Annotated in this window: 117 protein-coding genes, 1 tRNA gene and 1 pseudogene (1 of these 119 only partly in view); 77 read left to right on the top strand and 42 right to left on the bottom strand. The window is 65.8% G+C overall.

All coding sequences use genetic code 11. The features are described 5' to 3' along the window. The 5 genes in view from pseI to hisF are tightly spaced (each overlapping or abutting the next) and all read left to right on the top strand, a layout consistent with a single transcriptional unit that may run on beyond the window. Window positions 1–177, top strand: the final stretch of a protein-coding gene (gene pseI, locus E5162_RS00590) for a pseudaminic acid synthase (protein ID WP_135943020.1). The gene continues 888 nt to the left of window position 1, outside the view; only the last 177 of its 1065 coding nucleotides appear in the window; its start codon lies off the left edge, out of view; its stop codon occupies window positions 175–177. Further along, window positions 167–1255, top strand: a complete 1089-nt coding sequence (locus tag E5162_RS00585) for a DegT/DnrJ/EryC1/StrS family aminotransferase (RefSeq protein ID WP_135943019.1) — start codon at window positions 167–169, stop codon at window positions 1253–1255. Before pseI ends, E5162_RS00585 begins: the two co-directional genes overlap by 11 nt. After that, window positions 1252–2286 (top strand): glycosyltransferase family protein, encoded by a 1035-nt coding sequence (locus tag E5162_RS00580; protein WP_135943018.1) that lies wholly within the window; start codon window positions 1252–1254, stop codon window positions 2284–2286. The genes E5162_RS00585 and E5162_RS00580 overlap by 4 nt, the downstream gene beginning before the upstream one ends. Then, on the top strand, window positions 2283–2927 hold the full coding sequence (gene hisH / locus E5162_RS00575) for an imidazole glycerol phosphate synthase subunit HisH (RefSeq protein ID WP_135943017.1): 645 nt from the start codon (window positions 2283–2285) through the stop codon (window positions 2925–2927). Before E5162_RS00580 ends, hisH begins: the two co-directional genes overlap by 4 nt. Continuing rightward, window positions 2921–3709: an imidazole glycerol phosphate synthase subunit HisF gene (gene hisF / locus E5162_RS00570; RefSeq protein ID WP_135943016.1), complete on the top strand. Its 789-nt coding sequence runs from the start codon at window positions 2921–2923 to the stop codon at window positions 3707–3709. Before hisH ends, hisF begins: the two co-directional genes overlap by 7 nt. A gap of 322 nt (window positions 3710–4031) precedes the next feature. Here hisF and E5162_RS00565 read toward each other — a convergent pair whose 3' ends face one another. Continuing rightward, window positions 4032–4760 carry a WbqC family protein gene (locus E5162_RS00565; RefSeq protein ID WP_158291146.1) on the bottom strand — a complete coding sequence of 243 codons (729 nt, stop codon included), beginning with the start codon at window positions 4758–4760 and terminating at the stop codon, window positions 4032–4034. Window positions 4761–4930: 170 nt separating this feature from the next. Here E5162_RS00565 and E5162_RS00560 point away from each other — a divergent pair, with 170 nt between their 5' ends. The 6 genes from E5162_RS00560 (at window position 4931) to E5162_RS00535 (ending at window position 11598) form a co-directional block, all read left to right on the top strand. Next, complete coding sequence (locus tag E5162_RS00560; protein WP_135943014.1) at window positions 4931–6163, top strand: N-acetyl sugar amidotransferase; 1233 nt, start codon at window positions 4931–4933, stop codon at window positions 6161–6163. Beyond that, entirely contained in the window at window positions 6160–7383 is a 1224-nt protein-coding gene (locus tag E5162_RS00555; protein WP_135943013.1) for a DUF4915 domain-containing protein, read from the top strand. Before E5162_RS00560 ends, E5162_RS00555 begins: the two co-directional genes overlap by 4 nt. Continuing rightward, the gene (pseF, locus tag E5162_RS00550; protein WP_135943012.1) at window positions 7380–8105 is read left to right on the top strand and encodes a pseudaminic acid cytidylyltransferase; all 726 of its coding nucleotides are present in this window, start codon (window positions 7380–7382) and stop codon (window positions 8103–8105) included. Before E5162_RS00555 ends, pseF begins: the two co-directional genes overlap by 4 nt. Window positions 8106–8185: 80 nt before the next feature. Then, a complete protein-coding gene (locus E5162_RS00545) occupies window positions 8186–9031 on the top strand; it encodes an AAA family ATPase (protein WP_135943011.1) in 846 nt (281 codons plus the stop codon). Between the two features lie 558 nt (window positions 9032–9589). Then, window positions 9590–10051 (top strand): hemerythrin domain-containing protein, encoded by a 462-nt coding sequence (locus E5162_RS00540; protein ID WP_135943010.1) that lies wholly within the window; start codon window positions 9590–9592, stop codon window positions 10049–10051. Window positions 10052–10419: 368 nt separating this feature from the next. After that, on the top strand, window positions 10420–11598 hold the full coding sequence (locus E5162_RS00535) for a vWA domain-containing protein (protein ID WP_135943009.1): 1179 nt from the start codon (window positions 10420–10422) through the stop codon (window positions 11596–11598). Between the two features lie 10 nt (window positions 11599–11608). On the opposite strand, the gene E5162_RS00530 is transcribed toward E5162_RS00535, so the two are convergent. Further along, window positions 11609–12097: an NUDIX domain-containing protein gene (locus E5162_RS00530; RefSeq protein WP_135943008.1), complete on the bottom strand. Its 489-nt coding sequence runs from the start codon at window positions 12095–12097 to the stop codon at window positions 11609–11611. A 151-nt stretch (window positions 12098–12248) separates the two neighbouring features. Between E5162_RS00530 and E5162_RS00525 the strand changes: the two genes are divergently transcribed. Then, a complete protein-coding gene (locus tag E5162_RS00525) occupies window positions 12249–12581 on the top strand; it encodes a chorismate mutase (RefSeq protein ID WP_135943007.1) in 333 nt (110 codons plus the stop codon). 5 nt (window positions 12582–12586) lie between these two features. Here E5162_RS00525 and E5162_RS00520 read toward each other — a convergent pair whose 3' ends face one another. Beyond that, window positions 12587–12913, bottom strand: a complete 327-nt coding sequence (locus E5162_RS00520; RefSeq protein ID WP_135943006.1) for an Hpt domain-containing protein — start codon at window positions 12911–12913, stop codon at window positions 12587–12589. A 190-nt stretch (window positions 12914–13103) separates the two neighbouring features. Between E5162_RS00520 and E5162_RS14705 the strand changes: the two genes are divergently transcribed. Next, window positions 13104–13280 (top strand): hypothetical protein, encoded by a 177-nt coding sequence (locus E5162_RS14705; protein WP_158291145.1) that lies wholly within the window; start codon window positions 13104–13106, stop codon window positions 13278–13280. A 105-nt stretch (window positions 13281–13385) separates the two neighbouring features. Then, complete coding sequence (locus E5162_RS00515; RefSeq protein WP_135943005.1) at window positions 13386–13841, top strand: MaoC family dehydratase; 456 nt, start codon at window positions 13386–13388, stop codon at window positions 13839–13841. Here the strand turns inward: E5162_RS00515 and E5162_RS00510 are convergent. Further along, window positions 13819–14340, bottom strand: a complete 522-nt coding sequence (locus E5162_RS00510; RefSeq protein WP_135943004.1) for a MarR family winged helix-turn-helix transcriptional regulator — start codon at window positions 14338–14340, stop codon at window positions 13819–13821. The two genes, E5162_RS00515 and E5162_RS00510, sit on opposite strands and share 23 nt — an antisense overlap. After that, window positions 14340–15413: a 4-hydroxyphenylpyruvate dioxygenase gene (gene hppD / locus E5162_RS00505; protein ID WP_135943003.1), complete on the bottom strand. Its 1074-nt coding sequence runs from the start codon at window positions 15411–15413 to the stop codon at window positions 14340–14342. Before hppD ends, E5162_RS00510 begins: the two co-directional genes overlap by 1 nt. Window positions 15414–15559: 146 nt before the next feature. Here hppD and maiA point away from each other — a divergent pair, with 146 nt between their 5' ends. The 10 genes from maiA to E5162_RS00455 all read left to right on the top strand — a co-directional run bounded on the left by maiA (window position 15560) and on the right by E5162_RS00455 (window position 22929). Then, a complete protein-coding gene (gene maiA / locus E5162_RS00500) occupies window positions 15560–16204 on the top strand; it encodes a maleylacetoacetate isomerase (protein ID WP_135943002.1) in 645 nt (214 codons plus the stop codon). A 33-nt stretch (window positions 16205–16237) separates the two neighbouring features. Next, the gene (locus E5162_RS00495) at window positions 16238–16903 is read left to right on the top strand and encodes a DsbA family oxidoreductase (protein ID WP_135943001.1); all 666 of its coding nucleotides are present in this window, start codon (window positions 16238–16240) and stop codon (window positions 16901–16903) included. Window positions 16904–16946: 43 nt separating this feature from the next. Continuing rightward, window positions 16947–17339, top strand: coding sequence for an MAPEG family protein (locus tag E5162_RS00490; RefSeq protein ID WP_135943000.1), 393 nt, complete (start codon window positions 16947–16949; stop codon window positions 17337–17339). A gap of 120 nt (window positions 17340–17459) precedes the next feature. Further along, window positions 17460–17753: a type II toxin-antitoxin system RelB family antitoxin gene (gene relB, locus E5162_RS00485; protein WP_135942999.1), complete on the top strand. Its 294-nt coding sequence runs from the start codon at window positions 17460–17462 to the stop codon at window positions 17751–17753. Next, the gene (locus E5162_RS00480) at window positions 17746–18021 is read left to right on the top strand and encodes a type II toxin-antitoxin system RelE/ParE family toxin (RefSeq protein WP_135942998.1); all 276 of its coding nucleotides are present in this window, start codon (window positions 17746–17748) and stop codon (window positions 18019–18021) included. Before relB ends, E5162_RS00480 begins: the two co-directional genes overlap by 8 nt. A 114-nt stretch (window positions 18022–18135) precedes the next feature. Beyond that, a complete protein-coding gene (locus tag E5162_RS00475; protein ID WP_135942997.1) occupies window positions 18136–19518 on the top strand; it encodes a TldD/PmbA family protein in 1383 nt (460 codons plus the stop codon). Window positions 19519–19527: 9 nt separating this feature from the next. After that, window positions 19528–20295 (top strand): 3'(2'),5'-bisphosphate nucleotidase CysQ, encoded by a 768-nt coding sequence (locus E5162_RS00470; protein WP_233342046.1) that lies wholly within the window; start codon window positions 19528–19530, stop codon window positions 20293–20295. A 26-nt stretch (window positions 20296–20321) separates the two neighbouring features. After that, window positions 20322–20567 carry a DUF4170 domain-containing protein gene (locus E5162_RS00465; protein ID WP_135942996.1) on the top strand — a complete coding sequence of 82 codons (246 nt, stop codon included), beginning with the start codon at window positions 20322–20324 and terminating at the stop codon, window positions 20565–20567. Next, the gene (locus E5162_RS00460) at window positions 20564–22369 is read left to right on the top strand and encodes an ABC transporter ATP-binding protein (protein WP_371872214.1); all 1806 of its coding nucleotides are present in this window, start codon (window positions 20564–20566) and stop codon (window positions 22367–22369) included. Before E5162_RS00465 ends, E5162_RS00460 begins: the two co-directional genes overlap by 4 nt. Further along, window positions 22366–22929, top strand: a complete 564-nt coding sequence (locus E5162_RS00455; protein ID WP_135942994.1) for a manganese efflux pump MntP — start codon at window positions 22366–22368, stop codon at window positions 22927–22929. The genes E5162_RS00460 and E5162_RS00455 overlap by 4 nt, the downstream gene beginning before the upstream one ends. 7 nt (window positions 22930–22936) lie before the next feature. On the opposite strand, the gene E5162_RS00450 is transcribed toward E5162_RS00455, so the two are convergent. From E5162_RS00450 to E5162_RS00440, 3 genes are read right to left on the bottom strand one after another with little or no spacing between them, the layout of a single operon-like run. Beyond that, window positions 22937–23347, bottom strand: a complete 411-nt coding sequence (locus E5162_RS00450) for a hypothetical protein (RefSeq protein ID WP_135942993.1) — start codon at window positions 23345–23347, stop codon at window positions 22937–22939. A gap of 3 nt (window positions 23348–23350) precedes the next feature. Further along, window positions 23351–23605, bottom strand: coding sequence for a type II toxin-antitoxin system prevent-host-death family antitoxin (locus tag E5162_RS00445; protein ID WP_135942992.1), 255 nt, complete (start codon window positions 23603–23605; stop codon window positions 23351–23353). Between the two features lie 49 nt (window positions 23606–23654). Then, window positions 23655–24317 carry a protein tyrosine phosphatase family protein gene (locus E5162_RS00440; RefSeq protein ID WP_135942991.1) on the bottom strand — a complete coding sequence of 221 codons (663 nt, stop codon included), beginning with the start codon at window positions 24315–24317 and terminating at the stop codon, window positions 23655–23657. A 131-nt stretch (window positions 24318–24448) separates the two neighbouring features. Here E5162_RS00440 and E5162_RS00435 point away from each other — a divergent pair, with 131 nt between their 5' ends. The 6 genes from E5162_RS00435 to E5162_RS00410 all read left to right on the top strand — a co-directional run bounded on the left by E5162_RS00435 (window position 24449) and on the right by E5162_RS00410 (window position 30505). Further along, entirely contained in the window at window positions 24449–25198 is a 750-nt protein-coding gene (locus tag E5162_RS00435) for a lysophospholipid acyltransferase family protein (protein WP_158291144.1), read from the top strand. Then, a complete protein-coding gene (locus E5162_RS00430; protein WP_135942989.1) occupies window positions 25195–26475 on the top strand; it encodes a 3-deoxy-D-manno-octulosonic acid transferase in 1281 nt (426 codons plus the stop codon). Before E5162_RS00435 ends, E5162_RS00430 begins: the two co-directional genes overlap by 4 nt. Then, the gene (gene lpxK / locus E5162_RS00425) at window positions 26475–27485 is read left to right on the top strand and encodes a tetraacyldisaccharide 4'-kinase (protein ID WP_135942988.1); all 1011 of its coding nucleotides are present in this window, start codon (window positions 26475–26477) and stop codon (window positions 27483–27485) included. The genes E5162_RS00430 and lpxK overlap by 1 nt, the downstream gene beginning before the upstream one ends. A gap of 9 nt (window positions 27486–27494) precedes the next feature. Continuing rightward, the gene (locus tag E5162_RS00420; RefSeq protein ID WP_135942987.1) at window positions 27495–28400 is read left to right on the top strand and encodes a lysophospholipid acyltransferase family protein; all 906 of its coding nucleotides are present in this window, start codon (window positions 27495–27497) and stop codon (window positions 28398–28400) included. Window positions 28401–28475: 75 nt separating this feature from the next. Beyond that, complete coding sequence (locus E5162_RS00415) at window positions 28476–29189, top strand: response regulator (protein WP_135942986.1); 714 nt, start codon at window positions 28476–28478, stop codon at window positions 29187–29189. Continuing rightward, window positions 29186–30505, top strand: coding sequence for an ATP-binding protein (locus tag E5162_RS00410; RefSeq protein ID WP_233342044.1), 1320 nt, complete (start codon window positions 29186–29188; stop codon window positions 30503–30505). The genes E5162_RS00415 and E5162_RS00410 overlap by 4 nt, the downstream gene beginning before the upstream one ends. Window positions 30506–30523: 18 nt before the next feature. Here the strand turns inward: E5162_RS00410 and E5162_RS00405 are convergent, their stop codons facing one another. From E5162_RS00405 to E5162_RS00385, 5 genes are all read right to left on the bottom strand, one after another. Next, window positions 30524–30826 (bottom strand): type II toxin-antitoxin system RelE/ParE family toxin, encoded by a 303-nt coding sequence (locus E5162_RS00405; protein ID WP_135942985.1) that lies wholly within the window; start codon window positions 30824–30826, stop codon window positions 30524–30526. Next, complete coding sequence (locus tag E5162_RS00400; protein WP_135942984.1) at window positions 30823–31104, bottom strand: ribbon-helix-helix domain-containing protein; 282 nt, start codon at window positions 31102–31104, stop codon at window positions 30823–30825. Before E5162_RS00400 ends, E5162_RS00405 begins: the two co-directional genes overlap by 4 nt. 266 nt (window positions 31105–31370) lie before the next feature. Further along, the gene (proC, locus tag E5162_RS00395) at window positions 31371–32237 is read right to left on the bottom strand and encodes a pyrroline-5-carboxylate reductase (protein ID WP_135942983.1); all 867 of its coding nucleotides are present in this window, start codon (window positions 32235–32237) and stop codon (window positions 31371–31373) included. Window positions 32238–32249: 12 nt separating this feature from the next. After that, window positions 32250–32747: a type III secretion system chaperone family protein gene (locus tag E5162_RS00390; RefSeq protein WP_135942982.1), complete on the bottom strand. Its 498-nt coding sequence runs from the start codon at window positions 32745–32747 to the stop codon at window positions 32250–32252. A gap of 105 nt (window positions 32748–32852) precedes the next feature. Further along, a complete protein-coding gene (locus E5162_RS00385) occupies window positions 32853–33152 on the bottom strand; it encodes an accessory factor UbiK family protein (protein WP_135942981.1) in 300 nt (99 codons plus the stop codon). A gap of 134 nt (window positions 33153–33286) precedes the next feature. Between E5162_RS00385 and lgt the strand changes: the two genes are divergently transcribed. The 8 genes from lgt to ychF all read left to right on the top strand — a co-directional run bounded on the left by lgt (window position 33287) and on the right by ychF (window position 40202). Continuing rightward, window positions 33287–34213, top strand: a complete 927-nt coding sequence (lgt, locus tag E5162_RS00380; protein ID WP_135942980.1) for a prolipoprotein diacylglyceryl transferase — start codon at window positions 33287–33289, stop codon at window positions 34211–34213. Beyond that, window positions 34210–35334, top strand: a complete 1125-nt coding sequence (locus E5162_RS00375) for a class I SAM-dependent methyltransferase (protein ID WP_135942979.1) — start codon at window positions 34210–34212, stop codon at window positions 35332–35334. The genes lgt and E5162_RS00375 overlap by 4 nt, the downstream gene beginning before the upstream one ends. A 99-nt stretch (window positions 35335–35433) precedes the next feature. Next, on the top strand, window positions 35434–36366 hold the full coding sequence (locus E5162_RS00370) for a ribose-phosphate pyrophosphokinase (protein WP_135942978.1): 933 nt from the start codon (window positions 35434–35436) through the stop codon (window positions 36364–36366). Between the two features lie 112 nt (window positions 36367–36478). After that, complete coding sequence (locus E5162_RS00365; protein WP_135944096.1) at window positions 36479–36811, top strand: EF-hand domain-containing protein; 333 nt, start codon at window positions 36479–36481, stop codon at window positions 36809–36811. A gap of 217 nt (window positions 36812–37028) precedes the next feature. Next, a complete protein-coding gene (locus E5162_RS00360; RefSeq protein ID WP_135942977.1) occupies window positions 37029–37709 on the top strand; it encodes a 50S ribosomal protein L25/general stress protein Ctc in 681 nt (226 codons plus the stop codon). A gap of 93 nt (window positions 37710–37802) precedes the next feature. Further along, window positions 37803–38405, top strand: a complete 603-nt coding sequence (gene pth / locus E5162_RS00355; RefSeq protein WP_135942976.1) for an aminoacyl-tRNA hydrolase — start codon at window positions 37803–37805, stop codon at window positions 38403–38405. A 172-nt stretch (window positions 38406–38577) separates the two neighbouring features. Further along, window positions 38578–38865 carry an EF-hand domain-containing protein gene (locus E5162_RS00350; protein ID WP_135942975.1) on the top strand — a complete coding sequence of 96 codons (288 nt, stop codon included), beginning with the start codon at window positions 38578–38580 and terminating at the stop codon, window positions 38863–38865. A 239-nt stretch (window positions 38866–39104) separates the two neighbouring features. Then, window positions 39105–40202, top strand: a complete 1098-nt coding sequence (gene ychF / locus E5162_RS00345; RefSeq protein WP_135942974.1) for a redox-regulated ATPase YchF — start codon at window positions 39105–39107, stop codon at window positions 40200–40202. A 26-nt stretch (window positions 40203–40228) separates the two neighbouring features. Here ychF and E5162_RS00340 read toward each other — a convergent pair whose 3' ends face one another. Then, window positions 40229–41110 carry a formate/nitrite transporter family protein gene (locus tag E5162_RS00340; protein ID WP_135942973.1) on the bottom strand — a complete coding sequence of 294 codons (882 nt, stop codon included), beginning with the start codon at window positions 41108–41110 and terminating at the stop codon, window positions 40229–40231. Window positions 41111–41365: 255 nt separating this feature from the next. Here E5162_RS00340 and E5162_RS00335 point away from each other — a divergent pair, with 255 nt between their 5' ends. Next, the gene (locus tag E5162_RS00335) at window positions 41366–42247 is read left to right on the top strand and encodes an enoyl-CoA hydratase-related protein (protein ID WP_135942972.1); all 882 of its coding nucleotides are present in this window, start codon (window positions 41366–41368) and stop codon (window positions 42245–42247) included. Next, a complete protein-coding gene (locus E5162_RS00330; RefSeq protein WP_233342042.1) occupies window positions 42244–43539 on the top strand; it encodes an MFS transporter in 1296 nt (431 codons plus the stop codon). The genes E5162_RS00335 and E5162_RS00330 overlap by 4 nt, the downstream gene beginning before the upstream one ends. A gap of 31 nt (window positions 43540–43570) precedes the next feature. Here the strand turns inward: E5162_RS00330 and E5162_RS00325 are convergent, their stop codons facing one another. Further along, window positions 43571–44470 (bottom strand): 23S rRNA (adenine(2030)-N(6))-methyltransferase RlmJ, encoded by a 900-nt coding sequence (locus tag E5162_RS00325; protein WP_135942971.1) that lies wholly within the window; start codon window positions 44468–44470, stop codon window positions 43571–43573. A gap of 301 nt (window positions 44471–44771) precedes the next feature. On the opposite strand from E5162_RS00325, the gene E5162_RS00320 reads away from it, so the two are divergent. Further along, on the top strand, window positions 44772–46292 hold the full coding sequence (locus E5162_RS00320) for a S10 family peptidase (protein ID WP_233342041.1): 1521 nt from the start codon (window positions 44772–44774) through the stop codon (window positions 46290–46292). Between the two features lie 139 nt (window positions 46293–46431). Continuing rightward, window positions 46432–47610, top strand: a complete 1179-nt coding sequence (locus tag E5162_RS00315) for an MFS transporter (protein WP_135942970.1) — start codon at window positions 46432–46434, stop codon at window positions 47608–47610. Window positions 47611–47616: 6 nt separating this feature from the next. Here E5162_RS00315 and E5162_RS00310 read toward each other — a convergent pair whose 3' ends face one another. The 10 genes from E5162_RS00310 to E5162_RS00265 form a co-directional block, all read right to left on the bottom strand. Continuing rightward, window positions 47617–48495 carry a YihY/virulence factor BrkB family protein gene (locus E5162_RS00310; RefSeq protein ID WP_158291143.1) on the bottom strand — a complete coding sequence of 293 codons (879 nt, stop codon included), beginning with the start codon at window positions 48493–48495 and terminating at the stop codon, window positions 47617–47619. Between the two features lie 114 nt (window positions 48496–48609). Further along, window positions 48610–49140 (bottom strand): adenine phosphoribosyltransferase, encoded by a 531-nt coding sequence (locus E5162_RS00305; RefSeq protein WP_135942968.1) that lies wholly within the window; start codon window positions 49138–49140, stop codon window positions 48610–48612. Between the two features lie 122 nt (window positions 49141–49262). Beyond that, on the bottom strand, window positions 49263–49553 hold the full coding sequence (locus tag E5162_RS00300) for a hypothetical protein (protein WP_135942967.1): 291 nt from the start codon (window positions 49551–49553) through the stop codon (window positions 49263–49265). Window positions 49554–49778: 225 nt separating this feature from the next. After that, entirely contained in the window at window positions 49779–50132 is a 354-nt protein-coding gene (locus tag E5162_RS00295) for a UrcA family protein (protein WP_135942966.1), read from the bottom strand. 389 nt (window positions 50133–50521) lie between these two features. Next, a complete protein-coding gene (locus E5162_RS00290; RefSeq protein WP_135942965.1) occupies window positions 50522–51403 on the bottom strand; it encodes an S-methyl-5'-thioadenosine phosphorylase in 882 nt (293 codons plus the stop codon). Next, window positions 51400–52011, bottom strand: coding sequence for a GrpB family protein (locus E5162_RS00285; RefSeq protein WP_158291142.1), 612 nt, complete (start codon window positions 52009–52011; stop codon window positions 51400–51402). Before E5162_RS00285 ends, E5162_RS00290 begins: the two co-directional genes overlap by 4 nt. 73 nt (window positions 52012–52084) lie before the next feature. Beyond that, entirely contained in the window at window positions 52085–52888 is an 804-nt protein-coding gene (locus tag E5162_RS00280; protein WP_135942963.1) for a cytochrome c1, read from the bottom strand. Window positions 52889–52899: 11 nt separating this feature from the next. After that, window positions 52900–54210: a cytochrome b gene (locus E5162_RS00275; RefSeq protein ID WP_135942962.1), complete on the bottom strand. Its 1311-nt coding sequence runs from the start codon at window positions 54208–54210 to the stop codon at window positions 52900–52902. A gap of 11 nt (window positions 54211–54221) precedes the next feature. Next, entirely contained in the window at window positions 54222–54842 is a 621-nt protein-coding gene (gene petA, locus E5162_RS00270; RefSeq protein WP_135942961.1) for a ubiquinol-cytochrome c reductase iron-sulfur subunit, read from the bottom strand. Between the two features lie 239 nt (window positions 54843–55081). Then, window positions 55082–55564: a PaaI family thioesterase gene (locus tag E5162_RS00265; RefSeq protein WP_158291141.1), complete on the bottom strand. Its 483-nt coding sequence runs from the start codon at window positions 55562–55564 to the stop codon at window positions 55082–55084. Between the two features lie 87 nt (window positions 55565–55651). Here E5162_RS00265 and E5162_RS00260 point away from each other — a divergent pair, with 87 nt between their 5' ends. Both E5162_RS00260 and hemF read left to right on the top strand, forming a co-directional pair. After that, window positions 55652–56260: a TetR/AcrR family transcriptional regulator gene (locus E5162_RS00260; RefSeq protein WP_135942959.1), complete on the top strand. Its 609-nt coding sequence runs from the start codon at window positions 55652–55654 to the stop codon at window positions 56258–56260. Between the two features lie 105 nt (window positions 56261–56365). Further along, entirely contained in the window at window positions 56366–57286 is a 921-nt protein-coding gene (gene hemF / locus E5162_RS00255; RefSeq protein ID WP_135942958.1) for an oxygen-dependent coproporphyrinogen oxidase, read from the top strand. Window positions 57287–57293: 7 nt separating this feature from the next. Here the strand turns inward: hemF and E5162_RS00250 are convergent, their stop codons facing one another. From E5162_RS00250 to E5162_RS00230, 5 genes are read right to left on the bottom strand one after another with little or no spacing between them, the layout of a single operon-like run. Beyond that, window positions 57294–58478: a hypothetical protein gene (locus tag E5162_RS00250; RefSeq protein WP_135942957.1), complete on the bottom strand. Its 1185-nt coding sequence runs from the start codon at window positions 58476–58478 to the stop codon at window positions 57294–57296. After that, window positions 58475–59716, bottom strand: coding sequence for a CCA tRNA nucleotidyltransferase (locus tag E5162_RS00245; RefSeq protein WP_135942956.1), 1242 nt, complete (start codon window positions 59714–59716; stop codon window positions 58475–58477). The genes E5162_RS00250 and E5162_RS00245 overlap by 4 nt, the downstream gene beginning before the upstream one ends. A gap of 8 nt (window positions 59717–59724) precedes the next feature. Further along, window positions 59725–60000 carry a hypothetical protein gene (locus tag E5162_RS00240; protein ID WP_135942955.1) on the bottom strand — a complete coding sequence of 92 codons (276 nt, stop codon included), beginning with the start codon at window positions 59998–60000 and terminating at the stop codon, window positions 59725–59727. After that, window positions 60000–60647: a CoA pyrophosphatase gene (locus E5162_RS00235; RefSeq protein ID WP_233342040.1), complete on the bottom strand. Its 648-nt coding sequence runs from the start codon at window positions 60645–60647 to the stop codon at window positions 60000–60002. Before E5162_RS00235 ends, E5162_RS00240 begins: the two co-directional genes overlap by 1 nt. Next, window positions 60644–61192: a DUF1285 domain-containing protein gene (locus tag E5162_RS00230; RefSeq protein WP_135942954.1), complete on the bottom strand. Its 549-nt coding sequence runs from the start codon at window positions 61190–61192 to the stop codon at window positions 60644–60646. Before E5162_RS00230 ends, E5162_RS00235 begins: the two co-directional genes overlap by 4 nt. A 96-nt stretch (window positions 61193–61288) precedes the next feature. On the opposite strand from E5162_RS00230, the gene E5162_RS00225 reads away from it, so the two are divergent. The 9 genes from E5162_RS00225 (at window position 61289) to E5162_RS00185 (ending at window position 72224) form a co-directional block, all read left to right on the top strand. Next, window positions 61289–62287 (top strand): AAA family ATPase, encoded by a 999-nt coding sequence (locus tag E5162_RS00225; protein WP_135942953.1) that lies wholly within the window; start codon window positions 61289–61291, stop codon window positions 62285–62287. A 5-nt stretch (window positions 62288–62292) separates the two neighbouring features. Then, complete coding sequence (locus E5162_RS00220) at window positions 62293–63177, top strand: DUF58 domain-containing protein (RefSeq protein WP_135942952.1); 885 nt, start codon at window positions 62293–62295, stop codon at window positions 63175–63177. Beyond that, a complete protein-coding gene (locus E5162_RS00215) occupies window positions 63174–65906 on the top strand; it encodes a DUF4159 domain-containing protein (protein WP_135942951.1) in 2733 nt (910 codons plus the stop codon). Before E5162_RS00220 ends, E5162_RS00215 begins: the two co-directional genes overlap by 4 nt. Before the next feature lie 4 nt (window positions 65907–65910). Continuing rightward, a complete protein-coding gene (locus E5162_RS00210) occupies window positions 65911–67962 on the top strand; it encodes a hypothetical protein (RefSeq protein WP_135942950.1) in 2052 nt (683 codons plus the stop codon). A 49-nt stretch (window positions 67963–68011) separates the two neighbouring features. After that, window positions 68012–69364, top strand: a complete 1353-nt coding sequence (locus E5162_RS00205; RefSeq protein ID WP_135942949.1) for a mechanosensitive ion channel family protein — start codon at window positions 68012–68014, stop codon at window positions 69362–69364. 103 nt (window positions 69365–69467) lie between these two features. Next, a complete protein-coding gene (locus tag E5162_RS00200) occupies window positions 69468–69686 on the top strand; it encodes a hypothetical protein (protein ID WP_135942948.1) in 219 nt (72 codons plus the stop codon). 81 nt (window positions 69687–69767) lie between these two features. Further along, entirely contained in the window at window positions 69768–70139 is a 372-nt protein-coding gene (locus E5162_RS00195) for a hypothetical protein (RefSeq protein WP_135942947.1), read from the top strand. 15 nt (window positions 70140–70154) lie between these two features. Further along, window positions 70155–70496, top strand: a complete 342-nt coding sequence (gene cutA, locus E5162_RS00190; protein WP_135942946.1) for a divalent-cation tolerance protein CutA — start codon at window positions 70155–70157, stop codon at window positions 70494–70496. Window positions 70497–70598: 102 nt separating this feature from the next. Beyond that, a complete protein-coding gene (locus E5162_RS00185) occupies window positions 70599–72224 on the top strand; it encodes an ATP-binding protein (RefSeq protein ID WP_135942945.1) in 1626 nt (541 codons plus the stop codon). 43 nt (window positions 72225–72267) lie between these two features. Here the strand turns inward: E5162_RS00185 and E5162_RS00180 are convergent, their stop codons facing one another. After that, on the bottom strand, window positions 72268–74109 hold the full coding sequence (locus E5162_RS00180; protein ID WP_158291140.1) for an ATP-binding response regulator: 1842 nt from the start codon (window positions 74107–74109) through the stop codon (window positions 72268–72270). Window positions 74110–74230: 121 nt separating this feature from the next. Here E5162_RS00180 and E5162_RS00175 point away from each other — a divergent pair, with 121 nt between their 5' ends. Continuing rightward, the gene (locus E5162_RS00175) at window positions 74231–74794 is read left to right on the top strand and encodes a DUF3299 domain-containing protein (RefSeq protein ID WP_135942943.1); all 564 of its coding nucleotides are present in this window, start codon (window positions 74231–74233) and stop codon (window positions 74792–74794) included. 193 nt (window positions 74795–74987) lie between these two features. Then, window positions 74988–75527, top strand: coding sequence for a GAF domain-containing protein (locus E5162_RS00170; protein WP_158291139.1), 540 nt, complete (start codon window positions 74988–74990; stop codon window positions 75525–75527). Here E5162_RS00170 and E5162_RS00165 read toward each other — a convergent pair. From E5162_RS00165 to E5162_RS00140, 6 genes are all read right to left on the bottom strand, one after another. Next, window positions 75524–76489, bottom strand: a complete 966-nt coding sequence (locus E5162_RS00165; protein WP_158291138.1) for a magnesium transporter CorA family protein — start codon at window positions 76487–76489, stop codon at window positions 75524–75526. The genes E5162_RS00170 and E5162_RS00165 overlap by 4 nt on opposite strands. A gap of 181 nt (window positions 76490–76670) precedes the next feature. Beyond that, window positions 76671–76747: transfer RNA gene (locus E5162_RS00160), tRNA-Met, on the bottom strand. Between the two features lie 165 nt (window positions 76748–76912). After that, window positions 76913–77548, bottom strand: a complete 636-nt coding sequence (locus E5162_RS00155; RefSeq protein WP_135942940.1) for a hypothetical protein — start codon at window positions 77546–77548, stop codon at window positions 76913–76915. Between the two features lie 141 nt (window positions 77549–77689). Then, window positions 77690–79729 carry a methyl-accepting chemotaxis protein gene (locus E5162_RS00150; RefSeq protein WP_135942939.1) on the bottom strand — a complete coding sequence of 680 codons (2040 nt, stop codon included), beginning with the start codon at window positions 79727–79729 and terminating at the stop codon, window positions 77690–77692. Between the two features lie 82 nt (window positions 79730–79811). Continuing rightward, window positions 79812–80144 (bottom strand): energy transducer TonB, encoded by a 333-nt coding sequence (locus E5162_RS00145; RefSeq protein WP_135942938.1) that lies wholly within the window; start codon window positions 80142–80144, stop codon window positions 79812–79814. Between the two features lie 159 nt (window positions 80145–80303). Then, on the bottom strand, window positions 80304–81206 hold the full coding sequence (locus tag E5162_RS00140) for a cation diffusion facilitator family transporter (RefSeq protein ID WP_135942937.1): 903 nt from the start codon (window positions 81204–81206) through the stop codon (window positions 80304–80306). Window positions 81207–81487: 281 nt separating this feature from the next. Between E5162_RS00140 and mnmA the strand changes: the two genes are divergently transcribed. The 3 genes from mnmA to E5162_RS00125 all read left to right on the top strand — a co-directional run bounded on the left by mnmA (window position 81488) and on the right by E5162_RS00125 (window position 84742). Beyond that, window positions 81488–82624, top strand: coding sequence for a tRNA 2-thiouridine(34) synthase MnmA (mnmA, locus tag E5162_RS00135; protein WP_371872213.1), 1137 nt, complete (start codon window positions 81488–81490; stop codon window positions 82622–82624). Window positions 82625–82750: 126 nt separating this feature from the next. Continuing rightward, the gene (locus E5162_RS00130; RefSeq protein WP_135942935.1) at window positions 82751–83938 is read left to right on the top strand and encodes a thiolase family protein; all 1188 of its coding nucleotides are present in this window, start codon (window positions 82751–82753) and stop codon (window positions 83936–83938) included. Between the two features lie 141 nt (window positions 83939–84079). Then, window positions 84080–84742: a glutathione S-transferase family protein gene (locus tag E5162_RS00125; protein ID WP_135942934.1), complete on the top strand. Its 663-nt coding sequence runs from the start codon at window positions 84080–84082 to the stop codon at window positions 84740–84742. Between the two features lie 11 nt (window positions 84743–84753). Here the strand turns inward: E5162_RS00125 and E5162_RS00120 are convergent, their stop codons facing one another. Then, the gene (locus E5162_RS00120; RefSeq protein WP_135942933.1) at window positions 84754–85176 is read right to left on the bottom strand and encodes a hypothetical protein; all 423 of its coding nucleotides are present in this window, start codon (window positions 85174–85176) and stop codon (window positions 84754–84756) included. 216 nt (window positions 85177–85392) lie between these two features. Then, window positions 85393–86409: a serine hydrolase domain-containing protein gene (locus E5162_RS00115; RefSeq protein ID WP_135942932.1), complete on the bottom strand. Its 1017-nt coding sequence runs from the start codon at window positions 86407–86409 to the stop codon at window positions 85393–85395. 268 nt (window positions 86410–86677) lie between these two features. On the opposite strand from E5162_RS00115, the gene E5162_RS00110 reads away from it, so the two are divergent. The 7 genes from E5162_RS00110 (at window position 86678) to lpdA (ending at window position 93737) form a co-directional block, all read left to right on the top strand. Continuing rightward, the gene (locus tag E5162_RS00110; RefSeq protein WP_135942931.1) at window positions 86678–87907 is read left to right on the top strand and encodes a thiamine pyrophosphate-dependent enzyme; all 1230 of its coding nucleotides are present in this window, start codon (window positions 86678–86680) and stop codon (window positions 87905–87907) included. Between the two features lie 4 nt (window positions 87908–87911). Beyond that, complete coding sequence (locus E5162_RS00105; protein ID WP_174234976.1) at window positions 87912–88928, top strand: alpha-ketoacid dehydrogenase subunit beta; 1017 nt, start codon at window positions 87912–87914, stop codon at window positions 88926–88928. Between the two features lie 2 nt (window positions 88929–88930). Beyond that, a complete protein-coding gene (locus E5162_RS00100) occupies window positions 88931–90250 on the top strand; it encodes a dihydrolipoamide acetyltransferase family protein (protein ID WP_135942930.1) in 1320 nt (439 codons plus the stop codon). A 4-nt stretch (window positions 90251–90254) separates the two neighbouring features. After that, entirely contained in the window at window positions 90255–90704 is a 450-nt protein-coding gene (locus E5162_RS00095) for an SRPBCC domain-containing protein (RefSeq protein ID WP_135942929.1), read from the top strand. Window positions 90705–90846: 142 nt separating this feature from the next. After that, on the top strand, window positions 90847–91938 hold the full coding sequence (locus E5162_RS00090; protein WP_135942928.1) for a serine hydrolase domain-containing protein: 1092 nt from the start codon (window positions 90847–90849) through the stop codon (window positions 91936–91938). A 67-nt stretch (window positions 91939–92005) separates the two neighbouring features. After that, entirely contained in the window at window positions 92006–92203 is a 198-nt protein-coding gene (locus tag E5162_RS00085; RefSeq protein WP_135942927.1) for a hypothetical protein, read from the top strand. A 115-nt stretch (window positions 92204–92318) separates the two neighbouring features. Next, complete coding sequence (lpdA, locus tag E5162_RS00080; protein WP_135942926.1) at window positions 92319–93737, top strand: dihydrolipoyl dehydrogenase; 1419 nt, start codon at window positions 92319–92321, stop codon at window positions 93735–93737. A 15-nt stretch (window positions 93738–93752) separates the two neighbouring features. Here lpdA and E5162_RS00075 read toward each other — a convergent pair whose 3' ends face one another. Both E5162_RS00075 and flgK read right to left on the bottom strand, forming a co-directional pair. Further along, window positions 93753–94664 (bottom strand): flagellin, encoded by a 912-nt coding sequence (locus tag E5162_RS00075; protein WP_135942925.1) that lies wholly within the window; start codon window positions 94662–94664, stop codon window positions 93753–93755. Window positions 94665–94677: 13 nt separating this feature from the next. Then, a complete protein-coding gene (gene flgK / locus E5162_RS00070; RefSeq protein ID WP_135942924.1) occupies window positions 94678–96798 on the bottom strand; it encodes a flagellar hook-associated protein FlgK in 2121 nt (706 codons plus the stop codon). Between the two features lie 557 nt (window positions 96799–97355). On the opposite strand from flgK, the gene E5162_RS00065 reads away from it, so the two are divergent. The 12 genes from E5162_RS00065 (at window position 97356) to E5162_RS00010 (ending at window position 111232) form a co-directional block, all read left to right on the top strand. After that, entirely contained in the window at window positions 97356–99269 is a 1914-nt protein-coding gene (locus tag E5162_RS00065; protein ID WP_158291137.1) for a flagellar hook-length control protein FliK, read from the top strand. A gap of 20 nt (window positions 99270–99289) precedes the next feature. Then, window positions 99290–99961, top strand: coding sequence for a flagellar hook assembly protein FlgD (locus E5162_RS00060; RefSeq protein WP_135942922.1), 672 nt, complete (start codon window positions 99290–99292; stop codon window positions 99959–99961). 116 nt (window positions 99962–100077) lie between these two features. After that, on the top strand, window positions 100078–101469 hold the full coding sequence (locus tag E5162_RS00055; RefSeq protein WP_135942921.1) for a flagellar hook-basal body complex protein: 1392 nt from the start codon (window positions 100078–100080) through the stop codon (window positions 101467–101469). Window positions 101470–101654: 185 nt separating this feature from the next. After that, window positions 101655–101927, top strand: coding sequence for a CtrA inhibitor SciP (sciP, locus tag E5162_RS00050; RefSeq protein WP_135942920.1), 273 nt, complete (start codon window positions 101655–101657; stop codon window positions 101925–101927). Between the two features lie 170 nt (window positions 101928–102097). Further along, on the top strand, window positions 102098–103723 hold the full coding sequence (gene fliF / locus E5162_RS00045; RefSeq protein ID WP_135942919.1) for a flagellar basal-body MS-ring/collar protein FliF: 1626 nt from the start codon (window positions 102098–102100) through the stop codon (window positions 103721–103723). Window positions 103724–103726: 3 nt separating this feature from the next. Continuing rightward, window positions 103727–104758: a flagellar motor switch protein FliG gene (gene fliG / locus E5162_RS00040; RefSeq protein WP_135942918.1), complete on the top strand. Its 1032-nt coding sequence runs from the start codon at window positions 103727–103729 to the stop codon at window positions 104756–104758. A 9-nt stretch (window positions 104759–104767) separates the two neighbouring features. Further along, window positions 104768–105433, top strand: a complete 666-nt coding sequence (locus E5162_RS00035) for a FliH/SctL family protein (protein ID WP_135942917.1) — start codon at window positions 104768–104770, stop codon at window positions 105431–105433. Window positions 105434–105446: 13 nt separating this feature from the next. Continuing rightward, window positions 105447–105818, top strand: a complete 372-nt coding sequence (fliN, locus tag E5162_RS00030; RefSeq protein ID WP_135942916.1) for a flagellar motor switch protein FliN — start codon at window positions 105447–105449, stop codon at window positions 105816–105818. A gap of 34 nt (window positions 105819–105852) precedes the next feature. Next, the gene (flbD, locus tag E5162_RS00025) at window positions 105853–107220 is read left to right on the top strand and encodes a sigma-54-dependent transcriptional regulator FlbD (RefSeq protein ID WP_135942915.1); all 1368 of its coding nucleotides are present in this window, start codon (window positions 105853–105855) and stop codon (window positions 107218–107220) included. A 131-nt stretch (window positions 107221–107351) separates the two neighbouring features. Further along, the gene (flhA, locus tag E5162_RS00020; protein ID WP_371872212.1) at window positions 107352–109385 is read left to right on the top strand and encodes a flagellar biosynthesis protein FlhA; all 2034 of its coding nucleotides are present in this window, start codon (window positions 107352–107354) and stop codon (window positions 109383–109385) included. A 27-nt stretch (window positions 109386–109412) separates the two neighbouring features. Then, window positions 109413–110408 carry a flagellar biosynthesis protein FlhF gene (locus tag E5162_RS00015; RefSeq protein ID WP_135942913.1) on the top strand — a complete coding sequence of 332 codons (996 nt, stop codon included), beginning with the start codon at window positions 109413–109415 and terminating at the stop codon, window positions 110406–110408. Beyond that, on the top strand, window positions 110405–111232 hold the full coding sequence (locus E5162_RS00010; RefSeq protein WP_135942912.1) for a nucleotide-binding protein: 828 nt from the start codon (window positions 110405–110407) through the stop codon (window positions 111230–111232). Before E5162_RS00015 ends, E5162_RS00010 begins: the two co-directional genes overlap by 4 nt. A gap of 103 nt (window positions 111233–111335) precedes the next feature. Here E5162_RS00010 and E5162_RS15005 read toward each other — a convergent pair. Then, window positions 111336–111438 (bottom strand): annotated as a pseudogene (locus E5162_RS15005) (IS110 family transposase); the annotation flags it as partial.

The raw sequence follows: 111438 nt of genomic DNA, 5'->3' as shown, positions 1-111438 counted from the left end.
GCCGCGCCGGTGAAGGCCGGCGAGACGCTGACGCCGGACAATGTGCGCTCCGTGCGCCCGGGTGGCGGGCTGCATCCGCGTGAATACACACGGGTTTTGGGCCGTCCGGCCGCGCGCGACCTGAATTTTGGCGAGCCGCTGGACTGGTCGATGGTCGAGGGCGGCCATGACACCTAGCGCGCAAGCCGCGGTCGCCGAGGCGTTCGGGGGCCGCCATGGCGTGCTGTTCGGGCGCGCGCGCTCGGCCCTGCTGGCCGTGTTCGAGGCGCTGGGTCTGCACGGACGGTCGATCCTGCTGATCCCGTCAAATGCCTGTCCGAGCCTTCTGGCATGCGCCTGGGCGAGCGGGGCGCAGGTCACCCTCGCCCCGGTGAACGCGCGCACCGGGGTCAATGACGATGCCGCGCTGGCCGCCCAGATCGAGACGCTCGCCGCCGAGGGCAAGACCGGCGCGGTCCTGTTCACCCACCTTTACGGCTTCCGGCTGAGCTTCGATGCGGCACGCAGGGCGGCCAGGCAAGCGGGCTGGCAAACCATTGAAAACGATGCCAATTCGTCCGGCTTCACGCCGGGCGGAGCGGCCCGGCTGGAGGACGTGGCGCGGATCGTCAGCTTCGGACCGGGCAAGGTTCTGGACGCCGGCGCGGGCGGCGCGGTGATCACCGACGACCCGGCGCTGGCAGAGGCGCTGAGCGCCCGGGCGGCGCGCTACCCGGCTCTGGACGAGCAGGCGGACCGGGTCGAAACCGCGCTGACGCTGGAGCGCCGGCGGCTGCGCAATGCCGGGCAGGCGAGCGCCGGAGAGGCCTTGCTTCTTAATGAAATCAGTGAGTTGCGCTACGCGTTTCCGGCCAGTTCCGAGCCCGATCTGCTGGCCGCCCTCGCCCGGCTTCCGGTCCGGATCGCACGGCGCAAGGCGCGGGCCGCGCTGTGGCAGGAACGCCTCGCGCCCTTCGCGCCGCAGCTCGCCTGCGTGGACCTGCCCCAGCCCGGACCCTGGCGCCTGATCGCGCGGGCCGAGCCTGAAGTGCGCGACGATCTGGTGGCGCGCCTGCGCGAGGCGGGCATCGATGCCGGGACGAATTATCCCGCATTGAGCGACGCTTTCCCGCACCTGACCGGAGACCAGGCGCATCCCGACAGCGAGGCCTGGGCCAGGACGGCTCTCAATCTGTGGCTGGATGCGGATTACCCGGCCGAGCGGATCGGCCAGGCGGTCTCGATCATCGCATCCACGCTGGAGGCAAGCTCATGACGCGCCTTCTGGTGCGCGTGGATGCCACGCACGAAAAAGGCCTCGCCCACGCTGCCCGGACGAGCCGCCTGATCGCCAGCCTGCCCGGCAGTCTGGAGGTCGAACTGGTCGGAACAGGCGAAAGCCTCTCCCGGTTTTTCCCCGGGGTCACGATTACCCCCACCGGCCCGGATGCCGGGGCCACCGTGCTGGCCCGGGTGGAGGCCTTCGAGCCGGCGGCGATCATGATCGACGAGCCGGACATGGACCCCGGACTCTGGGCCGCGCTGGAAAAAGTGCCGCACATCAAGCGGATCGCGATCGACGATTTTGGCGGGCCGATGCCTGCAGACCTTGCCGTCAACGGCACAGTAATCCCGAGATACCACACCTATACCGGACTACGATCCGGCGGTAAGTCCATGTGCGGCGGCCATTACGCGCTGCTATCTCGCCACTTTGCCGGCGCGCGTCACGATGCGCCGCGAACCGGACCGATCGTCGCGGTGTGCGGCGGCGGCGACCGGGCGGCGCGCTGGGCGACGACCCTCGCCGAGATCGGCCCCGAGCTCGCCATCGGCTATGGTTTTACCCTCATTGTCGGCGCGGCTTATCCCCGGTTCGACGCGCTGTCGGAGATCGCCCGCGCGCACGGCACGACGCTGGAACGCGGCCTGCCGCCCGAGACCCTCGCGCGCCGTCTCGCCGAGGCGCCGGCGGCGGTGCTGACCGGGGGCATGATCGCCTACGAGGCGCTGGCCGCCGGCGTGCCGGCGCTGGTCTTTCCGCAGCTTGAAAACCTGGTCGAGGAAATCGACTGGTTCGCCCAGCGCGGCGGGCTGATCGATCTGGGGCTCGAGACCGGGGACAAGCCTGAACATGTCGCGGCCGAACTGACCGGCCTGCTGAACAACCCGGCCCGGGCGCGCGCCCTGTCGCAGACCGGACCGCAGCTTGTGGACGGGCTCGGCATGGAGCGCGCGGCAGCGGCGGTGGCCGGACTGCTGGAGCTCGGCCAAGGCGGCGAGGCGGCGGCAAGGAGTAAGCGATGACGATCGCCATTCTCGATTACGGCATGGGCAATCTGACCTCGGTGAAGAATGCGCTCGCCCATGTGGGCGCGCGGGTCGCGATCACCGCCGACCCGGCCATCGTGCGCGCGGCCAGCGGCGTGGTGCTGCCGGGCGTCGGCGCGTTCGGCGAGGGCATGGCCCATCTGAAATCGCTCGGGCTCGACACGCTCTTGCGCGACGAGATCGCGCCGTCCGGCCGCCCCCTGCTGGGGATCTGCCTCGGGATGCAGCTCTTGCTCGACGAGAGCGAGGAGCATGGACGCCATGACGGGCTCGGCATCATTCCCGGCCGCGTGCGCCGCCTCGCCCCGCCGGCCCAGACCCCGCCGCTTCGCGTGCCGCACATGGGCTGGAACCATGTCGAGGCCACCGGGGCCGACACGCTGTTCAAGGGGCTCAACCAGAACGAGGCCTTCTACTTCGTTCACAGCTATGTCGCCGTGCCGGACGATCCCGCCGCCGTGGCCGGATGGACCGAACATGGCGAGCGCTTCGCCTCCGCCCTGTGCTCTCAGACCGGACCGGCAAGGGTCTGGGCCACGCAGTTTCATCCTGAGAAAAGCCACCGGGCCGGGCTCGCCCTGCTCGAAAACTGGCTCGAAGAGGTTCGCTCATGCTGATGCCGCGCCTGATCCCGGTGCTGCTGCTCCTGAACGGGCGCCTGGTGCGCAGCGAGCGCTTCGACACCCACCAGATCATCGGTGACCCGCTGCACGAGGTCGCGCGTTTCAACGACTGGACGGTGGACGAGCTGATCTATCTCGACATCACCCGAGAGGGCGGGCTGGAGCGCGGACGCACGGACTCCGGCAATCGCGCCTACGGGACATCCATGGACGTGCTCGAAGCGGTCGCCTCGCACTGCTTCATGCCGCTGACCTGGGGCGGGCGCGTCAGCTCGGTCGAGCATGTGCGCGAGATCTTCACGCGCGGCGCCGACAAGGTCGCCATCAACACTGCCGCGATCGAGACTCCGGCGCTCATGGGCGAGATCGCCAACCGCTTCGGCGTGCAGGCCCTGGTGGTCAGCATCGACGCGAAGGCGAAAGATGACGGCTGGGAGGTGATGACGCGCGGCGGCCGCACCGCCACCGGGCGCGATCCGGTTGCCTGGGCCAAAGAGGCCGAGGATCGCGGCGCGGGCGAAATCCTGTTGCAGAGTCTCGACCGCGACGGGCGCGGCACCGGCTACGACCTCGCCCTGATCGAGGCGGTGTCGAGCGCCGTGACCATCCCGGTCATCGCCTGCTCCGGCGTCGGCATGTACGAGCACTACGCCAAGGGCCTGAAAGCGGGCGCGGACGCGGTCGCCGCCGCCAATATCTGGCATTTCAAGGAACTCGCCGACCGCGGCGGCAAACGCGCCCTGCAACGCGCGGGGTTCGATGTGCGCATGCCGTGAAGGGGGGCGCCCCCTCACCGCTTTCCGGCAAAGCCTTCACGTGCCTTCCGATGCTTCGAGGCTCGCTTTGCTCGCACCTCAGCATGAGGGAGGCGGGCTGGAGGTTTGTGATAATTATGTATTTAAAAACAAAGTTTTATGTCGCCCATCCCCCTCACCCTGAGGTGCCCGGCAAAGCCGGGCCTCGAAGGGTCGGATGACGGACACCTCTACCTCATTCCCCCTCTTTCCTGACGAAAGTCAGGATCCAGAGAGGACGGGATGCCCTACGCTCTCCTGGGTCCCAGCATCCGCTGGGAAAGAGGCGTGGAGGTTGGAGCGCCTACCCCTCCAGCGCGCGCTGCGCCTCGTCCAGATCGCTCGTGACGTGGCCGCTGGCGCGGACGAGGTCGGCGGTGGCGGGGCCGAGATTGAACAGGGCGTCGAGGACGGAGAGGTTTGACAGGAAGGGTTTGCCCTGGTCGTAGACCGGCGGGGTGAAGGCCTGCCAGAGATGGGTCAGGCCGGCGGCGGCAAAGCCGGCCTCGTCGACATAGGCGGCGGCGCCCACATTGGAGATGTAACCGTCGGCATTGGCGGCGTGGCACAGCGAGACGAGCCGGTCCTGGGCCTCGCCTTCATGGGGCAGGCTGGCGCTGTCGAGGATCGCGGTCTCAAGCTCCAGCACTTCGCAGAGATGGCGGATCAGCGCGGTGTCGAGATCGGCGAGACTGGCGTAGTCGGCTTCGATCAGGGCCTCGACCTGCGGGAAGTACGCCTCGAAGAAGGGCCGCTTGCCATAGACCTGTTTCAGGGTGGTGAGATGTTTCTTGCGCCAGGGCTCTTGTGCGATTTCGGTCTGGCGGATGGTGCGGGCGAGATCGCCGCTCTTGCGCACCGGGACCGAGAGGAAGATCGCCTCCTTGCCGTTGCGCACGCGATTGCGCTGTTGCCAGCTATGGCGCTGGAACTGGACGTCGGGCAGCAGGACGAAGACGTCGCTGAGCGCGATTTTGCTGAACAGGATGAGGCCGGGCAGATAGACCGGCTGGTGGGCGCTGAGCAGACGCATGCGAGATGGCCCTTCCTGACGCGGCAGCATGGTTAATCCTTAACGTTTCCACGCTTTCCTAAGGCTTAACCGGCCGGCCGGGGCCGCGCTTGATCGCTGCGGACAAGCGCGAGACCCTGTAGGCGGCCGATTCGGATATTCGCCTTGAAGCCCCGCGCAAAGGAAGGCCCATGAGCGTCCAGTTCTGCAAGACGTGCTTCTATCCCAGCAGCTCGGCTGCGCCCCTCACCTTCGACGAACAGGGACGGTGTTCGGGCTGCCGCGTGGCGGGCCAGACGGTCGATATCGACTGGGACGAGCGCTGGACCATGCTGGAAGAGATGGTCGACGAGTATCGCAACCCGTCCGGCTATGACTGCGTCATCCCGGTCGGCGGCGGCAAGGACAGCTATTACCAGACCCATCTGGCGGTGAAGAAGCTGGGCCTGCGCCCGCTTCTGGTCACCTATCACGGCAATAACTTCCTGCCCGAGGGCGAATACAATCTGCAGCTGATGCGCGAGGCCTTCGACACCGAGCACATCATCATGCGCCCCGGCCTTGAGACCCTCATCAAGATGAATCTGCTGGGCTTCAAGCTGCACGGCGACATGAACTGGCACAACCATGCCGGCATCAAGACCTATCCGATCCAGATGGCGGTGCGCCACGAAATCCCGCTGATGCTGTGGGGCGACCATGGCTGGGTCGATCTGGGGGGCATGTTCTCCTACTCCGACTTTCCCGAGTTCACCGCCAAGACGCGCAAGGAACACGACCTGCACGGGCTGGACTGGGACGACTTCACCGACGAGGGGCTGGAGCGCCACGGGCGGCCCGATCTGAAGATGGGCCTGACGAAGAAGGAACTCAGCTGGGCTGTCTATCCCAGCGACGAGGAGATCGACCGCGTCGGCGTGCGCGGCGTGTATCTCGGCTTCTACGAGAAGTGGAACGGCAACAAGTGCGCGGCCGTCGCCGAAGAGGAATATGGCTGGAAGAAAGCCGAATATCCGTTCGAGCGTACGTACCGCAAAATCTCCAATCTCGACGACATGCACGAGAACGGGGTTCACGATTATCTCAAATTCATCAAGTTCGGATACGGCCGCGCGACCGATCATGCCAGCCAGGACGTGCGCCTGGGCGTGATGGACTACAAGACCGGCCTGGAAATGGTGAGAAAGCACGATCACGTCAAACCGCGCCGGGATCTGGAGCGGTGGCTGGGCTATGTCGACATGAGCGAGGCCGAGTTCGACCGCATCTGCGACACCTTCCGCGATCCGCGCGTGTGGCGCATCGAAAACGACCAATGGGTCAAAGACGATGTCTGGGGAGGAGCGTCGAGCTATGGCCCGGTCTATCTGGACAAGGACGATCCGCGCCGTGAGCTCTACATCGTGAAGGGCGCGCAGGTATGAGCGCGACCACCACGGCCGAGTTTACCACCTTCGCCGATGTGAACGGGCGCGGCCGGGGCCGGCCCATCGTGCTGGCCGGGGCGGGCAATATCGCGACCAAGACGCTGCGCCGCGTCCGGGGCGTGACGGGGATCGTGGACAATAACCCCAATCTGCAGGGCCAGAGCCAGGCCGGGCTGGAAATCGCGAAGCCCGACACGCTGCGCGCCCTCGACCCGCGCCCCTTCGTGGTGATCTGCACCACCTCCTTCGTGGAAGTCGGCGAGCAACTGGCCGGGTACGGCTTCACGCCGGGCACCGATTTCGTGGTCAGCCCGGTGCTGAACGATCTGCGCATCATCGCCGAGATGGAAGCGCTGGAAGAAACCGTGCTGTTCACCTGCGGCCTGCCGCCGAGCGAAGACCCCGAAGCGGGCGGCGGCCTCTATGAGCTGAGCATCAAGGGCGCGCGCCACAGCTTCAGAAAGGTGATGGCGGGCAATTTTCACGGGCTCAAACCGCATGGCGAGCACTTCATCGCCATCGACGACGAGCGCGGCCTCATCACGTTCGACCGCGACTACACCATCCTCTCCACCTTCGCCCTGCCGCAGGGCGCGCGCTGTCATGGCGTGTGCTGGAGCGAGGAGCACCGCAAGTATTTCATCGCCTGCTCCTATCTCGATGCCATCCTGGTCTATGACGAGGACGGGCAGGAGGAGGAGCGCATCGCGATCTCGCGCAAGCAGGCGCGCACGAGCGAGGCGCAGCACCATTGCAACGACATCCTGGTGCTGGGCGACAGCGTCTACCTGTCCATGTTCTCGGCCACCGGCAACTGGAAGCGCGACGTGTTCGACGGGGTGGTCCTGGAATACGACTTCGCCGAGAAGCGCTGGGCTGGCCCGGTCATCTCCGACCTGTGGATGCCGCACTCGATCGACTTCGTGGACGGGTCGCTGGTCGTGCTGGATTCGCTGCGCGGGCGGCTTTTGAAGAATAATGCGCAAACGATCGGCCAGTTTCCCGGCTTTGCGCGCGGGCTCGCCCATGACGGCTCGCGCTTCTTTATCGGGCAGAGCCGCAACCGTAATTATTCGGCGGCGATGGGGGTGTCGAACAACATCGCCATCGATACCGCGATCACGGTGTTCGATGAGCACACCAAGGTGTCCAAAAGCTTCCACCTGCCCTCCACCGTGTCGGAAATTCACGCCATTGCGCTCAATACGCGCCGATGAAGATCGCCGTCATCCCGGCCCGCGGCGGCTCCAAACGCATTCCGCGCAAGAATGTGCGCGCCTTCCATGGCCGGCCGATGCTGGAATGGCCGGTGCGCGCGGCGCTTCAGACCGGGCTGTTCGACGCGGTTCTGGTTTCCACCGACGATGAGGAGATCGCGGAGGTGGCCCGCGCGGCCGGGGCGCAAGTGCCCTTCCTGCGGCCCAAGGCGCTGGCGGACGATTTTACCGGCGTGGTTCCGGTGATCGCCCACGCCGTGACCGCCTTCGAGGACGCGAGCGGGCAGGCGGTCGAGCTGACCTGCGCGATCTATGCGACCGCGCCCTTCGTGCAGGCGGACGATATTCGCGCCGGCCATGACGCGCTGGTGGCAGCACCGGGCCAGGACTACGCGATTTCGGTGACGCCCTTCGCGTTTCCGGTCCAGCGCGCGCTGAAACGGGTCGAGACCGGCTCCGGGCCGGGCCTCGCGCCGATGCAGCCTGAATTCATTGCCTCGCGCTCGCAGGATCTCGAACCGGCCTTCCACGACGCGGCGCATTTCTTCTGGGCGCGGCGCGCGGCGCTGGCCGGACAGGCGCCGGTCTTCTCGCCGAAATCGATTCCCATCGAGATCGCTCCGAAATTCGTGCAGGACATCGATACGCCGGAGGACTGGGCGCGCGCCGAGCTGATGTTTGCTGCACTGCACCCCCATGACGGCAGGCCGGCGCCCAGCTAGGTTGTGTTCAAGAGCGCGCCATCGCAAGCTTCGGCCGCGCACCACGTCAGACCAGGTATTACAGAGGGACGAAACCGCCCATGCGTTTTGAAGGCACGAAGGATTATGTCGCGACCGAAGAGCTGGCTGCGGCGGTGAACGCGGCGATCGTCCTGGAGCGCCCGCTCCTGGTCAAGGGCGAGCCGGGCACGGGCAAGACCGAGCTGGCCCGCCAGGTCTCCGACGCGCTGGGCGCGCCGATGCTGGAATGGCATATCAAGTCGACCACCAAGGCTCATCAGGGCCTTTACGAGTATGACGCCGTGGCCCGCCTGCGCGACAGCCAGCTGGGCGACGACAAGGTGCACGATGTGCGCAACTATATCCGCAAGGGCAAGCTGTGGGAGGCGTTCACCGCCGACCAGCGCCCCGTGCTGCTGATCGACGAGATCGACAAGGCCGATATCGAGTTTCCCAACGACCTCCTGCAGGAACTCGATAAGATGGAGTTCTTCGTCTACGAGACCGGCGAGACGATCCGCGCGGAAAAACGCCCCATCGTCATCATCACCTCGAACAACGAGAAGGAATTGCCCGACGCCTTCCTGCGCCGGTGCTTCTTCCACTTCATCGCCTTCCCCGACGAGGAGACGATGGAGCGCATCGTCCAGGTTCACTTCCCCGACCTGAAGGGCCGCCTCCTGTCCGAGGCGCTGCGCGTCTTCTACGAGGTGCGCCAGGTGCCGGGGCTGAAGAAGAAACCCTCCACCAGCGAGCTGCTCGACTGGCTGAAACTTTTACTGGTCGAGGATCTCGACCCGGCCGTGCTGCGCGAGCGCGACGCCCGCAAGCTCATACCGCCCCTGCACGGCGCCTTGCTGAAGAACGAGCAGGACGTTCAGGTGTTCGAAAAGCTGGCGTTTCTGGCGCGGCGGGACGGGGGTTAGGGCGCTCTCTGGCCCGTTTAGAATCAAAGCCATAAACATCGTCATCCCGGCTTGCCCCGGGACCCAGAGAGCATGAAATACCGGCATCCAAGGACGGCACCGCGTCCTCTCTGGATTCCGGGTCTCGCTTTGCTCGCCCGGAATGACGAGGTTTGGATTTTAAAGAATTTCTCCCTCTTTCCTGACGAAAGTCAGGATCCAGGGAGGACGGGACGCCCTGCGCTCTCTGGGTCCCAGCTTCCGCTGGGAAAGAGGGGTGGTGGATTTTTAGTAGAAAAACCAGCGAGATAGTGTCACCCCGGACGGCCAAAGGCCGAGCCGGGGCCTCGCGTTGTTGACGGGTGCGAGCCGGCCTCCCTCACGAGGTCCCGGCTCTCGTTTCACTCGGCCGGGATGACATGGATGGGTTGTTTTACTCTTTCCTGACGAAAGTCAGGATCTGAGAGACGGCCCTTGCTCTCCGATGCCTTAAACGGCCCGCCTCCTCACCCCCGATCGGGAACACGCCTACCCCCTTGGGCCGTTATCTTCTCGCACCCCACAACGAGGAGACTTCCCATGGCCGACATTTACGAGGCAATCACCAAGGACCACGACAAGGCGCGCGATCTGATGAAGCAGATCATGGACACCACCAACCGCGCCGCAAAGAAACGCGAAGAGCTGTTCGAGACCTTCAAGCTGGACATGTGGTCGCACAACAAGATCGAGGAAGCGCTGTTCTACGAGCCGCTGCGCGGCGCGAAGGAAACGCGCGGCGATGCGATGGAAGCGGTCAACGAGCACCATGTCGCCGGCGGGCTTCTGGAAGAGCTCGATGTGATGCCGAAGGATTCCGAGGCCTGGATCGGCAAGTTCACCGTGCTCAAGGAATTGCTCGAGCACCACATGGAGGAAGAGGAGAACGAGATCTTCTCCGACGCCCGCAAGGTGATCGCCAAGGACCGCGCCGAAGAGCTGGGCGACAAGTTCCAGAGCCGCAAGCGCGTCGTCGTGCCCGCCCTCACCCCCGAGGCGTGATCGGCCTCTCTCTCCCTCTTTCCTGACGAAAGTCAGGATCCAGGGAGGACGGGACGCCCTGCGCTCTCTGGGTCCCAGCTTCCGCTGGGAAAGAGGGGTGGTGGATTTTTAGTAGAAAAACCAGCGAGATAGTGTCACCCCGGACGGCCAAAGGCCGAGCCGGGGCCTCGCGTTGTTGACGGGTGCGAGCCGGCCTCCCTGACGAGGTCCCGGCTCTCGTTTCACTCGGCCGGGATGACAGGAATAGATTGTCTTATTCTTTCCTGACGAAAGCCGGGGAGGAGCGGGACGGGTTAATGCGCTCACCGCGCAGCGAAGGGTTTGTCGCGGCGCGTGGCGGCGGTTAGAGTCCGCTTATGTCAAACGCCATGTTCCATCGCTTCTTCACCGGGCTGCGCGCCGCGAAAATTCCGGTGTCCACGCGCGAGTATCTCACCCTGCTCGAAGCCCTCGACAAGGGCGCGATCGGGCCGTCGCTGGATGAATTCTATTCGGTGAGCCGGGCCGCGCTGGTCAAGGACGAGCGCAATTTCGACAAGTTCGACAAGGTGTTCGCCCACTTCTTCGAAGGCGTGGAGGCCTTAGGCGAGCTGTTTCAGAAAGAAGAAATCCCCGAAGACTGGTTGCGCGCGGAAATGAAGCGCCATCTCACCCGGGAGGAGATGGACGCGCTGGACGCGATGGATTTCGACGAGCTGATGAAGACGCTGCAGGAGCGTCTCGAAGAGCAGAAAGAGCGCCACGAAGGCGGCAATAAGTGGATCGGGACCGGGGGCACGAGCCCTTACGGCCATTCGGGCTGGAACCCGGCCGGGGTACGCATCGGCGGCCAGTCGAAGAACAAGCGCGCGGCCAAGGTCTGGGAAGATCGCCGGTTCAAGGATCTCGATTCCGACCGCGAGCTGGGCACCCGCAATCTGAAGGTCGCGCTGCGCCGCCTGCGCCGGTTCGCGCGCGACGGGGCGGAGGAGGAGCTCGATCTCAACTCCACCATCCGCGCGACCGCCCAGCACGGCTATCTGGACGTGAAGATGCGCCCCGAGCGGCGCAACGCCATCAAGGTGCTGGTGCTGTTCGATGTGGGCGGATCGATGGATCCCTATATCGAGATGACGGAGAAGCTGTTCTCCGCCGCGCGCAGCGTGTTCAAGAATCTCGAATACTACTATTTCCACAACTGCCCCTACGAGGCGGTGTGGAAGTCCAATCTGCGCCGGCGCAGCGAGACGACGCCGACCTACGACCTGATGCACAAATACCCCGGCGACTGGCGCATCGTGGTGGTCGGGGATGCCTCCATGGCCCCGTACGAGATCACCCATCCCGGCGGCGCGGTGGAAGGCTGGAACGAGGAAGCGGGCGGCACCTGGCTGCGGCGGATCGCGGAGACCTGGCCGAACCTGGTCTGGCTCAACCCGCAGCCGGAAAAATGGTGGCCGCACACCTATTCGATCCAGCTCGTGCGCGAGATTGTCGGGCCGGAACGCATGTTCCCCTTAACGCTGGACGGGGTCGACCGCGCGATGAAGGAACTGGCCAAGCGGTAAGCTCGACGCCTTAGCCAGAACTGCGCGGATAACCCGAGCCATTGATCCGGACCCAGCGCGTCAGCGCCCAGGCGGAGGCCTCGTGGCGCAGCCGGGCGATGCAGTCGGCCAGGCTCGCCCAGATCAGGGTGTGATCGGCCTCGACCTTGGCGGCGTTCTCGCTTACCGACCTGACCTCGAAGAAATGGGCGTGATTGAAAATCCGCTTGCCATCGGGCTTGTGCCAATAATGCCAGGCGGTGCCGAGGGCGTCGCCCGGCTTCACCTTCAGCCCGGTTTCTTCACCGAACTCGCGCACCAGCGCGTCCTCGATGGTTTCACCCGCTTCCACCGCGCCGCCGGGCAGATCGTATTCGGGATTTCGTCCCGTCCCGATCGCCACCAGGGCGATGCGGCCGATCGGATCGGAGAGCACGCCATAGGCCGCCTCGCGCGGGACATAATCCGCGTCCGGGTCAGGCGTTCCGAACACCGGTTCTCCGGCCTGTATCTCTTTCATGGCAACCTCCTGCGCGTCTGCGCTCCTGCGTGTCTAGCGTGCCGGACCGGCTGGAAGTTCCGTTCCGTGCGTGTCCGGCGGGCTTCAACCGGGGGCCGGGCGCGCCTATAAGGCGGGCCGAGACCTCCGGTTTGCCTGACAGGACTGCGCCATGATCGATCGCAACGACCTCGACGCCCGCACGCCGCCGCAAGCGTGCCGCACGATGGACGACGTTCGCGACGGGGTGGACCGGCTGGACCGGGCCCTGGTCGCGCTGATCGCCGAACGCAGCCGCTACATGGAAGCGGCTGCGCGGATCAAGCCGGACCGAGGCGCGGTGCGCGACGAGGACCGGGTCGAGGACGTGGTGGCCAAGGTGCTGGACCGCGCCAGCCGCGAAGGCCTGCCGCGCGACATTGCCGAGCCGGTCTGGCGCGAGCTGGTCGAGCGGTCCATCGCCTACGAGTTCGAGGTCTGGGATCGCACGCAGGATCGAGACTGACGAGGTTAGAGCCGGCTTTCCATGACGGTGCGAATTTCGCGCAACGTCCTGTGCGCGCTAGCCCTGACATCGGCCAGCGTGTCGGGATCGAGCGGGTGCTGCTCGGCGTGCGCGCAGGCGTCCGCGAGGTCCATGGCGCCCACACCGCGCGAGGCACCTTTGAGCGTGTGGGCAGCCGCCATCCAGCTGTCGCCTGAGGCAGCGGCCTCCATCTGGCCGACGCAATTTTCCACCTGGGTGGAGAAGAGGGCGAAGAGCTCCGCCTCCAGGACCGGCTCACCGGCCGTGTACTGGGCCAGGTGTTCGAGATCGAGAAGCGGCGCGTCGCTCATGAATAAATGGCTCCAGCAGGGGCGGTCCGGCATCAAGCGCTCAGTCTGACCCGGCCAGGCTTAATGGTGCGTTTAGCACGAACCCGGCACGACATCCCGTAACAGGAGAAATTGCCCGATGCTTGCGCGCCGAGGCCGAGTAGGCGATAGTCAACAATGTGTTAACGCGCTAGCTTAAAGAGGCCGGGACGTGCCAGCCGCCAAATGGATGTTGACGCTGTTGGTGTGGGGATTGCTGATCGCCGCCTTTACCGTGTCCCTTGCCCTGGCGGAGACCGAGGCACCGGCCAGCCTGGATTACGCGCCGCTCGTCCTGCTGGCCGCAGCCGGAGCGATGGCCCTGGTCTCGCGCCTGTTCTCGCGCTGACGGCTTCGTCTCACCCTTCGCCGCCTCCCCCCGTCCACACGCAATTGCCCGGCCTGCCGGGAAAACGGCTTGACCGCGCGGAGCACGCGCGCTGTCATCGCCCTCATGAGCATTCTTGAAACCTATCAATCGCGAATTGGCGAGACCTACCGGTCGAGCTGGTTCACCGTCGACCAGGACCGCGTCAACACGTTTGCCGACGTCACCCTGGATCATCAATTCATCCACGTCGATCCCGACCGCGCCGCGAAGGAAACACCCTTCGGCGGGCCGATCGCACACGGCTTCCTGACGCTGTCGCTGATGAGCCATTTCATCGAGGAAGCCCTGCCCGCGCCGCCGGACGGCATCGTGATGGGCATCAATTACGGCTTCGAAAAGATTCGTTTCCTGACCCCGGTGCGGGTGGGATCGAAGATTCGCGGCGCGTTCACGCTGGCCAAGGCCGAGGCGCGCAAGCCGGGTCAGATCCAGCTGACCCATGATTGCAGCGTGGAGATCGACGGCGTGGACAATCCCGCCCTCGCCGCGCAATGGCTCAGCCTGATCGTGACGGGCTAGTCTCGGGATCGCCGGCCGAAGCCATGGCTTCGGCCCGGTCCTCCAGCGCGTCGAGCAGGGCCATGAGCCGCTCGCGCTCCGCGTCCGCCAGGCCGTCCAGCAGCGATGCCTCGTACTGCATGGCCAGCGGGGCGACTTCCTCGTAGATGCGCTGACCTTCCCCGGTCAGCTCCACATCGCTCGCGCGCCGGTCACTGGACCGGCGCGTGCGCCTGACCAGGCCGCGCTCGTCGAGCGCGCGGATGGCCCGGCTGACGGGCACCTTGTCCATGGCGGTGGCTTCGCACACGCCCTGGGCCGTCATCGGGGCGCCCTCGCCCAGCACCGCGATCACACGCCATTCCCAGATGGTCAGGCCGAAGCGGGACTGATAGGCGCGCGCGATCAGCCCCGACACCTTGTTGGACACGACCGAGAGCCGGTAGGGCAGATACGCCGACAGGCGCAGGGCCGAAGACCCTGCGCCCGTCTTTGCCGGGGTGGTGGTGTCCCTGGTCATTACTCGGCGGCAGACGTGCCTGCCGGCTTGATGACGCCGCGGCGGACCTGATCGAGCTCGATGGATTCGAACAGGGCTTTGAAATTGCCTTCGCCGAAGCCTTCATTGCCCTTGCGCTGGATGATCTCGAAGAAGATCGGACCGATCGCGTTCTGGGTGAAGATCTGCAGAAGCAGGCCGTCGCCGCTTTCCAGATCGCCATCGATGAGGATCTTGTTCGCCTCCAGGCGCGGGAGGTCCTCGCCATGGTTGGGGACGCGCTCGTCGACCAGCTCGTAATAGGTGTCCGGCGTCGACTGGAAGTCGACCTTCTTCTCGCGCATTTCCTCGACCGTCTCGTAGATGCGCGGCGTGGTCAGGGCGATGTGCTGGATGCCCTCGCCATTATAGTCGCGCAGGTATTCGGCGATCTGGGACTGGTCGTCGGAGCTTTCGTTCAGCGGGATTTTCAGCTTGCCGCACGGGCCGGTCATGGCGCGCGATTTCAGGCCGGTATGCTGGCCCTTGATGTCGAAATAGCGGATTTCGCGGAAGTTGAAGACGCTCTCGTAGAAGTTCGCCCACTTGTCCATGCTGCCGTGATGCACGTTGTGGGTGAGGTGGTCGAGCACTTCCAGGCCGACACCGCCCTTGTCGGTCTCGCCCGTCGGTTCCCAGTCGTCATAGATCGTCTTGTCGCCATAGGTGTCGACCAGGTAGAGGACCGAGCCGCCAATGCCCTTGATCGCGGGGATGGTCTCGCCATCGCTCCAGATGCCCTCGCCGAACGGTTCGGCGCCGCGCTCCAGCGCTTTCTTGTAGGCGTCCTTGGCGTCCTTGACGCGGAAGGCCATCGCATTCGCCGACGGGCCGTGCGTCTTGCGGAACTCCGCGGCCTGGCCGGCGCTTTCCCGGTTGACCAGGAAATTGATGTCGCCCTGCTTGTAGCGCACGATGTCTTTGGACTTGTGTTTGGCCACCGGGGTGAAACCGAGGCGGCGGAACAGCGCGTCGAGCTCTTCAGGCTTACTGGAGGTGTACTCCACGAACTCAAAACCGTCAGTGCCCAGCGGGTTCTCGAAAAGATCGGCCATGAAAGCGCTCCCTTTTAAAAAAGTTTGGTGTCGTGCGGCCCGCGCCAGGGTTGATCCGGCCAGGCAGACTGCGCATCGTCTTAGCTCAAGATAGTATCATTTGTAACTAAATTCATCCCCCGTCGCTCAGCCAAGGAGAAACGCCAATGAAACCGGTGCTTTATGGGTATTTTCGCTCAGGAACGACCTATCGCGTCCGCGCCGCGCTCAATTACAAGGGCGTGGATTACGACTATGAGCCCGTCGACCTGGCGGGCGGTGCGCAATCGGGCGAGGCCTACAAGCGGCTCAATCCGCAAGGGCTCGTGCCGGCGCTGAAAGTCGATGGCGGGGTGCTGACGCAGAGCCCGGCGATTCTCGAATGGATGGAGGAGACCTGGCCGGAACCGGCCCTGCTGCCCCATGAGCCGATCTTGCGCGCCCGCACCCGTGCCTTCTGTGCGGCGATCGGCTGCGACATCCATCCGATCCAGAATCTGCGCATCCTGAAGGCGGTCAAGGCGATGAAGGACAGCGATCCCGACGCCGGAACCGAGTGGGCGCGCCACTGGATCACGGTCGGCTTCGAGGCGCTGGAACAGATGGCCGAACCGGATGCGGGCGCAGGCGGCTTCCTGTTCGGGACGGGGCCCAGCCTTGCCGAGGTCTATCTGATGCCCCAGATGTTCAATGCCGAACGCTTCGGGGTCGATCTGGAGCGGTTTCCAAAACTGGTGGCCGCCAATGCCGCCGCCCAGTCGGTGCCCGAGTTTGCCGCAGCCCATCCGTCCAGGCAGCCCGACGCGCGCTAGCCGCGGGCCTCGCCGTCCTCACAGGGGGAGCTCATGACCGTCTCCGTCGATCTCGTCTCCGACACTGTCTGCCCCTGGTGCTGGCTGGGCCATCGCTACTGGGCGCAGGCGCGCACGCTCGCCCGGCCCATCCGCACCGCGACGCAGCTGCGCGCCTTCCAGCTCGATCCGGCGATCCCGCGCGAGGGCGTGGACTACAAGGACTACATGAAGGCGAAATTTGCCGGAGCCGGGTCCGGCTCGGGATCGGAGCGCTGGAAAGCCATGCGCGACCATCTCGAGGCGGCCGGACCGGATGCGGGCATCACGTTCCGCTTCGACGAGATCAAGGTGCGTCCCAACACGCTCGATTGCCATCGCCTGATCCGCTGGGCCGAAGGCCAGGGCCTGGGCGAGGCGATGAGCGAGGCGCTGTTCAAGGCGTTTTTCGACGAGCTACGCGACCTCTCCCGGCACGAGGTGCTGGCCGAACTGGCCGGCGAGGCGGGGCTGGACGCGGCCACGGTGAGCGAATTGCTCGCCACGAACCGCGACGAGGACGCGGTGCAGCGCGAGGAGGCGTTCTACAGAAACCTTGGGGTTCAGGGCGTCCCGTGCTTCATTTTCAACGGACAGTTTGCGGTATCGGGTGCGGAAGCCCCCGAGGCGCTGGCTGCCGCCATAAAGGAAGCCGACCAGCTGCCCGCCGAAGACGAGTAATCCTCGCGGCAAGGCAGCGGTCTCTCGGGGAGGAACCCAACTCATGACCGCCTTGCACGCCGCCGCCCTCTATATCGGGCTCAACCTGCTCATTCTCCTGTTCATCGGCTTTCGGGTCTCGATCGTCCGGCGCCGCCTCAAAGTGAATATCGGTACGGGCGGCTTTGCCGAGATGGAGCGTGCGGTCCGCACGCATGCCAATGGCGCCGAATGGGTTCCCGCCGCCCTGCTTGGCCTGCTGGCGCTGGCGCTCGTGAATGCGCCGGCCTCGGCAATCCACGTCTTCGGCGCCGCGCTGACCCTGGCGCGCCTGGCCCACGCCTACGGCCTGTCGACCTCGGATGCGGCGACCCCGGGACGCTTTATCGGCTCGCTGGGAACGCTGCTGGTCTACCTGCTGATGGCCGTGGCGCTCATCGCCTACGCAGTGATCTAGGGGAGAGGCTGGAGACGTTCACGCCGAGCGGCATTACCAAAAGAAAAGTGCGAGGCGCCAGAGCCCTTGACTGTATCTCATTTGAGATACATTATGGGGCGATGTATAGGAGGCGATGCCATGTCCGCTCAAACTTCGATGCTTCACGTCCGCGTGGACGACCAGCTCAAGGCGCAAGCCGCCGAAGCCCTGTCCGGCGTAGGCCTGACGCTGTCCGATGCAGTGCGTATTCTGCTGACCCGCGTGGCAGCAGAGGGCGGTCTGCCGGCGGGTCTGACCACGGACCCGGACGCCTATGACACCTGGTTCCGTGCCAAGGTGCAGGAGGCGCTCGCCGATCCGCGCCCGGCACAACCACACGACCAGGTCATGAAGGAAGCGCGGGCCTTGATCGAAGCGAAGCGTCGTGCCTGAACTCGAATGGAAGGTCCCGGCGATCGCCGACCTGGCGGCCATCGTCGACTACATCTCGGACGACAACCCGGATGCAGCCCTCACCCTGATGGAGGAAATCGAGGTCAAGGTCACTCAGTTATTGGCTCATCCCAAACGCGGCCGACCTGGTAGGGCAGAGGATACCCGGGAGTTGGTTGTCCGGCCCAACTACATTGTGGTTTATGCCGAAACCCCGCTCGCGGTGACAGTGCTGCGCGTGCTTCACGCCGCTCAGAAGTGGCCCTGAGACGAATTCATGTGAGGCTCATCGCCTACGCAGTGATCTAGGGGGCGAAGCCGGGAGCGATCACTGAGCGCGCCGCGTTGCTCTATCAGCCCCCTCCGCGCTAAGAGCAATACCATGACCCAAACCGCTCCCGACCCCCGCTCCACCCAGACTGCGCCCGATCCCGAAGCGCTGAAAAACCTCGCAGAGGACATTGTCCGCGACGCGCTGAAGGCTGGCGCGGACGCCGCCGAGGCCGGAGTGGCGGAGAGCCGCTCGCTGGAGGCCTCCATCCGCAACGGGGCGCTGGAGGATCTCGAACGCTCGGAATCGCGCGATGCGGGCCTGCGTGTCTTCGTCGGCAAGCGCCAGGCCGGTGTGGCGTTCTCCGATCTGTCCACACAAGGGCGCAAGCTGGCCATCGAGCGTGCCGTGGCGATGGCCAAGGCCGCGCCCGAGGACCCCTATTGCGGACTGGTCGAGCGCGAGGCGCTGGCAGGCAAGCTGCCCGACATCCCCCTGTACGAGGCGGGTGAATGGGACCCGGCCATCCTGGAAAATCTCGGCTTCGCGATGGAAGACGCCGCACTGAAGATTGACGAGGTGGAGACCATCACCCAGGCCGGGGCCGGATTCGGCGCCGGGGCGGGCGCGCTGGTGACCTCCAACGGTTTCGCGGCGGGGCGCAGGGGCTCGACCTTCTCGCTGGGAATAGCGCCGCTGGCCAAGCGCGGCTCCGTGATGGAGCGCGATTTCTACGGCCATTCGGCGCGCCGCTTCGGCGAACTCAAATCGCCCGAGGAAATTGGCCGTATTGCCGGTGAACGCGCCGCCGCGCGGCTGGGCTCAACCAAGATCAAGGGCGGCAAGATGCCGGTCGTGTTCGACTCCCGGGTCGCCACGACCTTCGTGTCATCGCTGCTGGGCGCCATCTCCGGCCCGGCGGTTGCGCGCGGCAACTCCTTCCTCAAGTCAAAAATGGGCGAGCGCGTCTTCGCCGAAGGGATCGACATCGTGGAAGACCCGCTCAAGGCCTGGGGCCACGGCTCGCGCGCCTTCGACGGGGAAGGCGTGGCGGTCCGGGCACGCGCCCTTGTCGAGGACGGGGTGCTGACAACCTGGCTGCTGAACGCGTCCTCGGCGCGCCAGCTAGGCCTGCCCCTGACCGGCCATGCCTCGCAGGGACTAGGCTCCCCTCCGGGCGTGCGCACCTCGAACGTCCATCTGGCAGCGGGCGAGCGCAGCCGCGACGACCTCATCGCAGATGCCGGAACCGGCCTCCTGGTGACCGAGATGTTCGGCCCGTCCCTCAACGAGAATACCGGCGACTGGTCGGTCGGCGTGGCCGGATTTGCCATCGTGGACGGAAAGATCGCCGCGCCGGTCAGCGAGATGACGGTCGCGGGAAACCTGGTCGAGATTTTCGCGCGCCTGGAACCGGGCAGCGACCTGGAATTCGATCACGCCACCAATTCGCCGAGCATACTGGTCGACGCGTTGTCGGTCGGCGGCCTTTAGGAACACACGGTGGCGAGTTTCGACGATCCCGACCTGGCCTTGATGACCAAAGCGGCCGTCGCTGCCGGAAAAGCTGCGATGGGCTTTTACGGCCAGGAGCTGAAAGCCTGGGACAAGGGCGTCAACGATCCGGTCACCGAAGCCGATTACGCGGCCAATGCGATCATCCGCGACCAGCTGATGGGCGCGCGGCCCGACTATGGCTGGCTGTCGGAGGAAAACGCCGACGATCAGAGCCGGCTCGAAAAGCGCCGTACTTTCGTGGTCGATCCGATCGACGGCACGCGGGCCTTCCTGAAGACGCGCGAGGAATTCGTCATCTCCATCGGCCTTCTGATGGACGGCCACCCCTATGCCGGCGTGCTGTATGATCCGTGCCGCGAGCACGTTTACGCCGCGCTGCGCGGCCATGGCGCCTGGCGCAATGGCGACCGGCTGACGATGACCGCGCAGGACTCCATCCAGGGCGCACGCCTGCTGGGCGATCCCGGCCGGCTGACGGCGCTGCGCGATCTCGGCGCCCATGCCCATACGGTCAATTCCTTCGCCCTGCGCCTCGCCATGGCCGCAGCCGGCGAGTACGATGCGGTCGTCGCGGTGCGCCCCAAATGGGACTGGGACCTGCTAGCCGGACACATGCTGATCGAGGAGGCCGGCGGGCTGATTACCGGCAATGACGGCTCCCCGCTGCGCTACGACAAGGCCGAGCCGCGCCAGCTCCCGCCTCTGGCCTCTGGTCCGGCCCTGCATGCCCTGTTATTAGAGCGCCTCCTTTAACCTCCCTGGCAGATAGGCAAGAGCCCATGAGCGACGACAAGCAGCTTCTCCACCTCGTGATCGGCGGCGAGCTCGATGAAGTCAGCCCGCACGCGCACGATTTCAAGAATCTCGACGAGGTCGAATTCGTCGGCGCCTATTCCAACTATGACGACGCCAAGCGCGCCTGGCGCAGCGCGGCTCAGCAAACGGTCGACAACGCGCACATGCGCTATTTCATCATCCATGCGCACAAGCTGCTCGACCCGTCCGATGGCGGCCCGCAGGGCTGACCGGGGCACTGAGCGATCTTCCCGCTTCCACGCCCGATGCGGCCCCGCCGCCGGAGCGCAGCTTCGCGCTCGCCCGGCGGCTCTGGCGCGTCTGGATACGGCCCAAATGGCGCCTTCTGGCGTGGGGGATACTTCTCTCGCTGATCACGGCCGCCGCCGGGTCGAGCTATGCCGGTGCGCTGCATTATGCCGGTGAGCTGATCAAGGCGGCCGAGCCCTCGGCCATCTGGATCGCGCCGGCCATGTTCCTGGTGCTGGGCGTCATCCGCAGCGTCAGTCTTTACGGCCAGACGCTGGCGACCAACCGGCTGGCGCTGTCGATCATGCGCGATCTTCAGAACGCGCTCTACGCCCAGTACATGCAGGCCGATTTCGCCCGCATCCAGAGCCAGTCGACGGGCTCGATCATCTCGCGCTTCACCAACGACATCACGATGCTGCGCGAGAGCCTGATCCGATCGGCCAACAACCTGACCCGCGACCTGTTCATGATCATCTTCGGCGTGGCCTGGATGTTCTGGATCGACTGGGCGCTCGCCCTGTTCGTCCTGCTGGTCCTGCCGCTTGCGGCCCAGCCGGTGCTGCGCATCGGCAAGATGATCCGGCGCCGCTCCGATCAGGTCCAGACCCAGATGGGCGATGTGACCAGCTTTCTTGAAGAGAGCGTCTCGGGCGCGCGCATGGTCAAGACCTTCTCTCTGGAACCCTATGCGAAGGAACGCGCCCGGGCCCGTTTCCAGGACCGGTTCACCCTCCTGCTCTCCATGACCCGCTACCGCGCCATGATCGAGCCGGTGATGGAGGTTGCCGGCATGATCGCGCTGGCCGGCGTGCTCGCCCTGCTGGCCTGGCGCGCCACGACCGGCGAGTCCGGCATCGAGGACCTGCTGGGCATTGTCGGAGCGGTGCTGGTCGTCAGCCCCGCCGCGCGCGCGCTCGGCTCGCTATCCGGCGTCATCCAGGAAGGCCTCGCCGTCGTGCAGCGCATTTTCACCGTGCTGGACGATGCGCCCCGGCTGGTCGACCGGCCCGGCGCCAGGGCGCTGAACGTGCGCGGCGGCGCCATCGAGTTTCGCGACGTCGAGTTCGGGTACGAGACCGGTCCGGCGGCGCTGAGCGACATCTCGCTGCGCGTACCGGCCGGCCAGACCGCCGCGCTGGTCGGACCTTCGGGATCGGGCAAGACCTCGCTGCTCAACCTGATCCCGCGTCTTTACGATCCGCGATCAGGCGAGGTGCGCATTGACGGACAGGATATCGCAGGCGTGACGCTGGCCTCGCTGCGCGGCGCCGTCTCGCTCGTCAGCCAGGACGTGACCATGTTCGACGACACGGTGCGCGCCAATATCGCCTTCGGCAAGCTGGATGCGACCGACGAGGAAATCGCCGAAGCGGCCCGCGCCGCCGATGCGCACGACTTCGTCACTGCCCTGGAACACGGCTACGAGACCCGCGTCGGTCCGCGCGGCACTGCCCTGTCCGGCGGACAGCGCCAGCGCATCGCGATTGCCCGTGCAATCTTGAAGGACGCGCCCATCCTGTTGCTGGACGAGGCCACCAGCGCGCTGGACGCCCAGTCCGAAGCGCGCGTGCAGGCTGCGCTGGAGAGGCTGTCTGAGGGGCGCACGACCCTGGTCATCGCCCACCGCCTGTCGACGGTGCGCGAGGCCGACCAGATCTTCGTGATGCGCGAGGGCCGCATCGTGGAGACCGGCACCCATGACATTCTGATGGCCGAGGGCGGCCTTTATGCCGACCTGTCCCGGCTGCAATTACGCGAACCGGGCGGTGGCACGGGGTGAGCGTTCTCACCCTCTCCCTCACCGCGATCAGCCTGTCGACCGATGCGTTCGCGGCGGCACTGGCGCGCGGATCGAAAGAAGTCCGCCCGCGCGCTCTGACGGCCGTGCGCGTCGGGGCCGTGTTTGGCGGGGCGGAAGGCCTGATGGCGCTGGCCGGCTGGATGGCCGCGCGGACCTTTGCCCCGGTCATCACCGCGCTCGACCACTGGATCGCCCTCGTCCTGCTCTGCTTCATCGGTGTGCGAATGATCCGCGAGGGCCTTGCCAGCGACGCGGAGCCCGACGAGGCCGGACCGCCGCCCGGCTTTGCCACCACCATACTCACCGCGCTGGGCACCAGCGTCGATTCTGCCGCCGTGGGCGTGGCGCTGGGCCTGAGCGGCGCCAGCGCTTACGCGGCGCTGGTCATCGGGCTGGCCTCGTTCAGCCTTTCCACCATCGGCTATCTGATCGGGCCGTATGCGCGCGAAGCGCTGGGCAAGAAGGCAGAAATTCTGGGCGGGCTCGTGCTGATCGCCATCGGCGTGTCGATCTTCGTCGACCACACCTGGGGCGGGTGAGGCCCGGCTACTCCAGCCGTGAGACGGATAACGAAAGACCGCCCGCTTGCGCCAACGCCTCTCGCAAGACTTTCATATACGACCCGGAAAACCGGCCAAGCGGTGCAGATGGCGAGAGGTGAAACGACAGCCCCACGACATCGAAATTGCACTCGCTCACTATAATCCAGAGACGTTTGTCTACATCCAGTCCGGCCCGCTGCTTTTCCGGCCAGGGTATTTCCACGCCCGCGCCGCCGGAAGGCTGTCTGGTCGTGATCGCAAGCAGGATGAGTTGATCGCCCGCCGGTCTCACCAAACGAACCGCAACGGCGACCGGGCGCTCCTTGCGACCGGCCGTTTCACCTGCCAGAGCCTCCCGCCGCCACAGATACGGGTAGCCGATGACGCTGCCCGTCGTGACCGCATCGAAGGCCATCGGTCAGGCCTCGTCGTCCTTGATATAGCGATCCATGGCCGCGAGCGTTTCCTCCAGGAGGTCGCGTGGCATCTCGGCGGTGGAGTAAGCCCGTCGCGGATCGGCTTGCGCCCGGAGGCGCTCATAATCCTCGACATTCATCACGACGAGGCGCGGCTTGTTGCGCTGGGTGATGGTCACCGGCCGGCGCAGTGCCTCGGCGATGATGTCGCCCGACTTGCGTGACAGGTCGCTGGTGGAGAAAATCGGATCGCTCATGCTGCGTTTCCCTTCATATGCAAGAAATACAGCATTTACGTGATTTGCGCTACTCCCGCCTCAGAACCTTCTCGGTGAGCATCGAGCCCCACCAGCTTGCCATGAAGCCGTCATGGCAGGCCTGCCGGTCGTATTCGGTGCGCACCCAGGTGAGGAAATCGATCGGTTCGCGCGCATTGCGCTGGCGGTAGAGATCGAAGAAATGGTCGAGCATGCCCGTCTTGCCCTGGCGGACATGGCCGTATTTGAAGGAGAGCTGCTGGATGGCGTCCTCGAAGGAGGCGCCCTCGTGCAGCAGCTTGTAGAGCACGGCGACGATGCCGGCCCGGTCCGCGCCCGACTTGCAATGCATGAAGGCGGGATATTCGATCGTGTCGAAGACCTCGATCAGCTGTTCGATGCGCTCGACATAGGGCGCTTCGCGCGATCCCCAGGGCAGGTCGACAATGGCGAGACCGAGTTCGCGCGCGGTGTGGTGTTCGAGATCGTAATAGTGGCGGCCCTTCTGCGACCCGCGCAAATTCAGGATCGTCTTGAACCCGGCCTGCTGGAGCACTTTCAGGCGTTCCGGGCTCGGCTGGTTGCCGCGCCACATGCCCGGCCCGACCTCGCGGAAATTCTTGAACGCCAGGCGCAGGACGCCGTGATCGCCCCACATCAGGCCACGCATGGCGCGCTGATACTCGCTCTTGTCGGTCAGGTCGTAAGTCATGCGGGGCGACTTAAGCGCAGCGCGCGCGCCTGACAAGCCATCGCAGCGGTCACGGGGTGAAGGGGCGCACTGAGACCTCGCGGGCGATGATGCTTGACGCGGTGCGCGCCAGAGGCGAGCAAGATGGCACCATGTTCAAAGCGCTGCTCGACACCCCTGCGATCCGCTTCGCCATTGCCGGCCTGCTCTCCGTCTATGTGAGCCTGGTCAAGCATACGACGCGATGGACCTATGAGGGCCTGACGCCGATGGAGGCGGTCTGGCAGGGCGGCCGGGGCGTCGTCGCCTGCACCTGGCACGGGCGCATCCTGATGGCCCCTGTGGCCTGGCCCCGGCGCGCGCAACCGGTCTCGGTGCTGATCTCCCGCTCGCGCGAGGGCGAGGTCGTGGCCAGGTTCGCGGCTCTGCGCGGCTTCGGCACGGTGCGCGGATCCTCACGCAATGCCAAGAAGGCCGACCAGGAGAAGGGGGCGCTCGCCGCCTTCCGCGCCATGGCCCGGCACGTGCGCCAGGGCGGCTGTATCGCGGTGACCCCGGACGGGCCGCGCGGGCCGCGCTACCGTGCTTCGCAGGGCGCAATCCGGCTGGCCAAGACTACCGGCGCCCCGATTGTCGCCATGGGCTGGTCGACGCGCTCGCGCATCGTGTTCAACTCCTGGGACCGCTTCGTCCTGCCGCTGCCTTTCTCGCGCGGGGCCATGGTGTGGACCGAACCGCTCGTGCTGGAGCCGGGCGCGGACAGCGATGCGCTGGAGGCGGCCCGCCAGACACTGGAGACCCGGCTGATCGAGGCCACACAGCAGGCCGAACGCCTGACCGGGGCGGAGATCATCGAACCTGCCAAGGCCCCGCCTGCCCCCCGTGCGGATCTCGCCCTATGAGTTTTCCGCCCGGATTGACGCTGTACCGCGCTGCGACGCGGGCCCTGGGCGGACTGGCCGGACCGGCGCTGACCCGGCGCGCCAGGGCCGGCAAGGAAGACAAGGCCCGCCTCGGCGAGCGTCTGGGCCGCGCCGGCCAGCCCAGGCCGGCCGGACCGCTGGTCTGGATCCATGCCGCAAGCGTCGGCGAAAGCCTGGTCGCCCTCACCCTCGCCGAGGCCCTGCAGGCCCGCCGGCCCGGTCTGGGCGTCCTCATCACATCGGGCACGCGCACCTCGGCCCGGCTGATCGGCGAGCGCGCCCGGCCCGGCCTGCTGCACCAATTCCCGCCGGTCGACCGGATCGACGCGGTGGAGCGTTTCCTGGACCATTGGCAGCCCGATCTCGCCGTCTTCACCGAGAGCGAGCTGTGGCCCAACCTGATCCTGGAGACGGCAAGGCGCGGCACGCCCATGGCGCTGGTCAATGCGCGCATGAACGAGCGCTCGCTGCAAAGCTGGAGGCGCTGGCCGGACACCGCGCGCTGGCTATTGTCCTGCTTCGACTGGATCGGCCCGGCCGACCTGCGCACCGCGCAGGGTCTGTCCGCCCTGCTGGGCACGCCGCTGGAGCCGGTCGGCAATCTGAAACTGGACGCAGGATTCACACCGCCGGACGCCGATGCGCTCGACTGCGTGCGCCGCACGGTCGGTGCGCGCCCGGTCTGGGTGGCGGCAAGCACGCATGAGGGCGAGGACGAGATCCTCCTGGCCGCGCATGCCGAGATCCTGCGCCAAACCCCTGACGCGCTGCTGATCCTGGCGCCGCGCCACCCCGAGCGCGGCCCGGCGATCCGCGAGCTGATCGGCCGAACCGGCCTGACCGCAGCGCGCCGCTCCGGCGGGGAGACGCCCTCACCGGACACGGCCGTGTGGCTGACCGACACGCTGGGCGAGATGGCACTGTGGTTCACCGCCGCGCCGGTCGCCTTCATCGCGGGCAGCCTGCTGCCGGGCATTGGCGGGCATAACCCGCTGGAAGCCACGAGGGCCGGTGCCCAGGTCGTCACCGGGCCGCATACGGCCAGCTTCGACGATGTCTTCGCCGCCTATCGCGAGGCCGGAGCGGTCGAGACGGCGGGAACGCCAGAGAGGATCGCGCGCGCCATTGAGCAGGCCTGGACACGCGGCGACGAAGCGCGGGCGGCGGGCGAGGCCGCTCTGGCTGCGCTGGCGGGCCAATCGTTGGACGTCACGCTGGGTGCGCTCCTGCCCCTGCTGGCCGAGGAGAGCGACTGATGCGCCCTCCCGCATTCTGGCAGGACGATGCGCCCCGCGGGTCGGCCGCCCTGACCCGCGCGCTGCTGACCCCGCTGGGTGCGCTCTATGCGGCCCTCGGGGCGTGGCGGATCGCACGTGCCACACCGCAGCGCGCCGGCATCCCGGTGATCTGCGTGGGGAACCTGACGCTGGGCGGGACGGGCAAGACGCCGGTGGTGCGTGCCCTGGTCGAACAACTGAGGCAGGACGGGCTGCGCGCAGCGTCCCTGAGCCGGGGCTGGAAGGGCCGGCTGGACGGCCCGGTGCGCGTCGCCCCCGATCATCACACGGCGGGCGATGTGGGCGACGAGCCGCTGCTGCTGGCGCGCACGGGCGAGGCGTGGATCGCGCGCGACCGCGCCGCCGGAGCGCTGGCCATGCAGGCCGAGGGCGTGGACGTGATCGTGATGGATGACGGACACCAGAACCCCAGCCTGCACAAGGATCTCTCGCTGGTCGTGGTCGACGGGGAGGCCGGCTGGGGCGCCGGCCGGGTCTTTCCCGCCGGGCCGCTGCGCGAACCGGTGGCGCGCGGGCTGGCCCGCGCCGACGCGGTCATCGTGATGATGCCGGATAGCGAGACGCAGCCCGACTATCGCCGCCTGCAGCTTGTCGACAGCCCCCTGCCCGTGGTGCGTGCCTGGCTGGAGCCGGGCGAGGCGCCGCCGGAGGGACGCCTGCTCGCCTTTGCCGGAATCGGACGGCCGCAGAAATTCTACGACGCGCTGGCGCGGGCCGGCGGAGAGCTGGCCGAGACGGCGAGCTTTCCCGATCACCACGCCTTCTCCAATGCCGAGCTGGAGCGCCTCGCCGATCTGGCCGCGGCCCACCGCGCGCGCCTGGTCACGACCGAGAAGGACTGGGTGCGCCTTTCACCCGACTGGCGCAAACAGGTGGCGGCCTGGCCGGTCGAGGTGCGGTTTTCCGCACCGGCCCATGTCAGCGACCTGCTTCGCCAAAGCGTGGACGGCGCGGCGAAGCCCGGCTAGACCAACCCCATGACAACGCTTCTTCAAAGGCTGGGCTGGCGCGGCGAAGCCCTCGCCTGGGATGCCTATCAGGGCATGTTCCGGGCCATGGGGCTTGAGCGCGCGAGTGTTGCGGGCAGCGCCCTGCTGCGCCGGATCGGCCCGCTCAGCGGCGCGCATCATGTCGCGCGCGTGAACATGCGAATCGCCTTTCCCGATGCCCATGAGCGCGAGCTGGACTCACTGCTGGATGCGATGTGGGACAATTTCGGCCGGGTTCTGGGAGAGTTTCCCAACATGGATCGCTTCGACATGAGCGTGCGCTCGCAGCAGGTCACGGTCGAGGGCGCGGAAATCCTGGAAGATATCGGCCGGTCAAAGGCGCCGACCGTGCTGTTCTCCGGCCATTTCGCCAACTGGGAGATGATCGGCGCGACTCTGGCCCAGCATCTGAAGACCTGCCGGATCACCTATCGCCACGCCAACAATCCGATCATCGACCGGCGCATCATCGCCCAGCGCCAGGCCTATGGCGTGCGTATCCTGACACCCAAGGGCGGTTCGGGCGCCAAGGAGATGCTGGCCGCGCTGCAGGCCGGCAACCCGGTCGGGCTGATGAACGATCAGAAGATGAATGACGGTATCGCGGCGCCCTTCTTCGGTCGCCCCGCGATGACCGCCTCCGGCCCGGCCCGACTGGCGCAGCGCTATGACGCGCCCCTGGTGCCGATGTCGGTGCGGCGCGTGGAGGGCACGCGCTTTCACGTGAAGGTGCATGAGCCGCTCGATACACCCGAAGGCAGCGGAAACGAGGCGATCCTGCAGACCGTGACGCGCATCAACGAGTTTATCGAGGCGCGCATTCTCGAAGCGCCCGAGCAATGGTTCTGGGTCCATCGCCGCTTTGAAAAGCCGTTGTACAAAAAACCGAAATAGTGTGAAGCGCGCCGTGAATTGTCTCTTCGGGCAGACCAGTCCACTCTGGCCACCCGCCCATCACCGGGTCGCCCCATGAACGATGCACGCCAGAGCCATATCCTTGTCGTCGACGATGACGACCGCATCCGCGAACTGCTGACGAAGTTCCTGCGCGCACGCGGCTATCGCGTGTCCGCCGCCCCGCAGGCGGCCAAGGCGCTGTCCATGCTGCGCTCGCTCGCCTTCGACCTTCTGATCCTCGACGTCATGATGCCGGGCATGGACGGGTTCGAGCTGACCGAGACGGTGCGCGAGACCGGCGATGTCCCGATCCTGCTGCTGACCGCACGCGGCGAACCCGAAGACCGTATCCGCGGCCTGACGGCGGGCGCGGACGATTATCTGGCCAAGCCGTTCGAGCCGGAAGAACTGATCCTGCGCGTCCAGGCGATATTGCGCCGGTCGCTGCCCCGCACCCAGGGCCCCTCGCGGGTCGTGTTCGGGCCCTGGCAGCTGGATCTGGACACCGCAAACCTCCAGCGCGAGGGCGAGCGCGTGCGCCTGACTGGCGGAGAAGGCGCGCTTCTGGTCACGCTGGCCCAGAGCGCGGGTCAGCCGGTCAGCCGCGAAGCCCTGTCCGAGAAGGCCGCGGCCGGGGCTGGGGAACGCGCCGTGGACGTTCAGATCACCCGCCTGCGGCGCAAGATCGAGGCCGATCCCAAGGCGCCGATCTGGATCCAGACCGTACGCGGGGAAGGCTACAAGCTCGTCGCCGAAGCCGTCTTCGACAGCGGGTCGGGCCGGTGAGGTTCCGCACCGGCATCAAGCGCTACCTGCCCAAGGGCCTGTTTGCGCGCTCGCTTCTGATCATCGTCCTGCCGGTGGCGCTGATGCAGGTTGCGGTGACGTGGACCTTCTTCGAGGAACACTGGGACACGGTGACGGCGCGGCTGTCGGAAAGCGTGGCGGGCGATGTCGCCATGATGACCTCGCTCTATCAAAGCCAGCCCGGGCGGTTCGAGGAGATGTCGCGTCAGGCCTATGACACGATGGGCCTGTCGGTCGACCTGCGCGAAGGCGACGTGCTGCCGACCGCGCGGCGCACGGCCTTCTTCCGCGCGCTGGACCGGGCCTTGCGGCGCGCCCTTTCGAACACGCTGGACGAGGAGTTCTGGTTCGATACCACGCGCTATCCCGAATATGTCGATATCCGCGTGGCAGTCGACGAGGGCGTGCTGCGCTTCATCGTGGTGCGCGAGCACGTGTTTGCCACGACCGGGCATATCTTCCTTTTGTGGATCATCGGCACAACGAGCCTGCTGACCGCGGTCTCGGTCATCTTCATCCGCAACCAGGTCAAACCGATCCGCCAGCTGGCCGAAGCGGCCGAGGCCTTCGGGCGCGGCCAGGACCGCGAACGCTTCAAGCCGGCCGGCGCGCGCGAGGTGCGACAGGCCGCCCACGCCTTCATCGACATGCGCCAGCGCCTGATCCGTCACATGGAGCAGCGCACCGCCCTGCTGGCCGGGGTCAGCCACGACCTGCGCACGCCGCTGACGCGCCTGCGCCTGCAACTCGCCCTGATGCCAGCGAGCGAAGAGCGCGAAGCGGCGATGAAGGATCTGTCCGAGATGGAAGCGGCGCTGGAGGAATACCTCGCTTTCGCCCGCGGCCAGGCGGGCGAGGAACCCGGCGCAGTGAACCTGACCGCGCTGTGCTACGAGATCGGCGAGGATGTACGCCGCGAGGATGGCGGGGATATTGCGCTGGAGATCGAGGACGGGCTGGTCATACGCGGCCGCGCCGCGCCGCTGAAGCGGGCCCTGACCAATCTGGTCCAGAACGGGCGGGCCTTTGGCGAGCACGTCGTGCTGAGCGCATCGCGTACCGAGAGCCGGATCGAGGTCGCGGTCGACGATGACGGGCCGGGCATCCCCGAGCCCCAGCGCGCAGAGGCCTTCAAGGCGTTTTCGCGCCTGGACGAGTCGCGCAACGCCAACAGGAAGGGCGTCGGGCTCGGCCTGGCCATCGCCCGCGACACCGCGCGGGCCCATGGCGGGGATATCCGGCTGGAAGAAAGCGAGCTGGGCGGTCTGAGGGCGGTGCTGAGCCTGCCGGCGTGAGAGCCGGGCGCGGCGGGTTCAGCCCAGCAATCTCTCCAGGTCCCGGCCGCGATATATAACTCGCAGGATCACCACTAGGTCACCGTTGACCGTGAAGGCAATGGTCACGCACCGCTCGAAGCCGACAAGCCGGAGCCCAGGCCGGATATCGGGGCACTGACGTCCGCGCTCGGGAGCGATTTCGAAGCCCTCACAGTAAGATCGAATTCGCTCCATGAAGCCCATCGCAACCCGGACGCCGGATTTGCGCGCGATCCAGTCATGAAGATTGCGCAGGTCGCGTCTTGCTGCCACTTCGAAAACGACGCTGTAGCGCTTCACTCGTCGTCCGGGCGGAAGGAAGCGCTGTGTTCACGCAGCTCGGCAAAGGTCTGTTCAATTGAAACTGCCCGCCCCGGATCGGCCATCGCGGCGTCGTAGGTGGGCGCGACCTCCTCGACCAGCCAGCGTTCGATGACTTCGTCGCGTTCGCGAAGGGCATCCAGGCCAGCCTCGATGACTTCGCTTTCGGAGCCGTATTCGCCGGACGCGACCTTCTTCTGAAGAAACGCCGCGTCGGCTTCTGGTAGGCTGATCGTACGGGTCTTCACATTCGACATGGCGGTGTCTCCTGACGCGGAGACGATACCATGCGCGGGGGTGGGAGGACAGATGAAGGAAGGTTCTCTTCGATCCCGCCCCCTCCGTCGCCTCCGGCGACACCTCCCCCGTGAACGGGGGAGGACATCGCAGAGGCTGCTTGCTCATCGTCAGCGCAGACGCCGGTGTGCTCCCCTGCTTGCGGGGGAGCTGTCAGTGCAGCTGACTGAGGGGGCGGGTGCCCTTCGACCTCGGCCCCTCCGGCCTCTTCGCGGGATAGAAGGGCCTACCCTTTGTCGTTCTTGGCGCTGCCGAGCTCGCGGCTCCGCTTTTCCGCCGCGGCCACGGCCTTGTGGATGAGGCTGGGCAGGCCGCCTTCACCCATCAGGACGTCGAGTGCGGCCTGGGTCGTGCCGTTGGGCGAGGTGACCGAACGGCGCAGATCGGCGGCGCTCGCACTGCCGTCGGCCAGCGACTGTTCGAGCATGGCACCGGCGCCCGAGACGGTGGCCACGGCCAGGCGCTCGGCAAGGTCGGCAGGCAGGCCTTCGGCTTCGCCGGCACGCGCGAGCGCTTCGGCCATCAGGAAGACATAGGCCGGGCCGGACCCGGACACGCCGGTCGCCGCGCCCATCAGGCGCTCTTCCTCGAGCCATTCGACCGGACCGGTCACTTTCAGAAGTGTTTCGGCCTCGTCGCGCAGTTTCAGCTCGTCGGCCCGCTCGTTGGCGATGGCGACATTGATCCCCTTGCCGATAGCCCCGGGCACGTTGGGCATGTTGCGCACGATCGGACGGCCCGGGAAGGCCTTCTCGAAGGCGCGCAGACCGATGCCGGCCGCGACCGACACGATCAGCGTGTCCTCGCCGGCGACTTCGCTGAGCTGGGGCAGGATTTTTTCCATCACCTGCGGCTTGACCGCGAGAATGATCGTATCGACGGTCTTCGCGGTCTCCGCATCAAGCTGGGTCAGGTGCTGGACGCCATATTTGTCGGCGAGATCCTTGGCCGGGCCTTGCAGCTCGGGCTCGACGAAGAGCAGCTTGTCAGCGGGAACGCCGCCTTCGCTCTTGCGGAGCCAGCCCGCGGCCATAGCCGCACCCATGCGTCCGACTCCGACCAGAGCCAGACGGCCATTGCGTTGATTGGTCATAAACCTGTCCTGTTATGCTTCGCCGGCGGTATCGAACATCGCAGCCGAGACGGACTCGGAGACGCTCTTGCCGCCCCAGATGAGATATTGAAAGGCGGGATAGAGACGCTCCCCGGCTTCTTTGGCGGCCCCGATAAGCCCTGCTGCCGCCGCCGGAGAAATGCCTTCACCGCCCGGTACGGCGAGCGCATGACGGAAGATCACCGAGCCATCTTCGCTCCAGACCTCGAAATGACCGAGATAGAGCCGCTCGTTGAGCCGGTTCACAAGCTCGCACGCCTCCCTGAAACGCTTCTCGGGCACTTTGAGTTCAAGGCTGCCGCAAATATGCAGCGCGTCGAGCTCCGGGCGCCAGGCAAACCAGATCTGATGATCGCGCCAGGCGCCGGGAACCGCGATATGCAGCTCGGTATCGTCGCGCTCATAGGCGTATTGCTCGGCAATGACTGCCTGCTCCACGCATTCGAGCGGGTCGGCCTCATAGGTGAGCGTGTCTTGATTGAGTTCCATGACCTTCACTCCCCTCGGTGCGATCGCACGTCTTGCTGCAGGCTAGGCAGGCGAGTGCCACCCGCGCAAGCACGATCCGCGACCAAGGATTTAAACTGTTCGCGTTTAAGACTTTTTCGCCGCCGGGCGTTTGCTCGCCGATGACGGTTTCCTGGACGGGGCTGCTTTTTGCCCCTCGAGCTCGGCGATTCGAGCCCGCAGCGATTCGGTTTCGGCGCCGAGCGCGTCGAGACGCGCCTTGACCGCATCGAACTCTTCCCGGCTAACCAGGTCGAGATCGGACGCCATGCGTTCGGCTCTGGCCCGGAACATCGTCCGGGCTTCTTCCCCTGCTGCCTGCGCCGCGCCGAAGGCGTCGGTCATCAGGTCTGCGATATCGGCAAAAATCGGGTTGCGCGACTGCATGACATCACCGTGTGCTCTGCTATAGGGGACCATATAGGCTTTCGAGGGCGGGTCGCGCAACGATCCGCGTCGTCGTACACAGTTACCGCCCCGGCAATCCTGGCTCCGGGGCGCATGGTTTGGGAGCCCCGCTCATGCTGGCCCGCTGCATTCCGACCCTCGCCCTGGACCCGGTGCTGGTCGAAATCCCCTTCCCGTTCTTCGGCCTCGAAGGCCTGCCCATACGGTGGTACGCGCTCGCCTACATTGCCGGGCTGTTCTTCGGCCTCTGGTACGTGAACCAGCTGGTGCGCCGCCCGCGCCTGTGGACCACACACCCCAAGCCGGTCGCGGCTCCGATGAGCCGGGCCTTCGTCGACGATCTGCTGCTGTGGATCATGGTCGGCGTGATTGCCGGCGGGCGGATCGGCTATGTGCTGTTCTACCAGACTGCGGCGATCTGGGAGCGTCCGCTGTGGATCGCTACGGGCATCACCGAAGGCGGGATGAGCTTTCATGGCGGCCTGATCGGCGTGGCGCTGGCGATTTTCTTCACCAGCCGCGCGCACCGCGTAGAGGTGACGCGCACCGCAGATGCGGTGGCGGCGGCCACGCCGGTGGGGCTGCTGCTGGGCCGTCTGGCCAATTTCATCAATGGCGAGCTGTGGGGCCGCGAGGCGCCGGGCCTGCCCTGGGCGATGCGCTTTGCCGGCGATCCCGAGTGCGCGCTGCGTCACCCCAGTCAGCTCTACGAGGCCACGCTGGAAGGCCTGGTTCTGTTCACGGTGATCGCTGTGCTGATCTGGAAGTGGCGGGCGCTGTCGCGTCCCGGGCTGGTGGCTGGCGTCTTCCTGGCCGGGTATGGCCTGTTCCGCGCGCTGGTCGAACTGGTGCGCGAACCCGACACGCATATGCCCGAAGCCCTGCAGGGCTATGTGACGATGGGGATGATCCTGTCCCTGCCGCTTATCCTGGTGGGAGCCGTGCTGATCTGGCGGGCGCTGAAGACACGCCCTGACGACCGGCCCGGCAACCTGGCCGAGACCGCGTCCGAAGCTGCCAAGAGCCGTCAGAACGGATGACCGAGACCGACCTGCCCGAAGCGCGCATTCGTCAACGCCTGATGGACCGGATCGCCAGCGAAGGGGTGATCCCGGTTTCCGCCTTCATGGCCGAGGCCCTGTTCGATCCGGTGGCCGGATTTTACGCCACGAAAGACCCGATCGGGGCCGGCAGCGACTTCATCACCGCCCCGGAAATCAGTCAGATGTTCGGCGAGGTGATCGGATTGTGGCTGGCCCAGGCCTGGATCGACATGGGCTCGCCCGCCCGCGTCCAGCTCATCGAGCTCGGCCCCGGCAAGGGCACGCTGATGCACGACATCCTGCGCACGGCGCGGGTCGTGCCCGGCTTCGTGAATGCGATGGAAGTGACGCTGGTGGAGGCGAGCCCCGCGCTGAAAATGGTGCAGGGCGAGACGCTGGCCGAAAGCCCGGTGCAGATCCGCTGGGCCGACCGCATCGAGCGGGCACCGGCCGGGCCGAGCCTGGTCGTCGGCAACGAGTTCCTGGACTGCCTGCCGATCCGTCAGGCCGTGCGTACGCAAGGCCTCTGGCGCGAGCGCTGTGTCGGCTTGCATCCCGAGGACAAGAGCCGGCTCGCCTTCGTGCCGGGCCCTCAGCTCGCCGACGCCGACCTGGAGCTGATCGCGCCCGCGCTGCGGAGCGGCCCGGACGGCACGCTGGCCGAGCTGCGCCCCGGCGATCACCAGATGGTCGAAGCGCTGGCGGCCCGGTTCACCAATCATCCCGGCCGCGCCCTGTTCATCGACTACGGACCGGACACCAGCGAGGCCGGGGATACGCTGCAGGCGATCCGGGCGCACGAGAAGGTCGATCCGCTGGACCGGCCGGGTACGGCGGACCTCACTGCGCGGGTCGATTTTGAGGTTCTGAGCCAGGCTGCCCGCAGTGCCGGGCTGTCGGTGTATGGCCCGACGCCGCAACGCGATTACCTGGCTGCGCTCGGCATCGCGCAACGTACCAACATGCTGGCGGCCAAGGTGCCGGAGAAGCGCGAAACCCTGCTGCGTCAGCTCGACCGGCTGACGGCGGAGGACGAGATGGGCACGCTGTTCAAGGCGATCTGTCTGTCTTCGGAGGGCTTGCCGCCACCGGCCGGACTTGGTCCGTCCACGGCTTAATGCGCGCATGTGCGCGAGAATCCGCAGCGCTGCCTTTGCGCCCTGCCAAAGCTCTGCTATGAGCCGCGGCAGATGCGGCAAGCGAAGGGATAACCTGCCATGAAGCTCATGTGTGGCAACGCCAACAAGCCTCTGGCCAAGACCATAGCCGATTATCTCGACTCGCCGCTGTCCAATGTCGAGATCGAAACCTTCGCCGACGGCGAACTCTTCTGCCGCATCGACGAGAACATGCGCGGCGAGGACGTTTTCCTCATCCAGCCGACCTCCAAGCCGGCCAACACCCATTTGATGGAATTGCTGATCTGCATCGACGCGCTGTCGCGCGCGAGTGCCCGTCGCATCACCGCGGTCATCCCTTATTTCGGCTATGCGCGCCAAGACCGCAAAACCGGCGGCCGCACGCCCATCACCGCCAAGCTGGTCGCCAACCTGATCGCGCGCGCCGGGGCGGACCGGGTGCTGACGCTCGACCTGCACGCCGGCCAGATCCAGGGCTTCTTCGACATCCCGACCGACAACCTGTTCACCACGCCTGTCTTCGAACAGGATATCCGCAAGCACTATCAGACCGACAACCTGCTGATCGTGTCGCCGGATGTGGGCGGCGTGGTGCGGGCACGCGCGCTGGCCCAGCGCCTGGGCGCGGAAATCGCCATTGTCGACAAGCGCCGGCCGCGCGCCGGAGTGTCGGAAGTGATGAACATCATCGGCGAGGTCGAAGACCGGCGCTGCATCATCTTCGACGACATCATCGATTCGGGCGGCACGCTGTGCAATGCGGCCGCGGCGCTCAAGGACCAGGGCGCGGCCGAAGTTTCCGCCTACATCACGCACGGTGTGCTGTCAGGCAAGGCGGTGGAGCGCATCGAAAGCTCGGTGCTGAAAGAGCTGGTGGTGACGGACTCCATCGATGTGCGCGAGCGCAGCGCCGCCGCGCCGAATATCCGCGTGCTGGGCGTCGCGCCCCTTCTTGGCGAAGCGATCCGGCGGATCGCAAACGAGGAATCGGTCTCCAAACTCTTCGACTAGGCTTCGCGCCTCGCGATTTGCCGGAACGGCTGTCCGCCTCACACGTTGATCGGGGCACAGCCATCCGCACGATGGTGTGCGGCTGGCAGAAGTCGAACGAGGAGTCTGATTGATGAAACGTCTGACCATTATCGCCACCTCCGCCACGCTGGGTCTTGCCGGCACCGCCGCCCACGCCGACCACCACATGAGCGGCGACGAGCACGGCGCGTCCAGTGACGCCGCAGCCATGTTCGAATCCCACCTGCAGCAGGCCTTCCAGGCCATCGATACCGATGGCAACGGTTCCATCTCGCAACAAGAATGGGGCAACTGGCAGGCCGATGACGGCTTTTATGCCGAGCGCTTCGACGAGTTCGACACCGATGATGACGACGGCGTCGACTGGGACGAATATCACGGCGCAGTCACCGCGATGTACGACACATCCAGCCTCGACCAGTAGGCTTCAAGCGTATAGACATGGCCTTGAAGAACCGGCGCGCCTGCTTCGCGCCGGTTTTTCACATGCCAGCCCGGTTGCGCGTGTTCGCGGGATCGGCTATTAGCCGCCGCTCGAAACGCGACGGGACAGGCCCGGCGCGCAACCGAAAGCCGCGGCACGTCCTTCCGGCGGGACCGCGGCATTCGCGTTTGAGATCGTATGTATAAGGACCGGACCGATGAGCGATATCGTTCTCTCCGTTGAAGTGCGCGAGCGCACCGGCAAAGGCGGCGCCCGCGAGTCGCGGCGCCAGGGCCGTGTGCCCGCGGTTCTCTATGGCGGGGGCCAGGACCCGGTCGCGATCAGCCTGAAGGCCAATGAAGTGGTCAAGGCGATCAAGTCCGGCAAATTCCTGTCCAACATGATCGAGATCGATCATGACGGCAAAAAGCAGTCCGTGCTGACGCGCGACGTGCAATTCCACCCGGTTCGCGACGAAGCGGTGCACATCGACTTCTACCGCGTGAACGAACACTCGATGATCACGGTCGAGGTACCGGTCCACTTCCTGAACGAAGAGAAGTCTCCGGGTCTGGACCAGGGCGGCGTGCTCAACGTGGTGCGTCACACTATCGAGATCGATTGCCCGGCCGGGCGTATCCCGGACGCGATCGAGGTCGATCTGTCCGGCTACGAGATCGGCGACTCGGTGCACATCTCCTCGGTCAAGCTGCCCGAGAAGGTCAAATCGTCGATCACCGACCGTGACTTCACGATTGCCACCATCCAGTCGTCGCGCGCGCTCGTCGAGGAGGAAGCTCCCGACGAAGACATCGAGACCGAAGTCATCGAACAGTCCGACGACAGCGTCATGGAAGACGATGCCGAGGACGAAGCCAAGAAAGGCGACGACGAGTAAGTCGCGCCTCAATCGGGCTAGAGATAAAAGGGGCGGCCTGTTGCGAATTTCGCCGGCCGCCCTTTTTCTGTTTGGAAACCGGAGGCGTGAGCCATGCTGCTGATCGTTGGCCTGGGCAATCCGGGCGGGAAGTATGCGTTCAACCGGCATAATGCCGGCTTCCTGGTGCTCGAAGCCATCGCCCAGGATCACGGTTTCGGACCGTGGCGCGAAAAATTCCAGGGCCATCTCGCCGAGGGCCAGATCCAGACATCATCCGGTCCGAAGAAGGCGCTGCTGCTGCGCCCGCAGACCTATTACAACGAGTCCGGCCTGTCGGTGCGCGCGGCGGCCGAGTTCTACAAGATCGCGCCGGAGGACATTGTCGTCTTCCACGACGAGATCGATCTTGCGCCCGGCAAGTTCCGCTTCAAGACCGGCGGCGGCCATGGCGGCAATAACGGGATGCGCTCCATCCTGGCCCATGTCGGACCGGGGGTGAAGCGCGGGCGGATCGGGATCGGTCACCCGGGTCACAAGGACAAGGTCACCGGCCATGTCCTGTCCGATTTTTCCAAGGCCGAGGCCGAGGAGTGGTTCGGCCCGATGCTGGATGCCATCACGCGCGCCCTGCCGCTGCTGGCGGAGGGACAGGAAGATGCCTTCCAGACCAAGGTGACCCATCTTGCTCCGGCCCCCGGCGGCGACGCGGACTGAGCCTGCGCTGCAGCGTCGCAAGTGTCGCCAGGCCGTGTGCCACGATCGGGCCGCATCCTGCCTTGAAATGACCCCGAAATGGTCATCGGCCCAGCGGGATCGCACATCACATTCGGAGCGTTGAGAGGGCGTCCGGTAACGACAGCCGGACGACCATATCGGAGAGTGAACGATGAAAACCCTGATTGCCGTTTCTGCCACCGCCCTGCTGGGCACCGCTGCGGCCATGGCTCAGGCCCCGGAGTTCGCCGAGGTCGACGCCGACGCCAATGGCGAAGTCACCCTCGCCGAGCTGCAGGAAATCGCCCCTGACGCAACGCAGGACGATATCGACTCCTACGACATCGACGATAGCGGCACGCTGAGCGACAACGAATTCGTCGCTTGGTCCGTGAGCTATGATGTCGATGCCGAGGCGGAAAGCGACGTCGACGAACCGATGGCGCCGCAAAACCGCTAGACATCGCATTCGGGACCCTTCCCCTCCCCCGGCAGCGGTCCCGACAGGAAAGCCCGAGCCTTCATCTGCTCCTCCCCCGAGTCCCTTGCGGCTCGGGCTTTTCGTTTTGGGGCCCCTCCTGAAACCTCGAGGCCAGGCCTGGGCATGTCCCTGCTGAGGCCCGCACAGGCAATGCCCTTCCCTTACCGGGCCCGGTTGGCCTATACGGCGCGCCTGAGCCAAGCTAGGAGACGCGCGTCATGGGCTTTAAATGCGGCATTGTCGGACTGCCGAACGTGGGCAAGTCGACGCTGTTCAATGCGCTGACGCAGACGGCGGCGGCGCAGGCGGCCAACTATCCCTTCTGCACCATCGAGCCGAATGTCGGCGAGGTCGCCGTGCCCGAACCGCGCCTGTTCAAGCTGGCCGAAATTGCCGGGTCGGCGAACATCATTCCGGCGCGCATGAGCTTCGTCGACATTGCCGGACTGGTCAAAGGCGCCAGCCAGGGTGAAGGCCTGGGCAACCAGTTCCTGGCCAATATCCGCGAGGTCGACGCGGTCGTGTACGTGCTGCGCTGCTTCGAGGACGAGGACGTGACCCACGTCTCCGGCAAGGTCGACCCGCTCGACGATTTCGAGACGGTCGAGACCGAGCTGATGCTGGCCGACATGGAGAGCCTGGAAAAGCGCCGCGCCAACGCGGAGAAGAAAGCCAAATCCGGCGACAAGGACGCCAAGGCCCAGATCGGCCTGATCGACCTGGCGCTGGAGCAGTTGCAGGACGGGCGTCCGGCGCGCCATGCCGAAGTGCCCAAGGACGAGCGGCGCGAATGGCGCATGCTGCAGCTTCTCACCTCCAAGCCGGTACTGTTCGTGGCCAATGTCGACGAGGAGAGCGCGGCGGACGGCAATGCCTATTCGCGCCAGGTCCAGGAGCGCGCCGCGCAAGAGGGCGCGGCCTGCGTCGTCATCAGCGCCAAGATCGAGGCCGAGCTGGCGCTGCTGGATGCCGGAGAGCGCGAGGAATACCTGGAGAGCCTGGGCCTTGAAGAGCCGGGCCTGAACCGCCTGATCCATACCGGCTACGAGCTGCTGGACCTGCAGACCTATTTCACCGCCGGTCCCAAGGAAGCGCGCGCCTGGACCATCCGCAAGGGCTGGAGCGCGCCCAGGGCCGCCGGGGTTATCCATGGCGACTTTGAAAAAGGCTTCATCCGCGCCGAGACCATCGCGTTCGACGACTACATCGCCCAGGGCGGCGAGAGCGGCGCGCGCGAAGCCGGCAAGCTGCGCCAGGAAGGCAAGGAGTACATCGTCCAGGACGGCGATGTGATGATGTTCAAGTTCAACGTCTAGGACGTTCGCGTCCTAGCCTCCCCGCCCTAGATCATCTCGTCGCGCAGGCCGGTGCGCACCTCGTCGCGAATCTGCGCGTAGGCGAGCATGGCAAACAGAGCCGCGCCGCCGATCACATTGCCCAGAAGGGCGGGCAGGATGAACCCGACCGTCGCTTTGAGAAGGGTGATGTGGCCGTCCATGAGCAGGGTGAACGCCTCCGTCGCGCCGACCACGACGTGGGTGAAGCCACCCAGCACCAGAACGTAGATCACGCTTGAAATCAGCAGAAACTCGCTGCCCTTCGCGCTCGGCATCATCCAGACAAGCGCCGCGATGAGGAACCCGGCCGGTACCGCACGGGCAAAGACCGTGAGCCAGGGCTGCACCACGGCGTGTTCGGACACCCTGACGAGCGCATCGAAGATTCCCGGCTCCAGCATCGGCGTGAAGTTGAACACCGCCGCTGCGCCGAGCGCGCCGGCAATGTTGGCCGCAAAAACAATGGCCCACAGCCGGCCGACGCGGATCCAGTTGTCCTTCGAAAAGGCGGCGGCCAGCGGGAAGACGGCGGCGATGGTGTTCTCGGTAAAGAGCTGGAGCCGTCCGAAGATCACGATGAGAAAGCCGATCACATAGCCGATCGGGACCAGGAGCCGGGTCGGGGCACTGTCCGGCAAGGCGGCGGTGAACATCGCCGCCCCGGCCGCCGAGAGTGCCAGGGCCATGCCGGCCGCGACACCCGACCACCAGAGCGAGCTCGCCGGGCGGCGCAATTCCTCGGCGCCTTCGCGCCGCACGATCTCGAAAATGGCGAGCGCGCCGAGGCGCAGCCGCTCTTCCACTTCGCGCTCGGCCTTGCGTCCTTCCACGGTACTGCCTTCGGCAGCGTCCTGTTCTCGCTTCTTCGGACTGTCGTTGTCGGTCATGGAGGCTCCCGTGGAAACAGGCAGGACTGTCGCGTCGCCTGCACGACCACATACCCTACCCAGATTGAGCCATAACGCACATAGGCCGCAAAAGGTTGTTGGCCATGCCCTGGCGATGACAGTGCCCGCCGCGGCGGACACGATTGGCAGCTCGAGGCATGTGTTTGATTGCAATGGGAGGTCGGAGCCGGTCTACTTGCGCACAAGGTCCGGTAATGAAAGGACCGCCGAACGATAGCTTCCGGGGGGAAGACGATGAGCAAGCCGGCCTTTTCCACGATCGCGATGGAGGTCAGCGACCAGATCGCGACCATCACGTTGAACCGCCCGGACGCGATGAACGCCTACACCCCGCACATGTGCACCGAGCTATGCGACGCCTTCGACCGGACCGATGCCGATCCCGACGTGCGCGCCGTCATCGTGACCGGAGCCGGGCGCGCATTCTGCGCCGGCGCCGACCTCAGCGCGGGCGCGGAGACGTTCAACGCCGTCGCGCACGCCGAAGAGGCGGGTGAATTCGACGAGACCGATCCGCGCTGGCGCGACACGGGCGGCATTCTCAACCTGCGCATCTGGAACAGCGAGAAACCGGTGATCGCGGCCATCAACGGCGCGGCGGTCGGCATCGGCGCAACCATGATCCTTCCCATGGATGTGCGCATCGGCGTGCCGGGCGCGAAGATGGCCTATCCCTTCGTGCGCCGGGGCATTGCCTGGGACGGGTGCGCAAGCTGGTTCCTGCCGCGCGTCGTCGGCATCGAAACCGCGCTGGACTGGTCCTTGAGCGGGCGCACCTTCCTGTCCGACGAAGCGCACCAGCGCGGGCTGATCGGCACCCTGGTCGAGCCTGACCTCCTGATGGAGACCGCGCGTGAGCGCGCGCGTCAGTTTATCGACAATGTCGCGCCGGTCTCGGTGTCCATGATGCGCCACATGACCTGGCGCATGCTCGGGGCCAGCCACCCGATGGAAGCGCACCGCCAGGAAACGCGCGCCATCCTGCGGCGCGGCATGAGCGCGGACGCCCAGGAGGGCGTGATGTCTTTCCTCGAAAAACGCTCACCGGCCTTCCCCGGCCAGGTGCCGGACGATTATCCGCCGGGGTGGCCCTATGACAGCGAGCCGGATTATTGAGTCTGCCCCCTTCCACTAACACACGCCTGAACGCACCAGACCCCAAACGCCCGACGCTCCGCGTAGCCGAGCTGATTGCAATGGTCGGGGCGTTGATGGGGCTGAACGCACTGTCGATCGACGTGCTGCTGCCTGCCCTGCCGGAGATCGGGCAGGCGCTGGGCGCGCCGGGCAATGATCGCCAGCTGGTCATCACCGCCTATGTGTTCGGCTTCGGCATCGCCCAGCTCGCCTTCGGGCCGATCGCGGACTCCATCGGCCGGCGCAGCACGCTGATGTGGGCGCTCGTCGGATATGTGATCGCCACCGCGCTGTGCATGATCGCGCCGAGCTTTGCCATCCTGCTGGCCGCCCGTGCGCTGCAGGGCGCTGCTGCCGCGGCAACCCGCGTCGTGGCCATGGCGGTGGTGCGCGATCTGGTGTCCGGGCGGCGCATGGCCGAAATCATGAGCTTTGCCATGACGGTCTTCATGGCCGCACCGATCCTGGCGCCGGGACTGGGCCAGCTCATCCTGCTGGCCGGGAACTGGCAGGCCATCTTCCTGGTGCTGCTGCTGGGCAGCGCGATCCTGCTGGTCTGGATGGGACGGCGCCTGCCCGAAACGCTCAACCCGGAGGACGCGATCGCGGTCCGTCTCGGTCCGGCATTGCGCAATTACCTGCTCGCCGCCAGCAACCGCATGTCGCTGGGATACATGATCGCCAGCTCGCTCATCTTCGGTGCGCTCTTTGCCTTCATCGCCACGTCAGAACAGATCATCGCCGGCATATATGGGCTGGACGCCTGGTTCGGTGTGGCCTTCGGCGGCATCGCGCTCGGCCTGGCGGCGGTGACCATGACCAATGCGCGCATCGTGCGCCGCTTCGGCATGCGCAAGATCTCCCATGCCGCCCTGATCGGCTTCATCGTGGTGAACGGCGCGCACGCGCTGATCTCGCTCGCCGGGCCGGTGCCGTTCTGGCTCTACTACATCCTGCTGGGCAGCGGCATGCTGACCTTCGGCCTGATCGGCGCGAATTTTTCGGCACTGGTCATGGAGCCGGCCGGCCGGCGGGCCGGAACGGCGGCCGCCCTCTACGGCGCGGCGACCTCCATTTCGGGCGCGGTGCTGGGCTCGCTCATCGGGCAGACCTTCGACGGGACGGTGACGCCCGTGCTGCTCGGCATGGTCGGGCTGGGGGCGAGCTGTCTGGTCGTGGTCCTGGTGACCGAGCGCGGCAAGCTGTTCGGAGCCACCCCTGACGAAGACGAAGACGAGGACGGACAGGATGCCGGCGTCCGGCAGGGATAGCAGCCGGGAGCCCGGCCCAGAACTCGGCGCGCTAGAACTCGTCGACGGCCAGGCTGTCCTCGGTGATGCCGCCATCCAGGCGCCAGCCCGCATCCTCGTCGCGGGCAAACAGGTCGCACAGCCAGGGCAGGACAAAGAGCAGATCCTCCTCCAGCGTGAAGGGCGGGTTGACCACGAACACGCCGGCGCCGGAGAGCTTGCCCTCGCTGGCCGGATCGCGCACCCAGAGGTCCGCGCGCAGGATCTTCTCCGGCTGCAGACCCTGCTCGGCGAGCAGCCACTCGGCGAGGCCCACATCGAAGCGCTCGGCGGCCCACATGTCCTTCAGCGGGCGCCAGAAGATATAGGTTCCGGTGTCGAAGCGGGGGATGGCGTCGACCACCGCCTCGGCCATGTGCGCCATCTCGTCACGATGCTCGAAGGGTGGATCGACCAGCACCAGGCCGCGCTTCTCCTTCGGTGGAAGCAGGCTTTTCAGCGCGCGATAGCCGTCGCGCTTTTCCACCTTCACCCGGCGGTCGGTCGCAAACAGACGGTCCAGCGTCACAGAATCCGCCTCGTGCAGCTCGCACAGGTGCAGCCGGTCGCTGCGCCCCATCATGTGCGCGGCAATCGCCGGCGAGCCGGGATAGGAGGTCAGCTCGCCCGTGCCCCCATTCAGCGCCCTGACCGTATCGAGATACGGCTTGAGGACGCGGTCGACCTCTTCGGGGCGCTCCGCCGCGAGCAGGCGGGCGATCCCGTCGCGCCATTCCGGGCTGCGCTGGGCCTCGCTGCCGGACAGGTCGTAACGGCCGATCCCGGCATGGGTGTCGATATAGGCAAACGGCTTGTTCGCCTTCTTGCCCAGATGCGCGAGACAGAGAGTCAACACGGCGTGCTTGAGCACGTCGGCGAAATTTCCCGCGTGGAAAGCGTGTCGGTAATTCATGGCTCTCCCATACAAGCCGGACCGCGAACCGCCAAGCCGGGCGCGACATGAAGACATGGTAATCTGTGCGTGCTGGCCCCGTCCCGGCGCGCCCTGTATGGTTTCAAGTGATTGATCCATCGGGAGGGGGAGCGGCGGCCTTGCCCGCATGGCAGCTCGCAGATTGCGACTGCCGGGACATGCGGGACGCATCACCAAGCCCTTTGGCGATCCAGTCACGGAGCCGCGCCAGACACGGTCTGAGCGCGGAGTTCGGCTTTTCCAAGCGGAAAATCGGACATCATAATCGGGGAGTTACCTTATGAAACACATGATCGGGGCCGCATTGTCCGCGGTTCTCCTTGCCGGCGGCATCGCCACCGCGCAGGACGACACGTCCGCCACCGCCAATGCGGACATTCCAGAGGCGCAGTCCTGGGAAAGCACCGGCGAGGTGAATGTGCAGGGCGAGCGCGTGCGCTACCGCGTCGTGGCCGGCGAGACCTATCTGGAAGACGAAGAGGGGACACCGACCGGGTCCATCTTCTCCACCAGCTATTTCCGCGATGGCAATTTCGACCCGCGCGAGCGCCCGGTGGCATTCATCTTCAACGGCGGGCCGGGCTCGGCCTCGCTCTGGCTGCACATGGGCGTGTTCGGCCCGCAGCGCGTCGTTCTGCCCTCCGAGGGCGGCGATGACGGCGCGGCCCCCTTCGACGTGCGCGACAACCCCGAAAGCCTGATCGGCGTCGCCGACATGGTCTTCATCGATCCGGTCGGCACCGGCTGGAGCCGGGCGCTGGGCGACACCGACCCGAAAGAGGAATTCTGGGGCGTGGAAGAGGACGCGGCCTCGGTCGCGGCCTTCATCCGCCGCTGGCTGACCGAGCACCGACGCTGGAACTCGCCGAAATTCATCCTCGGCGAAAGCTATGGCACCACGCGCGCCGGCGCCCTGATGGGCCAGCTGGAAGCGGGCTGGAACGACGTGTCGATCAACGGCATCGTGCTGATCTCCACCGTGCTCGACTTCAAGATGGATGCGACCGACAACGGCAACGATATCGGCTTTGTCGGCATCATGCCGGGCTATGCCGCGACGGCGTGGCACCATAACCGGGTCGACCGCAGCGCGTGGAATAACGACCGCGAGGCCTTCCTGAACGAGGCACGCGATTTCGCCAGCGACGTCTACCTGCCGGCCCTGACGCGGGGCAATAATATCGACCCGCAGCGCAAGGACGAGGTGATTGCCCGCCTGTCCGATTTCATCGGCCTGTCGGAGGATTATATCCGCCGCGCGAACATGCGCGTCACCCTGTCCAACTTCCGCGTCGAACTGCTGCGCGACCAGGGCGTCTCGGTGGGCCGCTTCGACAGCCGCTTTACCGGCATGGAACCGGACGCCATCTCCGACCGTCCCGAAGGCGATCCGTCCGGCTATGGCATTGACGGGGCCTACACCGCGGCGATGCTGGACTATTACACCCGCGAGCTCGGCGTCGACATCCAGCGCCCCTACACCACGCTCGGCGGCGTGCGCGACTGGAACTGGGACGCAGGCCAGGGCGGCGGACGCAACTCCTACGTCAATGTCTCGCCCTGGCTTGAGCGGGCCATGCGCCAGAACCAGGACCTGCACGTGCTGGCCCTGAACGGTCTGTACGACCTGGCGACGCCTTTCTACGCCACCGAACTGACCCTGCAGCGTCCCGGCTATTCCGATCCGTCCCGGATCGAGCTGGAATACTATGACGCCGGCCACATGATGTATCTGCACCAGCCCTCCATCGAAACGATGGGCGAAGATGTGCGCAGCTTCATCCAGGCCCATGACGGCTAGGTCCAGCGCCTTTGCCTGAACGCGAAAGCCCCGGTCCAGCGCGGACCGGGGCTTTTTCGTGCGTTGACGCGACGCACGCTGAGCAGACACCTTCTCACGCCACGGCGAACCCGATCCGGGGTCTGTCCGTTATTAGGGCATGACGCCTTTCCGGACGCTCTCGGCAGCCGGCTTCGCGGCGACGGCCATCACCTACGGGCCGGCGAGAATGGGCTTTGGCCTGTTCCTGCCGCAGTTCAAGCCGGCATTCTCGATGTCGACCGGGACAGCGGGCCTGATCTCAAGCCTCGGCTTCCTCTGCTTCGTTCTCGCGCTCTTGGTTTCCCAGTTTATGACGTCGCAGCGCGGAGCCCGCCTGCCGGTCATCTGCGGCCTGATCGCGGCCACCGCCGGGCTGGCGATCATCGCGGCCGCGCCAAACCTGCCAGTGCTGTGCCTCGGCGTCATTCTCGCAATGTCGAGCGCCGGCCTTTCATGGACGCCGTTCAACGCCGCCGTTCATTGCAGCCTGGACGATGCGACGCGGCCGGCCGCGCTGTCCTTGATCAGCACCGGCACGAGTGTGGGTATCGTTGTGGCCGGAGCCTCTGCGCTGCTCCTGAGCGCCAGCGGGATTTCGTGGCGGCTCTGCTGGGCGGCGTTCGCACTCGCCAGTGCCGGCGCACTTCTCGCCAACTGGGCCGCGCTGCGCAGCGCCGGGACCACCGCCCGCGCACAAGACCCGCCCCGAAGCATCCGCGACCTCGTTCAGCCCGTCATTCTGCCGCTCCTGGGCACCGGACTGTGTTTCGGGACGACGTCGGCCATCTACATCACCTTTGCCGCGGACCGGATTGCCGGGGCCGAAGGCAGCGCGGGTCTTCCTGCCGGGATGGCCGCCGGCCTGATCTTCGTTGTGTACGGCGTGTGCGGACTGGCCGGCCTCTTCACGGGCCGCGTCAAGCGGCTGATCAATCTGGCCTGGTTGCTGCGCGGTCTCATGGGGATATCGGCGCTTTCTCTCGCGCTGATAGCGCTGGCCCCGGCAAGCTGGGTTGCGATCGTGCTCTCGGCCGGGCTTCAAGGCGTGTTCGTGATGATGACGAGCGCCGTTCTGGCCTTCTGGTGCGAGCGGCTCTTCCCGTCCCTGCCCTCCGTCAGCTTCACGCTCGCCTTGCTTGTCGCGGGCACCGGCAGCGTCATCGGACCGGCCGTTGCTGGATTTATCTCCGACGCGCTGGGATGGATACCCATGTTCCTCGGCGCGGCAGCATTGCCGGGCGCCGCAGCGTTCGCGATCCAGCCAGGATTCCTCCAGGAACGTCCCGCGCCCGCCTGACCCGGCTCAGTCGGTCCACTCATGCGCGCCGCGATCGGTCGGCTCGAGCTCGGCGTTCAGCACCGCACCGAAGCACACGATGAAAGCGGACAGCCACATCCACATCATCAGAACGATGACCGATCCGATGGCGCCGAAAGTGGCGTTGTAATTGGCAAAGTTCGCCGCGTAGAGCGAGAAGGCCGTTGACGCGAGCACCCACAATACGGTCGCGCCGATGGCGCCCGGCGCCAGCCAGCGTACCGGCACATCGGGCCGGTGAGGCGCCCAGCGATAGATGGCCGACAACGCCCCGGCGAACAGCGCAATGGCCAGTATCCACCGCCCTGCCTGGATCAGCGCCTCGGTCCAGGCTCCCAGCTCGATCGCGTTGAGCACCGCCGGAATCGCCCCGATCAGGACCAGGGACAGCAGACCGTAGACAATACCGCCCATGGTGAACCCGACCGCAAGGAGGTTCTGCTTGATAAAGCCGCGCTCGTCGCTGGCCGCGTAGGCGATGTTCATGGCCGCGATGAGGGCGCGGGCGCCCTTGGTGGCGCTCCAAAGCGAAAAGAGGAGCGCGAAGATCGCCCCGGCAGTGAGGCCGCCGCTCGGTGCCCCTGCGACCTCGACGAGCTGTTCGCGCAGGATCTCGTACGCCTCTGCCGGCATGGCGCGGCTGAGCGGGGCGAGTTGCGTGGCGATGGCGTCGGGCTCGGCAAACAGTCCCCAGATCATCACCGCCGCACCGATGGCGGGAAAAATCGCGAGAAAGCCGAAGAAGGCCACGCCGCCGGATACGAAAGAGAGATTGTCGTTCGCGACATCGGCCACGGCGCGCAGCAGGCTGGCCGCATAACGATTGTGCCGCAGCGGCGCCGGAATCCAGTCGGGAAGGGTCAAGCGCAGGCAAGCTCCTCGAAGTGACGGTCTCCTAGCGCGCCGGCCACCCGATGAGTTCCCGTCTGCAGTCGCCAAGCGGCATTGCAAGCCAGATACCGAGTACGCGAGCCAGACCTAATCGCCTTCGAAGCTCACCAGGCTGGTCACGGCAACATCCAGGGCTTCAAGCCGCCTGGCGCCGCCAAGATCTGGAAGGTCGATAACGAAGGAACAGCCCACGATCTCGGCACCGGCCTGGCGCAGCAGGCGAATGGCCGCTTCCGCCGTCCCGCCCGTGGCGATGAGATCGTCCACGATCAGGACCCGCTCGCCGGGACGTACGGCATCGACATGGATCTCGACCTCATCCACGCCGTATTCCAGCTCGTAGGACTGGCCGATCGTGCGATAGGGCAGCTTGCCCTTCTTGCGCACGGGCACGAAGCCGACCGAGAGCTGGTGAGCCACGGCTCCGCCCAGAATGAAGCCGCGGGCCTCAATGCCCGCAACGCAGTCGATCTTCTTGCCTGCAAAAGGATGGACCATGGCATCGACGGCCGCGCGAAAGGCGCCGGCATCGCCGAGCAGCGTGGTCACGTCGCGAAACTGGATCCCCGGCTTGGGATAGTCGGGGATGGTCCGGATCGCGGCTTTGAGATGATCCATGGGCAGAAGCTCCGCGGCTGGAGGAAGTCACAGCCGCGGAGCATCCAAACCCGTCTCGCCCGCGTCAAGGCCGCTCGCACGGCCGAGCCGGCAGGGCGCAGTGCGCCCGGTTACGCCTCGGGTTACGCCTCTGGCGCCGCGTCGAACTCGACCACGGTGTCGGTGGCCTGCGGCTGGACGCCGGCCAGCTGTTCGCGCTTCTCATCGGCCCAGACCGCGACGACGACCGCACGCGCGGCGTCCGCATCGGGATCCTCGACCGGTTCGAAGACCACGAGGCCGTTCGCATCGAGATAGAAGGTGTGGTCGCCGAACGCCTCGGTCAGCTGGCCAACCGCGGGTTCGTCGCTCGGAAGAGGCTCGGCGCCGAACTTGGATTTGATCAGCTCAGCTTGCGCATCGGTCAGTTTCATCAGGTCTTCCTTTTTCAATACCGGGGGCACGGCGCGGCTCGCGCCGACGACTGGCTGACGTACCGGACCCCGTTTCGTGTTCGACGACGCGCCCCCAGACCTAGCAGGCTCACGCCCGCATCCCAAATCCGCGGCTGCAGACACACCCCAAGCGGACAATAAAAAACGGCGCGGTCCTTCCGGAGACCGCGCCGTTGAAGAGGCTGGTTTGGCAGGCTTGAGCGCCTAGTTCAGCGCCGTCGCGTAAGGGCGTGCCGACCGCGACTGGACCTGGTCATGGTAGCGCGACAGCTGCGCGTCGCCGATGCGCTGGACGACAACGTCGACAACATCGGACTGGCACAGCGAGAGCGCGCCGGTGGTCTCGTAACCCTGCTGGATCAACGACCCGCAATAGCTCGCGGCCTCGTCCGAGAGCCGGGCGTAGACACGCGCGACGTCGCGCGTGGTCTGCAGGCTGACGGTCTCGACTGCGAAATCGAAGGCGGGGGCCTCCTGCGCCGTCGCGCTGCCCGCGGACAGGGCTGCGCCGGCCAGGCCGGCCACCAGGGTGGCTTTGATCAGATTGGTGCGTTTCATCTCTTCCTCCTTGGGGGAAGCGGTCGCCGTTTCATCGCGGCGAACTCTTCGTTGCGAGTGACAGATACGGACGCGTTCGACCCGGTCCTCCCCGGCCCTGTGCGAACCCGTATCCAATCGGGCTTGTTACATTTTCATCACCAGATTGTCGCTAAAGTGTAATATATCTGGATACGGAAGAAAAGAGTAGGTTTCACTTTTGTGACAAACCCGTTTTTCTGTTTATTTTTATAGGTTTATAATACATCGATCGCACTTCTCCAACTTACGTTGTGAAATTTTTCCAAACTGAAGCGTCGATTTGTGGTGAAACGGGCGTTAAAAATGACAAAGCGCGAGCCGTGCGGCCCGCGCTTTGTGGAAAACTCTATTTTCCGCTTATACTGTCGCTAGTTGGAGAGAACCCGCCCCGCCACGGCATCAAGCCGGGCGAGAAGTCCGGGGTCCCGGGCCTCCGGCGCGGTGATGAGGGCGAAATCCAGCACCGTCTCTATCCCGTCCGGACAAGGCTCGCGTTTGGCGCCGGCCATCGCGGACGTCATGTGACGCACCAGCTCCTGGGCGCGGACGACGTTGGATTTGAGAATTGCGAGCACGTCGGTGACATTGACCTCGGCCAGATCGTCGCGCCAGCAATCATAGTCGGTGACCATGGCGACCGAGGCGTAGGGCAGCTCGGCCTCGCGCGCGAGCTTGGCTTCGGGCATGTTGGTCATGCCGATCACATCCATGCCCCAGGCTCGGTAGAGATGGCTCTCCGCCTTGGTGGAAAATTGCGGGCCTTCCATGGCAAGATAGGTTCCGCGATCGGCCACGGTCTCCACGCCGGCTGCACGCGCCGCCGCACCGGCCATCGCCGAAAGGCGTGAACACACAGGGCGGGCCATGGAGACATGCGCCACGCACCCGGTGCCGAAGAAGCTCTTCTCCCGCGCAAACGTCCGGTCGACATACTGGTCGACCACCATAAAGGCTCCCGGCGGCAGGTCTTCGCGCAACGACCCGCAGGCCGACAGCGACAGCACATCGGTAACCCCGGCGCGTTTGAGCGCATCGATATTGGCCCGGTAATTGATGTCGCTTGGCGGGATCTTGTGACCCAGGTCGTGGCGGGAGAGGAAGACCAGCTCGACCCCCTTGAGCGTGGCATGCACGAGCGGCGCGCTCGGCTGGCCCCACGGCGTGGTCACGCGTTCCTCGCGCAAATTCTCCAGCCCGTCGAGGGCATAGAGGCCCGATCCGCCGATAATACCGAGCTTCCACGCGCTCATTGTCCGACACTCCAATAGGCATCCGGCGCGCTCGGGACCCAGCGGGTCAGTTCCGCCCAGCCCTCCGCCGCGCGCAAGGTCATGGCGAGAAACGGCTCCTTGAGCGCGAGGTATTCCGCCTCGTCCTCGATGATGTCGTTCAGCGCCAGCTTGAACCGCCCGAAATCGGCCTTCACGCGCTCGTCGGCGCGCAGATAGTCGCGCAGGAGCAGCGCCAGGCGCGTATTGACCGCACCGTTGCGGCGCAGGTGCACGATGACGCGCCGCTCCCCTTCCGGGCCGTGAAACAACAGTTTGCGCCAGACCGGCACTTCCTCGATCGGGGTGTAATCCTCCACCTCGTCCTCGTCGTGCATCGCGCCGAGCTGGCGGAAGCCGGCCGCGGTCAGGCGCTCGACCAGGGGCTCGCTCGGGCGCAGGCGGAAGACGCTGGCCTGGATGTCGATCTCGTCCTTGGCTGGCAGGCCGGGTACGGCGGTCGAACCGATATGGTCGACGCGCAGCGCCTCCTCGCCGAGGGCCTCGGCAACGCGAGCGGCCCAGTCCGCGCCTTCATCGCCCCATTGAGGCTGCGGCGGGACGACCCAGGGGGTGGGAGGTGTATCCATGGGAGCCTTCATACAAAACGGGCCGCCTGAACAACAGACGGCCCGCTTCGATTTTCTGTTGGCAACGCGATGCTTAGTGCTGCACGCGCGACCAGACCTGACGATAGGCGAGCCAGACGAGCACGCACACGATGAACAGGTAGATCAGCACCATGAAGCCCATCGACTTGCGCGCTTCCATATGCGGCTCGGATGCCCAGGCCAGGAAGGCGGTCACGTCGTGAGCCATCTGCTCGGGCGTGGCCTCGGTTCCGTCAGCATACTCCACCAGCCCTTCATAGAGCTGGGGGGGCATGGCCAGCACACCGCCGGGGAAGTACGGGTTGTAGTACTGACCGGGACGCACGTTGACGTCCTCGGGCACTTCCTCTCCGTATCCCAGAAGCAGCGAGCGGATATATTCCGCCCCGCCGCTGCGGGCCTTGACGATGAGCGACAGGTTGGGCGGTATGGCGCCGCCATTGGCCGCCGAGGCCGCCCGCTCGTTCGGGTAGGGGTGCGGGAAGTCGTCCGCCGGACGCCCGGCCCGCTCGAACATCTCGCCAAACTCGTCCGGACCGTCGGTGATCATGTACTCGGCGGCAATCGCGCGCACGATCGGGTTGTCGTTCGGGTTGGGATATTCGGGATCGTAGAAGGGGCCACCCTCCTCGCCCAGATTGCGCAACGACATGAAATCGAGGGCATGGCAGACTGAGCAGACCTGCTGATAGACCTGGAAGCCACGCTGCAGCGCCTGCTTGTCATACTGGCCGAAGGGACCTTCGAACGCCCAGGTGTGGGGTTCGGGCGCATGAGCCTCCTCAGCCGCAAGGGCCGGGCCGGCGAGCGCGGCAGCGCCCGCCACGGCGATGAGAAGACGGTTCAACATATTCATCCTCTCTCTCCTTATTCGGCCGGGGCCGGCTTGGCGGCGGAATCCTGCGGACCTGCCTTGGCGCCGAGCACGGAGTCCTCGATCGAGGCGGGGCGTGGCTTGGGTTTCTCGACGAAGCCGAGAATGGGCAGGATCACCAGGAAGTAGGCGAAGTAGTACACGGTCAGCACGCGGGCGAGCCACAGGAAGGTGATGCCGGTGGCATGACCGTCATGCGAGCCGAGTGCGAGGAAGATGTCGTCCGGGTTCTTCGCGCCGCACCAGCCGAGGCCGAGGCCGCCGATGACGAAGAAGAGGAAGAACCAGCGCGCCAGCGGGCGGTAGCGCATGGAGCGCACCTTGGACGTGTCCAGCCAGGGCAGGACGAACAGCACCGCGATGGCGCCGAACATCAAGATCACGCCGCCAAGCTTGGACGGAACGGCCCGCAGGATCGCGTAGAAGGGCAGAAGATACCATTCCGGAACGATGTGGGCCGGCGTCACCAGCGGGTTGGCCTCGATATAGTTGTCCGCATGGCCAAGAACGTCCGGCGCATAGAAGACGAAGAAGGCGAAGATCATCAGGAAGAGCAGGATCGCGAAGCCGTCCTTGACCGTGTAGTACGGGTGGAAGGGCAGCGTATCGTTGCTCGTCTTCACGCTGATGCCGGTCGGGTTGTTGTTGCCCGGCACGTGCAGCGCCCAGATGTGCAGGCCCACGACGCCGGCAATCAGGAACGGGATCAGATAGTGCAGCGAGAAGAAGCGGTTCAGCGTCTCGTTGCCGACCGAGAACCCGCCCCACAGCCATTCGGTGATCGGGCCGCCGACAATCGGCAGCGCACCGAACAGGTTGGTGATCACCATCGCGCCCCAGTAGGACATCTGGCCCCACGGCAGCACGTAACCCATGAAGGCCGCGGCCATCATCAGCAGGTAGATCACGACGCCGAGGATCCAGAGCATTTCGCGCGGCGCCTTGTAGGAGCCGTAATACAGGCCGCGGAACATGTGGATGTAGACGGCCAGAAAGAACATCGAGGCGCCATTCGCGTGAATGGAGCGCAGGAGCCAGCCGAAATTCACGTCGCGGTCGATCCGTTCGACACTGGCAAAGGCGTAGTCAACGTGAGCCACATAGTGCATGGCCAGAACGACGCCCGACAGGATCTGGATCATCAGGCAGACGGTCAGAATGCCGCCGAACGTGTACCAGTAGTTCAAATTGCGCGGGGTCGGGAAGCCAATGAAGGAATCATAGCCCAGACGCACGATGGGAAGGCGCTCGTCGAGCCAGCGCTCAATCCCGGTTTTCGGTTCGTAAGTGGAGTGTCCGCTCATGATGCTTCCCGTCAGCCGATCTGGATCGTCGTCGCGGAGACGAAGGTATAGGGCGGAATGTGCAGGTTCTCCGGGGCGGGGCCACGGCGAATCCGGCCGGCCGCATCGTAGTGCGAGCCATGGCACGGGCAGAACCAGCCATTGTAATCGCCAGCCCCGTCGCCGACCGGCACACAGCCCAGATGGGTGCAGTTGCCTTTCATGACGATCAGCGAGGTGCGCAGCGCCTCGTCGATCTCCACGCCCTCGGCGGCCGCGACAAGCTGAGCGGACCGGTTTTCATCGGTCGCCGGCAGGCCGGGCTCGTTCTCGTTACGGGCATCCCGGTCAGGCAGTGCCGACAGCTCCACCGCGCGCGCCGACTCGATATCAGACTGGGTGCGCTTGCGGATGAAGACCGGGCCACCGCGCCACATGACGGTGATCTGCTCGCCTTCGGCGATGCCGGCGATGGGCGTACGGATCGAGGCCAGCGCCAGCGTGTCGGCAGCCGGGTTCATCTGGTCGATGAACGGCCACAGCACGAACGCACCGCCTACGGCAACCGCGCCGCCCGCAGCAATGTAGATAAAATCCCGGCGGCTCGGCTCTTGGGCGCCGCTCCCGTCCGGCGAAGGGGTCACGTCACTCACGCGCTAGCCTCTCGCTCTTCAGTGTACATCCGGTTTCGCTCCCCAACCCGGTTTCACCCTGGCGGCCGGAAAACCGCGAAACGTCTTCGATGAAGACATAGCTTGGTGTGGTCGGTTCGGGGTTGCGTCGTGTCGACGCACTCAGTCCCCACCACGCCAAACATATGACTGCGGGGCTTAAAGCGAGCCTTCGATTTTTTCAACCTGAATATCTGCGCAAGGCGCGTGTCAGGCGGGGCTTAGGACGAGGGCCCCTCCTGCGGCACGATGTCGATGGCCCCGCGTCCGGCCGGCAGGATAATCGCGGTGGCCACCGCAATGAGCTTGGCCTCCCCGCCAGTCTCGGCAAACACGTCGACGCGCACCGTAACCTGGCGCCGCCCGGCTTTGACGACTTCAGCCCGGGTGTAAAAGCTGTCGCCGATGCCAGGGGCCAGAAAGTTGAGTGAGAACTGAGCGGTAACCACATCGCCGATCTCGGTAGCTGCTGCATAGGCGGCCGCATTGTCCGCCAGGAACCCGACGAGACCGCCATGCAGAAATCCATGATGCTGGGTCATGTCCTCGTGCCGCAATCTGAGCCGCGTCTCGACCCGTCCGCGCTCTACGCTGACAACCTCAAGCCCGGTCCACCGGGTAAAGGGCTGCATCTCGATCACCTGCCGGAACTGGTCCAGCGTCACGGCAGGTTCGCCAGGCGAGGCGTGAGGGGAAGAGGTCATTGAAGGCTCCATGATTAGACCGACCGGTCTATATAGACTGATGAGCCGGGTCTAGAAAAGAAGAATCGAACGCATGAGGAGCGCGCCATGGTCCGTCCAAGTAGATCGCAAGACGCGCACGAGCGGCCAACCGCGCGCACGCGTATCGTTGAGGCCGCCGCACGCTTGTTTCAGTCACAGGGCTATGCGGGCACAGGGCTGACGGAGATTCTTCGCGCCTCCAAGGCGCCGAAGGGCTCGCTCTACCATTACTTTCCAAACGGAAAGCGGGATCTGGCCGGCGAAGCGGCACGCGTGGCCGGGGCCCGCTTCGCCGACACCATGGCGCGGATGGCGGGCGAGAGTGCGAGCAGTGCGCAATTCGTCGTTCAGTTCACCGGCCAGCTGGCTACGTGGCTGGAGGAGTCGCGCTTTCGTCAGGGCTGCCCGCTGGCAACGCTGGCGCTGGAGCTGGCGCCCGGTGACAGCGAAGCGAGCGATACCTTGGAGGGCGTTTTCGCCGCCTGGCAGGATGCCCTCAAGCTGAGGCTCGAAGCAGACGGCATTGCGCCCGAGCGCGCTGGCCGGCTGGCGCTTCTCATCCTCTCCTCGATCGAAGGAGCGCTGATTCTGTCCCGCACGGCGCGCAAGACAGAGCCCGTCCTGTCGGTAGGCGAGGAACTTGCAGCCCTCATCGAGTCCCACCGCGGGACGTGAAGCCTGCTGCCGCGACTGTTATTGCACGGGGGCCTAGCCAAATCCGCCCTGACCGGTCAGAAGACGGGCTTCACCCGGCCTTCAGCAAGACCAAGACCCGTGCCCATGAGCGATTCCTCCACCTCCGGCGCCTCGAGCGCTCCTGTCGATCCCGAAACGCTGCTGGCGCGCCGTTCCGAGGCACGCACCTGGTTTGAAGCGCTGCGCGATCGCATCTGCGATGCGTTCGAAGCGCTCGAGGACGCGGCCGAGCCCGGCCTTTATCCCGGCGAGGCGGGACGGTTCGAGCGCACGCCCTGGACGCGCGGCGACGGGAGCGAGGATCTGGGCGGGGGCGTCATGGGCATGATGCATGGCCGCCTGTTCGAGAAGGTCGGCGTGCACGTCTCGACCGTCTATGGCGAGTTCAGCGCCGATTTTGCGAGCCGCGTGCGCGGGGCGGATCACGATCCGCGCTTCTTCGCCACCGGGATTTCGCTGATCGCCCACATGCGCAATCCGCATGTCCCGGCGGTGCACATGAATACGCGCTACATCACCACCACGCTGAACTGGTTTGGCGGCGGGATGGACCTCAACCCCACCCAGGACTACCAGCGCGACGAAGCGTTCGAAGACGCCCAGGCGTTTCACGCCGCAGCGCGCGAAGCCTGTGACGCGCACGACCCGGCGTATTTCGAAAAGTACAAAGCCTGGTGCGACGAGTATTTCTGGCTGAAACACCGCGGCGAGCCGCGCGGCGTCGGCGGCATTTTCTACGACCATCTCGACAGCAGCGATTTCGATGCCGATTTCGCCTTCACGCGCGATGTCGGCGAGGCATTTCTGGACATCTACCCGCAGATCGTGCGCCGTCGCATGGATACGCCCTGGAGCGAGGCCGATCGCGAGGAACAGCTGATCCGGCGCGGCCGCTATGCCGAGTTCAACCTGCTCTACGATCGCGGCACCAAGTTCGGGCTGGAAACCGGGGGCAATGTGAAGAGCATCCTCTCCTCCATGCCGCCCGAAGCGCGCTGGCCGTAAATGGAGATCAGCCCAGCTCGATGCTGACCGAGGGGCTCGCGCCGACCGACGCGATCATGATGCGGTCACGTGGGCGTTCGATGTCGTCCAGCGTCAGGAAGCCCAGCCGGGTCTCCTCCAGCGCGCCGAGCTCAGCCGCCGAGACACGGTAGCCGACTGCGGCGGCAGGCACCGGTCCGTCCAGCACCGAGCCGCGCACTTCCCCGCCCCCGCGATTGAGCAGCGTGAAGAAGACCAGCTGGTGCTCCTGCAGGAAGGACGAACCGAGCGAGGCCGGCTCGGCATTGTCCGGGAAGATGAGCGCACGCTGATCGGCGCCCAGCAGCTCCTCCACCATTTCGGCAATCGTCTCGGTGGAGAAATCGGACGACAGGATCAGCGTGTTCACACCGCTGGCCGGAATGACATAGCCGCCGCGCACCGAATAGCCGGCCCGGCCCTGCCGGATCTCGGCCGCACGAACGATCGCGCCACCATCCTCCAGACGTACCAGGATGAGGCGCTGTTCGACATAGGCCTGCTCGGGCGGGCAGACATAGACGCGGTAAATGCCCTCGGCGCGGAAAATCTTCTGTGTGTCGTCCCAGTTGAGCTGGCCGTCATAATCATAGGCGAACCGGTAGAGCAGGCCGCCAGTCAGAGCGCTGAGCGCCGCGCCGCGCTTGGCTGTAATATTGGACACGGTCTCGGCCCCGGCGCGCGGACCGGGCTTTGGACGCTCATTGTCTTCCCCGATGAGGCGGACCGGAAATCCGGTCTCCTCCAGCCCGGAGGCCCGCAGGAATTTGGCAACAAGTTTCAGATCGTCCTTGTCTGCATCCGCGATCACACTTTCGAGCGGCTTGGCCCGGCGCGAGATTCGTCCGCCATGGCTGCGCTTGCCGCGTTCGGGCACATGGTCGAGGACCGCCTGCAGAAGATGCCAGGAGGCCGGTTCATGGCCGCGCATGAGGCGTTCGGACGGAAGACGGTCATGGCCTGCCCGGCCCGGCACGAAAGAGGCCAGGACATGGCCGAGCGCGCTCCAGAACCCGGTCTTCTTCCGAGCCTCGTCCTTTTTCTTCTCCTGACGGTCGAGAAAGGCGCCATAGGCGGTCTTGATCCAGCCGCGGTCGACATAGCCGAAGGTGCGCATCTGCGCGATCGTGCGCTTGAACACGACCCCCGGGTCGAGTTTCGCCTTGCCGGTCACGTGTCGCGCTCCCCGCCGGACGCCTTGATCACGACCTGATCGAGCAGCGTCTGCCGGCCAAGCGTGAAGCCGGAGTCGATCCAGGCCTTGCGCGCCGCATCGAGCCGGTCTCCGAGGTCGGGCCCAGGCGCAAACCCGGCCGCGATCAGATCGCGGCCCGTCAGAGGAAATTCGGGGCGTTCGTAGGACAGCGCCTCGGTCAGCTCGGCCTCAAGCGCATGGTCTTCGCCCTCGCCGCGCGCCTCGGCGAGACGCAACTGATCGGCGACTGCCTGGCCGCCGCGCTTGTAGAGCGCACGGGCCCGCTCGTCCGGCGCGCGGCCCGGCACAAGGCGCGGGGTCCGGCACGCCGCGATCATGCGCGCGCGCTCGGCCCTGGATACCTTCAATGCACTCGACAGCGCGCTCACGCGTTCACCCTCAGCCCCGGCCAGCGCGACGATACGCAGGAGCGCATCGGCATCGCGGACCTTCTCCCTATCGTTAATAATTATGCTGAACAGGACCCTAAAGTCGAGCGCGCCGGGTAAGACTTCATCAAGAATGTGGCCCTCCTGCATCGCCTCGAGGGCCGGAACCGGGGCCGGAGCGGCCAGTAATCGCTTCAATTCGGCCCACACACGCTCGGCCGACAGCGAGGCCAGACCGGCCCGCCCGGCAACGCAGGCGCGATGACCCTCCGGGTCCGGCGCGCCGGCCCCGTACCAGGCATTGAATCGGTAGAAACGCAGGATTCGAAGATAATCCTCGGCGATCCGCGCCGAGGCATCGCCGATGAAGACGATCCGTCCCGCACGCGCGTCGGCGGCGCCGTCAAAAGGATCGAACACCGCGCCCTCGGGCGTCGCGTAGATCGCATTCAGCCGGAAATCGCGCCGGGCTGCGTCCTCGGCCCAGTCCTGGGAAAACGCCACGACGGCGCGGCGGCCATCGGTCGCGACATCCTTTCGCAGCGTCGTGACCTCATGGGGCATGCCGCCCGATACCACCGTGACCGTCCCGTGCTCGATCCCGGTGGGAACCGGCTTCAGTCCGGCGTCCGCGCTCAGACGCATCACCTCGTCGGGGGTAAGCCGGGTCGCGATGTCCACATCCTGGACCGGATGACCGGAGACGGCGTTGCGCACGCACCCGCCCACATAGCGCGACAGGTCCTGACCGGCCGGATTGAGCGCCGCCATCACGCGGCGGGTCTCGGCTCGGCGCATCCAGGCGTGATCGTTCGGGTCGAGACGCATCGCCGGCTCTACCCGTCCGCCTCGTCGCGCACGACCCGGCCCTCGGAATCGAGATGGAATTGCGGCGGGCTGTAGCCCTCCTCCCCCCGCTCATCACCGCTGAGGAGTGCGAAGGTGGCGATGGCGATCAGCGCCATCATGCCGCCGGCCGCGCCGAGCGCGATAACCGGCGCGTCTCTCTGAGCCAGAGGCTTCTCGACCGAAAGCCGATAGCGCTGGATCAGCGAATAGATAACGAGCGGTGCGACGAACAGGATCGCCGCCAAAACCATGATACGGATCATTAGCCCGCTCCTTTGGCAGTCGCCAGACGCTCGCCGAGAATCTTGAGCATTCCCGCCGTTGCGCCCCAGATATAACGCCCCTTGTAGGGCATCGCGTAATAACGTCGAAGCCGGCCGCGAAACTCCACCTCCTCGAGCCGGTGATTATGGGCATCCATCAGGAAATCGAACGGCGTCTCGAAGACTTCGGCCACCTCTCCGGGATCGGCCGTAATTTCGAAACCCGGCTTCAGGAGGCCGACGAACGGCGTGATATGGTAGCCCGTCACCGTCTGATAGCTGTCGAACCGGCCCAGGAGCTCGACCTCATCGGGGCGCACGCCGATTTCCTCATGGGTTTCGCGCAAGGCGCACTCGGCCAAGCTTTCGCGCCCCACATTCTGGCGTCCGCCGGGAAAACTGATCTGGCCGGCATGAGCCTGGAGGTGATCGGCGCGCCGAGTGAATAGCACGGTCAGCGTGTTGCCTCTGCGCACGAGCGGGGCCAGGACGGCGGCCGGTTTCAGGTTACGCGCCGCAGGCAGACCGCCCTCTTCCAGCATACCGTCGCCATGGCGCGGTTTGACCTTGCGCGCATCGACCGGGTCGAGCACCTCTTTAAGGCAGGCGACGGCTCGCTCCGGGCTGAAGGGAGGCCGCGCCCTCACGCTTTCGGGCCAAGCGGAAAGAACACGCCCGCGCTCCAGACACCCATGACCGGCTTGCCGGCCTCGTCCTCGCCCTCGACGGCCAGTTCCGCCAGATCGTAGAAGGTCGCCCGGTTGATGAGCGCGTCGAGATTTCCGCGCACGTGGACGTAGGGCTCCGGCTCGCCATCATCGCCGGTCTTGATGCGCAGCGGGTGATCCGGGCCGGCGATCACGGCGTCGTCCAGATTCGTCAGGAAAGCGATCTTCTGGTCCCGGCCCTCGCCCTCGACATCGAGGCGAATCGCGACGAAGGGCGCGACCTCGACCTGGATCTCGATCTTCTCCACCGGGGTGACGAGATAGGTCTTGCCGTCATCGTCCTTTCGAAGAACGCGCGAAAACAGGCGGACCAGACGCTCTCGCGTGATCCGCGTGCCTTCATGCCACCAGCTCCCGTCGCGGCGGATGACGAGATCCATCTCGCCGCAATTGTCCGGCTCCCATTTCTCCACGGGCGGCAGACCCTGCCCGCTTTCACCCGCTGCTTCGATCAGCGACTGCATTACATCTCCGTCAGATGGGTGCGTAACCATGGACACCTTTCCTGGCTCCCGCCATGCTCGGCTTCTCTCCGGTTCATCATTCAAGGACATAAGGCGATGACCGTCTCGAAGGAAGACGCCCATGCGTTAGCAGAGCGCGCCGACCGCGCCGCAGACCGCCTGGCCGAAGCCAAAGCCTCCGTAGCCAAGGCCATTATCGGCCTGAACGAGGTGGTCGAGCAGGCGCTGGCCGTGATCCTGTCCGGCGGGCACGGCCTGCTGGTCGGTGCGCCCGGCGTGGCCAAGACCCGTCTGGTCCATACCCTCGCCACTGTCACGGGGCTGGACGACAAGCGGATCCAGTTCACGCCCGACCTGATGCCGGCGGATATTCTGGGCTCCGAAGTGCTCGAAGAGGGTGAAGACGGACGCCGGTCCTTCCGCTTCCTGCCGGGCCCGGTCTTTTGCCGCCTGCTCATGGCTGACGAGATCAACCGGGCGAGCCCGCGCACCCAGGCCGCCCTGCTGCAGGCCATGCAGGAAGGCCATGTGACAATCGCCGGGGAACGCCATGACCTGCCCCGGCCCTTCCACGTGCTCGCGACCCAGAACCCGATCGAGCAGGAGGGCACCTATCCCTTGCCCGAAGCTCAGCTTGACCGCTTCCTGATGCAGATCGACGTGCCGTATCCGCGCCGCGAGGACGAGCGCGCCATCCTGCTGGCCACGACCGGGACCGACGAGGGCGAGGCCCATACCGTCCTCACCGGTCAGGAAATTCTGGATCTGCAGGGTCTCGTGCGCGCCATGCCGGTTGGCGAGGAGACGCTGGAGGCGATTCTGACGCTGCTCGAACGCGCCCGTCCAGACACGTCGCCCGATGCCGAAGTGCGCGAGGGCGTGTCCTGGGGTCCCGGCCCGCGTGCCGGTCAGGCCCTCATGCTGGCCGTGCGCGCCCGCGCCCTGCTGCAGGGACGCCTTGCCCCGTCTACCGCCGATGTCGCGGCGCTGGCCGGGCCGGTGCTCAAACACCGCATGGCGCTGAGCTTCGCCGCGCGGGCCGACGGGCTCCAGCTGGACACCCTCATCGCACGCCTCGCCGCGGAGGCCGCCTGATCGCAATGGCCGAGACCCGCGCGCCCCGCACCGGTCGCCTGCGCCGCGAGGCGGAGGGTGAAGCCGCGAGCTTCCCGGCCTTGCTCGCAGAGGCGGAGCGTATCGCTGCGAGCGTCATGCACGGCACTCACGGACGGCGGCGCCCGGGAATGGGCGAAAGCTTCTGGGAGTACCGGCCCCATCGCCGCGAGGATGGCGCAGCCCGGGTCGACTGGCGCCGCTCGGCGCGCGGCGACCAGCTTTTCGTACGTGAAACCGAATGGGAAGCCGCCAACGGCGTCTTCCTGTGGCGCGATGGCGATGCGGGCATGGCCCTGTCGAGCCCGTCCCTGCCCGTCAAGCGCGACCGCGCGGCAGTCTGCCTGATCGCGCTCGCTTCGCTGCTCTCACGTGGCGGCGAGCGGATCGCCGCGCTCGGCGAGACCGGTCCGGCGCGCGGCGGCCGCCGGGGCCTGGAGCGTACCGCGCAGGCGCTGGCCGACGGGCCGGGCGATGTCCGGTCTGTCGAGGCGCCGGCCCTGCCACGCCATGCCCATGTTGTGCTGGCCAGCGACTTTCTCGATCCGGCCGAAACCTGGCAGGCGCGTCTGGCCGGCCTGCGCGCCTCGGGCGCGGGCGGCGCCCTGCTGCGCGTCGTGGACCCGGCCGAAGAGGATTTCCCCTTCTCGGGACGGACCCGGTTTCGCGATCCGGCCTCGAACGGCGATCTCCTGTTCGGGCGCGCCCAGTCGGCGCGCGACACCTACCAGACGCTGTGGCGCGAACACGCTGACGCGCTGGCCCGGCTGGCCCGGCGCAGCGGCTTCACGCTCATCACGCACCGGACCGACCGTCCGGCGGCATCGGCCGTGATGGCGCTCTATCAGGTGATCGCGGGGATGGATCGATGATCGCGCTCGGGCCGCTCGCCTTCGCTGCGCCCCTGGCTCTGCTGGGGCTTCTGGCATTGCCGCTGCTCTTCATGGTGCTGCGCGCCACACCGCCCAGCCCGAGCAATGTCGTGTTCGCCCCGATCCGTCTGCTGCGCCAGATCGCGCGCACGCCCGAGACACCGCAAACCACGCCGCTCTGGCTGATCGTCCTGCGTCTGGTGCTCGCCGCCCTGCTGGTCATCGCGCTCGCCCGGCCGGTCTGGCGCCCTGACACCGAAGCCGGGGCGGACCTGCCGGTTCTGGTCGTGCTGGACTCAGGGTGGAGCAGCGCGTCGAACTGGCGCGCCATGACGGGCGAAGCGCGCAGCGCGCTGGAACGGGCGAGCGCGTCGGGCCGGGACGCCGCGCTCATCCTCACCGCGCAGGCCAACCGGTCGGAGGAGGCAAGCGAGCTGCGCTTTGCTCCGGCACGCGAGAGTCTCGCCCGGCTGGCCGCCGTGGAACCTCAGGCCTGGGCCCACGACCGGGGTCTGGCCGCTGAACGCGCCGAGACCCTCTTCTCCGACGAGCGCGCGCCGGACCGGGTGCGTACGCTGTGGATATCGGACGGCATCGAGTCGGACGGATCGCGCACCCTGTCCCAAGCACTGTCAGCGCGCGGCCCGCTGATCGTATCGGTTCCCGAGCAGGGCAACGAACCGGTTGCGTTGCGTCCGGCCGAGGCGAATGCAGAAGGCTTCTCGGTCACACTCGTGCGTCCCCCTGGCGCACCGGCGCGCAGCGTGGAGGTCGTCGCCGTGGCCGATGCCGGTCAGGCCCTGGCGCGCGGCGAGGCCCGGTTCGAGGATGGCGCTGATACGGCCAGTTTCAGTGCGCGTGTGCCGCTCGATCTGCGCAATCGCCTGCGGCTCATCCGGGTGGAGAGCGAAAGCTCGGCCGGGGCGACCCAGCTGACCGACGATAGCTGGCAGCGTCCGCGCGTCGGGCTGATCGAACCGGCCGGCGGCGAGCAGGACCAGCCGCTCCTGTCCGACCTTCACTATGCCGGCGAGGCCCTGGCGCCCCACGCGGAAGTATTGCGCTCGCCGCTCGACGCGCTGCTGGAGGCCGAGCCGTCGGTGCTGGTGATGGTCGATGCCGCGCGTGAGGACAGCGAGCGTGTGAGCGCCTTCGTCGAGGCGGGCGGCGTGCTCCTGCGCTTTGCCGGGCCGCGTCTTGCCACGCGCGGGGATACGCTCCTGCCGGTTGCGCTGCGTACCGGCGGGCGCCTGTTTGGCGGAGCGATGGCGTGGGACAATCCCCAGCGCCTCGACCACTTTACCGAAGACAGCCCGTTTGCCGGGCTTACCCTGCCCGAAGACGTCTCGGTGAGCCGGCAAGTCCTGGCCGAGCCCGGTCCGGCGCTGGATGCCCGGGTCTGGGCACGGCTTGAAGACGGGACGCCGCTGGTGACCGCCGAGCGGCGCGGCGAGGGCTGGATCGTGCTCTTCCATGTCACCGCCGGACCGGCCTGGTCCGATCTGCCGCTTTCCGGCCTCTACCCGGCCATGCTGCGCCGGGTGCTGTCGCTGGCGGGGCGCAGTGCCGCGGGAGCGCCCTCCCAGGGAGCCTGGCAGATCGATCGCGCACTCGATGGCCTGGGCCGCCTCGGCGAACCGCAAGGGCGGACCCATCCCATCCCGGCCGCGGCGTTCAGCGAAGCCGAGCCCGGTCCGCACACCCCGCCCGGACTCTGGCAGCTGGGCGCGGCGAGCGCCGCCCTGAACGTCGCCGACGATGCAACGGAGCTGGTGCGCCTGCCGCGCGACCTGCCTGGCGCCGTCGTGACAACGCGCGAAGGGGGCGGCGAAATCCGCCTGACGGGACTGCTGCTCACCCTCGCCGCCCTGCTGCTGGTGACCGACATGCTCATTGCCCTTGCCCTGACCGGACGTCTCAGACCCGCTCGATCGGGTCTTGGCGCTCTGGCGATGGCTGTCGTCCTGCTGCCCGCCGGCGCGTTCGATGCCCGGGCCCAGGATGCCGCGATCAGCGATGCCGAGGCGATGGACCGCGCACTGGAAGTGCGCTTCGGCTACGTGCAGACGGGCAACGCGGAGATCGACCGCATGAGCCGGGCCGGATTGACCGGTCTCGGCCAGACGATCTTCAATCGCACCGCGATCGAGCCGGGCGAGCCTCGCGCCATCCAGATCGAGTCCGATCCCATCCTTTTCTATCCGATGATCTACTGGCCGGTGACACGGGATGCGGAGGCGCTGAGCCCGAATGCCTCCGCCCGCATCGAGGCCTATCTGCAGTCGGGCGGGCTGGTCATCTTCGATACGCGCGATGCCGGCCTGTCCGGTCTCGGCGGGACGCCGCATCCCGGCCTGGTTCGCATTCTGGACTCCATCGACATCCCGCCGCTGGCCCGGATCACACCCGATCACGTGCTTGGCCGGACTTTCTATCTGCTCGACGACTTTCCCGGCCGCTATGGCGGCGGCAATGTCTGGGTTGAGGCCGACCCGGACGGGTCCTCGCGCGATGGCACGTCCGGCGTCATTATCGGCGGAGCGGACTGGGCCTCGGCCTGGGCCACCGGACCGGACGGCCAGCCGCTGGCACCGGTGGAAGGCGGCGACCGCCAGCGCGAGCTCGCCCACCGGACGGGTGTGAACTTCGCGATGTACGCCCTCACTGGCAACTACAAGGCCGACCAGGTTCACATTCCGGCCATTCTCGACCGGCTGGGCCAGGACTGACGCGATGACGGGAACGACACTCGCCTTCAGCCCGCTGGTCGGGACCTCGGCCCTGATCGGACTGGCCGTGCTTCTGACCGGGGTCATCGCCTATGCGGCGCTGCGCCGCCTGCCCGGCTGGCCGTGGCGCCTGCTCGCAGGCGTGACGGTTCTGGCCGTGCTGACCAATCCTTCCCTTGTGCGCGAGGAACGCGAACCGCTGTCCGACATCGCGCTTCTGGTCACCGATGACAGCGTATCGATGGATATCCCCGGCCGCAGGCAAGCGGGTGAAGCCACGGCGCAGGCCCTGCGCGCCGCCGCCGAAGCCGATCCGCTGCTCGATCTGGTCGAGATCACCGGCGGTCGCGCGGAGGACGGGACGCGCCTGGTCGAGACGATCACGGAGGGACTTGCCGACATTCCGCGCGGCCGCCTGGCCGGCATCGTGGCGGTCAGCGACGGGCAGGTCCACGACCTGCCCGAGGACCCTGGCGCCCTGTCGCTGACAGCCCCGCTTCATCACTTTGCGGCCGGCAGCGCGGAGGCCGGGGACCGCCGTCTCGTCATCGAGGAAGCCCCTCGCTACGGCCTGGTCGGCGATCCGGTGAGCTTCACGCTGCGTGTCGAGGACCCGGCTGCGGCCGAAGGCTCGGCCGAGGTCACCTTGCGCGTGGATGGGGGCGATCCGATCACTGCGCGTGTCGCCATAGGCCGCACGGTGAATGTCGAGGCGGAGGTACGCCATCGCGGTGCCAATGTCGTGGAAATCGAGGTCGAGCCCGGCCGCGAGGAATTGTCGCTCCTCAACAACCGCGCCGCGGTCAGCGTCACGGGCGTGCGTGACCGGCTACGGGTGTTGCTGGTCACCGGAGAGCCGCACAACGGAGCGCGCGCCTGGCGCGATCTGCTCAAGTCCGACCCGTCAGTGGACCTGGTCCACTTCACCATCCTGCGCCCGCTGGACAAGCAGGATGCGACCCCGCCCGACGAGCTGGCGCTCATCGCCTTCCCGGTCTTCGAGCTGTTCCAGCAACGCCTGGAAGAGTTCGACCTGGTCATCTTCGACCGCTACCGCCGGCGGGGGATCCTGTCTCCCATCTATATTGGCAATATCGCGCGCTATGTGGAGAATGGCGGCGCGTTGCTGGTCACTACCGGACCGCCCTTCGCCGGCCCGGCCAGCCTGGCGCGCTCCCAGCTGGCCAGCGTCCTGCCCGCACGCCCGAACGGACAGATCGCGGAAGAACGCTTCACCCCCCAGGTCAGCGAAACCGGCGCCCGCCATCCCGTCACCGCGCCCATGGCTGGCCGCGAGGCGAGCTGGGGTCCCTGGTTCCGCCGGATCGGTGCCATTCCGATTTCCGGCGAGACCGTACTGGAAAGTCCCGATGGCGAGCCGCTCCTGATCCTGTCGCGCCAGGAGCAGGGCCGCACCGCCATCCTGATGAGCGACCAGGCCTGGCTGTGGGAGCGCGGCTTCGAGGGCGGCGGCCCGCACGACGAGCTGTTCCGCCGGGTTGCGCACTGGCTCATGGGCGAACCCGAACTCGACGAGGAACGCCTGTCTGCGAGCGTGAGCGCGGGAGAGCTGATCGCCACGCGCAGCACACTGGCCGACAGCGCTCCGCCGCTGGAGATCGTGTGGCCTTCCGGCGCCGAACAGAGCGCCGAGATGACCGAAACCGGGCCAGGCCGGTTCGAGGCGCGCCTCGGCGTGGAGGAGACAGGTCTGATCCGGCTGCGGTCCGGAGAGCTGACGACCGTGGTGTCGGCCGGCCCGCTCAACCCGCGCGAATACGAGGATCTGACGGTAGACACCGACGGCCTTTCCCCGCTGGTGGACGCCAGCGGAGGCCGTGTGTTCGAAGTCGGCGCCGGTGAAAGCGTCGACCTTCCGCAATTGCGCCGGACGCGGCCCGGCAGCCTGCAGCACGGCGAGGACTGGGCCGGCCTGCAGCGCAACGGCGCCTATGAAGTCGCAGAAGCCCGGCGCACGCCGTTGACCCCGGGCCTGCTCGCCGTGCCCGTTCTGCTCGCCCTGATCGGTCTCGCCTGGCGCCGCGAGGGCCGGTAAGTCCATGAAGGCTTTGCCTTCGCGGAGGGACGCGGGCTAGGCTGAACGCATGGCCAGCGAACCCGCCTCACCTTTCAGCCTGCAACAGCTTCAATCGCTTCGGACCCGCCTCCTGGAAGGGCTCGATGCGGCGAGGGCCGAGGCGTTCACCTTCGACATCGTGCTTCAGCTCGGCGCGATCGCTTTCGCCAGCGTTCTCGGACTGGTGCTCGGCCCGCTCCTTGTCAGACTGTTCAAGCGCATCTTCGCCGCGCCCAAGCTCCAGCCCCTGCGCGATGCCGGGGCGCGCGTCGGCGCGTCGATCGCGGGCATGTCGCTCATTGTCATGGTGCTGGTAGCGGCGCGGATCGGGTTCGAACAGGCTGGAGGCAGCGTCTTCCTGTTGAACCTGGCCGTGAGCCTGGCTGTGGCCTGGGTGATCATCCGGGTGGCCACGGCCTTCATTGCGGAACCGTTCTGGGCCCGGCTGATCGCGAACATCGTCTGGGTCATCGCCGCGTTGAACATCGTCGGCTGGCTGAGCCCCTTCTCTGCCTTCCTGAACGGCATCGGGATGGATGTCGGCGAAGGCGGGCGGCTCTCGCTCCTGACCGTTCTGCGCGCGGTCTTCATCCTGGCGATCCTCTACTGGCTGGCCACCCGCGTCTCGCGCCTGCTCTCCACACGCGTCACGAAAATCCCAAATCTGACGCCTTCGGCGCGCCTTCTGCTGACCAAGACGGTGCAGATCGGCCTGATTACCCTGGCGGTCGTTCTGGGGCTGAACATCTCCGGGGTCGACTTGGCGGCCCTCGCGATATTCTCCGGCGCGGTGGGTCTGGGCATCGGCTTCGGCCTGCAGAAGATCTTCGCCAACCTGATCTCCGGCCTCATCCTGCTGATGGACCGCTCGATCAAGCCGGGCGACGTCATCACGCTGGAAGACACCTACGGTCACGTGAACGCGCTGGGTATGCGCTTTGCCAGCGTCATCACCCGCGACGGGATGGAGCACATCATCCCGAACGAGGACTTCATCACCACCAAGGTGATCAACTGGTCCTATTCCGACCGGGCGGTGCGCGTGAAAAAGGAGATCGGGGTCGCCTACGGCACCGATGTCCCGCGCGCCATGGAGCTGATCGTGGAAGCGGCGAATACCGTGACGCGCGTCCTGGAGGCGCCGGCGACGCGCTGCCTCCTGCGCAGCTTCGACGACAGCCAGATCACGCTGGAGGTCCGGTTCTGGATTTCTGATCCCGAGGGCGGCGTCAACAACGTCTCCTCCGACGTGCTGGTCGCGATCTGGAAGAGCTTTGCCGAGAACGACGTGCAGTTTCCGTTCCCGCAGCGCGACATTCACCTCAAGAGTGAAGAGACGATCCGCGTCCGGCTCGAAGGCCGCGACAGCCCGGAATCGTGAAGCCCCAAGTCGCGAAGCCGGAAGTCGTGAAGGCCAGGCCCTTCATCGCGCATTAAGCCAGCCGGGCTAAGACACAGGCGATAACCGGGGGAGGTTTCCTGTCATGCGTGTCGTCTCGATTGCCACTATCGTCCTGACCCTGCTTGCCGCGCCTGGATGCGCGGTGGCCGGCACGGCCTTCATCGCCGCCGACACAGCCATCGGCGTGACCGGGGCCGCCGTGGGCGCAGCCGGAAATGTCGCCGAAGGTGCGGTCCGCCTGGCCATTCCCGGTGACGGCAAGGACGACCGCGACGAGCGCGACGCCTACGACCGTTCGTGACCGGCTGACGCCGGTGGCTTGGCGACGCCGGGCCGTCCGCCTACCCTGTCATCAGCGCCACACGTTTCGCGGATGACCCTCATGATGATTTTCCTCGCCTCTGCCCTGGCCGTGACCAGCCTGGCCGCTCAACCGGCCAGAGCCCCTGCGCCCGGCCAGTCGACGCTTGCCTGGGTCAATGCCTGTCAGACGGAGGCGGCCTCACGCACCAGCGCGAATGTACGCGAGGCCTGCGCCTGTGCCGCCGGCCTGTTCGCCGGCACCATGACCGAGCGCCAGTACGAGATCTTCGGCCGCATGGCCCCTCACATCTCCAGCCGGTCGGACATTGCGGGAGCGATCCAGCAGATGACCGAACAGCAGGGATACACGCCCGAAGAGATTGCCGGGGTGGGCCAGACCATTGCCAGTCTGGAAACCCGCATCGACCGGGTTTGCGGCGTTCTCGAATAGAGGAACACCGGCCCGATGTCCCGCGACGAGACGATCCGCCTGCTCTACACCACCTGGCCGGACGAGGCCGGTCCGCATGCCGCGGCCGCAACCCTGCTGAGCGAGAAGCTGATCGCCTGTGCGAACATTCTCGGGCCGTCCACCTCGATCTATCGCTGGGAAGGCGAAGTCCAGACGGAGCGCGAAATCGTCGTCCTGTTCAAGACCTCGGCCGCGAGCGCGGCGCGCACGTGCACCCGGCTGACCGAGCTTCACCCCTATGACGAGCCCTGCATCGTGGCCTTGCCGGTCGACCGTGCCGGGTCCGCGCCTGGCTTTCTCGCCTGGGTTGCGGACGAGACCGGAGAACGACCGTGACACTCCGGTGAAGTTTCGTTGAAACCTTGCGGTTGTTAAGACCCCGGCAAGCTCGGCAGCGCTCTCTCTCGTGCGAGATTTACCAGCAAGGTTCCCGCACACATGCCAGCGACAGTTCGCAGCCTGATCCACGACGCGCCCATCATAGACCCGGCCCTGACCGGCTCTGAAATCTACGACCTGTTTCATGACGACAAGGACTTGCTGGTCTGCGCCGTTGTCGAGGACGGTGTCCCGGTCGGGCTGGTCTCGCGCAACAGCTTCTTTCTCAAGATGGCCGATACGCATGGGCGCGCGCTCTATGCGCGGCGCCCGATCACTGTTCTCATGAACCGCACCCCGCTGCTGATCGAAGCGGACCGCCTGATCGAGGATCTCAGCCGCCAGATCGTCACCGACACGACCTCGGCGCTGTTCGACGGCTTCGTCGTCACCGAGGGCGGCCACTATCTGGGAGTCGGGTCCGGGCTCGCCCTGATGCGCGTGCTGCATGAGGAGAGCGAAACCCGCAATCACAAGCTCGCAGCACTGGCCAATCAGCTCAGCCGGGCCCGGCTGGAGGCGCTGTCAGCCGCGGACGCCAAATCCGAATTCCTCGCCACCATGAGCCATGAAATCCGCACTCCGCTGAACGGCGTGCTCGGCATATCCCAGCTGCTGATCGATAGCGGGCTGGATCCCGAACGCCTGCGCCTGGCTCGAACCATTCAAAGCTCGGGCGAGATTCTTCTTCGTCTTCTCAACGACCTCCTCGACCTGTCCAAGATTGAGGCTGGCAAGATGGATCTCGAGATAACCAGTCTCGATCTTCAATCTCTTGCCGAGGATACCCTGCAGCTCTGGCACGCGCGTGCCGAAGAGAAAAAGCTCCGCTTCGACGTCCGCCTCGAAGAGGCCGAGCCCGAACGGCTGCAGGGCGATCCGGTACGCATCAAGCAGATTCTGTTCAACCTGATCGGCAATGCGATCAAGTTCACCGACAGCGGATCGGTCGAGGCCGTTCTGCGCCCCGTCCCTATCGGCCCGCGCCGGACCGCCTTGCGGGTTGAGGTCCGCGACACCGGTTGCGGTGTGCCCGGGAGCGCGCACGACACACTCTTTGACGCCTTCACGCAGGCCGATGGCGCGATCACCCGAAAATATGGCGGCACGGGCCTGGGTCTGACGATCTGCAAACGCCTGGTCGAGCTGATGGGCGGGTCGATCGGATTTCGCAGCGACGATACCGGTTCGGTCTTCTGGTTCGAAGCCGTCCTGTCCAGCGGCAGCGTGGCGGCGCCGAAGCAGGCGCCGGTTTCCGCGCCAAAGCCGGCCGGTCCCGGCCCGCGCATTCTCCTGGCCGAAGACAATCCGATCAATCGGCAGGTCGTTTCCGGCTTCCTGAAGCTGCAGGGCTGGCAGTGCGACATGGTGGTGGACGGAGCCGCTGCCATCGAGGCGGTTCGCACTCAGACCTACGACCTGGTTCTGATGGACGTGCAGATGCCGCAAGTGGACGGGCTGGAGGCGACGCGCCGCATCCGCCGGCTCGGCGGAGCGCTGGTCCAGCTTCCCATCATTGCCCTGACCGCCAATGCGATGCCCGGCGACGTACGCCGGTGCGAAGAAGCCGGCATGGACGGCCATATCGCCAAACCGATCGAGAAGATAAGCTTCTTCGACGAGATCGACCGTGTCATGAAAGTCCAGCAGGATCCGTTGCGCCGCACCGTCGTGCGTCAGGCCTGATCTGTCTCGAGCGAACGTGCGGCGGCGTCGAGTGAGCCTCGCCTCACGCGATACGGCGCAGGTTCACCACGGCGGTTGGATCCGATTGCAGCACGAGGCGCAGCCCTTCCAGGAGCGGCTTGGCGACGACAGGCGCGCGCACATGGACTTCTTCACCGACCATGGTGAACGGCTCGGACAATTCGGCATCGAGACGCAGGATCGGGGTCAGCGAGTTTGTCGAGGCCAGACCGCGAATATCGGCAATCACGTCCTCAGGCGCACAATCATCAAGCTCCAGGCCGACCACGACGGCATCGTAGGCGGCAGAGTTGAGGATCTCGGTCAGTTCCCGCCCGCTCGACGCACAGGTGACGGTGCAGTTGAACGATTTAAGATAGCCCAGGAGAACCGACTGGCGAGACGTATCGCGCTCGGCAGCCAGGATGCGCAGGCGTCGGCTGGTCAGGTCCAGGCGCTCGCTTTCAGCGTATCGGTCCGCCTTGTTTGACTGACGAAGCTGCAGCTCGACGCTGAAGCTGGAGCCGCGCTCGAGCGGTTCGAAACTGACGCTGCCATTCATCAGTTCGGCCAGGCGCGAGGCGAGGTGCAGGCCCAGCCCCGTCCCGGCTTCGCGGATCGACTGGTCCATCTTGTCGCGCGAGAACGCATCGAACAGCGTATCGCGCGCGCCTTCGGGCACACCGCTTCCAGTGTCGCAGACGCTCACACGCAAATTGCTCGACTCGTTTTCCAGCTCGTCGTGTTCGATACGGACCGTGATGCCGCCCTCATCTGTGAAGCGGATGGCGTTTTCCAGAAAGGTGCTAATGACCTGCATCAGGCGGTTCTCGTCGCCGCGCAGCGCCTTGTCCGCATCGCCGGCATATTCAACCGCGAATTCCAGGCCCTTCTCGCGCGCGAGCGGACCGTTAGTGCGCTCGACGCGCTCGCCCAGTTCGCGCGGGGTCACGTCGTCCAGCACGAGCTCGAGCCGGCCGGCCTGAATGCGCGACACATCAAGGATATCACTCACCAGGGTCGAGAGCTTTTCCGCGCTGGTGCGAATACGCCCGACCATCCGGTTGGGCTCCTCGCCCAGATCGGTATCGGTCAGGATCTGCGACATGCCCAGGATGCCGTTCAGAGGCGTGCCCAGATCGTGGCTCATATTGGCGAGAATGGCCGCGTTCGAACGCGCCTGCTCCTCGGCGGTCCGCGCGGCGGCCTCGTGGCGTTCGGCTAGGCTGGTCATGGCCTCGGTCTGCGCCTCGGTTTCCTCGCGCGCCTCGGCCAGGGCCGCACTGGTATGGACCGCCTCGACGAGCACGTTCGAATAGGCCCGCGCCAGGCCGTGCAGCGCAATGCCGAAGCCGACCAGCATCACGACGAGGAGCCAGCCAAACACCGTGCCGGACAGGGCCAGCGACAGGGCCCAAAGGCCAAGAGCGGGCGCGGCATAGGCGACAGCCACGCTCTGCTTGGCCGCCGAGGTCATCACCGCTCCGGCCACCATGCCGGCAATCACAAGGGCTATGGCCTGGTGAACCACGACCGGCGCATCGGAGGTAACCATGAGGGGAACGACGCCCCAAGCCACGCCCACCCCGAAGGAAAACATCAGATACGCCGTCATGGCCCGGTCGCTCGGCAGACGATCTGCCTGCCGCGCGGACCACATGCAGGCGAGGCGGCCGAGCGTCAGCGCGGACAGCGTCACGAACCAGATGGCATGAAGTGTCAGGTCGACGTGGCCGAACAGGAAGACGCTGAGCAGGACCGCGTTGATGATATTCATCGGTACGGCGCGCAGCGCACTGCTGGCCACAAGGCCCCGGCGCGCATCATTGGTCAGGGTCGCGACCTGTTGAGCGCGCTCACTGGCGCGAGCGTGTGAAAACCCCATTTTCATCCTCCAAACCGCATTTTGGCGCGGCTATTTCAGGATGATTGTGCACAGCGCTCGTTAAAACCGGGTATGCAAGCCGTTTACACTACTACAACCCCAATTTTCGTGGAGTACCGTCGTGCGTTTAGCTCAATCAGTCCTGTCTCTTGGCCTCGCCCTGCTGGCCGGTCTCGTCGCCGCCTGCTCCGAGGACGATGCGCGCCAGGACCTGGCCGGAGCCACGCAGGAGACCCTGGAGATCAGCTGGCCCGACCTCTTGCCGGCCAGCGAGCGGGCAACGCTCGATGCAATGCGCTCCGGCGCAGGCTCCGCAGAGGACCTGGCGGAGTATTCCTCGTCCTCGCGCGACTACCAGACCGGCAGTTTTCGCACGGTGGAGCGACTGGACGGCCGGCGTGTGAGGATGCCCGGCTTCCTGCTGCCCCTCGACGTCACCCAGCGCGGACAGGCGAATGCTTTCCTGCTGCTCCCCTATCACGGCGCCTGCGTGCACTACCCGGCGCCTCCGCCGAACCAGATCGTCTATGTGACATCGATCGAGCCGGTGGCGTTCGACGCGCTTTGGGATCCGGTCTGGGTCGAGGGTGTTCTGCAGATCGACCGCCGGGCAACCGAGCTGGCCGAAACGGCGTATTCCATGACGGTTGAGTCTGTCAGCGACTACGCGCCGGAACCGTCATAATTTGGTTATATTCGGGGGGCACTGATGTGGATAACATCAGTCGCGATGGCGCCCCGCCCGTCACCACCCGACCTCCAATTTGCTGAAAAATAGATATAAGTTGGTGTTCACTGAACTTGTTCATCTTACATTAATGTTGCATTTACCATAACGAGCTCGAGACACAGAAGAGGGAGTGTCGACGATGGTTCGAATGGATTTGGAACGGATTGCCAGGCTGGGGCCGGTTGAAACGCTGGAGCCCGCGCGCACTCATGCGACAGCAGCCCGCCTCGATACATTGGACGCCCTGGCACGAAGCGCGGCGATGGCCTTGCACACGTCCATCGGCCTGATCTGTCTGGACGAGGGTGAGACCCTGCGCCTGGTTGGCCGGCACGGCACGGACCTTCCCCGCGTCAGGCGCGAAAACACATTCTGCGATCAGACCCTGCGCGAACTTCAGCCGCTGGTGGTTTCCAACGCGCGTCTCGACCCGCGCTTTCAGTTTCGTCCCTTCGTTACCGGTCAACCCGGCCTTCTGGCCTATGCGGGCGCACCGCTTATTTCCGACACCGGAGAGGTGATGGGCACGATCTGCGTTCTCGAGCGGTACGGCCGCAGCTTCGAAGCCGGCGAAATCCTGTCGCTTCTGCGTCTCGCCGACCTTGCAAGCCAGGCGCTTTGCGACATGCACGATGATCTGCGCGCCGTGCCCGCAAGGCCGGAGACCCCCGGGGTCACGAACAGCTAGAGCCAGTTCATGCGCTTGAAGAACAGGAAAGGCCCGATCGCGACGACGGCCATCAAGGCAAGCGCGTACGGATAGCCAAACATCCAGTCCAGTTCCGGCATGATCTCGAAATTCATGCCGTAAATGCTGGCAACGAGCGTGGGCGGCAGGAAAATCACGGCGATCACCGAGAACAGGTTGATGATCGAGTTCTGGGCGCTGGAAATGAAGCCCAGCGTCGCGTCGAGCAGAAATGCGACCTTGTTGTTGAGATAACCCTCCTGCTCGATCAGCGATTTCAGATCCTCGCGCACGATGTCGAGGCGTTCGTTCTCGATCGTGGCATCGTCCTGAAGACGTGCAAATCCCAGAACCCGGTTCAGGCTCAGCAGACTCTGCTGCACCTTGCCGACCCGGTTGGCGATCAGCCCGGTCCGCGTCAGCAGATCGTCGTAGACCTCCGTGACCTGGGCACTCTTCTTGGTAGCCCGGCTGGTGAACAATTCCTGCGAGATCGTTTCCAGACCCGCCCCCGCCTCTTCCAGAATATCCGCGGACCGGTCGATGATGGTTTCGAGAAGACCGGTCAGCACATCCGCGCCCGAGCACGGTTCGTCGGTGCGCCGTCCGAGTCTCGCCAGGTAGCTGTCGAACGGGCGCGGCTCATGGTAGCGCACGGTAACCAGCCGGTTCGCGTTCAGCACGAAGCTGACCGGGCCGTCCTGCGGCATCTCCCGCCCCGCCGCACTGACCAGGGTCGCGGTCATGATCCGCGCCTCGCCCTCGCGATAGGTCCGGGAACTGGCTTCGATCTCCTCCATGTCGGCCCGTGTCGGTAGACCGACCCCGACGAATCCGGCCGCAGTGACCAGTTCCTCGCTATCGGGATCGAGCAGATCGACCCAGACCGCGCTGTCCGGGATCGCGCCCGGCTCATCCGGGCGCATCAAGGCCCGCCCGCCTGCATCGAGATATCGAAGCATGTCACCTCCCGCCATTGCCTTCGTGCGCCCAACCCTTCGGCCTGCGCCGGGGTTCCCCTGACCCTCTTGCGCCTGTTCCCGGTCTTTCACGAGACCGAAGCGGTTACAGGGACACAGATCCGCGCGAGCACGCGCATCTGGCTGCGACGCGGCCGGGTCTTGATCGTCTGAAAGGAAGGAATGGTAGCGGAGGAGGGACTTGAACCCCCGACACGCGGATTATGATTCCGCTGCTCTAACCAACTGAGCTACTCCGCCACACTGGGCACGGCACTGACTGAAATCGCGCGATGCGCAGGTTTCGTCAATCCTCGTCAGGCGCGTGCATATACGTGCGTGGCGGCGCGGGCGCAAGCCTTGGGCGGCGCTGGATCAGCTTGGCTTGCAGAACCCGCTGCAGTCACCCGCCGACGGCGGGCCGCCTCAGTCAGCATCCGGCTCCGGCGCGGTCTTTCTCACGCCGGATTTCAAGAAGGCGCTGATGGCCGGGAAATTGGCTTCGCCGAAGGACTCCACCAGGTGGCGAACCGGCCGCGCGCTGTCCGCGTTCGAACGCAGGAAGGAAAACTCCTCCTCCAGCAGGCTCTTGTTGGCCGTGCCCTGCCACCAGAACATCAAGACCGCCTCGAGGGTGTTGAGATAGTCGATCATCAGCCAGCGCAACTGGATGATGTGCTTGGGCGACAGGCCCGTGATCATACCGGCTTCCTGGCCAAGCTCGCCCACGGCCTGGCGGTCGTAGAACTCCACGCACCCGCGCACATCCTCGAGAAGGGCGACCGGAAGTGCCGGAGTATGGAACTTCTCTATGTCCTGGATGATGCGGCTATTGATGTGGCACGCATTGTTGACGAACTGAAGCATGAGGTCCGTCTCGGGACGCTTGTTTTCGATGTAGATGCGCGCGGCGTCGATCGCGGCCTGCTTCTTCAGGCGGGCGTTTTCGGCGGCGGCGTTCTTGCGGCTGAGATTGAACTGCTGAGCAGCGATGACGACCGAAAGCGCCGTCACAATCGCCGCGAGGGCTGTCACGATCTCGCTGATATTGCCAAATTCCAAGACTTCCCCTCCGTGGCCGGGGATCAGCTTGGCACCGAAGCGGCCCGAATCAAAGCGATCCGGTGCGCCAAACGAAAAGGGCGGCGCCCGCAGCGCCGCCCTTCTCCCGCCCCTCCGCTTGCGCGGCTTTCTGCCTGTATCCTACGCCGCGCGCACACCGTCGAGGAAGCGGGCCACCGCGCCGCGCAGGTCTTCGGCTTCAGTATTCAGGCTGGAGGCGGCCTGGTTGACCTGGGCCGCGCACTGGCCGGTCTCGGAGACGGTCGCATCCACGCCCTGGATGGATTCGGCCACGCGGCGCGTGCCGCCGGCCGCTTCCTGGGCCGAGCGGGTAATCTCGCTGGCCGCAGCGCGCTGCTCTTCCATGGCGGCAGCAATGGCGGTGGAGATCTCGTTCATCTCGCTGATCACCTCGCCAATATTGGCGATCGCATCGACGGCTTTCTGGGTCGCGTCCTGAATGCCCGTGATCTGTTCGGAGATCGAGCCTGTGGCGCTAGCCGTCTGGCTGGCGAGCGTCTTCACCTCGCTGGCCACAACCGCAAAGCCCTTGCCCGCTTCGCCGGCGCGTGCCGCCTCGATCGTGGCATTGAGGGCCAGCAGGTTGGTCTGCTCGGCAATATCGTTGATCAGCTTGACCACGCCGTCGATCTTGTGGGCGGCGTCAGAGAGCGTGCGCACATCGTGATTGGCTTCCCCGACACGCGAGGCAGCCTGCTGGGCAATATCGCTGGAGCGGGAGATCTGCTGGGCGATTTCGGAGATCGAGGACGTCATTTCCTCGGCCGCGGCGGCGACAGTATCAACGTTCTGGGCAGCCGTGCTGCCCGCCTCGTTGGCATCGGCTGTCTTCTGGCTGGCGCCGTGGGAGCTTTCGGTCAGCGCGTTGGCAGCCATTTCCATTTCATTGGCAGCCTCGGACACGGCGTTGAGCGCACGCGAGGACGCGTCGTCGAAGCCTTTGACCAGTTCCTCAATCGACTTGGCGCGCGTTTCGCGGGCCTGACGCTCGGCAGCCGTCTCGCTTTCCAGGCGCTGGCGTTCGATCGCATTTTCGCGGAAGACCTCGACCGAGCGCGCCATGCCGGCGATCTCGTCCCGGCCGCTATCGTCGACCTCGCGGCTCGTATCGCCATCGGCGAGCGCCGACATGGCGCGCGAGATACCGGTCAGGCGCTTGAGAAGATTGTTGTTGACGTAGAAGTAGGTGATGGCGGCCGACAGCGCGACGGCCACGACCGCGATGATGGCGATCAGCACGGTGCCGAAGGCGATCGCGCTATTACCCGAGGCCATGGCCTGATCGGTGCGCGTCTGGGCGACTTCGGCCACGCTGGCTACAACCTGGCTCATCATGGCGCCGGCCATCCGGGCTTCTTCCACGGCGTAATCAGCGTTCTCAGAGGCCGTCAGCTCGCGACGCGCCAGATCGAACAGGCCGGTCTCGCCTTCACCGCGTTCCAGGAAGGAATTGACGGTCACACGGACTTCGTCGCTCACTGAGCCGCCCAGAATTGCCAGGTTCACAAACAATTCGTCGGCGGCGTCGAGATAACGGTTTTCCAGAGCGTCGACAGCTTCAGCCTCGGTCACCGCATCCAGTTCGGCATATTCGGTGGCGATCAGGTTCAGGCCCATGATTGCGCGCAGAAGCGATTCAACCTCATCGGCGCTGCTTGCGGTATCGAGTTCGGTTTCGAGGCCGGTGGCGGCTTCCTGGCGCTCACGCAGCGCAGCATTGGTCTGTTCGCCGCGCGTTTCGCGCGCTTCCAGCTTGCGGGCGACAGGCCCGGTCGCATCGGCGACGCGCGCAGCCAGATCGTCCAGCGTCGTTTGAATTTCGGTCAGGTCGCCCTGGTTCAGTCCGGCGGCCTCCATCCGGTCCACGGCAGCACTCGCATCTGCAAGCAGCGAGTTGAGCTGGGCCTCGGCGCTGGTGGCCTCGATCTGATCGCGGGAGCGGGCAAAGGCGGCCAGCTGGCCGGTGATGGCTCCGGACGTGGCTTCGAGCGACTTGGTCGCTTCAGCCAGCGGGGCGGCTTCTTCCACCAGATCCGTCATTGCCGTTCGGGCTACCGCGAACGAAAAAAGCCCGGCGCCAGCGGCGGCGAGCGTCGTCACGGTCACGAGCGCGAACGCTGCGAGCAGCCGTGTCTGGACCGAGTGGAGGGAGATCTTCATCTTAAAGCCCCGCTAAGGTTAATTCTGATGGTCCCAAGAAAAGGCGGCGTCGGTTAACGCCGCCTTTCTTGAAGTGTCCGACTTAACCGCCGAGGTTGAAGTCGAAGCGTTTTTCCACGCCCGTCGTCACGGAGCCCGGCACGTAGCGCCAGTCTTCCAGTGCACGAAGCACGGCGCGGTCGAAAATCCCTTCCGGGGTCTGCTCGACGACTTCGACGTTCGCCACTTCACCGGTTTCGGTGACGTTGTAGCGCACGGTCACATAGCCTTCGAGTTCACGGCGCTCGGCGCCACGCGGATATTCCGGCGCGGCCACTTCGACCAGCTCCGGCTCGGCCGCCTGAGCAAATGCAGTGCCGCCCATCAGGCTCGCACCGGTCACGACAGCCGCCATCAGGCTTGAAAACTTCTTCATCACACCCTGTCCTTTTATTTGACACTTGTTCTTCGTGTCTGACTTCGCTTGGCAAACCCGCCCCATCCCGGTTCGGGCATGGCGAGGTATAGGCCTGCATGGGTTGCCAGCCGCTTAACGTGAGTCAGAAAAAGGGCAGATTACGCCAGCCGCTTGTATTTACTGATCGGCGCACGTGCCGAATTCGGCCTCGACCGTCACGTGGGACAGGCCGTGCTCGCGTTCGAGGCGGGACTTGATCGCCTGGACCGTGGCGTCCACCCCGACATTGCTCGCCAGCCGGGCGTGAAGTGTCATCATCGGGCGTTCCTGGGTGATCGACCAGACATGGATGTGGTGGACATCTTCCACGCCGTCGATATGAGCCATCAGATCGGTCCGGATCGCCTCCCGGTCGGTTTCCGGCGGCGCCGCCTCCAGCAGGATCAGCCCCGCATCGCGCATGAGGCGCCAGGCCGAGAAGGCGATCAGGCCCGAGATGGCCAGTGACAGGATCGTGTCGATCGCCAGGAAGCCGGTCCACAAGATCACCCCGGCCGCCACCAGCGCAGCCACAGAGCCGAGGATATCGCCCATCACATGGGCGGCCGCCCCGCGAATGTTCAGATTGTCCCGGTCCGCCCCGTGGAGGATCGCAAATGCGATGATGTTCACCACCAGGCCCAGCGCGGCGATGACCATCATCGGCCCGGCCTCGATGTCTTCGGGACTGGCCAGGCGGCCGATGGCCTCGATCGCGATCCACACCACGATCACGCCCAGCGTCACGCCATTGGCGAACGCCACCAGCACCTGGACCCGGTCGAAGCCGAAAGTGCGCCGCGCATCGGCCGGGCGGCGCGACACCCGGAAGGCGAACCAGGCCAGCGACAGCGCCGCGAAGTCGGTGAACATGTGCGCCGCGTCGGCAAGCAGCGCCAGCGAGCCGGTCAGAATGCCCCCGACGACTTCGGCGACCATGAACAGGCCCGTGATCGCCGCCGCCAGAAGCGTGCGCCGCTCATTGCCGGCATGGGTATGGACGTGATGGTGATGACCGCTGTGGTCGTGATCGTGAGCCATGGGAGGGAGCGTTAGCGTGCTGCGCGTCGGCTGGAAAGCTATGGAATAACGTTGCGCAGCCGGTTTCAGCTCGTCGCGGCCCTCCCCTTCCACCCAAGGGCGTTCTGTCTTATATCCCGGCCATCTTTTTCGTTTGCTGGCGGCCTTGACCCGCCGGGAGGCAAGACATGACGACCCTGATCAACCGCACCCCGGACGCATCCGGGCGTGCCGGCGCACCGCTATCCGCGCCTGCTGCATCCGCCCCGCCCGCACTCGATGCGGACCGCGTGGATGCACTGATGGCCGAATACGGCCTTGTCGGCGACTTTCTCCAGCTTGGCGGCGATCCGGCGAGCCACCGCGTGGTGGCCGCCATGTCCGGCGGCGTGGACTCCTCTGTCGTCGGCGCCGTGCTGCACCGGGCCGGCTATGATGTGGTGGGCATGACGCTGCAGCTCTACGATCATGGCGAGGCGATCCATCGCAAAGGCGCATGCTGTGCCGGGCAGGACATTCACGATGCGCGGCGCGTGGCCGACGCGATGGGGTTTGCCCACTACGTCCTCGACTATGAGTCCCGCTTCAAGCAGGCGGTGATGGACGACTTCGCCGACACTTATCTGGCCGGCGCGACGCCGATCCCGTGCGTGCGCTGCAACCAGACGGTCAAGTTCGCGGACCTGCTCGAGACTGCCCGCCAGCTCGGCGCGGATGCGCTGGCGACCGGCCACTACATCCGCCGCGACATGAGCGGCAACCGCGCCGGCCTGAAGCGTGCCGCAGACCCGGGCAAGGACCAGTCCTATTTCCTGTTCGCGACCACGCACGAGCAGCTGGACTTCCTGCGCTTCCCGCTCGGCCATCTGAGCAAGGACCAGACGCGCGAGCTGGCCGAAGCCTTCGGCCTGGGCGTCGCTCACAAGCCTGACAGCCAGGATATCTGCTTCGTGCCGGACGGTGACTACGCCTCCGTGGTCAAGAAGCTGCGTCCCGAAGCGGCCCGGCCGGGCGAGATCGTTCATGCCGACGGGCGCGTGCTCGGCGAGCACGAGGGCGTCATCCATTACACGGTTGGCCAGCGCCGCGGGCTGGGTGTCGCGACGGGCGAGCCGCTTTACGTCATCCGCCTCGATGCCGATGCCGCTCAGGTCATTGTCGGCCCGCGCGAGGCGCTGGACGTGACGCGTATCGCCCTGTCGGAAGTCAACTGGCTTGGCGAGGGTGATCTTGCAGACGCGGACGGTCTGGCGATCGGCGTGAAAGTGCGTTCGACCCGGCCGCCCAGCCCGGCCACGCTCGAAGTCGGCGATGACGGCGTTTTCGTCCTGCTCGCCGATGGCGAACAGGGCGTTGCCCCCGGTCAGGCCTGCGTCTTCTATTCCGACGGCGATCACGAACGCGTGCTCGGCGGCGGCTGGATTCGCGCCACGCGCTAGTCTTTGCGCCGCCGCGGGGACCTGCCTGCCAGCGCTCTTGACGCAGCGCGGTAGAAAAGTCTCATGTGGCGCCCGAAATTGCCCCGAGGCGTGCAATGACGCCTCGTCCCCGTGAGGAGTATCGAAATGAGCACTGAAGACCCGATTGTTATCGTCGGCATGGCCCGCACGCCGATGGGCGCGCTCCTGGGCGAGCTGTCGCCTTTTTCAGCGAACGAGCTGGGTGCCGAGGCGGTCAAGGCGGCCCTGGCCGAAGCCGGCGTCGCCGGTGACGATGTCGACATGATCTATATGGGCAACGTGCTCGGCGCCGGTCAGGGCCAGGCCCCGGCCCGCCAGTCGGCGATCAAGGCCGGCCTGCCCAAGTCGGTCGAAGCCACCACGCTGAACAAGATGTGCGGGTCCGGCATGCAAGCCGCCATCATGGGCCGCGCAGCCATCCGGGCCGGCGATGCCAATGTGCTGGTCGCCGGCGGCATGGAGTCCATGACCAACGCGCCGCACCTGCTTCCGAACCACCGTTCGGGGTTCAAGTATGGCCACGATGTCATCAAGGACCACATGGCTCAGGATGGTCTGGAAGACGCCTACGAGAAGAAGGCGATGGGCGTCTATGCCGACATGATCGCGCAGGAAAACCAGTTCACGCGCGAAGACCAGGATGCCTACGCGATCGAAACGCTCAAACGCGCCCAGAAAGCCGGTGAGAGCGGCGCGTTCAAGCGCGAGATCACGGCGCTCACCCATGCGAGCAAGAAGGGCGACGTCACGGTCGATACCGACGAGCTGCCGCGCCGCGCCAAGCCGGACAAGATTCCCAGCCTGCGCCCGGCTTTCTCCCCGGACGGCACCGTGACCGCAGCCAACGCCTCGGCCATCTCCGACGGAGCAGCCGCGCTGGTGATGATGCGCCTGTCCGAAGCCGAACGCCGCGGTCTGGCGCCGATCGCCAAAATCGTCTCGACCGCGGGCCATGCTCACGAGCCGGCCTATTTCACCACCGCTCCGGTCCCGGCCATGCGCAAGGTCATGGAGAAGGCAGGCTGGTCGATCGGCGATGTCGATCTGTGGGAAATCAACGAGGCCTTTGCCGTCGTTCCGATGATCGCGATCAAGGAACTCGGCCTCAGCCACGAGAACATCAACATCAATGGCGGGGCCTGCGCGCTTGGTCACCCGATCGGCGCCTCGGGCGCGCGCATCCTGGTGACCCTGCTGGCGGCGCTGGAAAACCACGACCTCAAGCGCGGCGTGGCCTCGCTGTGCATTGGCGGCGGCGAAGCGACTGCGGTCGCAGTCGAACGCATGTCGTAGGAAAGCGCCGGCTTCTCTGCAGAAGACCGTCCTTGCCACGCGCGAGGCACAAACCCCCGGCCCTTCCGGCCGGGGGTTTGTTTTTGCCCGAGGTCAGCCTAGCTTGCGACTGGCATAGTCCGTGCCCAGGAAGGCTCCGTCATGATTACCGTTCACCACCTTGAAGACTCCCGTTCCCAGCGCGTGCTCTGGCTGCTGGAAGAGCTGGGCGTCCCCTACGAGGTCAAGCGTTACGAACGCGATCCGAAGACGAAGCTGGGCCCGAAGGCGCTCTACGACGTGCACCCGCTCGGCAAGTCGCCGGCCATCACCGATGGCGACGTCACCGTGGCCGAGACCGGCGCGATCTTCGAGTATATCGCCGACACCTGCGAGACCGGCGATCTCATGCCCGAACGGGGCAGTGCGGACCGGCGCGCGGTCACCTACTGGCTTCACTACGCCGAGGGTTCGGCCATGCCCTTGCTGGTGATGAAGCTCGTCTTCTCCCGCCTGCCGGTCAACGCGCCGCTGCTGATGCGCCCGCTGGTCAAGTCGGTGTCCGGCAAGGCCCAGGACAGCTTCATCGATCCGCGCATCGGTGAGCATGTGCGCTTCTGGGAGCAGGAACTGGCCAAGACGGGCTGGTTCGCCGGCGAAGACATGACGCTGGCCGATATCATGATGAGCTTTCCCCTCGAGGCTGCCAATCAGCGCGCTGACGTGAGCAAGACGCCGAATATCCGCGCCTTTCTGGAACGCATCCATGCGCGCGACGCGTACAAGCGGGCTCTGGAACGCGGCGGGCCCTACAGCTTCGCCTGAGAGGACCGGGATCAGTCCAGCAGCAGGACCGAGTCATCCAGTGGATCTGGGTGCAGCTGGCTAAGTCCCACGAAATCGACGGCTTCTACCCAGCTGTCAAAGACTTGCACCCTCGCGCCGGCGTCCCGCCCGGCCTGAACCATCACATCCACAGGTCCGGCGGGGTGCGCGCCCCGGATGCACGCCCAGCGAAGCCCTGCCGGCAGGGTGAGACGCACGCCCTGCGCAAACAGGCTCCAATTGGCCGGATCGGGGAAGCTGTCGAGCAGACGCATGTCCAGTATCACCCCCCAGATACCGTCCGTCGCCACGAAGCGCTTGAAATCCTGCAGGCGATCCATCGCCCCTTCCATGTCCTGATGGCCCTGGACTGCGACATACCAGACGCGGATCCGGTCCTTGAGGATGAAGCTTCGCGCAACGTTATCGGGCATGGGCTAGTGGCTTTCGCAGGACTGGTACAGGCGGGCAAACCTGCTCGGGCCGGCTTTGGAAAGGGTTAACCGCGGGCCGCCAAGTCCTTAAAATTACACATCTAGTCGACCAGCAATGGCTCATAATCCTCTAGCGGGTCGGCCACGTCGGGAGCCAGGCCGCAATGCGCCGCAGCCTCCCGCCAGAAATCCACGACTTTCACGCTCGCACCGGCCTCATGGCCCGCCTTCGCAATCTTTGCCAGCAGCGCGCGCGGGTGGTCTCCCCTGATGAGTGCGCTTCGCAGCCCGGCCGGCAGCTTCAACCTCACCCGGATAGAGAATCTGGCCGCCCCAGCCATCAGCGGCGATCAGCATCGAGCCTGCCTGCTGCTTCCCCCACCACAGATATCCGTAGCCGTCGAAGAAGCCGTTATTGAACATCTCGGGCGGGTCGGTCTCTGCGCTGGAGTGCATCGCCGTCATTTCTGTGATCCAGTCTTGCGATACGATGCGCTCTCCCTGGAACTCACCACCATTGGCGACCAGCAGGCCAATACGCATCAGATCGTCAGCGCTCATATAGATCACGTACTGACGCATGCTCGATCCTTCGACGCTGTCGTAATCGACATCGGCCGGTGAGAAATGCTGCAAATCCAGGGGGGTGCCGAGCCACTCGTCGATCAGCGCGCCAAGCGGCTGCCCGGTTTGCTGTTCGAGGATTTCACCCAGGGCATTGAAGCCCCAGTTATTATAGAAAAACTCCTCGCCCGGCTGCGCGGAATAGCGCTGCGGGCGGTCCCAGTTCTGACCGGACGCTTCGATATAGATGCCCGAGCGGGCCGTCATCAGGTCACGGATCGTGGCCTGGCGCTCGGTCTCGGTCAGCGGCGATCCGGTATCGTCAAAGCCGATCTCCTCAAGCGTCTGATCAAGCGAGATCAAGCCGCGCTCTATAGCAATCCCGTAGAGAATCGCGATGAGGCTCTTGCGCACCGAATGGGTATTGATCTTCGCGGCGACCTGGCCCTCGCGATAGAGGAGCTGACCGTCGCGCACGATGATCATGGCATCCACCCGCATCTCGTCCCGGTCACCGACCGCGGAGACGACTGCCTCACTCTCGTAATCGCCGGCTCGTTCCAGAAAGGCGAGCCCGTCCGGGTCCGTTCTTGAGCACCCGCCGATGGCTATGAGTGCGATCAGGCCCGCAATCGCGGCTGCGCGTGTGCTGTGTCTCGTCCCGGTCATGGATGGCGTCCCCTGCGTCCCCGCCTCCGGCCCAGCGCCGGTACGAATTGGGATCGGACGCTGGCATGCAGGTCACAGGCCTACAACTTTAATTCTTGTAACCTCCAGGCCACAAAACCCGGCGGCTGCGGGACTTTACACGCTGGGTGAAACCTTGTTCGCACGCGCAGCAAGCCTAGACATCGCCCTGCGGTCCGGTTACCTCCCGCACCGCACGTTTCGAGCCCTCCGCCGAGGGCGCTGCGAAGAACAGGACGGACCTGCCGCGATGTCGAATACAAACGCGCGCTTCCACGTTCCCACCGCGCCTTTCCGGCCCGGGGAGACGCCCGACTTTTCCAATCTGGACCTGCAGAAAGCCGGGGATGCCCCGCGTCCGGACCCGGGAATCGATGCCGGCGAGACCGCAAGCCTCGCCACCGGGCTGGTCGGCGTGCTCGACCATAATCACCAGGCGGTCGGCGAGTGGGACCCGAAGCTGAAAGCGGACCTTCTGCGCGAAGGCCTGTCGCACATGGTGCTCACGCGCATCTATGACGAGCGCATGCTGAAACTCCAGCGCCAGGGCAAGATGAGCTTCTACATGAAGTCGACCGGCGAGGAGGCCGTCGCCGTCGCGGCCGCCATGGCGCTCGACAAATCGGACATGGTGTTTCCCAGCTACCGCCAGCAGGGCATCCTGTTCGCGCGCGGGCGCAACATCGTCGACATGATGTGCCACTGCATCTCCAACAGCCGCGACAATCTCAAGGGCCGTCAGCTGCCCGTCCACTACACGTGGGCGGAGGGCAATTTCTTCACGATTTCCGGCAATCTGGGCACGCAGTTTCCCCAGGCGGTCGGCTATGCGATGGCCTGCGCCTACAAGGGCGAGGACCAGGTTGCGGCCAGCTGGATCGGCGACGGCACCACGGCAGAGGGCGATTTCCACTCCGCCCTGACCTTGGCCTCCACCTATCGCGCGCCGGTAATCCTGAATGTCGTCAACAATCAGTGGGCGATCTCTACCTATCAGGGCATCGCCAAGGGCGACGCGCCGACCTTCGCCGCCAAGGGTCTGGGCTATGGCCTGGCCTCGCTGCGTGTGGACGGTAACGACTTCCTGGCGGTTTACGCCGCGACACGCTGGGCACGCGAACGCGCGACCGCCGGCAAGGGCGCGACGCTGATCGAGCTATTCACCTACCGCGCCGCCGCGCACTCCACGTCTGACGATCCGTCCAAGTACCGGCCCAAGAACGAAGAGACGGCCTGGCCGCTCGGCGACCCGATCGAACGTCTGAAGCAGCATCTGATTGGGATCGGCGAATGGGACGAGGACCGGCACGAGAAGCTGGAAGAGGAAATGACCAAGCTGGTCGTGAAATCCTACAAGGACGCGGAAAGCTACGGCACGCTGCATGACGGTCCGCTGGCCCCGACCGAATCCATCTTCGAAGACGTGACCGAAACACCCGACTGGCGCCTGCGCCGTCAGCGTCAAGAGCTGGGGATCTAGCGCCATGCCCGCGATGAACATGATCCAGGCCCTCAATTCGGCCATGGACATCCTTCTGACCCAGAACCCCGACGTCGTGATGTTCGGCGAGGATAGCGGCTATTTCGGCGGCGTGTTCAACGCGACGGACAAGCTGCAGGCCAAGCACGGCGCGCACCGGGTCTTCGACACACCGATCAACGAGGCCGCGATTGCAGCCATGGCCATCGGCATGGCCGCCAAGGGGCTCAAGCCCGTCGCCGAGATCCAGTTCTCCGACTACATCTTCCCCGCCTTCGACCAGATCGTCTCGGAGATGAGCCGTATCCGCTACCGCTCGGCGGGCCAGTTCACGTCCGGGTGCGTGCTGCGCAGCCCGTGGGGCGGCGGCATTCGCGGCGGCCAGACCCATTCGATGAGCCCGGAAGCCTTCTTCACCCACATTCCCGGTGTGAAAGTCGCCATCCCGTCCAACCCGTACGACGCCAAGGGCATGCTGATCGCAGCGGCCGAGGGCAATGACCCGGTCATCTTCTTCGAACCGAAACGCATCTATAACGGCCCGTTCGACGGGGTGCCCGACGCGCCGCTGAAAAGCTGGGCCAAGCATCCCAAGGGCGAAGTGCCCGAAGGCCATTACCGCGTCGAGCTGGGCAAGGCCGAGGTGACGCGCGAGGGGTCGGCCTGCACGGTCGTCACCTACGGCACGCTGGTCCATGTCGCCGAGCACGCGGCGGAAAAATCGGGCATCGACGCGGAGATCATCGACCTCAAATCGCTCTCGCCCTACGATATCGACACCATCGCCGCTTCGGTGAACAAGACCGGCCGCGCGATCGTCGCGCACGAAGCCCCGCGCACGTCCGGCTTCGGCGCCGAGCTGGCCGCGCAGATCCAGGAAGACTGCTTCTACGCGCTCGAAGCGCCTGTTCTGCGCCTTACGGGCTGGGACACGCCCTACCCGCATGCCCATGAATGGGCTTATTTCCCGATCCAGTCGCGCTTCATCCGCGCGATGGAAGCCGTCACGAAGGCCGTCTGACCATGAGCCAGTACAAGTACAAACTCCCCGATGTGGGCGAAGGCGTCGTCGAGGCGGAAATCGTCGAGTGGCACATCAAGGAAGGCGACACGGTCACCGAGGACCAGCACATCCTGGACGTGATGACCGACAAGGCGACGGTGGAAATTCCCTGCGCGGTCAACGGCAAGGTCAAGAAGATCGTCGGCGAGCCCGGTGAGGTCATCCCGGTCGGGACTGAAATCCTCATCATCGATGTCGAGGGCGAAATCCCCGACGACGTGGAGGACCAGGCCGAGCCCGAAGCCAAGGATGCCGAGGTCGACACTCCGGACGCGACAGAAAAGAAGGACAGCGCGAAGAGCGAGGCGCCTGAACCCAAAAGCGAGCCCAAGAGCGAGCCTGCGCCGAAGCCCGCCGCCGCGCCCTCGACCCCGGCTTTACGCGCCGACGGCGAGAAGCCGCTGGCCAGCCCGGCGGTTCGCAAGCGCGCGCTGGAAGCTGATATCGACCTGGCCGCCATCCCCGGCACCGGCCCGGCGGGCCGCGTCACGCACGAGGATCTGGACGATTTCATCGCTGCGGGCGGACGCCTCGCCTCCAAGGCGGGCGGCAGCGCCGGCGCGTCGAAAGCCCCGCGCACCGGAACCGAGGAGATCAAGGTGATCGGCCTGCGCCGCAAGATCGCGGAGAACACGGCCAAATCCAAGCGGACCATTCCGCACATCACCTATGTCGACGAGATCGACCTGACGGCGCTGGAAGACCTGCGCGCCCATCTCAACGCGAGCAAGCGCGACGACCAGACCAAGCTGACCATCATGCCCTTCCTGGTCCAGGCGTTGGTCAAGGCCCTGCCCGAGTTTCCCCAGGCCAATGCCCATTTCGACACCGACAACTCGGTGCTGACCCAGTATGACGCGGTCCATTGCGGCATCGCCGCAGCGACGCCCAACGGGCTGATGGTGCCCGTCATCAAGCACGCCGAAACGCTCGACATCTGGGACACCGCCGCCGAGGTCAAGCGTCTGGGCAATGCCGCCAAATCGGGCAAGGCAAGCAAGGACGAGCTGTCCGGTTCGACCATCACCATCACCTCGCTCGGCGCCCTCGGCGGTATCGTGACCACCCCGGTCATCAACCTGCCCGAGACCGCGATCATCGGCGTGAACAAGATGCAGACCCTGCCGCGTTACGACGAGGCCGGCCGTCTCGTCCCGCGCAAGATCATGAATCTCTCCTCCAGCTTCGATCACCGCATCGTGGACGGCTACGAAGCCGCGCAGCTGGTCCAGAAGATGAAGGCGCTTCTGGAAAACCCGGCAACGCTGTTCATGGGGTGAGTTGATGCCGCTCGAAGCCCGCGCAGAGGTCGAGGTCTGTGCGTCTCTGGACGCGGCGTTCGAGCTGTTCGTGCAAGGTTTCGCGCAATGGTGGCCGCGCCAGTACTCCTGGTCCGGTGAGCATCTGGTCGATATCAGAATCGAACCGGGCCTTGAGGGTCGCCTCACCGAAACCGGGCCCCACGGCTTTACCTGCGACTTCGGCCGTGTGACGGCCTATGGCCCACCGGCCGGCATCGCCTTTCTCTGGCAGATCAGCCCCAGACGCGAACCCGTGCCCGACCCGAGCAAGGCCAGTCTCGTAACCGTAAAGTTCGCGGAGTCCCGCGGCGGTACGCGTGTCGCTCTGCGCCACACCTCGTTTGAAAACCACGGAGCGCGCGACTACGCTGCGGCGATGGGGTCGGAACACGGATGGCCCTACATCCTGAGCTGCTATGCCCACGCGGCCTGAACCGCCCTCCGGTTCCAGAGGTGGGAGCCGCAGAGAACCTTGCCTGCACGGAAGTCGGACCTCGCTGTCTTTCGAATAATTCACTCTTAACGGGTTAGAACGGCTGCTAATCTTCCGACAAAACAGGAGGAGTTTGCCGGAAATGATCCGTACTGCGCTAACTGCCAGCCTTGCTGCGCTTGCCGCGTCGGCTGCCCTTGCCCAGACTCCGGCGGCGGAAGAGTTTGCCGCGGGCCTCGCCGACTACCGCCGCGAGCACCAGATCCCCAGCTTCTCGGTCATCGTGCTGCAGGACGGCGTACCGGTGGTCGAGGAGTATCTGGGGTGGTCGGATGACGAGGGCGATGTCGCAACGACTGCCGACACCGCCTATTACTCTGCCTCGGTCACCAAGACGGTCACGGGTACAGCGCTCTTCCTTGCCGATCGGGCCGGAGAGATCGACCTCGACCGCCCCTATTCCGACGCGGCAGACTGGCGCGACTTCTGCGAATGGTTCCCAGACTCCGGCATCATCCTGGCGGGTGGACAGATTGACGGGGTCGCGGTCCCCGATTTCGAGTGCCAGAGCCAAACCCTGCGCCAAGGCATCAACATGCAGGTCAATGGCGAGCCTGGCACAGATTTTCTCTACAATGCGATGGTCTTCGCGCGGCTGGGCCGGTTCATCGACGAGGTTCACGATCGGGATCTGCGCAGCCTGGTCTACGCCTATGCGCTCGACCCGGCGGGCATGGAGAACACGGCTGCCGGCTGGCGCGACCATGACCGCGGGCGCGTGTTGAGCTATCTCGCGCCGCCCTTCCACGTCGTGGATGGCCAGTTCGTGAAGCAGCCCTTTCCCGACGACGACTTTCGCGGGGCGGCCGGGCTGTATATGAGCCCCATGGAGCTTGCCCGGTTTGACCGGGCGCTGGACGACGGCACGCTGATGGACGCAGAGACCCGCGCCGTGCTGTGGACGCCCCCCGATAACGCGGACGGCACGCCCTCCGAATATTCCAATGGCTGGTTCCTGCAGGACTATCAGGGCGAGCGCCTGGTCTGGCATTCAGGCTGGCAGCCGGAAGCCTACTCCGCCATCTATCTGAAAATCCCCGAGCGCGGTCTCACCCTGATCGCGATGGCCAATACCGAGGCCCTGTGGTGGGGTAACCGGCTCGACCGCGCCGAAATCCACCGCTCCGATCTCGTCTCGGCCTTTATGGCGACGTTCGAAATCGGCAACCCGTGAAGCTCGCGAGGGGAACCTGCCAGGACCCGCCGCGTTCGTCTCGCCAGCAACTTATGGGGACGATCGCATGAAGACCTTCGGCATTTTCCTGGTTGGCGCCTTGCTCATCATCGCCGGCGTCACCTTCGCCCTGATCCAGATCGGCATTTCTCCGACCTGGATCGTGATTGTCGATCTCGTGATTCTCGGCATCGCCATCGCAAGCGGCGCGAGCCTCACCAAGCGCTGGGCCGATAACACGAAGGTCGAAGTCGACAAGGACTGAGAGCGGCACAGCTGGAGCGGCCGCGCGGGGCAGGTGTCAGCCTGCCCCTTTTTACTTGCGCACCAACCGGCTAAACCGGCGCCAAGTATTGCCGGTCCAGCAGGAGTAAAGCGCCATGGCCAAGTCCAAGACATGTCAGGTTCTCGTCGTCGGCGGCGGTCCGGGCGGCTACCCGGCCGCGATCCGCGCCGGACAGCTCGGCCTGGACACCATCATCGTGGACAAGCACGGCCTGGGCGGCACTTGCCTCAATCGCGGCTGCATTCCCTCGAAAGCCTTCATCCACGCCGCCAGCAAGTTTGAAGAGATGCGCCACACCGCCGAGAAAGCGGACATGGGCATCTCGCTGGCCAGCGCGCCGGAGCTGGACATGTCCGGCCTCGTGGCCTGGAAGGACTCCATCGTGGGCAAGCTGACCAAGGGGGTCGGCCAGCTCCTGAAAGCGGCCAAGGTCGAACATGTTGACGGCTGGGCCACCTTCAAGAACGCGAAGACCTGTGTGGTGCACACCGATGAGGGCGAGATCGAGATCACGGCGGAGAACGTGATCCTCGCCACCGGTTCGAAAGAGACCGAGCTGCCCTTCATGCCGTTCGGCGGCCCCGTCATCGGGTCTACCGAGGCGCTCGATCTGTCCGAGCTGCCCGAGAAGCTCGTCGTGATCGGCGGCGGGTATATCGGCCTGGAGCTCGGGATCGCCTTCCGCAAGCTTGGCAGCGAGGTGACCGTGGTCGAAGCACTCGACCGCATCCTGCCGCTTTACGACAAGGAATTGGTGCGTCCGGTCCAGACCTGGCTGAAGAAGAACAAGGTGACGCTCAATCTGGGCTGCAAGGCCAAGGGCATGCGCGAGGAAAACGGCAAGGCCGTGCTCGAATTTGAAGACGGCGACGCCAAGACGCACGAGGTGGAGGCGGACCGGATTCTCGTCGCGGTCGGGCGCAAGCCGGTGACCCAGGGCTGGGGCCTCGAGGCCATGGGCCTGGACATGGACGGCGCCTTCATCAAGGTCGACGACCAGTGCGCGACCGGCATGCGCGGCGTTTACGCCATCGGCGATCTGGTCGGCGAGCCCCTGCTGGCTCACAAGGCGACCGCGCAAGGTGAAGCCGTGGCCGAGATCATCGCCGGCGAACGCCGCCGCTTCGATCCTTATGGCATCGCGGCGGTGTGCTTTACCGAGCCGGAAGTGTGCGGGGTCGGCCTGTCGCCGGACGAGGCCAAGGCAAAGGGCATCGCGACGAAGATCGGCAAGTTCCCGCTGGCCGCCTCGGGCCGCGCGCTGTCGATGGAAGGCGGGATGGATGGCGGCTTCGTGCGCATCACCGCGCGCGAGGATGACCATGTGATCCTCGGCATCCACGCCGTCGGCAAGCACGTGTCGGAGCTGTCGGGTGAGTTCGCGCTGGCCATCGAGATGGGCGCGCGCCTGGAAGACATTGCCGGCACGATCCACGTCCACCCGACGCTGACTGAGTGTTTCGCCGAGGCGGCGCTGGCCGCGCTGGGCCACCCGATCCACATCTCTGCGTAGAGGCGAAGAAGCGCGCTAGCGCAGGAAGTTCAGCAGGCTGACCTGGGATAGCGTGCTGAAGGTCGCGGCCGAGACCTGGATGGCGTTCTGGGCCTGCTGGAACCGGGTCACCGCCCCGGCCACGTCCACGCCCTCGACGTCCTCGACGAACTGGGTGAGGTAGTTCTTCCGGTCACCCTGGGCGGTGATCTCGCCTTCGATGCGCTGTTGCATCGCGCCGTTGCGCGCGGTCTCGGAGTTGATCTGTTCGAAGGCCTGGACCGTGTTGGCGATCTCCGTGCGCAGGAAAGCCTGCTGAGCGGCATCAACCGGGCCGTCGAAGGGCCCGTTCGGTCCCGCGTCGAAATCGGCGATGCGTTCGAAAACCCTCATGATGTCGGTCGCGAAGTCGGAAGCCAGGGGGCCGACGTCGACGGTGGTGTCCTCGTCGATCAGCATCGTCTGCTTGCGGTCCGAATTGTCGAACACGTCACCGATCGCCGCGGCGGCCTGCAGGTCGGCCAGGCTGTTGGCGTTGAATGGCGGGGTGTCGGTGCGCGTCCCGCCAAAGATGTAGGACCCGTTCGACTTGGTGTTGAGCGCTGCCCTGATCCGGTCGAAGCTCTCTTCGACTTCAGTCATCATGTAGGTTGCGTCGCCTGTGGTCAGCGCCTCGCGCAAATCCTTCACTGCGCCGGAAATCTCTTCAAGCGCCAGATTCTGGATGCTCAGCCGGTTATCGAGACGCTTGGCGGCCGAGTTGAAGGACTCGTTGCGCTCCAGCGCGCCGCGCGCGGCCAGAATGGTTTCGGCCTCATGGCCATAGCCTTTCAGATCCGGCGCGCGCTTGCCGGTAGAGTATTGCTCGCGCGCCTCGAAGGCATCGCGCTGCGCACGCATCAAGTCCATCAGGGCGGACTGGGATGCAGCCTGGGTTGAAATTCTCATGTTTCAGGCTCCTCTACACCATGTTCAACAAGGTGTCGGTCATTTCCTTGGCCGCCTGCATCAGGCGGGCCGAGGCGTTGTAAGCTTGCTGGTACATCGTCATCCGGGCGAGTTCCTCGTCCATGTTCACGCCCTCGACATCGCTGCGCTTCTGGTCGGTCGCGGCCTGGATGGCGCTGGCGCTGTCCAGCGATCGCTCGGCAACCGCGGCGCGCGAGCCGACATCGCCGGCCAGCCGGGCGGCGTATTCCTCGACGCTGGATACCCCGCCGGTCAGAGACCCGGCCCGGTTGAAGGTCCGCGACGCTGTCACCGCGCCCTGCAGCGCCTGTCCGCCGCGCGAGTCGCCGGCACTCAGGACCAGGTCACCCGGCACGGTCGCACCGTCAATGTCGAGCTTGGCCATGGCTAGCAGGCTGGTATTGCTGCGGATATCGGCCGAAACCTCGAACGTCTCCGCGCGCGCCATCCGGGCTGCATCGCCAACCCCGAAGAGTTGTGAGAAGGCCAGCCCCGTCGTGCCGCGCTGTGTCGTGTCGCTGGCGAGAGACACGTTGAAATTCTTGTATCCGGCCGTCGGGGTGAAGCTCAGCTTGCCATTGGCATCCATCGCATACGTGCCGTACTGGCCGAGCCCCGAGGCGGGGTTGTTCAGCGCGGCAATCATGTCGTTGACGCTGGCGCCCGCCACCGGAACGGTGATGGACTGGACCTTGCGGCCGTCGGCCGCAAAGATCGAGAAGCCGAGCTCTCCGCCCGGCGCGAGACCATGAGCGCTGGTCCCGGTCAGGGCGGTGTCGAAGAAGCCCGGACGCCGGCTGTCGACCAGGTCGTTCAAGCCGAAATAATGGGCTAAACCGCGCCCGCCCAGCGATGAGGGATTGGCCTCGTTCTGCATCGTGGCCACGCCGTTGCCCGCGCTGGCGGTCAGCGACAGCTCGCCATTGGCAAAGGTTGCCGTAACGTCGGGGGACGCGGCGGAAATCAGGGCCGCAAGGTCGTTCATCGAGTTGCCCGGCGTACCGTTGACGGTAAATCCGGCGGCGTTGAAGACCAGGTCGATCTGGTCGACCAGCGTCCCGTCGCCAGCCGTGATCGCGATCGTGGCCTCCCCCGATCCGCGCAACACATCGCTGCCGATCAGCCCCGTATTCCGACCCTCCAGCGCGTTGGGCGCGGGATAGGCAGAGGCATCGTTGTGGGCCGCGTTCAGCGCATCGGCGACGCCGGAAGTCAGCTCGGCCAGCTCATCGGCGATCTGGGGCAGGTGCTTGTCGCGCAGGTCCATCAGGCCGCGCAGTTCGCCCGACTTGATGTTCGCGCCAATATCGATGCGCGCGCCGGAGGACGAGACCTGTGCGGTGATCGCCCCGTACTCGACGCCGTACGCGCCGGTGCCGGCCGGCACGTAGTCCAGCTTGACCTGCTCGTTGTCGAGCAGGCTCACCCCGTTTTGCGTCTTGATGAAGACACGCCCGTCCGGCTGTGCCTCGACCCGGATGTCGAGATAGGTGGACAATTCATCGATCAGCTCGGCCTGGCGGTTCTCCGACCCGGTCGTGTCCATCGCATTCGCGGTCAGGGCGCGCATTTCTCCGTTGATGGTCGAGAACTCGGCCACGATCTCGTTGACCCGCTCCACGGTGGACTGGACGCGCCGGTCGGTCTCGTTGCGCATGCTGCGGATTTCGGACGACAGGCGCGTTGCCTCGTCAAAGACCTCTTCCAGATTGGACAGCGCGGTCAGGCGCGATACCGACTCGGTCGGGTCGGCGGCCGCCTGGGCCAGTCCGGCGAAGGCCTGGTTGATACGCCCGAACAGCGAGGTTTCCTCGTCGGTGCTGCCGAACTGCGACTGAATGCGGTCGAGGAACTCGGACACCAGTTCGGCCCGGCCCAGGTCAGAGCTGCCCCGGATCGAGGCGGCCACCAGAAACTCGTCGACCACGCGCGAAATTCCGGTGACCTCGACACCGGCGCCCTGGCCGCCGGAGCTGCGCGCGATCTGCTGGATCTCGCTTCGCGCATAGCCGGGCGTATTGACGTTGGCGACGTTGTTGGAGGCCGACCGCATGCCCAGCTGGGCTGCCTGCAGGCCCGACAGCGCACTGCCGAGAATGGAGCTCATGCTCATGATCGAGGCCCTTTCTGCCGGTCAGAAATGCCGGGCGCACGGAAAAAGCTGCCGGGTCGATCCCCGGCTCCGATACGCTGCGCGTCCCTGTAAACGTGAAACCAAGTCACTGTTTTTCTTCTCTTATTGGTCAGGTCTCGCTACACGCACGGCGGCAGCCAGGTCCCGGTTCAAGAGCAGACAGCGCAAGCTCTGGGCCAAGTGACGCGGCGCTCAGCACGGCGCGGCGGCCCGGCAATTTCGCCGGAGCGTTTTTGCCGGGCGGCGACAAATGTCGACTCCGCAAAAACATTCAACTAATTGTTTTTATTGTTACTTTCTGATTGACGCGCGATGGCACAAGCCTTGTATGTAGAGGTCCTGTCCGGGTCGCAGAACCGCCAGCCCGATAACGAGATGCCGCAAAAAGCGGCGCGAATGTAGATGGGATGGCCGGGGCTATGACAGCCGCTAACAACATATCTGCACTCCCCGCTGTGCGTGCCGACGCTTCGGCTGCCCCCGCGGGCCGCTCACGTCAGAGCGCTGGAGAGCGCGCCGGATCAGGCTTTGACGTCATGGTCGAACGCTCGGCGCGCAACGAGCCTGCAGGCAAGGACCGTCCGCGCGTCAGCCGTGACAGTCAGGATCCCCAATCGACACGGTCGCGCTCCGACAAGGCGCGCTCCGAAGAGGCCCAGGCTCGCGATCGCGACACGCAGAAATCGCGCGAGGCAGACCGTGCGGAACGCTCCGATGAGACCGGAAGCGCCCATCGTGCCGGCCTCGCTGCATTCGCCGAAGCCCTGGAAGCCGATCAGGCCGCCTCGTCCGCGGATGACGTCTCTATAGACGCTGAAGCATCTGAAGAAATGGCGGCGCCGCAAGCCGCCTCGGGAAACACTGCCGCCTCGAACGGGCAAGATGGCGACGCCGCTCAGCCCACAGGGCAGGTCACACCAGCCCCGGTAACCGACGGCGCCGCGGCCGGACCGGCCGTGTCCGCAACCTCGCAACACGGCAATGCTGACGCACCCGAAACCACCTCCAGCCAGGGCCAGGCCCGCCCTGTCGAGCCGGCGCCGCAAACGGGCGGCAAGGACCTCCCAGCGGGCGCGGACGCCAAGGTATCGCCCGGCGGGGCAAATGCGCCTGAGGGCAGTGGCGCCAAGACTGCAGGACAGACCCAGCCGGCCGCATCTGCGCCTGCGCAGAATATGGCTGACGCCAGCGCAGCCGCCCAGGACGCCGAAGCTGGAGAGGCCAGCCAGGAAACCCGCCCGGCTCGCGACGGACAGGCCGCATCGGCCGTGAACGCCAAAGGCCAGGTGGCGGGCTCGCAGGAGACGGGACAGGCTCAGGCCCAGGTCCAGTCCGGCGCTGCAGCGGGCGATGAGGCCGCCGCGGTTCAAAAATCCGACGCGGACGCCAAGGCCATCGATGCCGAAACGGCCGCCGCTCAATCCGGCAAATCTCGAGCCGAGCAGACGGGGGCACAGGATGTGGCCCGGAAAGCGGCCCAGCCGGGCCAGGCACAGGCTCAGAGCGACGCCGCCTCCCGATCGCCCGAGGCCAAGGCCCAGGCTGCCCAGCTCAAGGCAAACGGAGCCGAGACGGCGCCACGCGCGGCTCAGGCCGAAGCTTTCGCCGGTGAGTCTGCCGACGCCGAAATTGAACCCGCCGCGCTCAAATCGGCCGGCGATCGGCTGCGCGAGCGCATCGCAGAGGCGACCCAGGCGCGTCACGAGCAGCGCAGCGACGCCCGCTCCGCACAGGCGGGCCCGGAGGCACGCACCGCACAGACCGTCTCTGCACAGACCCCGGCCCAATCGCCGGCCCAGCCTGCCGCTGGCGGCGCTGCGGCCCAGGCCGCCTCATTCCTGCCGCTCACGGGCGCCGATCCGCTGCTGGCCACTGGCGAACTGGCCCTCGACGGCGGTTCCAGCGACACCGCCATCGAGCCGGCGATGGACGGCGTCCGCATCGAACGCGCCGAACGCGGCGCCGAAATGGTCCGCAATGCACAGGGCCAGGCGCACGCGCATCGCATGATGCCGGCCCAGGTCCAGACCCTGGCCGCCCGGATCGCGCAGCGCGCCCAGGACGGCGGCAAGGTGTTCGAAATCCGGCTCGATCCGGCCGAACTCGGCCGCGTGGAAGTCAAGCTGGAGATGGGCCGGGACAACCGCGTCAACGCGATCGTCACGGCCGAACGTCCCGAAGCCCTGGCCGAGCTTCAGCGCAATGCGCGCGAGCTGGAGCGCAGCCTCTCCGAGGCCGGCCTCGATCTTGGCGAGGACGGCTTGAGCTTCCAGCTCTCCGACCAGAATTCGCCCGGCCGCGAAGGCGGTGAGGGCCGCAGATCGCACTTCGATCTCGCCGTCTCCGGCACCGAGCCGGGTGCAGGCGCCACGGACGTGTCCGCACTCGTGTCTCGCGACATTTACGGGTTCGCGATCGGGGCGCGTGCGCGCCTTGATCTGAGCGCCTGAACCAGAAGGGATTAGGACCGATGGAAATCAATCCGCTTGGACAAGCCCTCTCCGGACTGACGGGCAGCGAGGCCGGGCTCGCATCCGGTCAGTTGGCCGACACGTTCGACACGTTTCTCACGCTGCTGACCCAGCAGCTGCAGAACCAGGATCCGCTCAACCCGATGGATTCCCAGCAATTCGTCAGCCAGCTGGTCGAGTTCTCATCGGTCGAGCAGCAGATCAGCCAGAACGAGTCCCTGGAATCGCTGCTGGCCCTGCAGGCCGCGACCGCGAACATGGGCGCCACCGATTATATCGGCAAGCTCGCGACCGTCTCCAGCGACTCCGCCTATCTGGCCGAAGGGTTCGCCCAGTGGCAGTACGGCCTGCCGCAGGAAGCCGCTTCGGTCCGCATGAATGTCGTCAACGCCCAGGGCAAGACGGTCGCCCGCCTGGATGGCGAGACCGGCGCCGGACCGCACATGTTCACCTGGGACGGCAAGGACGAGGCCGGAACCGTTCAGCCGAACGGTGTCTACCGCCTTGAAATCACTGCGCTTGATGCCAAGGACAACCCCATAGAGACGCCGATCCGGGTCACCGACCGGGTTACCGGCGTGGACCTGTCCGGCGACGAGGTGAGAATCGAAATGGGTGGCCTGGCCATCCCGATCGCCCAGGTAATCGGGGTCAGGCAGGCGCCCGACTAGACACGAACAACGCATAGGGGACGGATGGATCCCAGCCGGATCAGCGAGAAAAGCCGACCGGCTCTAAACCCAGCAGAACGCTTCCTTCAAACAAGAAACAAAAGGGAGCCCTTAACATGAGTATCAACTCCGCACTGGCCGCCGGCACGTCCGGCCTGCTGGCAAATTCGAGCGCTCTGGCCTCGATTTCGGACAATATCGCGAACGTGAACACGGTCGGCTACAAGCGCGTGAACACGGTTTTCACCCCGAACTACAAGGTTCAGGGCGGCGGCGAGAGCCGCTACGCCTCGGCCGGCGTCTCGGCGCGGACCCGTCTGGACGTGTCCGGCGAAGGCCTCTTGAACCCGGCCTCCTCGGCCACCGATCTGGCGATTGACGGCAATGGCTTCTTCCTGGTCCGGCCCAACCCGACGAATGTCACCGGGGCGGATCCTGTGCTGTTCACCCGGTCAGGCAGCTTCGAGACCGACCAGGGCGGTTATCTGAAGAACGACGCCGGCCAGTATCTCTATGGCTGGCCGGTCGCTCCCGACGGATCTGTGACGCAGAACCCGTCCAACGTGGACCTGCTCGAAGCGATCAACCTGTCCAATATCGGCGGTGCCGCGGAAGCGACGAGCTCCATCCGCATCAACGCCAACCTGCTCGACAGCCAGGCCATTTCGGCGGCCGAAGCGACCTACGATCCGACCAACCCGGCCAACAACATGGCCTCGGGCGCGGTCACGCCGGACTTCCAGCGCTCGATCCAGATCTACGACTCCAAGGGCGGTGTGCGCTCGATCACGCTCTCCATCCTGAAGAGCTCCACGGCCAACCAGTGGCATGCCGAGCTTCACGTGGACCCTCCGGGCGACGTGACCACCGGTGCCGGCCTGAACAATGGCCAGATCGCCACGGGCGTCCTGGCGTTTAACACCAACGGCCAGATCGACTCTGTCGCGACGACCCTGCCCAACAGCCTGAGCTTCCTGGGATCGGACAACGTCGCACCCCTGGGTGCCAACCAGTTCCAGTGGGATGCAGCCACCGGCGTCGCCGGCCAGACGGTTTCGCTCGATCTGGGTTCGGCCGGAAACCCGGGCGGCATCACGCAGTATGACAGCCCGTCCGTTCTTAACTCGACCGTCGTGAACGGGGCTGTGTTCGGCGATTTCGCCGGCGTGGAAGTCAGCCCGGACGGGTTTGTCTCGGCCCGCTTCACCAACGGTGTCGTGCGTCAGGTCTACCAGATTCCGGTCGCCACTGTGGTCAACCCGAACGGCTTGGCCTCCGTTGGCGGGGGCTCCTACCAGATCACCCAGGAATCGGGCGCCTTCACGCTCAACCCGCCGGGAATCGGCTCCTCGGGCAAGCTGTCTTCGAAGACGCTGGAGAACTCCAACGTCGACATCGCCACCGAATTTTCCAACCTCATCATTACCCAGCGAGCCTATTCGGCCTCTTCCCGCATCATCACCACCGCGGACGAGATGCTGGCCGAAGCCATCCAGATGAAGCGCTAATCGCCTTCATTATAAGGGCTCGACACTTGACCCCGGCGCTTCGGCGCCGGGGTAAATTTTTTCCTAACCTATTGTAAAGGCTAATTTTACCACAGCGTTTAGGCCTAAGTTAAAATCCCTCGCGTAGTCTCCACCCCATCAAAAAGGTGCGCTTGAACGTACCAAGCACGAAGGGATTGGGTTGGATGGAACGGCGAGTGAAAAAGGAAAACTACGTGATCGGCCCCGACGGCAGCCCGCTGACCGTTGCCGATCTTCCCGCTCCCTCGACCAAGCGCTGGGTGATCCGGCGCAAGGCCGAAGTGGTGGTGGCGGTCCGCGGTGGGCTGATCTCACTGGATGAGGCGTGCGAACGCTACCGGCTGACGGTTGAGGAATTCCTCGGCTGGCAGCGCGCGATCGAGCGCCACGGCCTGGCCGGCCTGCGCACCACGCGGATCCAGGATTACCGCCACTAGTTTCTCGTTCTCGAGACTGAAAAAGCACCGGGCGGGCTGCATGAGATGCAGTCCGCTTTGTGCATTTGTCCATATCGTTAAACCCGCGTTTACGCGACCGGTGGGAAAAACTTGCCTAGCAGGGGGCGGCATCGGGGCCGCCGGCAGTGTGCAGGCAGGGACTCTCGACCGTGAACGCGCTTCTCGAACAGGTTTCCAAATTCGGGATTGGCCGGCTGATCGCCATTTTCGGCCTGACCGTCGGTGCGGCAGCCGCGCTCGTCCTCTTCACCATGTCGATGAGCGGTGACGGCGACTCCTTGCTGTTTTCCGGCCTGGAGCCGGCGGATGCCGCCACAGTCACCGAGCGCCTCGACACTGCGGGCATTGCCTACGAACTGCGCGAAGGCGGCTCGGCGGTCTATGTCAGCAGCGATACGGTCGACGAAGCCCGGCTGCGCGTGGCGTCCGGCGGGGCGTTGAGCTTCGGCTCCGTCGGCTACGAGATCTTCGACGAGACCGACGCGCTGGGCACGACCAGCTTTGTCCAGAACGTCAACGCCAAGCGGGCGATGGAGGGCGAGCTCGCCCGGTCCATCAACTCCCTGGCATCTGTTTCGGCATCGCGCGTTCACCTGGTCCTGCCCGAGCGGCGCCTGTTCAGCCAGGAGACCGAACAACCGTCCGCCTCGGTCGTCCTGACCACGCGCGGAGAGCTGGACGCCGCCCAGGTCGAAACCATCCGCAACCTCATCGCCACCGCCGTTCCGGCGCTGGCGGCCAACCGCATCACTGTGGCCGACGATCGCGGCCGCCTGCTGGCCAGCCCGACCGATGGCGACAATGCCTCCGTCGCCGCGCTGGAAAGCCGCCGCGCCGGGGTCGAGCAGAATCTGCGCGGCAAGGTCCGCGATGTCGTTGAGGGCGTCGTCGGTTCGGGCGGAGCGCGTGTGGTGGTGACCGCCGAGCTGAACCGGGAAAGCCTGACGGAATCCAGCCAGCAATTCGATCCCGACGGCCAGGTCCTGCGCTCCACCGAGACGCGCGAGGAGTCCGAAAACGAGCAGAATGGCGCGCGCAACGGCCTGGTCACCGTGGATCAGAACCTGCCCGGCGAAGAACCGGCCGCCGACGGACCCCAGTCGAGCCGGACCCGCCAGTCGGAAAACGAGGTGCGCAACTTCGAAATCTCCAGCACGACCACCACGCGCGTGATCGAAGCCGGCGGTGTGGACCGTCTGGCCGTCTCGGTTGTCGTCGACTATGCGGAGAGCGTGGCCGAGGACGGCACGATCACCTACACGCCGCGCAGCCAGGAAGAGATGGAAACCATCACCCGGCTCGTGCGCGCTGCTGTCGGCGTGGACGAGTCGCGCGGCGATGTCGTCGAAGTCAATCAGATGCAATTCTCGCGGCCCGACCTGACGCTGGGCTCGGTCGCACCCACCGGCTTCTCGCTCGGCCGTTCGGACATTTTCCGCATTGCCGAGCTGGCGGTACTGTTCCTGACTGCGCTTCTGATCGTTCTGCTGGTCGCGCGCCCGCTCGTGCGCGGCGTGATCAGCGGACCGCAGCCGGCCGCGGCCGCCGCGAACGCCGGCTCGGTCCGCATGATCGATACGCCGGGCCTCACTCATCAGGGTCAGGCCGCCCTGCCCGACGATTCCAACTCCATCGGCGAAGGCGATGAGCGTATCGACATCGACCAGATCGACGGTCAGGTGAAACGCTCCTCGGTCAAGAAAGTGGCCAATCTCGTTCAGGATCATCCCGATGAGAGCATGGCGATCCTGCGCAACTGGATGCACGAGAGCTAGGCCATGAACGCAGACGCACGCAAACGCACGATCGACGATCCCACCAAGCTGACCGGCGCCGAGAAGGCTGCGGTCATCCTGATGGCGCTCGGCGAGGAACAGGCCTCGCTGTGGCACCAGATGGACGAGGAGGAGATCCGCATCATCTCCCAGGCCATGGCCACGCTCGGCCAGGTGACGGCCGGTGCCGTGGAGAAACTCATCCTCGAATTCGTCGGCTCGATGTCCACCACTGGCTCCATCATGGGTTCGGTCGAGCGCACGCAGAAGCTCCTCTCCTCCTTCCTCGACGAGGACCGGGTGGAATCCATCATGGAGGAGCTGCGCGGTCCGGCCGGCCGTACGATGTGGGACAAGCTGGGCAATGTGAACGAGACGGTCCTGGCCAACTATCTCAAGAACGAATACCCGCAGACCGTCGCCGTCGTGCTGTCCAAGGTTCAGTCCGAGCACGGCTCGCGCGTGCTGGCCGCCCTGCCCGAGGACTTCGCCCTGGAAGTGGTGATGCGTATGCTGCGCATGGAGCCGGTGCAGAGGGAGATCCTCGACAAGATCGAGGAGACCCTGCGCACCGAATTCATGTCCAACCTGGCGCGCACATCCAAGCAGGACAGCCACGAAATGATGGCGGACATCTTCAACAACTTCGATCGCCAGACCGAGAACCGCTTCCTGGCTGCGCTGGAAGAACGCAACCGGGACAGCGCCGAGAAGATCCGCTCTCTCATGTTCGTCTTCGAAGATCTCGGCAAGCTGGACCCGCAAGGCGTGCAGACCCTCCTGCGCAGCGTGAACAAGGACGAGCTGGGTCTGGCGCTGAAAGGCGCGTCGGACACGCTGCGCGACCTGTTCTTCTCCAACATGTCCGAACGCGCGGCCAAGATCCTGCGCGAAGACATGGCCTCGATGGGGCCGGTCCGCCTGAAAGACGTCGATACCGCGCAAAGCAACATGGTCAACCTCGCCAAGGATCTCGCCGCGAAGGGCGAAATCCTCATCGCCGACGGCGGTGGCGAGGATGAATTGATCTACTAGGAGTTACCGGTGAGCCAGGCCTACAAGCCCTTCGAATTTGACCGGGTCTTCGCTGAAGACGGCACTGTGCTGCGCGACGGGCACGGCGCGAACAACCGCATGCTCACGCGTGAGGAAGCCGACGCCCATGCCGCCGAGGCGGTCGACGCGGCACGCAAGAGCGACGAGGCCCAGGCTTCGCGCGAGGCGGCCGAGGCGCTGCGCCACCTGTCAGGCCACATGCAGGCAATCCTGTCGCGCATGGAGCAGGAATCCACTGCCCTGCGCGAAGACGCCACCCGTCTGGCGCTCGCCGCCTCCGCGCGCATTGCCGGCAAGGCGCTGGACACCTACGGCGCGGACACGATCGAGGAATGCGTGCGCGAGGCGCTCGGCGACCTGCGCAGCGAGCCGCGCATCTCGGTGCGCGTGGCGCCCCACCTGGCCGAGATCATGGCCGAACGCCTGACCAACGCCGCCGAGGACCAGGGCTTTGAAGGCGCGGTCATCGTGCGCGCCGACGACCAGGTCGCGACCGGCGATTGCGCACTGGAATGGCGCGCCGGGGTGATCGAACGCACCGCCACCCAGATCGAGGAGCGTATCGCCGGCGCCATCGAGAAATGGCTGGCGCGCGAAAACACCGCGGCTTCGCATGAAGACGATACGCCGGCCACCACCGCAACCGGCGCCTAGGAGGGTATGACCCATGTCTGACGACAATAATCTCAAGCTGCCCGAGCTGGAACAGAACCCCGCCGGCGACAGCTCGCAGGATCAGGCCGAATCCGGTGAGGTCACCCCGTCGCTGATCGGGCACGAGGCGCGCACCGCGGTCGACCTGCAGCCGGTCTTCGATGTCCCGGTCAATATCTCGGCGGTACTGGGCAAGGCCCATATCGATGTGAATTCGCTACTGAAACTGTCGTCCGGCTCGGTTCTCGAGCTCGACCGCAAAGTTGGCGAAGCCATCGACATCTACGTGAACAACCGCCTCGTCGCCCGGGGTGAAGTGGTCGTCGTGGAAGATCGCCTCGGCGTCACCATGACGGAAATTATCAAAGACGGGGACGGCAGCTAACGCCACCGCCGAGAAGGTGTAAGGAGACGAGCCTATGCGCGTACTGATCGTCGGCAGCCTCGGTGGACAATTGTCCACCGCCACCAAGATCGCCATGGACCGCGGAGCCAAGGTCGCTCACGTGGACACGGTCGAACAGGCTACAAGTTATCTGCGGGCCGGCCGTGGGGCCGATCTGCTCATGGTCGATGTCAGTCTGGATATCGGCGCCTTGATCAAGGCTAACGAGCTGGAGCGCATCACCGTCCCGATCGTGGCGTGCGGCGTGAATGTGCGCCCCGAAGCGGCCGCCGGCGCGATCCGCTCCGGCGCGAAGGAATTCATTCCCCTCCCGCCCGAAGCCGACCTGATCGCCGCCGTACTCGCCGCCGTCTCCGACGACGAGCGCCCGATGATCGCGCGCGACCCGGCGATGCTGCAGGTGGTCGAGTTTGCCGAGCGCGTGGCACCGTCCGACGCCTCCATCCTCATCACCGGCGAGAGCGGTGTGGGTAAGGAGGTGATGGCGCGCTTCGTTCACCAGAAATCGAAACGCGCCTCCAAGCCCTTCGTCTCGGTCAACTGCGCGGCCATCCCGGAAAACCTGCTCGAATCCGAACTCTTCGGTCACGAGAAGGGCGCGTTCACCGGCGCCGTCGCGCGCCGCGTCGGCAAGTTCGAGGAAGCCGATGGCGGCACGCTGCTGCTGGACGAGATCTCCGAAATGGATGCGCGCCTGCAGGCCAAGCTGTTACGTGCCCTGCAGGAACGCGAGATCGACCGGGTGGGCGGCGCCAAGCCGGTCAAGGTCAATATCCGCGTGCTGGCGACCTCCAACCGCGATCTGCGCAAGGCTGTGCAGGACGGCACGTTCCGTGAAGACCTGCTCTTCCGCCTGAATGTGGTGAATCTGGCCGTTCCGGCCCTGCGCGAACGTCCCGTCGACGCGATCGCGCTGGCCCAGCATTTCATCAAGAAATACTCCGCCGCCAACGGGGTGGACGCCCGTCCCCTCTCCGAGGCGGCCAAGGCCCAGATCAGCTCGCGCGAATGGCCGGGCAACGTCCGGGAGCTGGAAAACGCCATGCACCGCGCCGTGCTGCTGGCCAGCGGCGCCGAGATAAGCCCGGATGCGATCCGCATGCCGGACGGATCGACCTTCTCCAGCGCCGGCGCGAGCGGCGGTGTGGCCCGCCAGGCGGCGGAGGCTGCAGAGGCGCTCCAGAACATGGTCGGGCGCACGGTGGCCGAGGTCGAACAGGATCTGATCCTGGACACGCTCGATCACTGCATCGGCAACCGGACCCATGCCGCGAACATTCTCGGCATCTCGATCCGTACGCTGCGCAACAAGCTGAAACTCTACTCCGACCAGGGCGTGCCTATTCCCGGCCCGGGCGAAACCCGCGCGGCCGCCGGCTAGCGACTTCTTTGCACTGCGAGACCTTCTAGATGGCTGAAACGTCCGCCTCCTCTTCACCCGCGCCGGTTTCCGGATCGGGCGGCCTGACCTGGCAAGGCCTGGCGCGGCGCCTCCTGCGCAGCGACGTGGCGATGGCCGTGGGCATTCTGGCCATTCTGGTCATGCTCATCCTGCCGCTGCCCAAGGCGCTGCTGGACTTCTCGCTCGCCATCTCGATCTGCTTCTCGATCATGATCCTGATGACGGCGCTGTTCATCAAGTCGCCGCTGGAATTTACCGCCTTCCCGGCCATCCTGCTGGTCGCGACCATGTTGCGGCTCGGCCTGAACGTCGCCTCCACGCGTCTGATCCTGTCGGAAGGATCGGGCGGGACCGGGGCTGCCGGCGACATCATCGAGGCGTTCGGAGCCTTCGTGATGCAGGGCAATTTCGTCATCGGCATCATCGTCTTCATCATTCTGGTGATCGTGAACTTCGTCGTCATCACCAAGGGTTCGGGCCGGATCGCGGAAGTCGCGGCGCGCTTCACCCTGGACGCCATGCCCGGCAAGCAGATGGCGATCGACGCCGATCTGTCCTCCGGACTCATCAACGAGGACGAGGCGCGGACCCGCCGCAAGGAGCTGGAAGACCAGTCCAACTTCTTCGGCGCGATGGACGGTGCCAGCAAGTTCGTGCGCGGCGACGCCGTGGCGGGCATCCTCATCACCTCGATCAACCTGATCGGCGGGATCATCATCGGCGTGGCCCAGTCCGGCATGGCCTTCGGCGACGCGGCCAACACCTATTCCACCCTCACGATCGGCGACGGCCTGGTCTCCCAGATCCCCGCCCTGATCGTCTCGCTCGCCGCCGGCCTGCTCGTCTCCAAGGCGGGTGTGGAAGGCGATGCGGAAAAGGCCGTGTTCGGCCAGCTGACCGCCAACCCGGTCGGGATCGGCGTCGTCTCGGCCTCGGCGATCGCCATCGGCCTGCTGCCGGGCATGCCGCTCATCCCGTTCGCGCTGATGGGGGCCGGGGCGGGCGCGCTGGCCTGGACGACATCGCGGCGGCGCCACAACGCGGCGCAGGACGAGATCGCCGCCGAGGCCAAGGAAGCCCAGAGCGCGGCCCAAGAACAGCAGAATACCGAGCCGCCGATCGAGGACACGCTGCATATCGACGAGCTGAAGATCGAGCTCGGCTATGCCCTCCTGCCGCTCATCAACGACGTGGAAGGCCGCCGCCTGACCGACCAGATCAAGGCCCTGCGCCGCAACATGGCCCAGGATACCGGCTTTGTGACCCCGTCGGTGCGCATCATCGACAACATGCAGCTGCCCGGCGAGCAATACATCATCCGCGTCAAGGAGATGGAGGCGGGCAGCGGGTCGCTGAAAATGAACTCCCTGCTGATCATGGATCCCAGCGGCGCCCAGGTCGACATGCCCGGCCAGCACGTCAAGGAGCCGGCCTTCGGCCTGCCCGCGACCTGGATCGACGACAATCTGCGCGAGGAGGCCACCTTCCGCGGCTACACCATCGTGGACCCGGCCGCGGTCCTGGTCACCCATCTCACCGAAATCCTGCGTGACAACATGGCCGACCTGCTCTCCTACGCCGAGGTGGAGAAGCTCCTCTCCGGCCTTTCCAAGGAGCACCGCTCGCTGGTCGACGACATCACGCCGGGCCAGATCACCAAGGCGGGCATCCAGCGCGTCTTGCAGAACCTCCTGTCCGAACGCGTCTCGATCCGCGATCTGGCCGGTATCGTGGAAGGCATCGCGGAAGCCTCCGGGGCGACGCAGAATCTCGATACGATCACCGAGCATGTCCGCTCCCGCCTGGCGCGCCAGATCTGCCATTCCAACCGCGGCCCGGACGCCACCCTGCCGGTTCTCACCCTGTCGCCCCAATGGGAGCAGGCCTTTGCCGAAGCCCTGATCGGGGAAGGCGACCGGCGTCAGCTCGCGCTGGCCCCGTCAAAGCTGCGCGATTTCGTCTCCCAGGTGCGGGAGGCCTTCGACCGCGCAGGCGCGACCGGCGACGTTCCGGTGCTTTTGACGAGCCCGGGGATTCGCCCCTATGTGCGCTCGCTGACCGAACGCTTCCGTCCGCAGACGACGGTCATCAGCCAGAACGAAATCCACCCGAGCGCGCGCCTGAAAACGCTCGGTCAGGTCTAGAGCGGTCAGAAGAGGAGTTCGCTCACCATGCGGCTGCGCACCTTCACCGCCCGAACGCTGTCCGATGCGATGGCCGCCGTGCGCCGCGACATGGGTCCGGACGCGGTCATCATCGCGACCAGCAACGCCCCGGACGGCCAGGTCGAGGTGCGTGCCGCGGCCGAGCGCGCCTCTGTCACCAGTACCAATGAAAGCGCCGAAGCGGCCATGCAGCGCCGCGACACCGAACGGGCCAAGGCCCGCGGAGACAATGCGGACGGCGTGACGCGCATTGCGCGCGCGCTCGCCTGGCACGCCATTCCCGAGGCTGCGGCCGAAGCCCTGATGGATGCGGCGATGACGCTGCAGGACGGCGAGGCTACCGCCTCGCTGGCCCGCGCCGTGGATGCGCGCTACGCGGTCCACCCGGTCGAGAACGATTTACAGCGCCCCGTTCTGTTCGCTGGCGGGCCGGGGGCGGGCAAGTCCTCGACCCTGGCCAAGGTCTGCGCGCGCATGGTGGCGGCCGGCGAGAGCCCCGTCATCATCGGCGCCGACGAGGGCGCGGGCGCGGGCGAACAGCTCGCCGCCTATGCTGCGGCGCTGAAAGTGCGCTTCGAGACCGTGCGCGGCGGGCGCGAGCTCGCCCTGGTGATGGACGAGCTGGACCGCGGCCCCGTCCTGATCGATGCGCCGGCCATCAACCCCTACGATCTCGACGATCTGCACGGGCTGGCCGATCTCGCGGCAGCCGCAGACGCGGAGATGATCGCCGTCATCGAGGCCGGGCTCGCCCCGGGCGACGCCGAGGACGCGGCCGCCCTGCTCGCGTCGGTCGGCGTCGGCCGCGCCATCATCACCAAGCTCGACATCGCCCGGCGGCTGGGTGGACTGATTGGAGTCGGAGAGGCCGGGCTTGCCTACGCCCACATCTCCGCCTCCCCCTATATCGGCACGGGGCTGGCCCCGGCGACGGCGTTGCGGATCGCGCGCGCGCTGCTCGATGACTTCGCGATCGACTGGTACGAGGACGAACGGTCATGAACGCGATTCCTTCTTCCGCCCCCCGCTTCACCGACAACGAGCCGCGCACGGCCGGGCCGATCCTGGCCGTGGCCTCCGGCAAGGGCGGCGTCGGCAAGACGGTGGTGGCGACCTCGCTCGCGCGCGCCTTCTCGCGCGCCGGAGAACGTGTCCTGCTGGTCGATGCCGATCTGGGCATGGCCAATATCGACGTGCAGCTCGGCCTGAACCCGCCCGGCGACATCGCCTCGGTCGTGGCCGGCAAGATGAGCCTGAGCGAGGCGATTGCCCCGGCCCTGGGCGGCGCGGAAAAGAAGGGCGGCTTCGACGTGATTTCCGGCCGGTCCGGCTCGGCGACGCTCGCCAGCCTCGACCTGACCAGCGTGAACTCGCTCGCCGCCGGTCTTGCCGCGGTCTCGATGAGCTATGACCGCACCATTCTCGATCTGGCCGCCGGAGCCGACCGCGCCACGATCCGCCTGGCCGTCGCCGCCGACGATGTGGCCCTGGTGATTTCCGACGAGCCGACCTCGCTCACCGACGCCTATGCCTTCGTGAAGACGCTGCGCATGCGCGACGAGGGCGCCTCGCCCTTCGTGGTCGTCAACAACACGCCCGACCGCGCCACCGCCGAGCAGGCCTTCGCCACGTTTGCGCGCACCTGCACCAGCTTTCTCGGCTTCACCCCGCCGCTCGCCGGCATCGTGCGCCGCGATCCCAATGTGGGCCTGGCCATCCGCGCCCAGCGCCCGGTCGGCCTGCGCTCACCCACCAGCGCCGCCGCCAAGGACATCGACGCCCTCGCCTGGAGCCTCGCCGAAGGCCTCCATGCGCCAGCGGGGTAAAATGGGACCTCTCATCTGAGGCGCCCGCGGCGGCACCTGAAGCGCCAGAGCGCTCCGTCGTCGTCATTCCGGGCGGAGCGAAGTGGAGACCCGGCAACTGTGTTTACGGGTGGTAGGGTTTTTGATCTCGAACGATGGCGTTGAGGGTTATGAGCAGCTTTCTGGCGACGGCGATGAAGGCGAGCTTGGCCGGTTTTCCAGCTGCG

It is taken from the genome of Marinicauda pacifica, assembly GCF_004793635.1.
Lineage (GTDB): Bacteria > Pseudomonadota > Alphaproteobacteria > Caulobacterales > Maricaulaceae > Marinicauda > Marinicauda pacifica.
This window is presented reverse-complemented; position numbering and strand designations above follow the sequence as displayed.

Bases quoted from the DNA above. Each gene is read 5' to 3' on its own strand.
- E5162_RS00140 (WP_135942937.1), bottom strand. From the start codon at position 81,206: ATGGCTCACGATCACGACCACAGCGGTCATCACCATCACGTCCATACC.
- E5162_RS00180 (WP_158291140.1), bottom strand. From the start codon at position 74,109: ATGGGGTTTTCACACGCTCGCGCCAGTGAGCGCGCTCAACAGGTCGCG.
- E5162_RS00125 (WP_135942934.1), top strand. From the start codon at position 84,080: ATGATTACCGTTCACCACCTTGAAGACTCCCGTTCCCAGCGCGTGCTC.
- E5162_RS00295 (WP_135942966.1), bottom strand. From the start codon at position 50,132: ATGAAACGCACCAATCTGATCAAAGCCACCCTGGTGGCCGGCCTGGCC.
- E5162_RS00105 (WP_174234976.1), top strand. From the start codon at position 87,912: ATGCCCGCGATGAACATGATCCAGGCCCTCAATTCGGCCATGGACATC.
- E5162_RS00400 (WP_135942984.1), bottom strand. From the start codon at position 31,104: ATGTCGAATGTGAAGACCCGTACGATCAGCCTACCAGAAGCCGACGCG.
- E5162_RS00275 (WP_135942962.1), bottom strand. From the start codon at position 54,210: ATGAGCGGACACTCCACTTACGAACCGAAAACCGGGATTGAGCGCTGG.
- E5162_RS00280 (WP_135942963.1), bottom strand. From the start codon at position 52,888: ATGAATATGTTGAACCGTCTTCTCATCGCCGTGGCGGGCGCTGCCGCG.
- E5162_RS00150 (WP_135942939.1), bottom strand. From the start codon at position 79,729: ATGAAGATCTCCCTCCACTCGGTCCAGACACGGCTGCTCGCAGCGTTC.
- E5162_RS00315 (WP_135942970.1), top strand. From the start codon at position 46,432: ATGACGCCTTTCCGGACGCTCTCGGCAGCCGGCTTCGCGGCGACGGCC.
- hemF (WP_135942958.1), top strand. From the start codon at position 56,366: ATGAGCGATTCCTCCACCTCCGGCGCCTCGAGCGCTCCTGTCGATCCC.
- E5162_RS00385 (WP_135942981.1), bottom strand. From the start codon at position 33,152: ATGCAGTCGCGCAACCCGATTTTTGCCGATATCGCAGACCTGATGACC.
- E5162_RS00375 (WP_135942979.1), top strand. From the start codon at position 34,210: ATGACCGAGACCGACCTGCCCGAAGCGCGCATTCGTCAACGCCTGATG.
- E5162_RS00450 (WP_135942993.1), bottom strand. From the start codon at position 23,347: ATGGCCTTCGATGCGGTCACGACGGGCAGCGTCATCGGCTACCCGTAT.
- E5162_RS00095 (WP_135942929.1), top strand. From the start codon at position 90,255: ATGCCGCTCGAAGCCCGCGCAGAGGTCGAGGTCTGTGCGTCTCTGGAC.
- E5162_RS00170 (WP_158291139.1), top strand. From the start codon at position 74,988: ATGGATTTGGAACGGATTGCCAGGCTGGGGCCGGTTGAAACGCTGGAG.
- E5162_RS00320 (WP_233342041.1), top strand. From the start codon at position 44,772: ATGAAACACATGATCGGGGCCGCATTGTCCGCGGTTCTCCTTGCCGGC.
- fliG (WP_135942918.1), top strand. From the start codon at position 103,727: ATGAACGCAGACGCACGCAAACGCACGATCGACGATCCCACCAAGCTG.
- E5162_RS00195 (WP_135942947.1), top strand. From the start codon at position 69,768: ATGATGATTTTCCTCGCCTCTGCCCTGGCCGTGACCAGCCTGGCCGCT.
- E5162_RS00165 (WP_158291138.1), bottom strand. From the start codon at position 76,489: ATGCTTCGATATCTCGATGCAGGCGGGCGGGCCTTGATGCGCCCGGAT.
- ychF (WP_135942974.1), top strand. From the start codon at position 39,105: ATGGGCTTTAAATGCGGCATTGTCGGACTGCCGAACGTGGGCAAGTCG.
- E5162_RS00055 (WP_135942921.1), top strand. From the start codon at position 100,078: ATGAGTATCAACTCCGCACTGGCCGCCGGCACGTCCGGCCTGCTGGCA.
- E5162_RS00360 (WP_135942977.1), top strand. From the start codon at position 37,029: ATGAGCGATATCGTTCTCTCCGTTGAAGTGCGCGAGCGCACCGGCAAA.
- E5162_RS00075 (WP_135942925.1), bottom strand. From the start codon at position 94,664: ATGAGAATTTCAACCCAGGCTGCATCCCAGTCCGCCCTGATGGACTTG.
- lpxK (WP_135942988.1), top strand. From the start codon at position 26,475: ATGCGCCCTCCCGCATTCTGGCAGGACGATGCGCCCCGCGGGTCGGCC.
- hisH (WP_135943017.1), top strand. From the start codon at position 2,283: ATGACGATCGCCATTCTCGATTACGGCATGGGCAATCTGACCTCGGTG.
- E5162_RS00340 (WP_135942973.1), bottom strand. From the start codon at position 41,110: ATGACCGACAACGACAGTCCGAAGAAGCGAGAACAGGACGCTGCCGAA.
- E5162_RS00325 (WP_135942971.1), bottom strand. From the start codon at position 44,470: ATGAATTACCGACACGCTTTCCACGCGGGAAATTTCGCCGACGTGCTC.
- E5162_RS00085 (WP_135942927.1), top strand. From the start codon at position 92,006: ATGAAGACCTTCGGCATTTTCCTGGTTGGCGCCTTGCTCATCATCGCC.
- sciP (WP_135942920.1), top strand. From the start codon at position 101,655: ATGGAACGGCGAGTGAAAAAGGAAAACTACGTGATCGGCCCCGACGGC.
- E5162_RS00535 (WP_135943009.1), top strand. From the start codon at position 10,420: ATGTTCCATCGCTTCTTCACCGGGCTGCGCGCCGCGAAAATTCCGGTG.
- E5162_RS00185 (WP_135942945.1), top strand. From the start codon at position 70,599: ATGCCAGCGACAGTTCGCAGCCTGATCCACGACGCGCCCATCATAGAC.
- E5162_RS00565 (WP_158291146.1), bottom strand. From the start codon at position 4,760: ATGCGTCTGCTCAGCGCCCACCAGCCGGTCTATCTGCCCGGCCTCATC.
- E5162_RS00510 (WP_135943004.1), bottom strand. From the start codon at position 14,340: ATGACCAGGGACACCACCACCCCGGCAAAGACGGGCGCAGGGTCTTCG.
- mnmA (WP_371872213.1), top strand. From the start codon at position 81,488: ATGGCCGAATACGGCCTTGTCGGCGACTTTCTCCAGCTTGGCGGCGAT.
- E5162_RS00245 (WP_135942956.1), bottom strand. From the start codon at position 59,716: ATGCGTCTCGACCCGAACGATCACGCCTGGATGCGCCGAGCCGAGACC.
- E5162_RS00585 (WP_135943019.1), top strand. From the start codon at position 167: ATGACACCTAGCGCGCAAGCCGCGGTCGCCGAGGCGTTCGGGGGCCGC.
- E5162_RS00430 (WP_135942989.1), top strand. From the start codon at position 25,195: ATGAGTTTTCCGCCCGGATTGACGCTGTACCGCGCTGCGACGCGGGCC.
- E5162_RS00265 (WP_158291141.1), bottom strand. From the start codon at position 55,564: ATGACCTCTTCCCCTCACGCCTCGCCTGGCGAACCTGCCGTGACGCTG.
- E5162_RS00285 (WP_158291142.1), bottom strand. From the start codon at position 52,011: ATGGATACACCTCCCACCCCCTGGGTCGTCCCGCCGCAGCCTCAATGG.
- lgt (WP_135942980.1), top strand. From the start codon at position 33,287: ATGCTGGCCCGCTGCATTCCGACCCTCGCCCTGGACCCGGTGCTGGTC.
- E5162_RS00445 (WP_135942992.1), bottom strand. From the start codon at position 23,605: ATGAGCGATCCGATTTTCTCCACCAGCGACCTGTCACGCAAGTCGGGC.
- E5162_RS00530 (WP_135943008.1), bottom strand. From the start codon at position 12,097: ATGAAAGAGATACAGGCCGGAGAACCGGTGTTCGGAACGCCTGACCCG.
- E5162_RS00545 (WP_135943011.1), top strand. From the start codon at position 8,186: ATGCGTTTTGAAGGCACGAAGGATTATGTCGCGACCGAAGAGCTGGCT.
- E5162_RS00435 (WP_158291144.1), top strand. From the start codon at position 24,449: ATGTTCAAAGCGCTGCTCGACACCCCTGCGATCCGCTTCGCCATTGCC.
- E5162_RS00540 (WP_135943010.1), top strand. From the start codon at position 9,590: ATGGCCGACATTTACGAGGCAATCACCAAGGACCACGACAAGGCGCGC.
- E5162_RS00010 (WP_135942912.1), top strand. From the start codon at position 110,405: ATGAACGCGATTCCTTCTTCCGCCCCCCGCTTCACCGACAACGAGCCG.
- flbD (WP_135942915.1), top strand. From the start codon at position 105,853: ATGCGCGTACTGATCGTCGGCAGCCTCGGTGGACAATTGTCCACCGCC.
- E5162_RS00240 (WP_135942955.1), bottom strand. From the start codon at position 60,000: ATGATCCGTATCATGGTTTTGGCGGCGATCCTGTTCGTCGCACCGCTC.
- E5162_RS00230 (WP_135942954.1), bottom strand. From the start codon at position 61,192: ATGCAGTCGCTGATCGAAGCAGCGGGTGAAAGCGGGCAGGGTCTGCCG.
- E5162_RS00115 (WP_135942932.1), bottom strand. From the start codon at position 86,409: ATGACCGGGACGAGACACAGCACACGCGCAGCCGCGATTGCGGGCCTG.
- E5162_RS00555 (WP_135943013.1), top strand. From the start codon at position 6,160: ATGAGCGCGACCACCACGGCCGAGTTTACCACCTTCGCCGATGTGAAC.
- pseF (WP_135943012.1), top strand. From the start codon at position 7,380: ATGAAGATCGCCGTCATCCCGGCCCGCGGCGGCTCCAAACGCATTCCG.
- E5162_RS00090 (WP_135942928.1), top strand. From the start codon at position 90,847: ATGATCCGTACTGCGCTAACTGCCAGCCTTGCTGCGCTTGCCGCGTCG.
- flgK (WP_135942924.1), bottom strand. From the start codon at position 96,798: ATGAGCATGAGCTCCATTCTCGGCAGTGCGCTGTCGGGCCTGCAGGCA.
- E5162_RS00300 (WP_135942967.1), bottom strand. From the start codon at position 49,553: ATGAAACTGACCGATGCGCAAGCTGAGCTGATCAAATCCAAGTTCGGC.
- E5162_RS00130 (WP_135942935.1), top strand. From the start codon at position 82,751: ATGAGCACTGAAGACCCGATTGTTATCGTCGGCATGGCCCGCACGCCG.
- E5162_RS00065 (WP_158291137.1), top strand. From the start codon at position 97,356: ATGGTCGAACGCTCGGCGCGCAACGAGCCTGCAGGCAAGGACCGTCCG.
- E5162_RS00520 (WP_135943006.1), bottom strand. From the start codon at position 12,913: ATGAGCGACGCGCCGCTTCTCGATCTCGAACACCTGGCCCAGTACACG.
- E5162_RS00120 (WP_135942933.1), bottom strand. From the start codon at position 85,176: ATGCCCGATAACGTTGCGCGAAGCTTCATCCTCAAGGACCGGATCCGC.
- pth (WP_135942976.1), top strand. From the start codon at position 37,803: ATGCTGCTGATCGTTGGCCTGGGCAATCCGGGCGGGAAGTATGCGTTC.
- E5162_RS00495 (WP_135943001.1), top strand. From the start codon at position 16,238: ATGACCGTCTCCGTCGATCTCGTCTCCGACACTGTCTGCCCCTGGTGC.
- E5162_RS00145 (WP_135942938.1), bottom strand. From the start codon at position 80,144: ATGAAGAAGTTTTCAAGCCTGATGGCGGCTGTCGTGACCGGTGCGAGC.
- hisF (WP_135943016.1), top strand. From the start codon at position 2,921: ATGCTGATGCCGCGCCTGATCCCGGTGCTGCTGCTCCTGAACGGGCGC.
- E5162_RS00215 (WP_135942951.1), top strand. From the start codon at position 63,174: ATGATCGCGCTCGGGCCGCTCGCCTTCGCTGCGCCCCTGGCTCTGCTG.
- maiA (WP_135943002.1), top strand. From the start codon at position 15,560: ATGAAACCGGTGCTTTATGGGTATTTTCGCTCAGGAACGACCTATCGC.
- E5162_RS00465 (WP_135942996.1), top strand. From the start codon at position 20,322: ATGAGCGACGACAAGCAGCTTCTCCACCTCGTGATCGGCGGCGAGCTC.
- E5162_RS00015 (WP_135942913.1), top strand. From the start codon at position 109,413: ATGCGGCTGCGCACCTTCACCGCCCGAACGCTGTCCGATGCGATGGCC.
- E5162_RS00350 (WP_135942975.1), top strand. From the start codon at position 38,578: ATGAAAACCCTGATTGCCGTTTCTGCCACCGCCCTGCTGGGCACCGCT.
- E5162_RS00220 (WP_135942952.1), top strand. From the start codon at position 62,293: ATGGCCGAGACCCGCGCGCCCCGCACCGGTCGCCTGCGCCGCGAGGCG.
- fliN (WP_135942916.1), top strand. From the start codon at position 105,447: ATGTCTGACGACAATAATCTCAAGCTGCCCGAGCTGGAACAGAACCCC.
- E5162_RS00060 (WP_135942922.1), top strand. From the start codon at position 99,290: ATGGAAATCAATCCGCTTGGACAAGCCCTCTCCGGACTGACGGGCAGC.
- E5162_RS00225 (WP_135942953.1), top strand. From the start codon at position 61,289: ATGACCGTCTCGAAGGAAGACGCCCATGCGTTAGCAGAGCGCGCCGAC.
- E5162_RS00110 (WP_135942931.1), top strand. From the start codon at position 86,678: ATGTCGAATACAAACGCGCGCTTCCACGTTCCCACCGCGCCTTTCCGG.
- E5162_RS00365 (WP_135944096.1), top strand. From the start codon at position 36,479: ATGAAACGTCTGACCATTATCGCCACCTCCGCCACGCTGGGTCTTGCC.
- E5162_RS00390 (WP_135942982.1), bottom strand. From the start codon at position 32,747: ATGGAACTCAATCAAGACACGCTCACCTATGAGGCCGACCCGCTCGAA.
- cutA (WP_135942946.1), top strand. From the start codon at position 70,155: ATGTCCCGCGACGAGACGATCCGCCTGCTCTACACCACCTGGCCGGAC.
- E5162_RS00415 (WP_135942986.1), top strand. From the start codon at position 28,476: ATGAACGATGCACGCCAGAGCCATATCCTTGTCGTCGACGATGACGAC.
- E5162_RS00440 (WP_135942991.1), bottom strand. From the start codon at position 24,317: ATGACTTACGACCTGACCGACAAGAGCGAGTATCAGCGCGCCATGCGT.
- E5162_RS00515 (WP_135943005.1), top strand. From the start codon at position 13,386: ATGAGCATTCTTGAAACCTATCAATCGCGAATTGGCGAGACCTACCGG.
- flhA (WP_371872212.1), top strand. From the start codon at position 107,352: ATGGCCGTGGGCATTCTGGCCATTCTGGTCATGCTCATCCTGCCGCTG.
- E5162_RS00580 (WP_135943018.1), top strand. From the start codon at position 1,252: ATGACGCGCCTTCTGGTGCGCGTGGATGCCACGCACGAAAAAGGCCTC.
- E5162_RS00205 (WP_135942949.1), top strand. From the start codon at position 68,012: ATGGCCAGCGAACCCGCCTCACCTTTCAGCCTGCAACAGCTTCAATCG.
- E5162_RS00370 (WP_135942978.1), top strand. From the start codon at position 35,434: ATGAAGCTCATGTGTGGCAACGCCAACAAGCCTCTGGCCAAGACCATA.
- E5162_RS00100 (WP_135942930.1), top strand. From the start codon at position 88,931: ATGAGCCAGTACAAGTACAAACTCCCCGATGTGGGCGAAGGCGTCGTC.
- lpdA (WP_135942926.1), top strand. From the start codon at position 92,319: ATGGCCAAGTCCAAGACATGTCAGGTTCTCGTCGTCGGCGGCGGTCCG.
- E5162_RS00525 (WP_135943007.1), top strand. From the start codon at position 12,249: ATGATCGATCGCAACGACCTCGACGCCCGCACGCCGCCGCAAGCGTGC.
- E5162_RS00290 (WP_135942965.1), bottom strand. From the start codon at position 51,403: ATGAGCGCGTGGAAGCTCGGTATTATCGGCGGATCGGGCCTCTATGCC.
- E5162_RS00200 (WP_135942948.1), top strand. From the start codon at position 69,468: ATGCGTGTCGTCTCGATTGCCACTATCGTCCTGACCCTGCTTGCCGCG.
- E5162_RS00305 (WP_135942968.1), bottom strand. From the start codon at position 49,140: ATGGATCATCTCAAAGCCGCGATCCGGACCATCCCCGACTATCCCAAG.
- hppD (WP_135943003.1), bottom strand. From the start codon at position 15,413: ATGGCCGATCTTTTCGAGAACCCGCTGGGCACTGACGGTTTTGAGTTC.
- E5162_RS00475 (WP_135942997.1), top strand. From the start codon at position 18,136: ATGACCCAAACCGCTCCCGACCCCCGCTCCACCCAGACTGCGCCCGAT.
- E5162_RS00260 (WP_135942959.1), top strand. From the start codon at position 55,652: ATGGTCCGTCCAAGTAGATCGCAAGACGCGCACGAGCGGCCAACCGCG.
- E5162_RS00560 (WP_135943014.1), top strand. From the start codon at position 4,931: ATGAGCGTCCAGTTCTGCAAGACGTGCTTCTATCCCAGCAGCTCGGCT.
- relB (WP_135942999.1), top strand. From the start codon at position 17,460: ATGTCCGCTCAAACTTCGATGCTTCACGTCCGCGTGGACGACCAGCTC.
- E5162_RS00420 (WP_135942987.1), top strand. From the start codon at position 27,495: ATGACAACGCTTCTTCAAAGGCTGGGCTGGCGCGGCGAAGCCCTCGCC.
- proC (WP_135942983.1), bottom strand. From the start codon at position 32,237: ATGACCAATCAACGCAATGGCCGTCTGGCTCTGGTCGGAGTCGGACGC.
- E5162_RS00490 (WP_135943000.1), top strand. From the start codon at position 16,947: ATGACCGCCTTGCACGCCGCCGCCCTCTATATCGGGCTCAACCTGCTC.
- E5162_RS00335 (WP_135942972.1), top strand. From the start codon at position 41,366: ATGAGCAAGCCGGCCTTTTCCACGATCGCGATGGAGGTCAGCGACCAG.
- E5162_RS00210 (WP_135942950.1), top strand. From the start codon at position 65,911: ATGACGGGAACGACACTCGCCTTCAGCCCGCTGGTCGGGACCTCGGCC.